This window comes from Maribacter sp. ACAM166 (assembly GCF_005771495.1).
GTDB lineage: Bacteria > Bacteroidota > Bacteroidia > Flavobacteriales > Flavobacteriaceae > Maribacter.
This window is the reverse complement of record NZ_VAUW01000001.1, coordinates 115,343-230,685: the sequence shown is the minus strand read 5'-3', so window position 1 is coordinate 230,685 and position 115,343 is coordinate 115,343. Positions and strand designations below refer to the sequence as shown.

Sequence of the window (115,343 nt, the reverse complement as noted above, 5' to 3'; positions counted from 1 at the left end):
GCAAAACCCTACAGTGGGGAGGAGTTTAAAATAAATGAGCGTGTCTGGTAGAAGTATACTAAAACGAATCGACTGGTTAAGTGTTCTAATCTATTTAGCACTTGTTCTTATTGGATGGATCAATATTTACTCAAGTACATTTACCGATGCTCATAGCTCCATTTTTGATTTTGGAACACTCTATGGCAAACAATTATTTTTCATTGGTGTTAGTTTAATCACCATTGTTGTTATACTCGCTCTTGAGGTGAATTTTTACGAACGATTTTCAAGCATACTTTACCTTTTATCGATGGTTTCCCTTCTGGGTCTATTTGTATTTGGTAAAACAATAGCCGGTGCCACTTCTTGGTACGACCTAGGTTTTTTCAACTTACAACCATCAGAATTGGCAAAAGTTGCGACTGCCTTGGCTCTTGCTAAATATTTAAGTGATATTCAAACAGATATTAAACGAGGAAAAGATCAATTTTACGCGCTATTAATCATTCTTGTTCCTGCTATACTAATTATTCCACAACCTGACCCAGGAAGTGCACTCGTGTTTTTTGCGCTTATTTTCGTGATTTTCCGAGAAGGTTTGCCCCTATTCTATTTATTAATCATCGTAAGCTTAATTCTCATATTTGTTATTACCCTAAAGTTCGGCACAGTATGGCTTATAATCGGTTTGGTACTTTTAATTATCCTATTATTCGCCTTAAAACGAAAAAATCTTAAAATACCTATTATACCATTAAGTTTAATTGGCGTAGCAGTTATTCTCTTTTCTCTATCCGTAAATTTTGTGTTTAATAATGTTTTTGAACAACGCCATAGAGATCGTTTTAGTTTGTGGCTTCGTCTTGAAGAGGACCCGAATAAATTGGAACAAATACGAAGAACCATTGGTTATAATACCTATCAATCTGAAAAAGCAATTGAATCTGGCGGGCTCTTTGGCAAGGGATTCTTAGAAGGCACAAGAACTAAAGGTAATTTTGTCCCTGAACAACATACAGATTATATCTTTAGTACCGTAGGAGAAGAATGGGGCTTTGTTGGGACAGCTACAGTAATCATATTATTCACAATTCTATTTTTACGTTTAATTTCTTTAGCAGAAAGACAAAAAAATGCTTTTGCCAGAATGTATGGCTATGGTGTGATATCTATTTTAGCAATTCACTACTTCATAAATATCGGCATGGTTATAGGTGTACTACCAACTATTGGGATACCACTTCCATTCTTTAGTTATGGTGGATCAGGCTTATTATTTTTCACCATCTTACTCTTCATCTTTTTACGATTGGACACCAATCGATTGAAGGAAAGTTTCTAAAATTTCCATCCAGAATTACCTTCGTTTTTTTCAAATGAACCTTGCTGCTTAGTAGGTAGCTTATTAAAAAAGTTAATTCCTGTATTCATCTCTATTTCATCAATAGAAACAATAAAATTACTTAACTGTGCGGATTGGGGCTTATTAGGTATTAAAAAAGCGATAGTAATTAACTTGTCATCCTGCTTACGGGCAATAATCTTATAGAACGTATCAGGTACGTCAACATCTTCGTCTCCAATTTCATCCAAGCCTTTTACTAAAACACCACCGGTAAACACATATAATGTACCATACTTCTTAGCCCAACGTCGTGTTTGCTGTTCTAAATCATTCCATATTCCAGCATTAAACTCCCTGTTCTGCGGACTTATGTTACTCGTATAGAAGGTTTCATCGTACGCTTGTTTAGAAAACTTACGATCGCCAGCAGGCAACAAATGTCCGCGATCATAACCAGAGCCCTTATAATTACGCCAATCTGCCGATTTTGATGAAACAAAAGGATCTTCTATAAAATACGGCCGTTTTCTATCATCATAGGTTAGGTGTTTTTTATCTAGCGTGTAAGCCACCCATTCCGCTTGCTCAAAAGGTTCGCTATAAGACAATGAGAAAAAAGAATGATTTACTATTTCTCCCGTTGTTGAAGCTGGTAGCAATTCTTGAGGGAAATTATTTGAGTTGTTAACATTTTCATTATCGGAATAGGTTGCAGGGGTATAAAAATTTTCGAAGAGCCAAAATCCAACAACACAAACAAAGATTAATACGCTATATATAGTTCCATTTCTCTTGCGGTATGCCATACGGTAAAATTACCTTAATTTTGTAATATACATTGGAAATTTTCGACCAATGAACCGAGTATAAAAAGTCTAAATCGAACGGAAAATTATGATGTTAACTTGGAAAGATGTAATTCATTTCTCAGTGAATGGTAACCCAAAGCCAGATAAAAGAATAGAAAAAACAGAACAGGAATGGAAGCAAGTTCTTACACCCGAGCAATTCAGGATAGCGCGTAAAAAAGGAACTGAGGCAGCACATTCAGGAGCACTCTGTAGCGCTCATGAAGCAGGAAAATATGAATGTGTATGTTGTGGAACATCATTATTTGATTCAACCATTAAATTTGAATCTGGAACCGGATGGCCTAGCTTCACACAGCCAATAAAAGAGAATGCCATAAAATACCATAAGGATATTACTTTTGGAATGGTACGCGTAGAAGTTTTATGTAACACATGTGACGCACATTTAGGACATATTTTTCCAGACGGACCAGAACCTAGTGGCTTACGCTACTGCATCAATTCTGAATCAATGCAATTAGAAAAGAAGGACATACATGGTTAAAATTAATTTTGAAGTTGCCACCGTTGGTGGAGGATGCTTTTGGTGTACCGAAGCTGTTTTTCAAGAAGTCAAAGGTGTTGTAAAAGTGGTTTCAGGCTACACAGGGGGTAATGCACCAGGAAAACCAACGTATAGAGAGATATGTTCTGGTCTTACAGGTCATGCCGAAGTCGTACAGGTTACTTTTAACGCAGACATTATTTCTTATGAAGATATCATTCTTATTTTCATGACTACACACGACCCAACCTCATTAAACCGCCAAGGAGCTGATTCGGGAACACAGTACCGTTCTGTGATTTATTCCCATAATAATAAGCAGCAGAAAACTGCAGAAGCAGTATTGGATCAAATGACAGGAGCTTATGACAAACCCATAGTTACAGAATTAAGCCCATTGGGTATATTTTACGATGCTGAAAAAGACCATCAAGATTATTATAAAAATAATTCTGAGCAGGGCTATTGTCAAGTCGTCATTAACCCTAAGCTGGCGAAACTTAGAAAACTACATGCTGACAAACTAAATTAAACAACAAATGTGATTCCTTAAAAAAGCCGCTGCACCAATGGTACAGCGGCTTCTTTAATTTTATTTTCTAGCCTTAATTTTTAACACTAGCTAGTTTACCTTGCTTAATATTATTTATTTTTAAATCTTCCAAAACATTAACCGCTTCTTCAACATAAACATCCTTTGCTAAATTTTTATGCCATCTGTTTCTCTTTTCTCGCAGAACAGAATCTTTCGTAAACAATTGCTCTTCGTAACCTAAAGACTTAAATGTAAGTTTAGAATCATAATCAGTTAATTTTTTAAAATATTCCGATTGCTCTTTGTCCTTTTCCTTTTCATCCTTGTAGACATCAAAATTAAGCGATATTTCCGTTTCATCCTGCTCAGCCTTTAACCATTTTGCATTCTCTTCAATTAATTTTATCTGTTGACTGGTCTCCATTCTTTTCTTACTGTCGGCAATGGTCTTTTCGTAATCTATATAACCATCCCACGTTGTATAGTCAGCCGGAGTAATCTTATCCCATCCTAAAGGATTAGACTGATCTCTTTCACCTAAATCGATATAACTATATCTATCCGGAACAACAATATCGCTTTTTACCCCTTCCAATTGTGTAGAACCACCATTAATTCTATAAAATTTCTGGGTCGTAATTTTTATCGCACCTAAATCTCCATGGTCATTACTACGCAACATGTTGTTTAAAGGTATAACGTTTTGAACGGTTCCTTTACCAAAAGTCTGTTTACTGCCAATTACGATTGCTCTTTTGTAATCTTGCATAGCAGCAGCCAAAATTTCTGAAGCCGATGCAGATAGTTCGTTAACTAAAATTACTAATGGTCCATCCCACTGAATTCTTTCATCTTTATCATCATATACATCTTTGCCCTTATCCTTAGAACGAACTTGCACAATCGGGCCATCCTTTATAAAAAGTCCTGCCATTTCAACAACCGTCTTTAAAGATCCGCCACCATTATCGCGTAAATCTAAAATTAAACCTTCAGCACCTTCTTCTTTTAAACGTTCAACCTCCTTAGCTACATCGGTAGCAGCATTTCTTTCACTATAATCATTGAAATCAACATAGAATTTAGGAAGGTTAATAATACCGAATTTTTCAGTACCTCTTATGATTGTGGCAGATTTAGCGTACGATTCCTCTAACTCGACAACATCTCTAGTTAAAGAAACCACATCTAAAGAACCATCAACTTTTTTTACGGTAAGATCTACAATAGTTCCCTGAGCTCCTTTTATCAATTTTATCGCATCATCTAACCGCATACCCACAATATTAATAGGCTCTTCACCATTTTGACCTACCTTAATTATTTCATCACCAACTTCTAACCGTTGATCCCTCCAAACAGGACCACCAGAGATAATCTCTACTATTTTAGCTCCTTCTGCCTTTTTTTGAAGTCTTGCGCCTATGCCTTCAAATTTACCTGACATACTTGTATCAAACCTCTCCTTTTCTTCAGGAGCAAAGTAAAAAGTATGTGGGTCGAATTCGTCTACTATAGTATTAATGTATTGTACGAACCAATCTTTACGTTCGAGGTCATTTACGAAACCAAAGAATTCATCTAAAGTATCCTCTGTCGAACCTCTAGATTTTAATTCAGCTTCTTTGGGTGAATGTGCCTTGTGGTCATGGTCATCTGTAACATCTAAATCCTCTTCTCCCATATGAGAAATTTTGGAATCATACGTTCCTAGAGTCGCATACTTCAATTGCTTTCTCCATCGCTCTTTGAGCTCAGCCCTATTCGCTGCAAAAGGCTCTTCTTCATATTTAATACTTATACTTTCTTTCTCACTATAATCGAAAGGTGTTTTTAAAACCTCTTTGTATATTTCTTTAGCATCGCCCATACGCTGCATCAATCTTTCATAAACTATATTAAAGAAAGTAATGTCGGTATTCTTAATTTCATCATCTATTTGAAATTTATATTTTTCAAATTCTTCAATATCAGAAGCCATGAAATAGCGTTTTGTTGGATCGATTACATCGATAAAACCCTCGAATACATTTACCGAAAATTCATCATTAAGCACTTTTGGCTCATAATGTCCTTTTTCCAATACATACGTAATTAAATCCAATAACAATTTATCCTTATCATCGTTTTCAAAAGTCTTATTTGTAAAACTGCACGAAGCGACTACAACGAGCATCAATAGCAGTACGTAAGCTAAATTTCTCTTCATAAAATTATCTTTTACCTTCTTTTTCAATATCTCCTTATTTAAGGGTTACTTGTAGCGCTAAAACTACTTAGATCCCTAAGATAAAGAAAAAACCATGCCAATTTAGAGGCTAGGAATTAATTTTTTGTTAAACGGCTCTTCAGCCATATCACTTATAAAAACGTATTTTTACTATAGAAAGTATATCCTATGGGAAAACCATTAATCTTAGTTACCAATGATGATGGCATTACAGCTCCAGGGTTACGAATGTTAGTTTCCATCATGAAAAAAATTGGGGATGTTGTAGTCGTAGCACCGGATAGCCCACAGTCTGGTATGGGGCATGCAATTACATTGAATAGCACTCTATATGCTGAAAAATTAAAAATAGATTCGGAAAGTGAAGGCATTCTAGAATATAGTTGTAGTGGCACTCCTGCCGACTGCGTAAAATTGGCACTGCGCGAACTCCTAAAAAAGAAGCCGAATATCTGCGTGAGTGGTATCAATCACGGCTCTAACTCTTCAATAAACGTCATTTATTCAGGTACGATGAGTGCGGCTATAGAAGCAGGTATAGAGGGGATTCCTGCCATTGGTTTTTCTTTATGCGATTATAAATGGGAGGCAGATTTCTCACAAGCCCAAGACTTTATTTTTACCATAGTTGCACAAGCTTTGCAAAACGGTATACCTAAAGGTATCGTACTAAACGTCAACATACCCAAACTCGAAAAAAACAACCTAAAGGGAATTAAAATTTGTCGTCAGGCCAAAGCAAATTGGAAAGAAAAATTTGACAAGCGCATAAGCCCAATGGGCAAAGATTATTACTGGCTTACCGGTGAATTCGAATTATTGGATAAAGGTGAAGACACAGATGAATGGGCGTTAGCAAATGATTATATTTCCGTTGTTCCCACACATTTTGATTTAACCGCCCATCATGTTATTCAAGAACTGAATACTTGGGAGCTTTAATCAATAGATTAAAAATTATAGTAATAGTTTAAAATATTTTCCTCAAATTTTATAAATGAACACCAAAAAAGAAATCCTTATTGGACTCATAGTGGGAATTATCGCCAACACAATTGGCACTTTAGTATATATACTCCTATTTTCTAAATTTAGCATATCTGAGACCTATGCTGCTGCGGTAGCCCAAGACCATGTTGGCAGCCTTTTAGCACTTGGAGCCATTTTAAATTTAATCGCCTTTTTTGGTTTTCTAAAGATTAAAAGAGATAATAGAGCAAAAGGAGTACTTATGGCAACAATTTTAACCGCAATTTTAATTCTTTACTACAAAGTCTTTTAAAATGAAATATTACATAATTGCTGGGGAAGCATCAGGTGATCTTCATGGTTCTAATTTAATAAAGGCCTTGAAAAATCAAGATAAAAACGCTGATATACGATGTTGGGGCGGTGATTTAATGCAACAAGCTGGCGGTACCTTAGTAAAGCATTATAAAGAATTGGCCTTTATGGGGTTTTTAGAAGTGATATTAAACCTGAATGGGATTTTTAAAAATATTAAATTTTGCAAGCAAGATATTTTAGCTTTTCAACCCGATGCCATCATATTTATTGACTATTCTGGCTTTAACTTAAGAATTGCGAAATGGGCTAAGGAACATAGTTTCCGCACAAACTATTATATCTCTCCTCAAATTTGGGCTTCTAGAGAAGGACGTATAGAGAAAATCAAAGCTACCATTGACCATATGTATGTCATACTGCCATTTGAAAAAGAATTTTACAAAAAGAAGCATGGCTTTAATGTGCATTTTGTTGGGCATCCGTTACTTGATGCCATTGCAAATAGACCTGAATTGAATGAGGCTACCTTTCGGTCAACGAATAAAATCGACCCTAATAAACCAATTATTGCTCTCTTACCCGGAAGTCGTAAGCAGGAAGTACAAAAAATGTTGTCTTTAATGCTTTCATTGTCCACTGATTTTACTGATTATGAATTTGTAATTGCAGGTGCACCAAGTTTAGATAAAGAATTTTACACTACTTTCTTAACGGATGTAAATGTCAAATTCATTCAAAATAAAACCTATGATTTACTTACTATTTCTACTGCTGCATTAGTAACCAGTGGAACGGCTACTTTAGAAACTGCACTATTTAAGGTGCCACAAGTTGTTTGCTATAAAGCCAATTGGATCTCCTACCAAATCGCAAAGCGAATAATTACGTTAGAATACATCTCATTGGTGAATTTGATTATGCAAAAAGAAGTTGTCAAAGAATTGATTCAAGATGATTTTACCAAAAAAAATCTAAAGAAAGAACTTTTACTCATACTTAAAGGGCAATCACGGGCGAAACAAGTCACTGCTTATGATGAACTTATTACCAAATTAGGAGGTTCTGGTGCAAGTAAAAAAGCAGCTTCACTTATTATAAAAAATACCGAAACCGCGTAGGTTTCTGAATTTTACAAAAAAATTCTATAATTTTGAAATTCACGTACAAAAGGGAATACCTTATATTTATGCGTATACTGCCTTATATTTTTGTTATTGGTTTATTAATGAGTTGCGGCTCAAGTAGAAAAACTACTAGTTCTGATAAAGAGCGAAAAATTTCTGTTGCCGCCGCAAACAATGCTCGACTAGGCACAACAATAGCTGAGTCAAAAAAAAACACTAAACAAGGAACAAATATTAGAACCAACCTCAGTAAGGCAGATCACATTATAAATACAGCGCTATCATTTTCTGGTGTTCGTTATAAATTTGGGGGAGCAACCAAAAAAGGGATGGATTGTTCGGGACTACTTTATGTTTCCTTCAGAGAACATGATGTTCAACTTCCTAGAACCTCAAATCACATGGCTAAAGAAGGTTATCGTATTACTGTGAAAAATATAGAAAAGGGTGATCTTTTGTTTTTCAAAACAAGTAAGGGTTCAAAGCGGATTAACCATGTAGGTATGGTTGTAGGAACTGAGAATGATGAAATAACTTTTATTCATGCTTCTACTTCTCGTGGCGTCACAGTTTCGTCGCTGCGCGATGGGTTTTGGAACCAAGCCTTTGTAAAAGCCACAAGAATTCTCTAAAAATGAAATTACTAGCGTTTATTCCTATCAAATTAACGCTTTTGCTTATTCTAGGGATATTGATCGGGTATGTATTTCCCATAGACCCTTTTTATCTGCTTTTTTCTACAACCTTACTATTTGCAATATTTGCGGCCATATTTATGTCTGAGAAGAACAGCAAAAGCATGCTATTCGGCTTTGTTGCTTCAATTACTATTATTTCATTAGGCGCTTATTGCTATACAACGGCACAACCTATAAATCACGCTAGTCATTATAGCAAAATAGTTATTCAGAATAACACACTTTGGAATTTAAAAATCAAGGAAGTCTTAAAGCCAAACAAATACTCAAATCGTTATTTCGCAGCAGTTAAATCAACAGATGGTAGCCTAACCACTGGATCACTTTTGATTTCTATGCCTAAAGATTCATCGTTTCAAATTTTACACGTTGACGATGAAATAATTACCTATGGGAGTATTCAAACTATTAACAAGCCCTTAAATCCGCATCAATTTAATTACAAAAAGTATTTAGAAAATTTAGGCGTTTATCATCAGATAAGGGTTGTTCCAAATCAATTTGTACACCTTGAAAATCCAGAAATAACTTTTATAGGTATTGCCTCTAAAGCAAGAAACCACATTATTCAAAAACTTAAAGAAGCTAATTTCGGTACGGATGAACTTGGAGTCATTCAGGCCTTAGTATTAGGCCAGCGTACAGATATTTCAGAAGTAACGTATAACAATTACAAAAAAGCAGGTGCAGTACACATACTAGCCGTTTCCGGCCTCCATATAGGTGTATTATTACTGTTGCTACAGTTTTTGTTACAGCCTTTAAAACACCTTCCTAAAGGCAGAACTATTACCCTATTACTTTCTGTAGTATTTCTATGGGGCTTTGCATTTTTGGCAGGGTTATCAGCTAGCATCATTCGAGCAACGACCATGTTTACCTTCGTCGCTTACGCGCTGTATTTAAACAGGCCGAGTAATTCCTTTAACATTCTGGCACTATCGGTATTGTTCATACTACTATTTATTAATCCCAATCTATTATTTCAAGTTGGTTTTCAAATGAGTTATGCAGCTGTATTCGCTATACTATGGATATTCCCTCTGCTTCAGAAATTGTGGTTCCCTAAAAATAAAATCGTTCGTTACTTTTGGCAACTTCTCTGTGTTAGTATCGCAGCTCAATTGGGAGTATTACCCATCAGTTTATTTTACTTTCATCAATTCCCAGGCTTATTCTTTATATCCAATTTAGTAATAATACCCGCCCTAGGCATGATTTTAAGTGTTGGAATAGTTGTCATTTTTTTGTCCCTTATAAATTGGCTTCCAACGCAACTTGTTTTGTTTTACAATGAAATTATTCACCTTATGAACAGTGTAATCGGTTGGGTAGCAAAACAAGAAAGTTTTGTTTTTAGCTCCCTTTCTTTTGATTTCGGTCAGCTCTTATTGTTCTTTTTAGCACTTATACTATGTATTGAACTTTGCTCTCGTTTCACTTATAAACGCATCGCTTTATTCTTAATCAGTACACTATGTTTTCAAAGCTGGACCACATTTAAAAAGCATGAAGCTACTAAAACGAAAGAAGTGATTATTCTACATCAAAACAGAGGCAGTATCCTATTTAATAGAAGTGGTAGAAATTTGGCTGTTCTGACGAACCAGCAAAATAAGTCAGGTAATTTAATTTCTAATTATCAAACAGGTGAAAGAATACAAACAATACGTTATGATTCTTTGAAAAACAGCTATGCTTTTGAAAATTCTACTTTACTGGTACTAGATAGTTCTGGCATTTATTCCTTAAAGCAATCACAGAATAAAATTTTATTAACCCAATCACCAAAAATAAATCTTCAAAGATTAATAGATAACGCCACGCCCACTGAAATCATCGCAGATGGCAGTAATTACAGAAGTTATATAGACCGTTGGAGATTGACCTGTCTGAAAAATAAAATCCCTTTTCACTATACTGGCGAAAAGGGAGCTTATTATATGAAGTAATTTGTTCTAGTTACTTGCTAATTCAAAACCCTCTGCTTCATCATCCGATATTTTTGACTCTCCATCTTCAGCGCCATGAGCCAAACGTTTTAATGGTTTAAGCATCGTTATTACCAATAATCCTATTAGAGTCCAAATCACAGCTATACCCGTAAATATTTCAAATTCACCAAGATCTTGAGATGCTTGTCCTATTAAACCAGCAACCTTATTACCCAATCCGGTTGCGGCCCAATAAAGTCCCATGATTATTGATGCATATTTTAATGGGGCCAATTTGGTGATATACGACAAGGAAACAGGCGAAGCACATAATTCACCTACAGTATGTAACAAATAAGCCAAAATCAACCAGTACATTGCAGATGAACCATTGGCTTCATATTGCATAGAAGCCGCACTCATGAATCCGAAACCTAAAGCCATTATAATCATCCCAACTGCTATTTTAAACATTGAGGATGATTCTTTTCCTTTTTTACGCCATTTTAACCAAAATGCCCCAACAGCGGTTGCAAGAGTTATGATGAAAAAGGAATTGACAGATTGAAATACGGAAGCTGGAATTTCAAAAAGACCAAAAAAGTTTCGATCTGTTTTTTGAGACGCATACAAATTCATTAATCCGCCAGCTTGCTCGAAAGCAGCCCAAAACAGGATAATCAATAAAAATGAAATCAATAAAACCTTGATACGATCTTTCTCGATTTTTGACAATGGACGATCTAATAACTCGCGATCTTTTTCATTTTTTCTACTAATAAGATTACCAACATGTATTAAATACTTCTGTCCCCAAATATAAACCGCTTGACCTATAAACATACCGATTGCTGCAAGACCGAAACCATAATGCCAGCTAATATTCTCACCGATATAACCGCATAGAATTGGAGCTAAAAAACCACCAACATTAATTCCCATATAAAAAATATAAAAACCAAGATCTCTACGTTCATCCTTTGCCTTATAAAGCCCCCCCACCATAGATGATATGTTAGGTTTTAAGCAGCCAACGCCGAGTATAATAAAAAAACAACCCACATAAAAGGTAGTTTCTGAATTCAAGGCTAGAACTGCATGTCCGATACACAAAAGAGCGCCGCCTAGCATAACTGTTTTCTTTTGACCTAGTAATTTATCAGCTATCCAACCACCTGGAATAGAAGAAACATAGACCAACATTGTATACCAACCATATAGTGCTAAAGCCTCATCATTTGTCCATCCAAAACCTGCGTTACTTGACGTAGTTTCTGCCACCAAAAACAAGGTGAATAATGCACGCATTCCATAATAAGAAAAACGCTCCCACATTTCTGTGAAGAAAAGAATGTAAAGTCCTACAGGATGTCCAAATAACTGTCTTTCATGTGGCGGTTTAATAGATGCTATCATAAGTACATTTTGTTTAAAGGTTTTCTTTTATAAAGTTGGTCATTTTGGCACACAAATGAATTCTGGTGCTTCCACCATAGATACCATTATTCTTATCGGGATAAATCCCTCAATAAAATTGCTTATTGGCTTGTTTCAATACTTTAACCGTACGCATAGAATTTTGCACATTATCACCTACAGAACCATAAATTAACAACTAATTTCTATCTCTTAATTCATGATAATTGAGTGGCTAATTATCATCATGCACACTAGGGTTCCCAGCAGAGGTGCACATAAAACGTTCTGAATATATCAAATCATAAAAATGCCCGGAAACAGCAAGTATATTTTCCTCATAAAAATTAAAATTTTGTTAAATCTCTCAAGTTTACTACTATTTCTTTTAAAAACCACGCTTTACTGAGAAAAATAAAACTCTTTTAACCCTTTTTACTTCTTAAATCGGTTGATGTCAATATGCTTATATTTACGGTTGAAAAAAATGAAAGACTTTTAAAAAATAGCTTTAAAATTACATCAACTTTAGAAGAAATATATACCTAAATGATTGAGCCAATAAGTGGTTTTTCCAAACTTAGCAAAGAAGAAAAAATAGACTGGGTTACTACCCATTATACCCAGAATAAAGAACAGGCCAAGAAAATAATTAGCACCTATTGGAATCAAAATAATAGTATACAGCAACTTCATGATGAGTTTATAGAAAATACACTCACTAACCTATATATACCATTGGGCGTTGCTCCCAATTTTCTAATAAACGGAAAACTTCACGTTATACCAATGGCAATAGAAGAAAGTTCTGTTATTGCGGCTGCAAGCAAAGCTGCCAAATTTTGGTTAAAAAGAGGTGGGTTCAAAACTGAAGTTCTGGGTACCGAGAAAGTCGGACAAGTACATTTTTTGTTTAAAGGTGATTTTCAAAAACTAAACTCATTTTTCACCTATTTAAAGCCTAAACTTATTGCAGATAGTGCTTCACTTACCACGAATATGGAAAAAAGAGGTGGTGGTATTACAGATATTATATTAAGAGATAAGTCTACACAACTAAGCAACTATTTTCAATTGCACGCGACCTTTGAAACAAAGGATGCCATGGGAGCTAATTTCATTAACAGCTGCTTGGAACAGTTCGCAACAACTTTAAAAGCAGAGGTTGCAACCTATACTGATTTTTCTGATGAGGAAAAAAATATTGAGGTCATCATGAGTATTTTATCCAACTTCGTTCCTAATTGCACTGTAAGAGCTGAAGTGAGCTGCCCCGTAGAAGAATTAAAACTAACATCTGATTTATCACCACAACAAACCGCTGATAAAATAATTCAAGCAATTAACATAGCCCAAGTTGAACCTTACAGGGCGGTAACACACAATAAAGGTATAATGAACGGGATCGACGCCGTTGTTTTAGCGACCGGTAACGACTTTAGAGCGATAGAAGCTGGAGTTCATGCTTTTGCTTGCAAAAACGGACAATACGGTAGCTTGAGCCATGCTGAAATTGACAAAGGCATTTTTAAATTTTGGATAGAACTACCTTTGGCTTTAGGAACAGTTGGCGGACTCACCAATCTACATCCTTTGGTTAAACTTAATTTAGAAATACTTCAAAATCCTACAGCGGAAGAACTTATGCAAATCATAGCCGTGGCTGGCCTTGCACAAAATTTTGCCGCAATAAGTTCTTTAGTGACTATAGGTATTCAAAAGGGTCATATGAAAATGCATTTACTTAATATTCTTAATCAATTAGGTGCATCGGAGATTGAAAAAAATAAACTGGTATCACATTTTAAAACGAATGCCATTACTCACCACAAAGTTAAGCTACAGTTAAAGAAACTACGGAAATAATCAATACCCGATGACCAAAGAACTCTACAGTAACGGAAAATTATTACTTACAGCAGAGTATGCTATTTTAGATGGCGCAAAGGGGCTAGCTCTCCCTACAAAATTTGGACAATATTTAAAACTTAGTCACCAAGATTCAGAAACATTCGAATGGGTTAGTATCGATGACACTAACAAGCCTTGGTTTAGCGCTACATTTTCTAAGATTGATTTTAAAATATTAAATACGACGGATAAAAACATATCAAATAGATTAGTTCAAATCTTATCTGAAGCAAAGAAACTTAATCCGTCTTTCTTATCAAACCCATCCGACTACAATAACATCGAAGCCAAACTCACCTTTCCAACAAACTGGGGACTTGGTTCTTCGTCTACATTGATAGCCAATATTGCAGAATGGGCACAAGTTGACCCTTATCAATTATTAGCCTCAACATTTGGTGGTAGTGGTTATGATGTTGCCTGTGCACAACATAACACACCAATCGTATATCAAAACAATATGTACAAACCAGTGGTTACTACTTTAAATTTTCATCCACTTTTTTCAAATCAGCTGTTTTTTATTTACCTAAATCAAAAGAAAAATAGTCGAGATGCCATTCGAGCGTATAGAAATGTAAATTTTGACAAACTAGATTTAATATCAAAGATTGATGCAATAACTGATAGAATTATAAAATGCACCCAGTTAAAAGAATTTGAACTGCTATTGAACACCCACGAACATATTATATCTGAAACACTAAAAACACCAACCATTAAAGAGCAGTTATTTTCAGATTACACAGGTACTATAAAAAGTTTAGGGGCTTGGGGAGGAGATTTTATTCTAGCAACAGGAAGCGAAAATGAAATGGACTACTTTAAAGAGAAAGGCTATGCTACAATTCTACCGTATAAAAAAATGATTTTATAAAAAAAGGCGTCCAAAAAAGACGCCTTTTTATACTTTATTTCTTCACCTTTTACTTAGTAAAAAATGGCTCTTTTATCTTCAATTTCTGCACCATCTTTAAGCGCATTATAAACCGAAGTATTTACACGACCAGCCGCACCTTTTTTCAAAGCATTTGCATAAACACCATAATTTTCCAATTTAGGAGCCTCAGTTTTCTTTACCATTTCGATTTTAAAAACGCCTGTATTTCCTTCAATCAATCCTGAAGTTGCTCCATTAGACATGCCATAAGCTGTACCAACAACAACTGGCTCATTACCCGCACCCGGTATCGTTGGTGATTTAACCGTAAGAGCAGATGCATTCGAAATAGTTACACTATTATCCTTTGCAATAGCATCCATGTCTTTACCCTTATTTGCTGCGATAATTTTAGCAGCTTTACGTTCCTTTCTAATAAGTGGTAAAACCAAAACAGAAGCATCCTCAGCACTCATTACACCTTTCGCATAACTTCCGGTTAGTTGAACTACGGCATACCCATTATTGATATTGAATCTTTTAACATCCCCTACTTCAGTATCACCGTTGAATGCCCATTGAACTATATTTCGTTGATTGGACAAACCAGGAAGATTTTCATCCAAAGCCTTAATTTTATTTACCGGACGAACAACAAATTCTTCCTTTTTAGCCAATTCTGAAAAAGCACTTTCATCTTCCGTAGTATCCATTTCAAATTTAGTAGCACTCGTAAATAACGTATTTATAGTTTTTTCTGATGCCACAATTTCTCTAGATATAGTAGCAATCTGAACTACATCTTCTTTGTCATCGACTTTAATAACGTGAAAACCAAAATCAGTTTCAACTAGACCAATAGCGCCAACACCATTATTAAAGGCAAAATCATTAAATTTTGGTACCATAACACCATTTTGGAAATAACCTAAATCTCCACCATTAGGTGCCGATGGACCATCAGAATTATCTCTAGCCAACTCAGAAAATACAACTCCTGATTTTTTAGCCTCTTTCAATAATTCTTTTGCTTTTGCTTCAGCTTCCTCCTTTGTTCTTATAACCTCAGGATTAGCTCTTGTCGCTCCTGTGTATGCTAAAAGAATATGGCTAGCCTTTACAGATCCATTTGATTTCCTGTCCATCATTTTGGAAATCTTGTAGGAACCTCCGTCTTTATAAGGTCCGTAGATTTGACCTGCATTAAGATTTAACAACGTGTCTGCTACACTTGCAGGCAAATTCTTCTTTGCTTTAAAAATAGTATCAAACTTTGTATCTGAATTTCTATCCAAGAAAGCTGATGCATCTTTTGTATTTCTAAAACCTCTAATGGTATCGTTACGGTCTGTTTGAGAATTATACTCTATTGTATCGTCAAGAAGTTTAGAAATAGCATCTTTTATAGCCATATCATCGTCTTGAGATGGTTTCTCGTCAAAATATACATATTGTAAATCTCTCGCTGCATCTTGCTTGTATTCTTCTTTATGATCGTTTACGTAATCAGAAATCTCACTTTTTGTTACTGTTATTGTACTATCTGCTATGGAAGTATAAGGAACTCTTACATACTTAATATCCATTTTCTCATTCGCTAACTTATAATCCAACTCACCCTCTTTCAGCGTTGCTCCAACACCTGCCCTAACCATATTAAAGTAAGTCTGCTCTTTAGCCAATTGAATGATTTCATTCTCAGTTCTTAACCAAGCTTCGTATTGAGCTGGGTTATTTACTTTCCAATCTGCTACAGTTTGTTTAAAGATGTTAGGATCAAACTGACCATTTTCATTTTGAAATTCAGGATTTTGAGCATATCCTGTAGTACGAAGAAAATCAACAATCTGATCTTGCTCAATACCAATTCCCAAATCTTCGAATTGTTCGCCTAAAATAGTTTTTCTTATTTGGTTTTCCCAAACTTGATTTACCACCTGCATGGAAGATGTAGTTGGACCTGTTCTTCTCGATGCGGTTTCTACCTCTTGTCTGAATTCATCTATCGAAATATCCTCACCATTAATTTCGGCAATGGACGAACCCACTTTTTCACCTCCAAAATTACTGCTGGTAAATACACCAGAAATAACAAATGCAAAAAGTGCTAAACCTATAATCAAAATCAACACTGTTGTACGTTTTCTTATGTTTTCTAATACTGCCATTCTAATTAACGTTTAAAATAATACTTTGTGGTTATTGGGAGGCAAAACTACCATTTTTAATTGAAATAATAAAAACTAAAAAGACACCATATTTATTAATCGATACACTACTATTCTTGTTCTAAAAGTTCTATAGAAACCAAATCTATTTTAGTATTTGAGACCTCCAAAATTTTAAATAAATAAGGATCTATAGTAAGTTCAACTTCCTTCTCTGGAATTTCACCTAATTTATGAACCAAAAGACCTCCTAAAGTTTCATACTCATCGGAAACCGGAAGTTCTAACTTATAGTTCTCATTAATATAATCTACCTCCAATCGAGCAGAGAAAAGATAATGACGATCATCTATCCGTTCTTCCCTTAAATCAGTGGTATCGTGTTCATCTTCTATCTCCCCAAAAAGCTCTTCAACAATATCCTCAACAGTAACTAAACCTGAAGTTCCCCCATATTCATCTAACACTACAGCTATACTTTTTCGTTTCTTAATAAGCACATTTAGAATGTCTTGAATAAGCATTGTTTCTGGCACAAACTCTACTGGAAGTAATATACTTTTTATTGTTTTAGGCTTTTTGAACAACTCATACGAATGAATATAACCAATGACATTATCTACGGTATCGTTGAACACTAATATTTTGGAATACCCAGTTTCCGTAAAAATTTTTGCAAGATTTTTTGGTGTCTCTAGCATTTCTACAGCAACAATTTCAGTTCTTGGCACCATAACCTCGCGTGCTTTTACAGCAGCAAACTCCAATGCGTTCTGAAAAATTAGAATTTCAGTGTCCACTTCATCTTCCGCTTCTACGGTTTCCATCTGCTCCGTTATATAATCACCAAGTTCCAATTTACTGAATGCCAATTGCACCTCATCTCCAGAAGTGCGAAAAATATATTTTAAAATCAAATCTGAAATCCAAATTATAAAGTCAGAGATAAATGAAAATAAAATGTAGAATAAAAAGGCTGGAATCGCTAATATCTTTAATAGACTATTCGCATAAATCTGAAACATTACTTTAGGCAAAAACTCCGCTGTAATCAAAATAATAAACGTTGAAATAACGGTTTGGGTCACAAGACTAAAATCTGTTATCAACATCTTAAAAATAGCATTTTCTGGTGCCATTCCCATAAACCAGTTCATGAGAATTTCACCCATAAAAAGACCATAGATAACTAAAGCTATATTGTTCCCGATAAGCATCGTTGCAATAAACTTCGATGGTTTCTTAGTCAATCTGGTAAGCACCATAGCTAAAAAACCGTCTTGCTTTTTCTCTATTTCTATATGAATTTTATTCGCAGAAATAAATGCAATCTCCATTCCAGAGAAAAAAGCTGAAAAAACCAGTGAAAAAATAATGATAATACCGGCTGTACCCACTACAAGTTGTTGTTATCTCGTTTACGCTGTTCAAACTTTTTTCTATAGTTTCTCCTAAACAAAAACATACCAATAGAAACTATTGAGAAAAATATGAACATATACGCCATACTTCTATCGGTATTCCAATCGGTAAAAATTCTGAAAATAGAAAAACCCGCTACTATTATATATAGGTATTCTGTGTACCTCAAAATATTAATCATTCTTTTCTTCTTTTATCAACATTAGACCATATGTTTTATGTGCATTCAAAAACTTAAGGTCCTTTTGAATATCCATTCCCTCACCATCCATCACAGTGCCATCTTCAGGATTAGTAAACTTAAACTTTTCTTGAGTAAATGCCCAATCATTGCCGCGATCATAGTATAATTGTGAGGTCTCCAATTTTTTCCCATCATCACCTTTTATCACAACATTTCCACGCAAATCTACGATAGAAGTTGTAGAATATAAAACCCCATAATCGGCCTCAATCGTGGTTTTCTCATTCTTTTCATTAAAAACCTCCACCAATAAGCCTTCTGGAAAAGTTTGATAAGGAAATGAAAGTTGTTCAAAATCATTTCGGATAGGTCCGGATAAAATGGCAAGGACCTTAGATGTTCCTGTATCCTCAGACCCTAATCTGACAGGAGTTTCTGTATATGTAAACACAAAATCTTCAACCACTCCTCTAGGATAGACTTTCTTGGCTGCTTCGCCTCTAACTCTTTTGTAGTTGTCCTTACAAGCTAAAAAAAGCATTGCCATGGTACATACCATGGCAATGCTTTTATAATTGAAGTTTTGTATCATTTTTACTATAACGATGGAACCTTTATACTTCCTCCAACCCAGCAGGAAAAAGAAACCGTTTTACCGGCCATACTTGAACTAAAAATCATCTCTTTAGTTGGGGCTTTTGCTAGGTAGCTATTTGCTGCCTGACTTGAAGAACCACCTAATGAAGGATCTACTCTACCTGCTCGTCTTGCCATATCAGCTGCCTTCCAGTAGATTGCTCTTTTTTCGAACGTGGTACTACCACAATCATTTGCACTAGTTGCATATAAGTTAGCTATCAACAAATAAGCACGGCCATTTGATGGGTTGGCATCAATAGCTTTCTGAGCATAGTTACGTGCTGTAGACTTACTTCCCTTTCTTTTATTAATTACAGCAATCTTATACGCTATCTTAGATTTCTTTTCATTGTCTGTTTCTAAAGACAAAGCCTTATCGAAATCTACAAGCGCACCTTTCGTATCTCCATTCTTCATTTTTAACGTACCACCGTAAACATAAGCGTCTGCTGATGGATCTAAAGATAATTGAGCTTCAAATAATTTTTGGAACAATGGGTCATCTGTACATTCTTTGTTGAACATAAGACCAACGGCTCTTTTTACCCACACAATATCTCCTTTTTTCTCTTCATAACTCTTTTCGTAAAGCGGAATCAAGTTGCTACAATCAGCCAAAGGACCTAATTTTGAATCGATACTCCCGGCAATTTTACCGTAAACCTCAGAATATGAATTATAAGACTTAAAACGAGACTTTTCTTTAGAAGTCATGGTGCCGGCTTCTTCTTTAGGTAAAAGCTGTGCTATTTTTCCTGTATATTTTTCGTTTTCAGTTTCAATTTTTTCAGTAACGGCATCGTAAACATCAAAAACTTCCTGTAAATCTTTTTTCCCAGACTTGTTTAAATCAACTAAACTTGAAAAATAAATATATAATGCCTTTGGATTCGTGAAATTAGCTTGATCCTTAGTAAAAGCATCGCTTAACATACGATACATCTCAGCGTCATCGGCCATTTTATTATCATATTTCACCATTGCCTTGTCTACCATGGTTTCACCTAAATTCGTCTTTGATGCAAAATGAGTCATTTTGTTATCATAAAGACCCATTAAATCATTAGCGAATTTCTCTTTATCAGCTCCTGTAGCCTTACCTAATTTATCCTTTAGTATACGCTCTCCATATACATATATAGCATTATTTAACTGAGGACATGTCTCATAGACCATTTTCCAAGGCTCATAAGCAGCATCATAATTTTTAACTTTTGCATGTTCGGAAAATATAGACAGATTAGTCATACATTCGGGGTTCTGAGCCTGAGCATTACTTACCCCCATCATTCCAAGGAACATAATTGCCGTGAAGTAAAGTTTCGTTTTCATCTTTTAATTTTTTAAGGTGGTTAATGTACTAAATTTTTATTAATTGATTTTTCTTTTCTGAAACCAACGATCGTTTAATGAAAGTCCTACATTTATTTTGAAATAACTTTCTTCTACTAGATTCGCCCTAGTCGTTCCTCTTTTCCCTAGTTCAAAACCTAAATTAAGATTAGAGAAACTTCTACCCAGTGGTAAACCTAACCCAAAAGTTATGCCAAAGTTATTTATATCAACATCATTCACTATCATCCCGGTCTTATCTAAACGTAATCCGGCACGATATGTAATTCGTTTTAAGTAACTTGTGAATGAATCGTGGTCTGGTACAATAAACACCCCTAAGGCATAAGAACTCGCATCTTCATAACGCACACTATTTGCACCTAGGAAGGAATTCTCAAAAGAACCCATTCCTTGAAAACTATATTCTGCACCTACAAACCATTTTAAATCTTCTCCGTAACCCAACCCTAAAGTAGTAGTTGTAGGGATTTTTAATTCAGTATTTCTTAAATTTTGTGCAGCCAAATCAACCTCTAGCTCCTCAATATTGCCACCTGTAGCAACTGAAAAAGAACCGATTTGCCTATCATTTTCAGATACTAGATTTCCCTGTGTGTTGACACGTATAGAAGAATGAAATCTATATTTATCATTAAATAGCGGGGTGTAGTTCAAGGCATAATTGAAATCATAACCATTCACCCTAGAGCTTCGGCGATCAAAAGTTCCGAATTGAATACCATCCACTTGCTGAAGACGTTCACTATCTAAACTTCCAAAATTATAATTAATAGTAGCTCCTAAAGTAACATCTTTAAAAACTTCGTACCCAACAGAATAAAAAACACGGGTCAAACCACCTTCACCAGAATACACATTCACCAATGAGCCGTTTGCACTTGCTTGCTCATCAACTAAATTATAACCAACCGAAGAATAGGGCATAATACCGAATCCCATTCCCAAGCCTTTACCCAAACTAAAAGCTAAGGCCAAATAATCCAAACTGGTTATTGAACTTTTTTCTTCCGCATTAAAACTTTTTAGCTGGTATTGATTGTTGGAAACTCCTGCAGTGTAGGTTACGAGACCAACATTATCCATCACATCCAACCCTAATTTACCATAAGCTGCAGGGTTTTTTAAATTGACATGTATACTATCTGCATACATACCAACCCCCCCCATCATCTGATTTTCTACTGTACTTACGTTCTTTAAATCACCAATTCCAAAAAAAGAATAGGGAGAAAGTGTACCGTCTTGAGCGTACATACCAATCGTGGTCATGCATACAATTGTAATTACAATTTTTCTGATCATTTAGTGCTTGTTGTATTCTAGCAAATAATTAAGCCCTTTCAGGAGAAATTTAGAATCCGCAAATATGGTATTTTTTACTCGTTTAGACAAAAATAGTGTATCACCCCCTGTTAAAATAACTGTTAAATCTTTAAAACGACTATTATATAGATTAATGACTCCTTCCAATTCTAATTTCACACCATAAATAACACCACTGTGCATACAATTTTCGGTAGAATTGCCAATATAGTCTATTAGTTCAGTTTTCTCTAACAAAGGTAATTTAGCTGTCTGATTATGCATTGCATTATATCTCATCTGTATACCGGGTGAAATTGCACCGCCCAAATACTCATCAAAGTCATTCAGCATATCATATGTTATACAGGTACCAGCATCAATCACTAAAGTATTATGATGAGGATTATGGTAATAGGCGGCAGTAATCAAAGCCAACCGGTCTACACCTAAAGTCTGAGGAGAGGTATAAGAATTTTTAAATGGCACTTTTGAGGCATGAGAAAGCTCATGAAGCTCACAAAAAACAGCTACAACCTTTATTTTATCCTTAGAAAGTGAGCCTACACTAGAAACTATTGCCGAATGAATCTTAGGGTATTTGTCGAATATTCTTTTAACACCATCCACAAAATCATCTTGCACAACTATCTCTAAATGAACAATTTCCGCCTTCTTAAATATGGCTAGCTTAACACTTGTATTGCCAGCATCTATAATCAAATTCATAACACAAAGATTAAAAATTAAAAAAACAATCCGCTTTTTTTATGATTTAGTTTGTTTATCGTAAAATTGAAATTATATTTGCAGCCGCTTACAGCGACATGGTGCCTTAGCTCAGTTGGTAGAGCAATGGACTGAAAATCCATGTGTCCCTGGTTCGATTCCTGGAGGCACCACAAAAAATCCTTACTTCACAGTAAGGATTTTTTTGTTTTAACACCCCCGTTAATTTAACTCATAAACCTCAAAATAAGTAGGTTAATTACAATTTCAAGTATGAAGTAGGTAATCTAAAATAATGCCTCATCAAACACAACCAACTTAATTTCAATAAATGTATTTGTAAAATAACTGATGATTGGGAGGTTTTACTTATTGTTTAAATAGAATTCAACCAAAATCGTACTATTCCTCAAAACAATCCTTTAACTCATAAAAAATAAACTTCAAACCCAATACCACTAAAGCTATCTACTATTAAAACAACACCTCTCCTATAATCTACGGTACTGGCGACAACCGAATTAATTCTTTAGGGTCCGATATTTTTTTGCATAAACACCTATCTTTCAAAAATTGTAAATGCAAAAGTTTTGATTCAAATTAATGAAGACAGCTCGTTTATTTCCATAGAAAACTATTTAACCTCTATGGGTTGGTTAAAAGAAAAGGAACATCTTATCAATATCACCAAGGCTGGTGAAGGCAACATGAATGTAGTACTTCGTGTAACTACTAACTTACGCTCTATTATCGTAAAACAATCTAGACCTTTTGTTCAGAAACACCAAGACATACCAGCTCCCTTGAACAGAATTGTTGTAGAAAACACATTTTATTCTGCCATTCAATCTGGAGCAATCAAAAAACATTTTCCAGCAATAATTGGATTTGACACAGAATCCTATAGTTTAGTAATGGAAGATTTGGGTGGTTGTGATGACATGAATTTTATTTATGAGCAACGCTCGATTTCCAATCAAAATTTAGACACATTGATTGCGGTTAGCCATCATATACATTCTACCGTGCCACCCACAAATTTTCCCCTAAACTTGGAAATGCGCGAACTCAACCACCAACACATATTTGTACTTCCGTTTAAAAAGGATAATGGGTTCTCTTTGGATACTATTCAACCAGGATTACAAAAACTATCCATACCCTTCAAAGAAGACTTAGATTTAAGAGAACAGGTCACCTTAATTGGTGAAAAATATTTATCGAAAGGAAATACGCTGCTACACGGTGATTACTATCCAGGTAGTTGGATGGCTAAAGATGACCATCTATATATAATAGATCCTGAATTTGGTTTTGTTGGTTTTGCAGAATTTGATATGGGAGTTATGGCGGCACACCTAATCATGGCAACCCATGATATTTCTTATTTAAGAAAAATAAAAAACTCATACCCTAGCCTATTAGATACCCAACTATTGAAAAAAATAGCTGGTATAGAAATTATGCGGCGATTAATCGGACTAGCACAACTCCCTTTGAGCAGAACTTTAGAGGAGAAACGAGAATTATTAATGATTAGCAAAAACATGATCCTATCATGAGACATTATTATATCCTTATATTTTTTTTCACAGTAGCATGTAAAAATGAAGTCAAAACTTTTGACATCCCCTCCCCTACAAATAGTAATTACGAGAGTGCTGAAATACACTTAGCAGATTCGGTCTATTACGACAAAGTATTGGGTGCATTAGTGGGCTCTGCTATTGGCGATGCCATGGGAGCATCTACAGAAATGTGGCACAGAAAGGATATTCAACTTAGCTATGGTTATATTAATGGCTTGACCGCAGCGGTACGAGAACAATCTCCAGAAGGAATTTGGGAGCACAATCTTTTATCGGGTGCTACAACAGATGATACCCGTTGGAAAAGCCTGATGGTCCACTACTTTAAGGCCAACCATAATACTGTAACCCCAGATAATTTTGCCCTATTCATCATCGAATACTATAATAGCCTAACAAAAGCGCTTGCGAATAAAGACATTCAAACAAGTACGGATGCGCTCGATGCGCAAATAGAAAAAATTGACTGGATTAAGGAATGGGCCAGAGTAGCAATGGCTTATAAAAAGGACAAAAAATCTTACTTGCAAGCACAGAATCGTTTTTATGGTGGCGAAATGTCCTGTGCTGGACAACTATACACCCCAATGATTGGGCTTATTTCTAAATCTCCATTAGAAGCCTACCAAAAAGCTTATGACCTTAGTTTATTTGATATTGGTTACGCAAAAGATATTTCAGCACTGGTTTCAACCATGACGCATATGGCATTGCGAACTCAAGAAATGGATTCTATCATGAACTCCCCTAAATTTATAGACCCTATTGGGTATGCAGATAGTAGATTGGTAGGTCGTATCCCTAATATAATACTCGATGGAGCGCAAAAAAACGTTCGCCGTATAAATCAACTTGTTTTAATAGATTCTTTACTCTTGAAAGACTCTATAGTTTTTAGAGCACCGAAAGGGTATGCCGGTTCGAAAATAGATTGGGTGAGACAAGAAATGCTCTATCAATTACTTGAAAAAGATAAACGAAGCATTGCTTTTCATTCTGCAGAAATTTGGCAAATATTGGTCACTGGCCTCGAATTTGGTAATGGCGACTTTGAAAAAACCATGCAGTTCATAGTCAATTATGGGCGAGATAATGATACCGTTGCCGCAGTTGCTGGAATGATTTTAGGCGCAAAATTGGGTTATAAAGAACTTCCCCAACAATTAAGGGAAACCATATTAAACGTCAACAAAGAAAACTTAGGCATTGACCTAGAAGCGCTAGCTAAAGAAATGGTTCAATAAAACCAAGCAATCATATTCGCTCTACTTTTCGCTCTTTTAAATCATCTATTTTCAATAGCTCAGTAGATGTGTTTATAAGTGTTAATTCTGAATAGAATTCGTAAGGGAATACTTGATTAGTCATTACTTACTGACCTTCATTCACAAGCAGTTCTATAGAAGAATAATCTAAAAGTATTTTCACCTCAATAGTCCCTTTTGGTAGATGCGAAATGTCCATTTTCTGTAAACTAAGCGCAAATTTTTCGCTAAAACCGGTTTTACCTGATATGACCCGGCTAAAGGTTACCATTTGGATTTCACTATCAATTAAAATAGCTAAACTAACCCCAACCTCATTACTGAAATACATTTGAATCTCAGGTTTTTTAACCGTGAACTTTATTTCAGATTGATTGCCATACTTAAAGGTAATTATTTTCTTCTGATTCTCCTTTAGTTTAATTTCAGCATTAACATAAGCTTTAACCAATATTTCGTTGAATTTATCCACAAGATAGTTCACTAAAAATACCTCATCGTCAATTTCACGTAATGTCAATTTTCTAGGTACAATCATGGCCTACGCCATTTTTTGGTGGGGGTTTCACGGGCATAATTCCAATTACTCATCTACCCTATAAATATTTACTCATTATTTGGAGTATTATTATAAGTGACACCTGCATAATTATCTCTTCCTAAATCAATCCACTTTTCTTCAACTTGGTCTGTTGTAAATGTATTTCCATCAAAATTACCAATAAAATACTGTGTTCCACTACCTCCGTTAGGTGCACCAGGATTGGTACTAATCAATAATACCCATTTCTCTTCATCAGTGCCTTCAATTTTCAAAGGAAACAAATCGGGACATTCCCATACGCCGCCATGGATACCATTATCCTTTCCAAATTCACTAACTTTTTCCAATTCCTTTAGATTTGGTGAATTCCGTATTTGCAAATGGCCTCCCGCTACTAAAAGCATGGTCTAATTTTATTCTTTTTCATTCCAAAAAACCTTTGGGTCCCTAAAATCCTTTATTCAATTATTACCAATAACAAGATTACCTTCATACTTAGTTCAACGTCTCCCCTATCTAAACTGAAGGCAATACCCTGCGTTTGAAAATTAGTTCGACCTGCCTGTTCACCTTCCATATCATGATACGTAAAAATAGCAACCATTGCCAGGTTGTCTTGGGCACCAAAACCAGCGGTATTCTATTTATCAACCACCACACTACCAGAGAGGATTAATCCGTTCTTATCTGAAAAAAGTGCTATTAGCTCGTACTCCCATTTCACTAAATCTTCACTAATTGGATGCCCCAATGCGTAGGACCCCATACCGTACTATCTGGGTAATATTGTTAGAATAAATGATACGTTCCCTTGTTATAAACGAGTCCGTTAGAATCGTTCATCCATTTTTCTTCTGGTGTAAAATGAAACTGTGGCTTATATGTTTCCGTATAATACATAGATGCATCCATTTCTGCTTACTTATCGCACTTTTTAATCTCCTGTTTACATCCAAAATTGGATAGAACCATAATAATCTGTAACAACTTGGAAACTCTATTTAGCAAAGATTTAACCATAAATCTATTTTTATTTCTATTTACCTTGGACTCTAAAAATAGTACATTTGTAATAATGAAGTCAACCAATAATCGACTAATTTTCAGCGTACTCCTCCTTATTTCTTTTTCAATAATCAGTTGGGGTCAAGATGATATGGATCGTGCTTTAAAAACTTGGAATAAAGAATCCATCCCCTATATCCATCCTGAAAATTTACCCATCCCAGATTCAATTGTGTATTTGGATACTAGAGAGAAAGAGGAATTTGACGTTAGTCATTTAAAAAATGCCCTATGGGTAGGTTATTCTAATTTCAGCGAAGAAGAAGTACTTCGTAATATACCTAACAAAGCTCAACCAATAATTGTATACTGCTCGATTGGTGTTCGTTCAGAAAATATTGGAGAAAAATTAAAGAGTCTAGGGTATACAAAAATACTGAACCTTTACGGTGGTATTTTTGAGTGGAAAAATCAAGGTGGCGACGTATTCAATTCTAAAAACATCTTAACCGATAGTGTGCATGCCTTTAGCAAACAATGGGGAAAGTTATTACACGAAGGAGTAAAGGCATACTAATTAGGAGTTAGGAAAAACTAAAAAAATAACTTTGGGAATATTACAAAATAACAAAGCGGAGCGAGACGACAAAGTAATTGATTTCACATTGGCCAACTCAAATAATCTATTACTTATTTTTACCAGAAACCCGGAATTAGGTAAAGGAAAAAGACGGTTAGCTGCCACTGTTGGTGATGAATCTGCATTAGAAATCTATCAATTTCTATTAAATCATACTGTAAAAATCACAAGTCACCTATATGCCGAAAAGCTAGTGTATTATTCTGAAGAAATTTGGGAAAAGGATATTTGGGACAATAGCCGGTATGGCAAAAAACTACAGCAAGGAAAGGATTTAGGTGTACGAATGTCTAATGCCTTTCAGGAGGGATTCCAAAACAGATTTCAAAAAATCATTATCATTGGTAGTGATATGTTTGATTTATCGCAGGAAGATATAGAAAATGGGTTTAAAGCCTTGGAAACAAATGATTTTGTAGTAGGACCGGCTGAAGATGGAGGGTATTATTTACTAGGGATGAAAAAATTCGTACCCCAACTTTTTAAAGACAAAGACTGGGGAACGGAAACTGTCCTAAAAGACACCATTACCGACCTTAAGAGTGAAAAAATAGCCCTTTTGGACACTAGAAACGACGTAGATTATTACGAAGATATAAAGGATATCGAAGCCTTTAAACCTTTTTTAAAACATATAAATTCATGATAAAAAAACAATTATTAGAATCTGTAGCATACCTTAAAAACAAGGGTTTTGACAAACCCGAAATAGGAATTGTACTTGGTACCGGCTTGGGTAAATTGGCAGATAAAATTGAAGACCCGATTGATGCCCATTATAATCATATTCCATTTTTTCCATTGGCAACCGTAGAGTTTCACACGGGTAAATTAGTATATGGAACTATTTCTGGCAAGAAAGTGGTGGTTATGCAAGGTCGCTTTCATTTATATGAAGGCTATGATTTTTTAGATATTACATACCCTATACGTGTTATGCATATGCTTGGAATTACCAAGCTATTCATTTCAAATGCTGCAGGTGCACTTAATTTAAACTACAAAAAAGGCGATATGATGTTGATTGAAGACCATATCAACTTGCAAGGCGGATCGCCTTTAGCTTTTAAAAATGTAAGTGAATACGGTGAGCGTTTTGCAGACATGTCAGAGCCGTATGATGTTGATATGCGCAATAAGTTACTAGCTATAGCTAAAGCCAATAATATATCATTGAAAACCGGAGTCTATGCTTCAGTTGTTGGACCTCAATTGGAAACAAAAGCAGAGTATCGAATGATTAAAATACTTGGAGCCGATGCCGTAGGTATGAGTACGGTGCCAGAAGTAATTGTAGCCAACCATTTATCGCTACCTATTGTAGCCGTTTCAGTTTTAACCGATGAATGTGACCCCGATAATCTTAAGCCTGTAGATATCAGCGAAATTATTGCTATAGCAGAACAAACAGAACCTAAAATGGTTAAATTGTTTCAGGAATTGATTAAGCAATTGTAAGTTAATCCATTTTTTCGCTACCATAAGGAAGCAAATAGGTACATATGAGTGCTTTCAAGCCAACAATAAGTATTATTATTCCGGTTTTAAATGAGGCCGATTATATAAAGAAAGTACTCCTGTCTATTTCTCAAAATACTGGTTCTGAACGTATAAAAGAAATTTTGGTAATTGATGGAGGGAGTTCCGATCAAACAAGAACTAACGCCCTTGAATTTGGTGCGACGGTCATTTCGAGTGAAAAGGGCAGAGCTATACAAATGAACCTTGGTGCTAAAAAAGCCACTGGTGATCTCCTCTATTTTTTACATGTAGACTCACTACCTCCAAAAAACTTTGACTTAGCCATTCTACAAGCTGAAGCCGTTGGTAATGAAGTGGGCTGTTTTCAAATGCGTTTTAATAGTGATAGTCGCTTTCTGAAATTCTTTGCTTGGTGCACAAGAATCAATCACCAGCTTTGTCGTGGTGGCGACCAATCACTTTTTATTTCCAATAAATTATTTCAGGAGACTAAGGGATTCAACGAAAGTTATGTCATCTATGAAGATAACGAGTTTATCCAACGGATATATAAATTAAAACCTTTTAAGATTATAGCTGCCACAGTAACTACTTCGCCGCGACGGTATGAAGAAAAAGGAATGGTAAAATTACAATGGCATTTTGGTATGATTCACTTAAAGCACTACCTCGGGGCAAAACCACAAGAATTACATCAGTATTACTTAAAGCATATCGCGGTATAATACCTATTTTTCTTCGTAGTCCAACAACACTCCTTCACTTATCCATTTTGCCAAAGCCTGTCGGTTATCTGGATCTAATATTCTAACCTGATCTTTCGCATTTCGAATATTTCCAATTTCGATAAACGTCATTGCAGGGTGTGTTTTCTTCACTAAATATAGTGATGTTCTATCTTCAAAAGTACCTGCGTAGCTTCTGTTGGGTTGGTATTTTTTATACTTAGCATCAAAGGTTTTATGAATACTTTCAGCCAATTTTTCGCCATTCTTACTATTTTCATGATGATAGAAGAAAACATCAATATTCTGACCCACACTCCTACTATCTACATGGGTTACTAGTAGGCGTTGGTATTTACCTTTATTCTCTTTATAAAGTTGGTTAACAATATCTACTCGTTGTTTTAATCGCTCAACTTGGTTTAAGGGTATCACCTTATCTGGGTAAGCAACTTCATCATGATCGATTTCAAGAATTTTTTCATCGCGTATGCCATCATTTTCATCTTGTATGATAATATAAACCGTTGCACCATGCGCCAATAATTCTTTCGCTAATCGCAGCATAATATCATACGCATATTCATCTTCTGCAATAGTCTTACCTGCATAGGTTCCCAGAGCACCTGGATCAGGCCCACCATGACCAGAAACCAAATAATACACGTTACCGGTAAGCCTTTCGCTTTTGGCAATTACGGTTTTATACTTTTCACCAAAAATTGCATAACTAGCGCTTTCTAATTTCTTAATATCTGTTGACTGTTTTTGAATCGAGTTAATAATCAGTACCGTATCTAGAATCACCTTTGGTATCACATATGTTTTACCTGCAATGAGATGCACACTATCTCTTAAATCATGATTATTTAGGATCACAAATTCCTCAAATACTTCATAGGGATTAACACCCTGTTTACGTAAAAGGGAAAGAATACCATCACCAGGTTCGGCCTTTACGGTTGTCAACGTATCTTGGCTAATAGAAGCTTGAGAGATACATACCAATAAAATTAAATACCTAAACATATGATAAGGGAAACAAAGTTTATGCCATCTTTTAAAAAAGTTAACAGCCTGCAAAATTTAAACTATTCACTATACTTTTTGTAGTTCTCGCTGATTATTTTTAGTGATGGTTTATTCTGAGGTGTAAATCTGTTGTCATTTTCTCCACCAGCGGTATCATGGTTTGCAAACCATTTCCAAACATAACCACCTGCAAACCATTTCTCGCCCCAAAACTCAGCAAAAATGGCTTTTTTACAATTCATTTGTGACACCATATTCGGTTTTTCTTCGGTACGGTCTACAAGCCAAGGTTTCTTGGCTGAATAATCCATACTTCTATATCCATATTCCGTAAAGAGAATTTGTTTTTGGGTTTCGGTAGATAAGTCAAGCATCTTGGTTTTCCAAGGTTGCCATCCGGAAACAAGTTCCTCTACTGTTGGAGTTTTGGACTCGGATAACGGGAAATAGGCGTCTATCCCAATATAATCTAACTGTTTCCAAAAGGGTACGCGGTCAAATTCATCCCAATTTGCTGTATAAGTGAGCTTCCCTTTGTAAACTTGTCGAATTTTAGGTATTAACGTATTCCAATACGCTGGCCTATTTTTAACAAACTGCTCCAATTCAGTTCCAATACATAACACATCTACTTTGCTTTCTTTCGCTAATTGAGCAAAAGTCATAATAAAGTCACTGTAAGATTCTTCTAATTGTTTCCAATGTGCTTCACTATCCATTTTAAGCACTCCGGTAAAGACTCCTTTTGAAATCCAGATTTGTGGTTTCAGCATTACTGAAATACCATTTTTATGAAGCATATCAATATATTGCTTTGCCCCATTCTTAGTTTCACCAAACCATTGCCTATCCGTGTTAAAACTGATTTTCGGATTATTCACTTCCCTTATAAAACCAAAAGGCATAACAGCAGCACTGTTTGAATTTACTTGCATTACAGCCTCTACTTGCTCTTGAGCCACCTCTTCTCGCGAAGCAACAAAACTTACCCCGTTAATTTTTTTATACACCTGTCCGTAGCAGGAAAACTGAATCATACATGCTAATAGGAGCCCTAATTTTTTCATTTCTGAACTACTTGTATCACCAAAATTATACTATTTACAGTGTGATAGCAACAGGCCGCACACACAACTATTTATTAATACGACCTTATTTAAGCATAAGACCAATCGTAAAGACATATTAAAAATACTGCTATTTGGAATTTAAGGTCCAATCATAAGGGTAGTAGCCCAACTGAATTGCAGCAGGTAGCCTTGACGTCCTGAATTTATTTATAAACGCAATTATACCGCCTGCATTCTCAAAATCAGATTTATACCATTCAAAAATTTTCGAAACGTTAGCAGTATTCCCTTCAACTCTTATGAAATTTGAATCATTCAATGCTTTAGCCGTTTGTCGTTGTAATTGCGTTTCTAATAATTCAGGGGCGTAAACTTCATCTATAATTGGAGGACAACCTAAACCTGCACAGACCAACACAAAATGAAAGCGAGGTTCGTTAGGGAATTTAAACCGTAATAATTCGTTCTCAATTCCATTTAATGTTGTCGTTTTATCGCCAACATTATATTGCTTCTTATCAAAAAACCCATCTACATCCAAAGGAGATTTCAAAGGGTAATTATCTACAATACCTTTTATGACCAATAAGTTATACGTATTAATCCAAAATGCTTGATATTCATTTGGCTTTCCTTCCATAACATTTATATTCTTGGCCATATCCACTAGAGCATTTAATTGAGCAGGTTGCTCGACTATTACTTTGTAATCAACCTTACCGTTTGATACATGGGTTTTTAAGAACGCATCTGTAGCATTGAAATAAGCATCCATTTGTTGTGCCTTTGCTATTGATATTCCTAAGAAAAAAACCAATACTACTATTTTGTATTTCATGTCAATCAATTTCAACTCTCTAATGATAAGTCGCACTATTTGGCCTAAACCAACATTATACTATCTTTTACCCAAGCTTACAGTTTCCTACACGTAATTAATACTACCTTAGTTTCAATCGAACATAAGAACTTACAGCACCTTAGATTAATTATAAATTACCAAGTTTCAGGTACCTCTTGTAAAGTAACTATCTTTAGTTGCGACTAAATTTTTAAACCGATCACCATATGGATCATATCGTAATTATTGGTAATGGCGTTTCTGGAGTTACATTAGCCAGGCATATACGAAAGCTATCCGATAATAAAATCACCTTAATCTCAGCAGAATCAAATTATTTTTTTTCTCGTACGGCGCTCATGTATGTGTACATGGGTCACATGAAGTTTAAACATACCCAACCCTATGAGAACTGGTTCTGGAAAAAGAACCGAATAGACTTAGTGAATGGTTATGTAGAAACCATTCAAACGAAAAACAAAAAACTAGTACTAGCAGATGGTTCTTCAATTTCTTATGATAAGTTAGTCATTGCTACAGGATCTAAACCCAATAAATTTGGTTGGACAGGTCAAGATTTAAAAGGTGTTCAAGGTCTTTACTCAAAACAAGATTTAGAGTTACTTGAAAAGAATGCCCCTAATAATACGACCTGTAAACGGGCTGTTATCGTTGGTGGTGGACTCATAGGTATTGAAATGGCCGAAATGCTGCGTTCTAGAGATATACCTGTAACCTTTCTTGTACGGGAAAAGAGTTTTTGGAACGGTGTTTTACCCGCAGGGGAATCTACTATGATTAATGAACACATTCTAGAACATCATATCGATTTACGGTTAGACACCAATTTAGAAGAGATTTTAGCCGATGAAAATGGAAGGGCAAGGGCAGTTGTGACTGATAAAGGCGACACGATTGAATGTAGTGTTGTTGGTTTAACTGCAGGAGTTACTCCAAATATTGATTTTCTGAAAGAATCTGGCATCAAACTAGGAAAAGGCGTAAAAGTTAATCGGTTTTTAGAAACAAACGTTAAAGATGTATATGCTATTGGTGATTGTGCTGAACAGCATGAAGGTATTGGTAGCAGAAGACCTATAGAGGCAGTTTGGTACACAGGACGGATGATGGGCGAAACACTAGCACAAACACTTTGTGGTAAGTCTAGAGAATATAATCCCGGACATTGGTTCAACTCTGCCAAATTCTTGGATATTGAATACCAGACCTACGGTTGGGTGTTCAGCGAAGGAAGTAAAGAAGACTACGAACATCATTTTCACTGGAGGCATCCCAAAGAAAAAATTTGTATCACTATTGCATTTCACAAGGACACCATGAAATTGTTGGGTATCAATACCTTTGGTATACGCATGCGACATGAAATTTTTGACCAATGGCTTACCGAGAATCAAGATGTAGATCATGTAATGACCTACCTAAAGGATGCAAATTTCGACCCAGAGTTTTACAAACTATATGAAGATGAAATTGTAGCCAAATACAATGCGGAATTCGATAAACATATCTGTGCGAAAAAGAAAAGTTGGAAACGAATTTTTAGCAAAGCTTAACGAATAAGGAAAATGAAAGTACTTCAAAATATAGGAATAGTTATCTTTTTGGTTGGTCTAAGCATATTTACAGCCTTACCACTTCTTGGAACATTTAAAGTGGAGACTACCATATTGGAAGAATTAGTAGCCGATAATTTAATTAAAAGTGAATTATTCATCATTGATTTGGAAAAAGAGGTTTTAGAAAAAGAGTTTAAGGGTATCCAGAGTTTGTCTCCGATTATTGTGAACGCCTTGGAAAATGCCAATGCTACCCATAGAAAAAATAAAGAGTATAAAAAGATTACCTATACAAATTCTCGGAGTATAGCAGAATCTATCGCGAAAAAATCGGGAGTGGGGTTTATTGTAGAGAATAAAGGCCTTATGTGGTTCATGACCTTTGGCTTGGGTATTATTGGCGCACTCCTATTTATTATTCCTCAAGTGGTTCTTTTGGGCCCTAAAGGAATTAAAAATGATGGTATCTATCACCAAAACTCCACAAACAGGGGTTGGATTGCCTGGCTGGTTTTTATTTTTCTAGTTTCTTTTTACTTGTTGCTTTATTTCCGTCCAGAGTATGCGGTAAATTGGACATATTTAGTAGACCCACTAAGTGAAAGTTTAAGTGGAAACCCGGCAGGTCATTGGTTTGTATATGGTTTTATGTATTGTGTTGTAATGGCGGTAATGGCGGTGCGCATGTATATCAAATACCGCCACAACATATACCAAATGGTGAGAACAACCTCTGTATTGTTCTTTCAGATTGTATTCGCATTCCTAATTCCAGAAATTATGGTGCGTCTACAAATGCCTTACTATGATTTTAAAAATGCGTTTCCATTGGATTATGACTTCTTTTTTCAATGGAATTTAAAGACACTTTTAAATAGTGGTGGTATTGGTATTTTTATTCTTTTTTGGGGAGTAATACTAACATTAGTTATCGTACCCGTTATGGTATATTTCTTTGGAAAAAGATGGTACTGCTCTTGGGTTTGTGGTTGTGGCGGACTAGCAGAAACATTGGGAGACCCTTATAGACAACATTCGGATAAATCACTTTTCGCGTGGAAAGTAGAACGTTGGCTAGTTCACGGGGTGTTACTTTTCGCAGTTGTGATGACCGGTATGACGCTTTATAGTTTCTTTTCAGAAACCGGTACAGTTTTAGGCCTTAAGACTCAAAGTGTGCAAAATGTATATAGCCTTGCCGTAGGGTCTATTTTTGCCGGAGTGATCGGTACAGGATTTTATCCAATTTTCGGTAACAGGGTATGGTGTCGGTTTGGTTGCCCCCTAGCCGCTTATTTAGGGTTTGTTCAACGTTTTAAATCGCGGTTTAGAATTACCACTAACGGCGGCCAGTGTATATCATGTGGTAACTGTTCTACCTATTGCGAAATGGGAATTGATGTACGTGCCTATGCCCAAAAGGGTGAGAATATTGTTCGTTCTAGTTGTGTAGGTTGTGGTGTGTGTTCTGCTGTTTGCCCAAGAGGTGTGCTTAAATTAGAAAATGGACCTGAAAAAGGCCGTATTAATCCGACTGAGGTATTATTAGGCAACGATGTTAATCTTATAGATTTGGTGAATAAAAAATAGATTCTTTAATTTTGATGCTGAGCTTAGAATAAGCAACCTAAAATTCATATACAAGTTCTTAAGTTGATTAGAGAATCGATTACATGAAGCGTATTGTTTCACTACGCATGTAATCGACTGTATTCTTAGAACAAAACATATCAAATTCAAATGATACGCTATTTTCTCCTATTCTTCTTAATTGCTCTACCTATTCACGCCCAAGAAGAGCTTAATTATCCCGATGTTATTTATGGTGCTGAAAACATAAGCGCTAGTTGGGTAAGTCACCCAGATATAAAAGGTGGCGAAGACCGTATTATTTTATTTCGAAATACGTTTCAGATCGATGATAATTCAGAAGATTTTATTATCAATATAACTGCAGACAACCACTATTTTCTCTACGTAAATGGTACGTTGATTACCCACGGCCCACAGCTGAGCGATATTCAACATTGGAAATATGAGACCTTAAATTTAAAAGACTTTTTACAGAAAGGTGAAAATGTCTTGGCCGTAAAAGTTATCAATTTTGGAAAAAGAAGATTTCTAGGAATGCAGTCTATCTTCACAAGTTTAATGGTCAACGGTGTTACAGAGAATGCAAAAAAACTAAACACTACTGGTTTTGGTGATACATGGGCTTGCACCTTAGATGATTCGTATAAGGCCAATGAAGTTGTATGGCGAGGTAATGGAGATAAGGCTATCGTTGGTGGGTTTTACGCTAATAACCCTACCGATTATGTTGATATGAACAACTACGCTACCGGATGGGAATTACTAGATTTCAAGGATTCAAACTGGCAAAAAACAGAGTTTTTTGAAAATGCCAGTAGTATGGGTGGATCTATTGCATATTTACTAGAACCTCGAAACTTGCCTTTGTTATCGTGGGAAAAGGAACAAATAGGAAGCATTGTAAGGTCTTCCAAACCTACTATATCTAATTTTCCTTCCTCTGATGAATTTCAAATACCTGCGAACACAAAAACATCGTTCCTTATAGACCAGAAGTATGTTACCAATGGCTTTCCTGAATTGGTCTTCAGTAAAGGAAAAGGTGCTTCTATCCGTATAAAATATGCTGAAAACCTATTTGGCCCCAACAACTCGAAAGGTGATCGTAACATAATTGAAGGCAAACAACTTTTAGGATATTATGACCAAGTCATTTCTAACGGACTAAAACTTCAGAAATTCACGCCCAATTGGATGCGGACATTTAGATTTATTGAATTTGAGATTGAGACCAAAGACCAAGAGCTAATACTAAAAAAATTCACCAATCACAGGTCACGAACCACTATACCCTCTGTAGCACGATTCTCATCAGATAACGAAATGTATAACAGCATTTTTGAGATTTGCAAACGCACCATCGATATCTGTACGCAAGACTATTTTCTAAGTGATGCCTATTACGAGACCATGCAATACGTTGGTGACACTAAAATACAAGCTTTAATCTGGCAAGCGATGAGTGGTAATGCTGAGCACACCAAAAATGCTATTCGCCAATTTGACGATTCTAGAGATTCTGATGGTAATATTCTTGGTGCCTATCCGCTTCGATCTACATTTATTTACCCAACGTATTCTTTGGTATGGGTCGATATGATTGCCGACTACTACAATCTATCAGGAGATAAAGAATTCATAAATACCTATAAAGATGGTATTATCAACACCTTGGCCGGATTTGAAAAGAACATGAATGAATTGAATCTGGTCAATAAAACTCCTTACCGCTATTTTATAGATTGGTATACAGGCCCAAATAATGGTAGTGGTACAGCTACAAAAAATGACGGAGAAAATTCTGCTGTAGTTAGTTTACACTATGTTCATGCATTGCAAAACGCAGCCGTGTTATTTAAAGAAATTGGAGATATTACTACGTCTACAAAATATCAAAATCGAGCTGCTGATATTAAAAATTCGGTATATGAACTTTGTTTCGACACTGATAGAAACCTCTTTGCAGAACGACCAGATAAATCTATATATGACCAGCATACTAATATCATGGCAATTCTTACAAATGCAATTCCTAAAGAAAAACAAAAAGCATTACTGGTCAAAATCTTGAATGAGGAGGACCTGTTACAGGCTACGTATTATTATCGTTATTACCTATTTGAAGCTATCAAAAAAGTTAGGGCACCAGAATTATTCGATGTAGCCCAAAAACCATGGGAGAAGATGATTGAAAACCATATGACTACCACTTTAGAGCGTTTTGAAAGTGTTGAGAAACCAACCCGTTCAGAAGTGCATCCCTGGAGCGCCTCCCCTGCCTATTTTTATTTCAATTATTTGGCGGGAATTCAATCCGTTAAAAATAATTTTGAAGAGGTACTGATTGCCCCTGCACTTGGAGACCTTACTGAGATTGAAGGTTCACTACCCACTCCAAAAGGAAATATTGAATTTCATCTGAATAGAACCAAGAGTAAACTTTCCGCAGAAATTACACTACCCGCTACTATCAAAGGTAATTTTATTTGGAAGGAAATTACAATACCTCTTAAAGTAGGAAGAAATACGTACATCGTAAAGAATGAAGGTCACTAATCAATATGCCATTGAAAAACATAAGTGAATGCACAAATTCTTATTCACAGTATTTTACCCGATCTTTGGCAATAGCGTATGGCACAGTTTAACAACTGGTAGATAAAAATTAAAATGAAGCTACTAAAATTCGTTTACGGCATTCTTATTTGTTTGGGCTTGTTAGCTTTCACTAGTACTGAAGACAAACTGTATCAACGCATGTACTATGAAAACGGCACACTGGCCAGTGAAGGATGGATACGTTTTAATGTAAAAACCGATTATTGGACGTTCTATCACCCGAACGGAAAAAAGTCAGAACAAGGGTATTTCGCTTATGGCAAAAAGGAAAAATACTGGTTTTTCTATGACGAAAACAGAATACGCACCAAAGAAGGGCATTATGCCAAAAATATACAAGTAGGTTGGTGGTTGTTTTATGACAAAAAAGGTCGAATCAATCATAAGTGTCAATTGAAAAATAGTGTTGAAGACGGGTATTGTTTGAAATACAAAGACTCGAAATTGATATCTGCCAAGAAATATCGCGAGGGTGAGAAAATAAAAGAATGGTCCAATTTTAGTTCCTTCACAAAAGAAAATAGTTTATCAGATTTAAAATAATGTCCGATATTAAAGTAATAATTCCAGCTTTTAACGAAGCAGATTCCATTGCACATGTAATTAATGAACTACCTAGTTCGGTATCAGAGGTAATAGTTATTAACAATAATTCTTCCGATGATACGGTAAAAAATGCCCGTTCAGCGGGGGCTACCGTACTTACAGAGCTCAAAATGGGCTACGGTTATGCCTGTTTATGTGGTTTGAACTACGTTGCATCCCAATCCAAACACCCCGATATTATCGTATTTATCGATGGAGACTATTCTGATTATCCAGAAGAGCTGGATAAGGTCGTAGCTCCTATTTTGAATGACAATCTAGATTTTGTTGTAGGAGCCAGAAAAAGAAGTTTGCGTGAAGAGGGTTCAATGACCCCTCAACAAGTTTTTGGCAACTGGCTGGCCACATTTTTAATGCGCTTATTTTTTGGCGCAAAATTTACGGATTTGGGTCCTTTTCGAGCTATTAAATACGAAAAGCTCAATGAATTAAACATGGAGGATAAAACCTACGGATGGACGGTTGAAATGCAATTGAAAGTTTTAAAGAAAAAAATGACATATACCGAAGTACCAGTACGTTACAAAAGAAGAATTGGTGTTTCAAAAGTTTCTGGCACAGTAAAAGGTAGTATATTTGCGGGCATAAAAATTTTGGGGTGGATCTTCAAATACAGTATTAAATAATATGACATTAGCAGTAGCGTATCTTATCATCGTAATTTATAGTCTTTCTTTACTATTGATTTTCTTTTATAGCTTGGCGCAGCTAAATCTTTTGTACAATTATCTGTCTCAAAAAAAACAGAATCAGACGGCTCCTAAATTTAATTTGCTAGACCCAAAAGAAATTCCGTTTGTGACCATTCAGCTTCCTGTATACAACGAGGAGTATGTGATGGATCGGTTATTGGAAAATATCGCCAAAATAGAATACCCACAAAGCAAGTTAGAAATTCAGGTATTGGATGATTCAACAGACGATACCGTAATCGCTACTGCAGCCAACATTGCAAAATTGCAAGAGACCGGCCTAGATATTCAGCATATTCGTAGAATCGATAGATCTGGATATAAAGCAGGTGCATTAAAAGAAGGACTTAAAATAGCCAAAGGCGAATTCATCGCCATTTTTGACGCCGATTTTTTACCGGCCTCAGATTGGTTAAAAAAAACAGTTATCTATTTTAAAGATGAGGAAATAGGTGTAGTTCAGACCCGATGGGGTCATTTGAACCGCAATTATTCTACTTTAACTAAAATACAGGCGTTTGCTTTAGATGCCCACTTTACTTTGGAACAGGTTGGGCGTAACAGTAAAGGACATTTCATCAACTTTAATGGCACCGCAGGCATCTGGCGTAAAGAGTGTATCATTGATGCTGGTAACTGGGAAGGTGATACGCTTACCGAAGATTTAGATCTTAGCTACCGTGCCCAATTAAAAAATTGGAAATTCAAGTATTTAGAAGATGTAGAGACCCCTGCAGAACTTCCTGTAGTAATTAGCGCCGCACGTTCACAACAATTTCGTTGGAACAAAGGTGGCGCAGAGAACTTTAGAAAGACCGTTTGGAGCGTTGTTACCGCCAAGAACATACCATTCAAAACTAAGTTTCATGGCGTTATGCATTTGCTGAATAGCTCTATGTTTTTATGTGTATTCTTAGTAGCATTATTAAGCATACCATCTTTGTATATAAAAAATACATATGGTCACTTAGATTGGGTCTTCTCTCTACTAAGCCTATTTACAATAAGCACAATCATTTTGTTTGTCTGTTATTGGTTCACCTATAAAAATATACAAGGCAGTGGTTTTAATAATTTTGTAGATTATATTAGAATATTTTTCACCTTCTTTTCAGTTGCATTGGGTTTCTCATTGCATAATACAATTGCTGTAATAGAGGGGCATATGGGTAAACGAAGTGAATTTGTGCGTACACCTAAATTTAATATCGGTGCCTTAAAGGAAAGCTGGAAGGGCAATAAGTACTTGGCCAAAAAACTATCTCCAAATATGATTTTAGAATTTGCCCTAATGGTTTATTTCATGTTCGGAATGTATAGCGCCATACCCTTAAACGACTTTGGGCTGTTCCCTTTCCATTTTATGTTATTCTTAGGCTTCGGGTTTGTATTCTTCAAATCATTGACAGCAAGGGCGTAGAAAATTATCACCGATATTTTTAACAAAGGATGGTCAATGACCATCCTTTGTTATTGAATCAACTTTTTTGACATCTTGACTTATGGTTTTTTATTTATGCTATTAGATTGTTTAAATTACAGCTAATAAAAAAAATAGGTGCCGGTATATATACCTTACTAAATAAAAAAAAATTTACGTAACGTCACATACGTTGTGCTTCACGGAAGAGTATCGCATTATCATCAGAAGAAAAAAATAATGAAGACCAAGATTGGATTAAGAATAGAATTTTTAGTTTTTCTATTACTATTATTGTTTTATGGAAACTATTGCACCTCTCAGACTAAAGAAATCAACCCTCCAAACATTATTGTTTTTTTAGTTGACGATATGGGATTAATGGATACTTCTGTGCCATTTTTAACAGATACAAATGGTAATTGGGTGAAATATCCGCTGAATGACTATTACAAAACACCCCATATGGAAAAGCTTGCAGAGCAAGGTATTCGCTTTACAAATTTTTATGCCCACTCGGTTTGTTCACCTTCACGTACTTCTATTTTAACGGGGCAGAATTCTGCGCGCCATGGAGTTACGAATTGGATTAAATCCGAAGAAAATAATCGAACTGAGTTTGGACCAACAAATTGGAATTGGAAAGGGCTTACCAAAAAATCAATAACACTTCCTAGAATTTTACAGCAAGCTGGCTACAAAACAATTCATGTGGGCAAAGCTCATTTTGGACCTTTTAATAGCGAAGCGGAAAACCCCCTTAATTTGGGTTTTGACATTAACATTGCCGGCAGCTCCATTGGTCAGCCAGGGAGTTACCTTGGCACCGAAGGTTTTGGACATACAGGTGGAAATAAAATGAGGGCTGTACCTGGTTTGGAAAAATACCATGGTAATGATATATTTTTAACAGAGGCATTAACACTAGAAGCCAATAGGGCTATATCTCAAGCGAAAGAAGAAGGAAAGCCCTTCTTTCTTAATATGGCGCATTACGCCGTACATGCACCTTTTTATTCAGATTCGCGTTTTGAACAGAACTATAAGAACTCAGAAAAGTCTGAAAAAGCTCAGGCTTATGCAACATTAATCGAGGGTATTGATAAATCATTAGGAGATATCTTACAACATGTTAAAGATTTGGGGTTAGGAGAAAATACACTACTCCTGTTCTTAGGCGATAATGGGTCAGATGCGCCCGTTCCAATTGAAAATGACTACAGCAGTTCATCGCCCCTGAAAGGTAAAAAAGGGAATCACTGGGAAGGAGGTATGCGGGTACCATTTATTGCTTCGTGGGTTTCCCGAAATGAAAAAATAGCCTGTCAAGAAGAAACGCCTATTGCCCGTAATTCAGCTCAACAACAACAAGGAACTATCATGGATATTTTTTCTACACTTTGCCATGTAGCTAAAGTGAAACCTCCTAAAGATTATATTTTGGATGGTTTTAATCTTCGAAATCAGTTTAATGGCGGAAAAAACAAACAGCGTGATGAGTTATTTCTAAACCATTTTCCTCATGGTAATCATCGTAGTAATTATTACACAAGTTTGGTTAAATCAGAGTGGAAAATTATTTATCATTTTCAAACAGAAAATCATACCCGATATGAACTATTCAACTTAAAAAAAGATCCGTTTGAAACTACCAATGTTTCACATAAAAACCCTGAACAACTCAATATTATGATGAAGGCGTTATCTGATGAAATGAACAATAAAAAAGCGCTCTATCCTGAAAATGAAAAAGGGCCATTGGAACTGATTATGCCTAAATAAGCAATTAGCTACATCTACTGTATGGAAAACAAAAATCGTGTCAAGTTCTCAAAAGTTAATTACTATTTTCTTTTGCCTTTTCGATTACGCCAATCAGATAAGAAATCTCTTTTTGAATAACCGTCAAAGTCTTACTGAACAATTTCGAGTTCCTTTGATGACAATACTCTTTATCCTCCTTCATTGATGCTTGCAATCCGGAGTGTGTCGGCACGTATCCCCAACCAAGCAGCACAGCTTATGGTTCGTCGATACTACGAGCTCGGAAAGATGATGTAAAAACATTCCTTAAACTAAACTAGGTAAGGATGAAATAAAAAATATAGCTAAAATTATGAGTACCATATACTGTAAAATAACAGATTCCCATAAAAACTAATCTATGGGAATCTGTATAAATTAATAAAAGCGGCTATAGCTTTTAAGCTACTTATGCATTCAATAATTCTTTTAATTCTTTGGCCGCTTTTGAAGGATCTTCCGCTCCGTAAATAGCTGCACCAGCAACAGCAACTACAACACCAGATTCTTTTACCCTTCTAATGCTGCCTAGGTTAACACCACCGGCAATAGATACAGGAACTCCAGCTCTTGAAGCTTCGTCTATTAATACCTGAATTGAATATCCTTCTTCTGCTTGCTCATCCAAACCGGAATGTAATTCAACAAATTCGGCACCTAAAGCGATTGCTTCTTGGGCACGTTTTACTCTATCTTTAACACCAATTGTATCTACGACAACACCCTTACCGTGTGCTTTTGCAGCTTTAACAGCTCCAGCGATTGTTGAATCACCTGAAGTCCCCAAAATGGTAACATAATCAGCTCCTGCACCAAAAGCCATTCCAGCTTCCAATTCCCCAGCATCAGCGGTTTTGAAATCTGCTAAGACCAATTTATCCGGAAAAGCATCTTTCATCTTTCTAATTCCAGATAATCCTTCACTTTTTATAAGTGGGGTCCCCAATTCTATAATGTCTACATAAGGTGCCACTTTTGTTGCCAATGCAATGGCATCCTCTATTTTCAATAAATCGATTGCTACTTGTAATTTTACCATAATATAATATTTAAATTGTATTGTATTTATAATTTATTTCAATTCGTATTTGTTATTCCATATTGGCATGCCGCTTCCATAAGTTGGAGGCCGGACTACCATCCATTTCCCAAAGAGCTTGTATAAAAGTATCCATGACCAATAGTAGTGATTGCTCAAAAAGACTACCTGCGTATTGTTTGGAAATATCTTCGTCCCGTTCTTGTTTCTGAGCGGCAGGTATAGTAACCGTATAGTTTGCCAATAAAGCTAAGGGAGACTTAGAATCCGTAGTAAAACAAACGACATTTGCTCCTACTGATTTAGCTGTTTCCGCAGCCCTAACAATTCCACTAGTTGTACCAGATCCAGATCCAGCGATAAGTATATCTCCTTTGCCTATTGCTGGAGATGTAGTTTCTCCTACTACATACACCTTGTACCCCAGGTGCATTAAGCGCATCGCTGCAGCTTTCATCACAAGCCCGGTTCGCCCCGCTCCCATAATAAAGATGTGACCAGCTTTTGCAATAGCCGGAATTAAAGTGGAAATTTCCTCATATTGAATGGTCTTTATTAGCTTAAGGTGCTCATCCATAATAGTATTCATCGCACGTTCAACTAATTGGGTATCTTCTTCTATACGTATGTTTTCCATAACTAAATTGACTTAAAAATCTTTTGTGTCATCAAAATCGAATGCAAATTTACAGTGGGATTCGTGCTTTACAGTTACACAATTTGATAGATATATGGTACAATTTGCCCTTATCGCCATATGGACTGGTGTAATTCGCTATTTTTGTGGTATATTTTGGAAACGGGTGGCTTTTCGGTTATATATCCGCTTAAAAATATCCGTGATTTACAATTTAAAAAACAGGTATAATGCTCAGTGATAAAGTTTTATATATTCGAAATTTGGGTAATTGTCCACCTGCCTATTTAAATGACCCAGCAAGAAGGAATTTCTATGAAATTGTGTGGCTGCAAAACGAAGATGCACTTCATGTTCCACAACATGACTTTCAAACTTTAAAAGGAGATTGGATATATTTGATTCCGCCCTACAGGGTGCACCAACTGAATAAAGCTGGTAAAAATGGCGTCTTAATATCTTTTAAACAAGAATTGCTGGAAGGGGACTTAAAAGAGTTTTTATTGGATGTATTTAGAATGTTCAATATCCAAGGCGAGTTTTCTTGTTTGCAGGTAACTGAAGAGAGTTCAAAAGGATTAGTTGCCGTTTTGCAACTATTAGAGGAGGAATACAATCAGGAAACCAGCAATTTAATTATGATGAAAGCGGTCCTAAAATTATTTCTATTGAAGTTGATACAGTTAAAGGAACAACATTTCACCTTGCAAGATATCAATGAAAAGCGAGTATACGAGTTTATGCTTTTACTTGAAATGAATTATCAAGATAAACGAAACGCAGAATTTTATGCCGGAAAATTGGGTATTAGTTCTAAGCGGCTAAATCAAATATTAAAAGAAAAACTAGATAAAACAGGAGTGCAAATAATCCATGACCGGCTAATACTAGAAGCAAAACGACAAATTATACACAGCGAGAATACGATCAAAGAAATAGCCTATAATCTAGGTTTTAAAGATCATTCTTATTTTAGTCGTTTTTTTAAACTACATGTGGAGCAAACCCCCCAAGAATTTCAAAATAACGTAAAAAAGCATGTAATTTCACATGACAACACCTTGTATAGTTAGGTTAAACTTGTAATGTTTTTAGGCCCCTAGAAGGCTTAGCCCGGTCTTTTAAAGAATGATTGGCCATTGACCAACGCTGTCCTTTTTGCCCCTTTCTTGCCGTACATCTATAGGCGTGTGAACAAAGGTTAAATTAACTTTAAAACTATCCAGTTAAAAATAACGTTTTAGGGTTATGCCTTTGTTGTGCAGTTCACTGTTTCTTAGCGTATTCTTCGTGGCCTTGTTAAGCATTCCCTGTTTATAAATGAAGACCCCCCTAACGGAAAACTATCGAGCCTATTCAAAAACCATGTTATTCTATTTAGCTGCTATTGGCTCACCTGTAACAGCATATTAGGCATTTTTTTTGATAACCTTGTAGGCTATCTAAGAAAATTTTTGCCTTATTTTCAGTAGCATTTGGCTTCTATTCATACTATTGCTATATTAAAAGAGCATACAAAGTGAATTTTGCACATACACCCAAATTCGATATCGGCGCCTTAAAAAAACTGGAAATGCAATATATTTCTTGCTAAAAAATTATCTCCTAATATGATTTCAGAATTTGCCATAATGGTCTATTTAATTTTCAGTATGTATAGCACCATACCTTTAAATGATTTTAGTTTATTCCCATTCCCTCTTTGTTATTACTAGGTTTCGGGTTTGTTTTCTTCAAATTATTGACCGCAAGTGCGTAGAAGATTATTTGTAATAAATTAAATAAAGGGAGGGTCATTGATTATCTCTATATTTAATGGAAACTTTAACTATTTCAAAAGTTTCCAATTTTCCGATAATTCTACAGGATTGTTTAAATTACAGCTAAAATGGAAATATGCGTACTAGTGCGTATATCCGCCATAAATAAGAAATTTAGTGCCTTATTCCTAAATAAAGGTGTTAGTATGAAAATAAAATATAAAAAGAAACGGCTGAATGTTAATTTATTTATCGGAATTACTTGGGCGATTCTAGGGACTTTGGCGCTATTCGTAAATGAAAAAATGCTTTGGAGGGATTACGGTTTAATAATACTTTCAATTCTCTATCTTGGGCTCTATTTTTATGAATATAAAAACCAATATTTAACCATAAAGGATGGAATAATAAGTAAAAACTCGTGGTTTGCAAAAAAAAACTAGACTTAAACCAAATTACGTGGATAAAAAAATTTACCGGAGATTATATTCTACAAACCGAAAAACAAGAATTAATCATCAATACAGAAATTATTGATAATCAATCATTGGATGAATTGAATCAAATATTAGGGGAACTCAATTTAAGTCCTAACAAAACCCCATTTACCAATAAAGCCTAAAATTTATTGTATGTAGATTTACTAAAAAATGAAATCATCTGCAAAAAACTGTTTTTAACTTAATTAAATTGTACCTCAGTCTATACCTTGCAGCTAACCTTAGCCCTACTGCTAGCAACTATTATCATAAAAATCACAAAACCAGTACTTAGACTTATGCTGTGACTCAAATACTGCTCGCTGTACATCGTACACTCCCAAACTAATAACTGATTTTATTACTCCATCAAAAAAGGTCAACTCACTGCAGCCGAACGGATTTTTAGATCGGTGCAATGCTGTAGTGAAACCAATTACAATTTTCGTGCTTCTGCCAAGTACCGGAACTTAATTCGGATGATACACTACAATACTATATACCACTAGTATAACATACTGTGGATGAAGATGCGTATTACTGATTACTGGCGAAGTTTTGCCCCTTGCTTAAAAACGTTACTACAACGATTTGCCTATCGAAGCACCTTATAGGTAATTGGCACCGACCGCAACTTGGAATAGAATTATTAGTTACTATTCCAGTAGTGATGAACCCCTCAAAGGAAGTCAGTGAAAAGACACCCTTGAGTGCTCAGATTACAATAGTAAACCAGGTACTGTTAGCAATACATCTTCACGAGAATGTTTATCCCTACACTAAAGTTGGCAGTGAATAAGTGCCATACAGCTGGGCTGCTCATTCTTTAATAAAAAACCTTACAGATAGTGACGTCAGCATCACTTACAAAACCCTTGATAAAAAAAGAAGCACAACTTTACCATGCATTTAAAGAGCAAAAGGAATGATATGGGATGTTCTTTGTCTGGAGTGGTTCTCTATAAAGTTTGAAATGCTCGGAATCAGGTTGGAGTTTTAACTCTTAGCTTGTTCTAAGACGAAAAGTAACAGTAGAATTCCTGAAATACCTTCCTGAAATCAGGAAATGCAAGAAGCTCGTCGTTGATTCAAGAAAAAACACAACTAGAAATTCAGAAGTAGCCTATGGTATTTTAAAATATTCTGAATACCCCATAATGCTCACTATATCTTGGTAAATGCGTGAGGACCGAGCTGCTACTGGACTTAGGGAACGGCTTTGGTAGTCGAAAATTAAGAAACACTCAACAAACAGGATAAATATAACCAGCAAATGTTTATGGGTGAGGTCTTTCAAATTACTAGCCAACCTGCATTAAACCCGATTACAGCTTTACTTATTACTGTTTTAATGAGCAATTACATGGTCTCGAGAGTGGAAAAACTTCATCTTTATCGGAGAATCTGATTTTGGAGATATTCAACAACCGCCGATGTTATTTTCACCTAACTGTAGTTTAGCAGGTATACGTAGCAAAAGCATTGGACGTCTTAAAATAAGACGCCTAACGATTCGAGTATTTTTAAGTTATACCAAAATAACTGCAAGTTTTATACACTTATTTTCCTTCGAAAAATCCTTGTAAATAAACCTGCAACTATTATTATACTTAAACTTTTAAGTAATCTATTTTAAAAAAACAAATTACTTCAAACCCTCCTTTAAATCTTATTTAAAAAAATGTATATAAGACTCCTTTGTATTGAGGTGAGCTGGTTGTGGAAATTCCGCATGAACAATTAATGTATTCTCATGATGTTGTTCTAGATTATTCAAAACTTTCCTGTTTAATAATAACGTAGTAGAATGACCATGATGATCCAATTTATCTAAAATTGTCTGTCCATTAAACTCACAAATCCAATGAGTCTCAGACATATTTTCTTCGTAAAAAATTTCGATAGTAGGCATTTGATAATAATTATGCTCTCCTATTCCTTCAAGATCAAATACCAAACGAAGTAATCCGCTTTCAACATTAAAATCCTCATTATTAATTCCTAATTCCGCAAAAGACAATTTACCAGAACTTGGTTCATTGAATTTTACTTTAATTTCTCCTTGGTTCACCTCTATCTTAGTCATGTAACTTTATTTTTATGGTACAATCAAAGCTAAGCAACCGATGTAATTAATAATATGACATTTATCAGATAGACTAATTCGCTAGTCTTTATCAGCTAAATTGTATTAAAAAATTCAATGCTTATTTGGTAAAATGAAAAAATCTAAATGCATCATATTCTTATCTTGAAATGATTGACATAACCGCTGAAATAGTATCAACATACAAATTTCCCAAACGTACTGTTTTCAAACTTAAAGAAGAAAACAGCATTTAAAATGTAGCCCTAAAAAATTACACCTAATTAATTTTATATAACGTAGTTACAATAACTCCTTTTTGATTGTTAGGAACAACAAATGACAATTGCTTTTCTTCTTTTACTATCAGATTAAATGGTGGCGCTAAAAGGTTTACACCACTTATTTTTTTTAGTCTGGTTCCTTGACCTGAAATAATATCTTTATTCGGTGTGAAATCTCCCTCAGGTAGATGCTCTGTCAAAATAACATATTCAAAAGCTCTCAACTTATTTACAATACGTTGTATTTCTGCATTCGACAAATGCTGTAACACCTGTCTCACCAAAACACAATCAGCAGAAGGCAAATCATCTTCTGCAATATTCAAACAATGGAATTCTAAATTTTCTTCTTTAAATTTTACTTTATTATATGCTATAAGATCTGCAACTATATCTATAGCAATATACTTCTTAGAATACTTCACCAATTCTTTACCCACATTAAAATCACCACATCCTAAATCACACACCACAAGCGGACTTTTGAATGATTTTAAAAATAATGTTAAAACAGCTACATATGGATTTACGATTTCAGGATTGTAAGATCCTTCGCCCGAATAAAAATCAAAACCATCACCACCCCAAAGTTTCATGGCATAAACTTGTTCCATAGCATTTCTCGTTGGCCAAGGCTTCTTTATGCTTTTAATCCCTTCTCCTTTCTTCTTCACAAGCACGTTACTGATTTACACAAGCTAAACTTAATCTTAAAACAGTTCATAATCTAACTCCAAAAAATCTTCAACATAGCCTGCCCAGTATGTGCCGACGAAAGCTGTATGCTCTGGGTGGTCACAATATACATTATAATCTTCCATAGAATCAAAATCCATTGAAAGTCCATAATCAAAGTTGCTTTTAGGACTAATTTGGCGTAGACATTGAAAATTTTTAACTCTAGGTATTGCTCTAAGTTCTGCTGCAGCTTTTAGAAAGATGGTTTCTTCTTCAGAACCTTTTGCATACTTTAGTTTAAAGGTGACAGTATGTTTAATCATTTGCATTAATTTTAATGCTGCCAAAGTACAGAAATCAAGAAACTTATAATTGTGAATTTAGAATAAAAACAAGAAAAGAATAAAATCCTCAAAAACATTAATATTGTTTCGAACCAATGAACTAACATTGCCTAAAACATGAAAAAAATTATAATTCAAGGAATTCAATGGGATGCTAAATCATCCTTTCAAAAAGGCCCAGCGAAGGCGCCAGATTTAATTAGAAAAGCACTTTATAGCCATTCAATGAACCTCTATGCCGAAAACGGAGTTTCTATTGAACATGAATCTGTGACCGACCAAGGTGATTTTATAATTAAAGATTATTTTGATATTACCACGGTTACCAAACAGCATGTTGGCACTGATACAAAAGTGTTTTCTCTAGGTGGTGATCATTCCGTTACTTTTCCAATTATCAGTGCCTTTCATGATTACTATCCGAAACTTGATATTTTACATATAGATGCACATGCCGACCTATACCATGAATATGAGGGAGACCCATATTCGCATGCATGCCCTTTTGCACGAATTATGGAAAATGGTTTTGCCGTAAAACTGGTACAAGTTGGTATCAGAACTTTAAACCCACATCAAGCGAAGCAAGCAAAAAAATATAAAGTTGAAATACATGAAATGCGTAATTTAAATTTAGATACTATTCCTGAATTTGAAAACCCACTTTATATTTCATTGGATATGGATGGCTTTGACCCTGCCTTTGCCCCTGGTGTATCGCACCAAGAGCCTGGCGGGCTTTCATCAAGACAAGTTATCAATTTAATTCAAAGCATCAATACCGAAGTAGTTGGGGCAGATATTGTTGAATACAATCCGGATCGTGATTTTCAAGATATGACTGCATATTTAGCCGCAAAAATGATGAAAGAGCTTTTAGGTAAAATGATGGAACGTTAAAATTATATTCCCTTAAAACCTTATATTGACCTTTTACTAAACCAAACTACCAATGTCCAATACCCTGAGTACATTTCTGAAACTACATAAGGTTTCATTGTTGTTGGCGGTATTGAGTTTGGTGTTTTACTATACGTTTGGGTATCATCTTGAACGAACGGACTTTATAAAATTACTTACGCTTTTCGCTGCCCTTTTTTTACTCTATTACAAATTGATACAGTTTGAAAAATGGAACTTCAGATTTTTATTGGTAGTAGGTATTGCTTTTAGACTTATTTTTTTATTAGCGGAACCCAACCTTTCTCAAGACTTTTATCGGTTTATATGGGATGGCCATTTGGTCGCCAATGCAATTAATCCCTATCTACATTTTCCAAACGAATTGATAACCAATACGGATATTGTGATTCCTAATGCCCAAGAACTTTACAAAGGTATGGGAAGTTTAAGCGCCAGACACTATAGTAACTACCCACCCTTAAATCAGCTTATTTTTAGCTTGGCCGCTCTTTTTGGAGGAAAAAGCATTCTTGGTTCGTTAATCGTAATGCGGGGAACGATTATTTTGGCAGATATAGGTATTTTCTATTTTGGAAGAAAGCTGTTAAAGAACCTCAACAAATCTCCACAGTTGATATTTTGGTATTTTTTGAATCCCTTGGTAATCGTAGAGCTCACCGGAAATCTTCATTTCGAAGGGGTGATGCTATTCTTCTTCATCTTATCCATGTATTTATTATCCATAAAAAAATGGCATTTGGCTGCGGTAGTTTTAGCATGTTCGATATCAATAAAATTAGTACCCTTATTGTTCTTACCTCTGTTTTTTAACTATTTAGGATGGAAGAAAAGTGTCCTATTCTATCTAATAATCGGTGCAACTTCCCTACTTCTATTTGTACCCTTTTATACGCCAGAGTTTATTCATAATTACACGGAAACCTTAAGTCTGTGGTTTTCAAATTTTGAGTTTAATTCAAGTTTGTACAATGTTGTAAAACGAACGGCGGTTCAATTCAATGCCAAACCGTGGGAACTAATAAAAACATATGGCCAAATCACGCCAATAGTGACCATTATCATAGTAGCCCTATTTGCTTTTTTGCGAAAAAAACAAGATTTAAATACCGTACTATCTTCTATGATGTGGGTACTCGCTATTTACTACTTCATGTCTACCACAGTACACCCGTGGTATAGTGTTTTTTTAGTATTACTCGCTATTTTCACATCCTATCGCTATGCATTAGTGTGGTCTGCTGCTATCGTTCTTAGTTATTTCGCTTATTCTCAAGCAGAATTTAAGGAAAACTTGTGGCTTCTTGCAATTGAATATTGTTCTGTATATGCCTTTTTAATTTATGAAATTATTACACATAATAACAAAAAGTGACGTTTTTGTAAAAATTTAGGCATCGTTGATGTCCGTTAATTATTATTTGTACATTTACCCCACAATGAACGAGAAAATCTACTTTTTGTATACCACCATGAGCACTGTTGCTCTAGCGCGCCCGTTCACATCTCGCCGTCGCCGCCCGTAAGGGTGAACTATATTTATGGAATTAGGTGAGTCCATTTCCGCACAAAAAATTAAAATTATTTTTTACACTTTAAATCCAATTGGCAATGAACTTAATTGTTGCTAACCAATCACATTTTAAATACGCCCAAGATATTTGTGATACGATTGCAGAATCGGCAAAAATTCGAGGCACTGGTATTGCAAGACGTACACCAGAATATATTCAGAAAAAACTTTCTAATGGCAATGCTGTATTAGCTCTAGACGGTGATAAATTCGCTGGCTTCTGCTATATTGAAGTTTGGGGCCATGAGAAATTTGTCGCAAATTCTGGACTAATTGTCCATCCTGATTACAGAGGACAAGGTCTAGCCAAGAAAATAAAAGGAAAGGTATTCGAACTCAGTAGAAAAAAATTTCCCGATGCTAAAATTTTTGGTATTACCACAGGGCTCCCGGTTATGAAAATCAATTATGAGTTAGGCTACAAACCAGTAACCTTCTCTGAATTGACCGATGATCCCGAATTTTGGAAAGGTTGCCAAACGTGTAAGAACTTTGATATTCTAACACGTACAGAGCAAAAAATGTGCTTATGCACTGGTATGCTCTATGAGCCTAACAGTAAGGAAAAAGTAAGCGAAGTAAAAGAAATGAACGGAAAGGCTTTTGCTAGATTAAAAAGCATAAAGGAAAGTTTGTTTTTAACAAAAAAAGAAAAGAAAAATAAATAGTTGTTTCTGGGAGAATACGTTAAAAAAATTCCTTCCCTATAACAAACAAATGCAGTAAAATATTTTTATAATGAAATTAGTTTTAGCCTATAGCGGTGGATTGGATACATCTTACTGCGCAAAATATTTATCAAAAGACAAAGGGTTTGAAGTACATGCGGTAAGTGTAAATACCGGTGGATTTTCATCCAAAGAAATAAAGGAAATTGAGAAAAAAGCACTACAATTGGGTGCAACTTCCTATACCTCTATCGATGCCGTACAAACCTTTTACGAAAAGGTAGTAAAATACCTCATTTTTGGCAACGTACTTAAAAACAACACCTACCCACTTTCGGTAAGTGCAGAACGAATTGTACAGGCCATAGAAATTGTAAACTACGCCAAAAAAGTAGGTGCCAAATATATTGCACATGGCAGTACTGGTGCAGGTAATGACCAAGTTCGTTTTGATATGATTTTTCAAATCATAGCGCCAGAGATTGAAATTATCACTCCTATTCGAGATAATAAATTAGCCAGAGAAGCAGAAATCGCTTACTTGAAAGAGAACGGTGTTGACTACCCTTGGGAGAAAGCAAAATATTCAGTCAATAGGGGACTTTGGGGAACTTCAGTTGGTGGCGAGGAAACCTTAACTTCTGATAAGGCTTTACCAGAAAGTGCTTACCCAAGTCAACTACAGGAAAAAAACCCGACAGATATCACCTTAACTTTTGAAAAGGGAGAATTGGTGGCTGTCAATGGAGAAAAAGACACACCGGTCTGTAATATTGAAAAGGTAGAAGCCATAGCGTCTAAATATGCAATCGGAAGGGATATTCATGTTGGTGATACAATCATTGGTATTAAAGGACGAGTAGGTTTTGAAGCATCTGCTGCGCTATTAATAATTAAAGCGCATCATTTATTAGAGAAACATACACTTACCAAATGGCAACAATATCAAAAAGAACAACAAGGTAATTTCTACGGAATGTTACTTCATGAAGGTAATTATTTAGATGCCGTTATGCGAAATATAGAAGCCTTTTTGACCGATACACAGAAAACGGTTTCGGGTGATGTGTTCGTAAGCCTTTATCCATTCCAATTCAGATTGAATGGTATCTCCTCTAAACATGATTTGATGAACGCTTCTTTTGGAAGTTATGGCGAAATGAATAAAGGGTGGACAGCCGATGAGGCAAAAGGATTTATTAAAATACAGTCCAATGCCGGTAAAATCTATAACCATGTAAATAAATAGGACCTAGTTGAAAGGGTTTAGGTGTGCGTAAAAAACCACGAACGAACCACAGTTAACTAACACTAAGCGACTAATTAAATAAAAAAATGATTAAGGCAGGAATTATTGGTGGTTCGGGTTATACGGGAGGCGAACTTATTCGCATACTTTTAAACCATCCGGCAACAGAAATCGATTTTGTATACAGCACCACCAGAGCAGGTAAAAAAGTAACTACGGCCCACCCTGATTTATTAGGAATTTCGGACCTAGAATTTACAGGAAATGTAAACCTTAAAGTTGATGTCGTATTTCTATGTTTAGGGCATGGTAATTCAACCACTTTTATAAAGGAGCATGCTTTTTCTACGGATACCAAGATTATCGATTTAAGTAATGATTTTAGATTGCATGCAGATGCTGATTTTAACGGAAAACAGTTTGTATATGGGCTCCCAGAACTGAACAAAATACAAATCGAGAATGCCCAATATATTGCTAACCCAGGTTGTTTTGCTACGGCAATTCAATTGGCATTGCTGCCATTGGCAAAAGCAAATCTATTGGAACATGATGTCCATATCAATGCGGTAACAGGAAGCACAGGCGCAGGCGTTAGTCCGTCGGCAACCTCACATTTTTCATGGCGAAATAATAATGTAAGCTGGTACAAGCCATTTACCCATCAGCATTTGGGCGAAATCAATGAAAGTCTACATGCCTTACAGAATACTACAGGTGATTTATTTTTCATGCCTAATAGGGGAAATTTCACCCGTGGAATATTAGCTACATCCTACACCAAATTTGAGGGAAATTTAGCCGAGGCAGAAAAAATCTATCAAGATTTCTATACCAATGCCATTTTCACCCAGATGACAGAGGAACCTATACACTTAAAGCAAGTGGTAAATACCAATCAATGTCATGTGCATTTACACAAGCATGATGATATTTTACTGGTTACTTCAGCCATTGACAACTTATTAAAAGGTGCATCAGGTCAGGCAGTACAAAACATGAATTTAATATTCGGACTTGAAGAAGATTTAGGGCTGAACCTGAAGGCAGGAGTATTTTAAAATATAATACTGGTACGACAAAGTATTTAGGAAGTAGTACAGCGCATTTTTAGAAAATTTTAAATTAAATAAAAAACTAGTATTAATTACTTTTACCTGGTACTTTAAAATAATGAGTATGAAAATAGCCATCATAGGTGCCGGCAACTTAGGCCTTTCAATAGCCAAGGGGATTCTTAATAGTAACGGGGCAACTAGTATGTACCTTACTAAAAGAGACGCAAAATCTATTGCCGAATTTCAAGAATATGGCAATGTGACCGTAACGGAAGATAACCGAGAGGCTGTGAAAAATTCAGATATTTTGATATTTGCCGTTCAACCCGTTCATTTTGCTGAAATTCTAGAAAGCATAAAAGATTTGTTCAATGACAATCATGTGCTAATTTCCACCATTACTGGTTTTAGTATCGATAAAATCGAAAGGGTTATAGGAAAAGAACATTATATCATCCGAAGTATGCCCAATACAGCAATTTCCGTAGGGAAATCCATGACCTGTATTTGTAGCAATGAAAAAGGTAAAAAGCGAATTGATTTGGCCAAGGCTATTTTCAACCGAATGGGATTTTCAATGGAAATCCCTGAAAGTCAAATGCAGGCTGCAACCGTTATTTGTGCCAGTGGCGTCGCTTTCTGGATGCGTTTGATACGTGCTACGACCCAAGGTGCCATACAATTAGGTTTCGATGCAAAAGAAGCACAAGAATTGGCTATGTACACCTGCAATGGTGCCGCCAGTTTGCTTATAGAATCGGGCAACCATCCGGAAGAAGAAATTGATAGGGTAACTACACCAATGGGCTGTACGATTACTGGTTTGAACGAAATGGAGCACCAAGGGCTGAGTTCATCATTGATTTGCGGTATCGTTGCATCCTATAATAAGATTACTGAATTTAAACACCAATAACGATTAAAAGCAACCGCTATTCAATTTTAAAAGCGTGTGCTTGAATGAGATTTTGGAATTATAATTTTTGATATATGGAATTATTCGACGTTTACCCATTATACAATGTAACTCCGGTCTCTGCAAAAGGAATAGTAGTGACTGATGATAAAGGACAAGATTATTTAGATTTCTATGGTGGGCATGCCGTTATTTCTATTGGGCATTCTCATCCTCATTATGTACAACGACTAAAAGAGCAGCTTGATAAGATAGGTTTTTATAGTAATGCTGTTCAAAATCCTCTACAAGAGGAACTGGCCGAAAAGCTTGGCAGACAATCCGGTTGTGATGACTATAACTTATTCATGTGTAATTCTGGTGCAGAAGCCAATGAGAACGCACTAAAAATAGCTTCGTTTGTTACAGGAAAGTCTAAGGTGATTGCCTTTAAAAATGGGTTTCACGGGCGTACTTCTGCGGCAGTTGCCGCAACTGATAATCCATCTATAAATGCCCCAATCAATCAACAGCAAAAAGTTATTTTTCTAGAACTTAATGAAATAAAGACATTTGAAAATGAAATTGTCAAAAAAAATATATGCGCTGTAATTATTGAGTCAATACAAGGGGTCGGTGGTTTAGATGAACCAAGTACCGAGTTTTATCAACAGGTAGCATCTCTTTGTAAAGAGAATGGTGTTTTGTTAATTGCGGATGAAGTTCAGTCCGGCTTTGGAAGAAGTGGTAAGTTTTTTGGATTTCAGCATCACAATATCAAACCAGATATAATAAGTATCGCAAAAGGAATGGGTAATGGCTTTCCGGTAGGTGGCGTTTTAATTCATGAAAGCATAAAAGCCAAATACGGTATGTTAGGAACAACTTTCGGGGGTAATCATTTAGCGTGCACAGCTACTTTGGCTGTGCTTGAAGTGCTTGAAGAAGAAAATTTGGTGGCCAATGCTGAACTATTGGGTACCTACTTCAATAAAAAGGCAAAAGAGATTCCGCAAGTAAAACGTGTAAAAGGTAGAGGCCTAATGTTAGGGCTTGAATTTGATTTTGAAGTAGCTGAACTACGTAAAAAATTAATTTATGAGCATCACCTATTCACAGGCGGAGCCAAAGATAAAACCGTATTACGAATTTTACCAGCTTTGAATATTACACAACAAGATTTAGATGAATTTTTTAAGGCTCTTAAGACTGCTTTATAATGAATAAAACACTCAGCTTAGATAAAAGAAATGCGGTGCTGCTTCGAATGGCAGAACTCGTACGACAAGAAGAGTCTATAGTACTCTCTGCCAATGACAAAGATTTGAATTCATTTGAATCTGAAGACATAGCAATGATAGACCGTTTGAAAGTCGATAAAAAAAAGATAGGCGAAATAGTCTATTCCTTAAAAAAATTGGCTGCTCTTGACGACCCTTTACATGTTGAACGCTTTCAATTCACACATGACAACGGGCTTGAAATAAGCAATAAAACTGCACCTTTTGGTACAGTGATGATTATTTATGAATCAAGACCTGATGCCACCATTGAGGCTTCGGGTATCGCTTTTAAATCAGGTAATAGTATTTTACTGAAAGGCGGCAAAGAATCTTTACACTCTAATTTAGTTTTGGTGAATCTTTGGCATATGGCTTTAGAAGCATGTGACTGTTCTAAAGAATGGATCACCTATCTAAATTATTCTCGGGAAGAAACTCAGCAATTTTTAGAAAAGCCGACCCAAAAACTTGATTTAATTATACCTAGAGGAGGTGAGCGTTTGATTGCATTTGTAAAGCAACACGCGCAGTGCCCAGTAATCGTTAGTGGACGTGGTAATAATTTTGTGTATGTTTCCCAAGAGGCAGATTTACAAATGGCCTTAGATATAATTTTAAACTCAAAAACGACCAAAATATCGGCTTGTAATGCTGTGGACAAGGTCATTATTTCAAGGGATTTGCCTCGTAAAATGGAATTTTTAAACCAATTATTGCAGTCCTTAAAAAAACACAACTTCAAAATTTTAACCGATGCAAAATTAGCCGGACTAGAAGGCACTTCTCAAATCGACGATGACTCTGTTTGGCATGAGGAGTTTTTAGATTATAAAATAGTTATTGGCCAAGTACCCGATTTAGATGAAGCCATTCAACATATTAACACATATTGCGGTGGGCATTCGGCAGTAATCATTACTGCAAATGAAGAGGAGGCAGATACTTTTATGCAATCTGTTGATACGGCTGCGGTATATCATAATGCATCGACTCGTTTTACCGATGGCGGCCAATTTGGCTTAGGTGGAGAACTTGCAATTAGTACAGATAAATTACACCAACGCGGCCCCATTGGCTTGCAACATTTAGTAACCAATAAATGGTATGTAAAAGGCAATGGACAGGTAAGGTAGTCGTTAATCACTTCTGCATTGCTTAGTAAAAGGGTTGATGGTTGATGGTTGATGGTTGATGGTTGATGGTTGATGGTTGATGGTTGATGGTTGATGGAAAGTAATATATCTATTCTGATAACCCGGAGACGGCACCTAGAAAATAGCAGAATATTTTTAGCCTAAATCAATTAGCTAAAGATAAAAAGCCAATTAGAAGATGGTAAAAAAAAGAATTTTATTAAAAATTGGAACCAATACGTTAACCAAGGATACCGACCATATATCCAGAGGTAAAATAGAGGATATAGGCAGGCAAATAGCCACTTTAAAGAACGAGTACGAATTTATCATTGTTAGTTCTGGCGCAATAGCTGCAGCTAAACAATTCGTGAAATTAGAGCACAATGGTGAGGAAATAGATGTAAAGCAAGCCCTTGCATCAATTGGTCAGCCACACCTCATGCGTATTTTTCAAGAAAACTTTCGTGAATTAGGTCTATTTACCTCACAATGTCTTCTTTCGTATTCCGATTTTGAAAGAGAACAGTCTAAAGTGAATATCAAAAACACCATAAACGTATTGGTTGCTAATAATTTTATCCCTATCATCAATGAAAATGATACAGTAGCTACCGATGAAATTAAGTTTGGCGACAATGATAAATTGGCTGGTTTAACCGCAGCACTATTATGTGCGGACATTTTGATTATCGCAACGAATACAGATGGTATTTACACCAAGGCATCTTTAACAAGCACCTCCCCAAAAACTATTCAAACCGTTTCAGATTTAAATGAAATGAATCAAGAAATAGGTAATTTAAAATCCACTCACGGTACCGGTGGGATGCAATCTAAGATTGATGCCGCAACCCTTGCCAAAGAAGCAGGTATTGAAACATGGATTACGAATGGTCTACGCGATAATTTCATTATCGACGCAATTGAAAATAAAAGTATATTCACAAAAATTAAAGCATGAAAAATTACCTCTCCATAAATGATATCGATTCCTTATCCTCTTGGGTCAAGGAAGGTATTGCACTCAAAAACAATCCTAAAGAATTTAAAGACTTAGGCAGTGATAAAACCATTGGTTTGTTATTTTTCAACAACTCCCTTCGTACCCGTCTCAGCACTCAAAAAGCAGCTATGAATTTGGGTATGGAAGTAATCGTTATGAACTTTGGAAGTGAAGGTTGGGCGCTTGAATATACTGATGGTTCAATAATGAACCAAGGCACCTCTGAACATATTAGAGAAGCGGCCCAGGTTATTTCCCAATACTGTGATATTATTGCCATACGTGCTTTTGCAGGATTGGTGGATAAAGAAAAGGACGAAGCGGAAGAAGTGTTGAATGGTTTCAAAAAATATGCAAGTGTACCTATCATAAATATGGAAAGTTCTGTAGGCCATCCGTTACAAGCCCTAACCGATGCCATTACCCTAGAGGAGCAAACCTTTACAAATCATCCGAAAGTCGTTTTATCATGGGCACCTCATTCTAAGGCATTGCCACATGCCGTTGCCAATTCGTTTATACAGATGATGCAGAAACAAAATGCTGAATTCGTTATTACCCATCCAAAAGGATATGAGCTGGATACTAACATTACTAAAAATTCAAGAATTGAAAACGACCAAGAAAAAGCCCTAGAAAATGCTGATTTTGTGTATGTGAAAAATTGGAGTAGCTATACGAATTACGGGCAAGTTATTCCGCAAGAAAAAGACTGGCAGATAACCTTGAAAAAATTGGGCAACGCCAAATTCATGCACTGTCTTCCCGTACGCAGAAATGTGGTCGTGGCAGACGAAGTTTTGGATAGCAAACAATCATTAGTCATTGAGCAAGCAAACAACAGAACGTATGCCGCACAATTGGTATTGAAAAAAATACTGGAAGGTTTAAAATAAAAAAATGATTAAGAAACTCGAAAATAAAGTAGCCATAATTACTGGGGCAACCAGTGGCATGGGAAAAGCTATAGCCATAACTTTTGTAGCTCATGGCGCAAAAGTGATACTCTCTGGTAGAGATGAAATTCGGGGTAATGCATTATCCGATGAGTTGGGCAAGCAAGCAGTTTTTCTTGGTGGTGATATTAGGCACCCATCCTATAATGAACAACTCGTAACTGCTGCAATTAAACATTTTGGAAAATTGGATATTCTTTCAATGAACGCTGGTATTTTGGGGATAGGAAGTGTCACCGACCTCCCAGATGAGCTATGGAAAAATACGATAGACACCAATTTATCCTCGATTTTTTACCTTTCTAAATATGCTATCCCAGAATTACAAAAAAACAAAAGGTCTACTATTCTAATAAATGCTTCTATAGCTGCTTATAAAAGTTTTCCAAATCATCCGGCGTATTGCGCCTCAAAAGCAGGTTCGCTTGCGTTAATGCGGCAAATGGCTGTTGAGTATGCGCCACAAATTAGGGTGAATGCTATGTGTCCGGGGCCAGTAGACACCCCATTGCTTCGGAACTCTGCACAAGCTTTTAATGACCCTGAAAAAGCTGTTGAGAATGCAGCTAACCAAACATTATTAAAACGATTGGGCGAATCTAATGATATTGCTAATCTTGCTCTATTTCTGGTTTCTGAAGATGCCTCGTGGATAACGGGTTCGGCAATGACCATTGATGGAGGAATTTTAAATACGTAATATGAAACAAAAATTATCCATAGTAAAAATTGGCGGGAATGTTATAGAAGATGAAAATGCATTAGATGTCTTCCTATCTGCTTTTTCAAGATTAGATGGGCCAAAAATTCTTGTACATGGTGGTGGAAAATTAGCAACTCAATTAGCTACGCGTTTGGGCATACCCTCTAATGTGATAGATGGTAGACGTATTACGGATAAAGAAACTGTAGATATTATCACAATGGTCTACGGTGGTTTGGCAAACAAAAAGATTGTTGCCCAACTTCAGGCTAAAGGAATAAATGCATTTGGCTTGAGTGGTGCAGATGGTAATAGTATTCAAGCTCACAAACGACCTGTAAAAGAAATTGATTACGGATTTGTGGGCGATATTGACGGAGTAAATTCCGAATTACTGACAAACCTTTTAAGCTTAAAGATAACGCCTATTTTCTGTGCAATTTCACATGATGGCAACGGTCAATTGTTGAATACGAATGCTGATACGATTGCGTCAGAAATTTCTATAGCAATGGCATCCCATTACGGTACTACCTTATATTATTGCTTTGAAAAAAAAGGGGTCTTATTGGATATTAAAGATGATAATTCTGTTGTCAAACAAATAAATACTACAAAATATAATGAACTTTTATCTGCAGGTGTCATAGCTGATGGAATGTTACCCAAGCTACATAATTGCTTTCATGCTTTAGAAAACGATGTCAAAAAAGTATGCTTAGGAGATGTCACCATGTTAGATGAAAACACAGAATTGTTCACTACGTTAACACTTTAGAATGAATCAAATAGAACTTACAGAGAGTGCTTTAAAATTATTACAAGAATTAATTTCAATAGAATCCTTTTCAAAAGAAGAGGACAAAACTGCAGATGCCATTCAAGCTTGGTTAGCACAATATAACATTCCAACAGAACGTGATGGCAACAATATAATTGCCAAGAATAAATGTTGGGATGATAGCAAACCGACCTTACTCTTGAATTCTCATCACGATACGGTAAAACCTAATACTGCATACACCAAAGACCCTTTTCATCCTCATATTGAGGAAGGTAAATTATTTGGCTTAGGGAGTAATGATGCTGGTGGACCATTGGTATCACTTTTAGCCACTTTTGTTCATTATTACGATGGCGAAAACCTAACCCATAATATTTTGATGGTCGCTTCAGCGGAAGAGGAAAATGCTGGAGAAAATAGTTTGCGCGGATTACTCCCAAAACTTCCTACTATCGATGTTGCAATTGTTGGCGAACCTACATTGATGCAACTCGCTATTGCTGAAAAAGGTTTAGTGGTTTTCGATGCTGTAATTAAAGGTACACCGTCTCATGCAGCACACCCAAATACCGACAATCCCATTTATAATGCAATTGAAGTATTAAATTGGTTTAAAAACTACAAATTCAACAAAACATCGGAATCTTTGGGTGATGTGAAAATGACCGTCACTCAAATTAGTGCTGGCACGCAACATAACGTAGTTCCTGCTCATGTAGATTTAGTTGTGGATGTTAGGGTTAATGATGTTTATTCAAATAAAGAAATTGCCGATTTGTTGAAAAAAGATGCCCCATGCGAATTAAAGGAAAGATCATTACGACTTAATTCCTCCAATATTAATAAAGAGCATCCGCTGGTGAAATCGGGTATTGTTTTAGGTAGAGCAACCTACGGTTCCCCTACCCTCTCTGATCAAGCGGCATTAAGTTGCCAGTCTTTAAAATTAGGTCCTGGTGATAGTACACGTTCGCATTCTGCAAATGAATTTATTTATGTAGATGAAGTTGAAGAAGGCATAGATTTGTATATTAAAATACTAAAAGGATTTTTGCACTAAGCGTGCGGCTACTAATTAAAATGAAAAATAATAAGTTTTAATTACTAATTTAAAGATTATGAAACTTTGGGATAAAGGATTTAGCACGGATAAAAAAATCGATCATTTTACAGTAGGAAATGATAGGGAATTGGATTTGCACTTAGCAAAATATGATGTTATCGCATCAAAGGCACACGCAAAAATGCTAGGGAAAATAGGTCTAATTTCCCCGAAAGAAACCAAAGAACTTGTTGATGAACTAGACATTATTGAAGCAAGAATCAAAAAAGGTACATTCACAATTGAACCTTCTTTTGAAGATATGCATTCTAAAATAGAATACATGCTCACCTTAAGCCTAGGGGATACCGGTAAAAAAATTCATACCGCACGTTCTCGAAACGATCAAGTTTTGGTGGCTATGCATTTGTATTTAAAGGATGAGCTGACTGAAATAAAATCAATGACTAAATCACTTTTCGACCTTCTTTTAGAAAAGGCCGAAGAGCATAAAAAGGTAATGTTACCTGGGTATACCCACCTTCAGATTGCAATGCCCTCTTCTTTTGGCTTATGGTTTTCAGCCTATGCAGAAAGTTTAATCGATGATCTTTATTTTGTTGAGGCTGCCTACAAAGTAGCCAACCAAAACCCTATGGGAAGTGCTGCCGGTTATGGAAGTTCTTTTGGTATTGACCGTAGTTTCACCACAAATGAACTGGGCTTTGAAACTCTAAAATATAATGTAGTAGCTGCACAAATGAGCCGAGGCAAGGTAGAAAAAGCGACTGCATTCGGGATGGCCAACATTGCAGCAACCCTATCTAAAATGGCTATGGACATTTGTTTATACATGAGCCAAAATTTCAATTTCATTTCTTTCCCAGATGAGTTGACAACCGGTTCAAGTATTATGCCGCACAAGAAAAACCCCGATGTATTTGAATTGGTTCGCGGTAAATGCAATAAACTACAATCTATTCCCAACCAGTTGACCTTGGTCATCAACAATTTACCAAGTGGTTACCACAGAGATTTACAATTGGTCAAAGAAATCATCATTCCCGCCATACAAGACATGAAAGCCTGTTTGGAAATTTTGACGTTTAGCCTAAAAGAAATACGTGTAAATAAAGAAATTCTAGAAGACCCAAAATATGATTACCTATTCAGTGTAGACACGTTGAATGAACTTGTACAAAACGGGATGCCATTTAGAGATGCTTATAAGAAAATGGGTATAGAAATCAATGAGGGAACGTTTACGCCAAAAAGAGATATACATCACTCCCATGAGGGCAGTTTGGGGAATTTGTGTTTAAATGAAATTAGAAAAAAGATGTCTAAGGTTTAGTATTTTAAGCCTTCGAACTTTTTTGAAATAGCTGGAAAAACCAAAATTAGTGATTAAAAGATATTTTTTTTATTTGAATATGTACTGCAACGTACTCCTGCTAAGTCTATTTCAAAACAATAATAGTAAATAATTTAGGGGAAAGTCTAATCTGAAAATAATTTTATCAAGAAACCTAATACACTATATACCCATAGAAACACTTGGCTTTTTAGATAATTACAATGTAGGGGTTGGCATAATAAACAGTCTCATATTTACCTAGTATAAAATTAAGTTTTGAAAAAAATAAATTAATCCAACTAAAACATTACATGTTAAAATTTCTAAATACAGTATTGATACTACTAATGTTCATGGTTAGTCAATTCATCTATTGCCAAGACACCTATCATAGGAATACCTCAGCAGACATACAGCATTATACGTTTAATTTATCCTTAAATGATGATACGAATGAGATTATAGGTGAGGCCATTATTAATGTACATTTTAATAACCAAGTCAATGAATTTAATTTGGACCTCATCGCAAAATCAGAGACTTTTGGCATGGAGGTTACTGGCGTATTTGAAGATAGTACTATCGTAGATTATACCTATGAAGCAAACAAACTGAAAATTATACCTACCAAAGATGCAACGAAGCAAAAAATATTTACCATCCAATACCATGGTATTCCTGAGCGTGGTTTAGTTATAGACACCACCAAATTCGGACAACGTTCTTTCTTTGGTGATAACTGGCCCAATTTGGCGCGGCATTGGCTGCCATCCGTTGACCATCCATATGATAAAGCCAGTATTGAGTTTAGAATCACTGCACCGGCTCATTATGATGTAATTGCTACTGGTGAAAAAATTGAAGAAAGCAATTTAGGTAACGGGTTAAAACTAACTACATACAAAGAACCTGCACCAGTTGCAATGAAAGTTGTGACCATTGGCGTCACAGAATTTGCCAGTAAATTATTAGATCAAGTATATGATACTCAAGTATCGGCTTGGGTATACCCTGAAAATAGGTTGGACGGTTTCTCTGATTATGGTGTAGCCACCAAGGTCTTAAAATACTTTATAGATAGTGTAGGCCCATATTCATACGCAAAACTTGCCAATATGCAGGCAAAAACCCAATGGGGCGGACTAGAAAATGCTGGCACCATCTCCTATTTCGAAAATTCAGTAACCGGTAAAAATGAGGTAGAAGGGCTGATTGCACATGAAATCGCTCATCAATGGTTTGGAAACTCCGCTACAGAAAATGATTGGAATCACGTTTGGTTGAGTGAAGGATTTGCGACCTACTTTGCGATATTATACCAAGAAAGTGTTTATGGGGATGAAAAACGGAAGGAAGAACTAGCTTTAGACCGTCAAGAAATTCTAGCTTATTATAAGAAAAATCCGTCACCCATTGTTGACGCAAGTATTAAAGACCCTATGAAGGTTCTGAGCACCAATACGTATCAAAAAGGAGGTTGGGTATTGAATATGCTACGTCATAAACTAGGAGATAAATTATTTTGGAAAGGCATAAGGACATATTACACCAGATATCAAAATGCTAATGTAATGACCATCGACTTTCAAAATGAAATGGAAATTGTATCTGGTCAAAATCTTGATTCTTTTTTTCAACAATGGATTTTCACCAAAGGCTACCCAGAAATTAAATGGGAATGGATCTATAAGAAAGGTAAGGTCACCATCGAAATACTGCAAGTACAAGACTTTCATACCTTTCAATTTCCATTAGAAGTTGCTATTGTTAAAAATGGTGCAATCAAAATTGAAACAGTACTAATATCAACTAAAACAAAATCCGTTGTAATTGAATCTGAAACCAAACCAGACACCGTTATTCTTGACCCCAATCTTTGGCTTTTATTCGAAGAAAAATAAATATAATGTTATATTGGTTTCAAATACTTATCTGAATAAATTTTGGTGAACTGGGCTCCAAAAGTTACTATCAAACTTGAATAGGAAACCCAAAGCATTACTAAAATAATGCTTCCTGCGGCACCATATGTAGAACCAGGTTCTGCCTTACTAAAGTAGAAGGCCAAGGAATATTTACCTATCAAAAATAAAAATGCAGTAAGGGCTGCCCCAACTTTAACTGCTTTCCATGGCACTTGGGTACTTGGCAAGTATTTAAACATTGCACCGAACAATAAGTATATAAAACCTAACGATAAAAGAATATCCAAACCAAAACTTAGTTCTAGCATACCATCGGGCAAAAGTCTAGAAAGTTGTGTTGAAAATGCGGATAAAAAAGAGGTCAATACAAAACTAATCAGAAGTAAAAATCCAAAAATAAGTATAAAGCCAAATCCTTTCAATCGCATAAAAAGTGTTGATAAAACTTCATTAGAATATTTTGGTTTCGTATCCCAAATATCGTTTAATGCATTCTGTAACTGATAAAAAACACCTGTGGCACCATATATCAAAACTCCTACCCCTAAAATAGTAGCCACTATCGATGTGTTTTGACTTCCCCTATCGGCAATCATTTCTTGTATGGACTGAGCCGTTTCTGGACCCATAGCTGATGAAATTTCGGAAAATAGTTCTCCACGTACTATTTCACGACCCCAAATACCGCCTACCAATTCCAGAATTAAAATCAACAAACCAGGCAGGGAAAGGATAGCGTAATACGCAATGACCGCGCTAATTTTAAAAGGGTCTTTCGCCATCCAAACATGGTAGGTTTTTACGAACAATTTTGGTAGGTGCTTTAACTTGAATTTTGAGATTTGAAATTGTTGCTCTATAGCCATGTATATGATTGTAGGGTCTTACTTAAAAATATGGCTTGTTCTTCGGTATTACTAATCCTATCGTATAAAATACTACCTCCTTAATGATTGCTATAAGCCTGTCCATCTAATGCTCCCTATCAAGAAGCAGCAAGGATAACCCTTAGCGGATTTTACCCAAAGTGTAGCATAAATATTAATATACGACCAAGAGTCGGCATGATAACTAAAAAGTACTCACGGTGTTCTATCAGTTTTCGATGGAAATCAAGATTATTTATACAACAAAATTTATCGAGAACATGAAAGGAAAAGTTTTAATTCTCAACGGACGATGCCGTGTTGAAACCCGAGTGCAGACTGGTTCGTATATTTATCGGTATGTGAATCAGCTAAAAATAGACCATACCCATAAGGAACTGGAGGATTATTTTAAATAAATTCCTAACAGAACTAAAAAAAGGACCAGACTCAAAAAAATCCAATCCTTGTTGTTCTAAACTTACACACGTTACGTGATAGTGTGCTAAAACAGCTTTATTTTACCGTTGTTGCCTTGAAATAAATTCCTTTATCCTATAATTTGAAAAGGACTCTTTTTTATTTAATGACCTTAAGATTAATTACCTCTTGAGCTGTCAAATATCTCCAATGTCCCCTAGGTAAATCCTTTTTGGTTAGACCACTAAAAACTACTCTATCTAATTTTTGCACCTTATATCCTAAAGTGTCAAAAAGTCGTTCTACAATTTTATTTCTAGAACTAAATATCTCTATGCCTACTTCACGCTTAGGAGAGTCAGCTATAAAACTTATATCCTGAACACGTACCATCTTTTCATCTACTGTAACACCTTCTTGAATTTTCTTCAAATCTGCACTTCGTAATTCCAAATCCAATACTAAATGATATATTTTACGTAAGCCGTTTATAGGACTCTTAAGCGTCTTGGTCATTGCACCATCATTGGTAAATAAAAGTAGACCAGTATGCTCCTTTTCTAATTTATCAACAGGTAAAAGTTTTGACTTTGACGCACTAGAAATTAATCCAGAAACATGTCTTCTGCCTTTTTCATCTCGAATAGTAGTAACAAAATCTCTTGGTTTATTGAGCAATACATACTCTTTCTTAACAGGGTTCAATAATTGGCCATCGAACTTAACCTCATCGGTCAATTTCACTTTATAACCCATCTCAATAATAGGCTTTCCATTTACGGTCACACTACCAGCTGCGATATATATATCAGCATCTCTACGCGAGCATACACCCGAGTTAGCTACATATTTATTTAGTCGGATGGAATTTGGATCTGATGGCTTACTGGGTGAAACATTTTTCTTTATGGGAGCATTACCACGAGCGTAGCTTTTCTTTTTGAAATTACCACCCTGTCTTCCCGAAGATTTTTTTTCTCTACTAGAATCATCCCTACTCATAACTGTACCAATTTTGCACAAAGGTAGGAAATTGCATTGCCGTTCAAATAATTATCTTATACATATTAATGAGATCTATAGTATTCTATTTAAAACCATATCTACATCGATAAGCAGAATACTGAAGACACCTGCTACAATAATGAGCTTTAGAATATTATGCAGCCACACATAATCCTTTTTTATTTTTGATCTTAATAGTAGAAAAATGAATAACACTAGAAGTAAAATGCATACCCCGAAATAAAAATTCATATATCCTACATCGTACTTAAAAATTAGAAGCAATGACGGTAATAGGGTGAACAGAATTAAGCTGGCAATGATTGTCTTAGAAATGTTCGCTCCATAAATTATAGGAATGGTTCTATAATTTTGAGCAATATCTCCTGAAATATTCTCCAAATCTTTGATCATTTCACGTGAAAGAATCAATAGAAACAAGAACATTGCATGTACAAAAATCACAGTTTCAAAATTGCGATAATATACAAAGACTACGAAAAAAGGAGTTATGGCCAAGATTGCTGATATGAAATTTCCTAAAAGTGGAATTCTCTTCAACTTATGGGAGTAAAGCCATATTCCAAAAATATAAGAAGAAAAAAAGAAGACAGCCCTAAAAGACACATAACTAGCTGCTATTACTGCCATAAAATTCAATACAAAATAAGTAGTCAATTTAAATCGTTGGCTCACCAGGCGATCCAACATACTTTTTCTAGGCTTGTTGATTAGGTCTTTTTCTGCATCGTAGAAATTATTAATAATGTAGCCTGCGGCAATGACCATTGCAGAAGCAATAACAATTACAAATAGGTTGACATCAAAAACAACTTTTCTTAGCGATAAGTCTGGTGCCAATATATAAATGGATGCCAAATATTGAGCGAGGGCAATGACCAGTATATTATACCCTCTAACCACGGAAAAAAGACTCAATACTTTTAAAAGTAAGAGTTTGCTTTTTCTATCAAACATGTTTGAAATTTCCTAAAAGTTATAAACTACTTCTAGTTTGTAGTCTTTAAGTGCAGTTTGCGCTTTTTCAAAATCTTCAGTAAATCCTAAAATATAGCCGCCTCCGCCAGATCCACAAAGCTTGAGATAATAATCATTAGTATCAATACCTTTCTTCCACAACTCATGAAATTTGACAGGAATCATTGGTTTAAAATTATCTAAAACAACATGGGAAAGTTGTTTTAGATTACCAAATAAAGATTGAATGTTCCCACTCACAAAATCTTCAACGCAGGCATCGGTATGCTTTATAAACTGATTCTTGAGCATATTACGGAATCCGTCATTCTTCATCTGCTCCATAAAAATCTGAACCATTGGTGCTGTTTCACCTACCGTACCACTATCTAATAAAAACACCGCACCTTTACCGTCGGTATTTTGAGAAGGAATGCTCGTAGATTCTATATTATCTTGGGAATTTATAAGTATAGGAAGGCTTAAATAACTATTCAATGGATCAAGACCAGATGATTTACCGTGGAAAAAAGATTCCATAGTACCGAAAATCGCCTTGAGTATCAATAGTTTTTCTCTTGTGAGATTTTCTAAGACCGTAATTTTTTCCTTTGCATATTTATCATAAATCGCAGCAACTAAGGCTCCACTACTACCTACACCATATCCTTGCGGTATCGAACTATCAAAATACATGCCTGCTTCTATATCTTTTTTAAGGATATCTAAATCAAAAGAAATTAAGTCTGGATCGTTTTTTGTAAGTTCTTCCAAGTAGCTCGCAAAAGCTTCTAAGCTTTTATTAGACTTTGCTGCCTCTTTCGATAGATTGGTATCAGATTTTAAAGCTCCCTTGTAAAAATTATAGGGTATAGACAAACCTTTGGAATCTTTAATGATACCATATTCTCCGAAGAGAAGAATTTTGGAATAAAACAGTGGTCCTTTCATTTTAAAAATCTGTGCAAATATCGATAATACTTTTAAATATAACCAAAGATTAAGATAAAGTTCAACGTTTTGCTGTATATGCTTAAACAAAATAGGCGAAATACTTATTTACTAACGAATTTTTTGGTTCAATCGTACATAACTCACTTACAACTTCTTCGCACCCAAACCTATTCGATCACAAATATACTGTCCATTTTGACAAAAAGAAATCAACTTATCTTTTATGAACGGAAAAACTATATCCTTTTCATTTTCAGGATAAAGCACATGTACGTTCGCACCTGCATCTAGCGTAAAACAAACATGAGTTTTAGATTCCTCTCTAAATTTCCAAATACTATTTATTATAGATAGCGTATTTGGCTTCATTAATATAAAATAAGGATTACTGGTCATCATCATGGCATGTAAAGTAAGTGCTTCACTTTCTACTATATTTATAAATTCATCTAGATTGCCTTTTGAAAAAACAATCTTTAACTTCTCTACGTTGGTATCGGCTTGCTTAAATCTATTTGATGCAAAAGGATGCCCGTGCATTAAATCATGACCAACCGTACTACTCACCTGCTTTTCTCCTTTATCAACCAATAAAATTGTATCGTGATAATTATTAAAAATTGGATGGACTTCATATGGATACTTAATTCCAAAAAGATTTGAACTGCCTTCTACCGCATCACTCTCTCCCCATTGCACCAATGGGCCTTGAATGCTACGACATGCACTACCAGAACCTAAACGGGATAAAAATGATGCCTTTTGATTGAAATATTCTAGAGTTATATTTTTATCAAACCCTCGTTCCATTTCCATAAAACATAACGCCAATGCCGACATACCACTAGCAGATGATGCAATGCCGCTACTATGGGGAAATGTATTAGAAGTATTGATTACAAAATGGTAGTCCTTCAAAAAAGGCATATACTTTTCAATGCGTTTTAGAAACGTTTTAATTTTTGGTTGGAATTCTTCTTTAGCCTCACCTTCAAAAAAAAGGTCAAACGAGAACTCATCATTCTTATGTATTCGTTTTTTGTAATGAACCCTGGTTGTTGTAGAACAAGCGTCCAACGTAAAACTGATAGAGGGGTTCGCTGGGATTTGATTTTCTCGTTTTCCCCAATACTTTATCAATGCTATATTGCTAGGAGAGCAATAAGCAACTATCCCTTCATCATTCAATGCTGTGTAGGAAGCTGGTATAAATTCTTTTTCGGTCATTGAAATCACAATTTATACAAAGATAGTTTTTAGGGCTGTCAATTAAAATAAATCCTTATTTTAGAGCTAAACACCAAACCGTTGAAAAGGAAAATAACATGCATCATACTTGGCATCCTTATCTGTTCTACCATTGGGTTTCTAAGTAGTGTCGTCACACAAAGTTCAGTAAACGACTGGTACACTACGTTGAACAAGCCAAATTTTAATCCGCCAAATTGGGTCTTTGCTCCTATATGGACGGCACTTTATGTTTTAATGGGAATTTCCGTTGGTTTGGTTTGGGCAAAGGGATTTCATCATAAATGGGTGAAAACCGGTTTGTATCATTTTGGCTTCCAATTGCTTTTAAACGGATTGTGGAGTATCGTATTTTTTGGCCTACAACAACCTTTTTGGGGTCTAATGGTAATTCTAACTTTACTGGCAGTCCTTATTCTAACTATTAAATGGTTTAATGTGGTCAGTAAGGTAGCGTCAATTTTATTGATACCATACGTTTTATGGGTGTTCTTTGCGGCTTTTTTAAATTATAAAATCTGGGAATTGAATTAATTTCAAATCTCTACACCTAAAGGTCTAACTACCCAATGCTACCAATTTACTTATAGTTCTAAAATTTCTGGTAGTCGCCGAAACCTTTAATTTTCGCTCAATTAAATTATTATTCAATTTAGCTTTACCATACCCTAAATTACATTTAAGATACATACAATTTTCAGCTACGAAGTATTCTTCATTTTCAAATGTATCTGCCTTAAACTTTGTAAGCAATTCATCTGTTGGAACTTCATTCAGTAAAACGAAATAGATTTTATTTGCAACTAAATCTTCCTCATTGTCAAATGGATTATAGTCTAAAATTTTCTTTACTTGACTGACAGTTTTTACTAGTACAGGAACCTGAAAACCATATTTTTTTTGAATCGCATCAGCTAATAACCCTGCTAACGAATCGGTTTGTAGCTGTTCATTTTTGAATAAAATATTCCCACTCTGAATATACGTTCTAACCTCTTTTAAACCCAAATTATCACATAAAGCCTTCAATGATTCCATGGAAACTTTCTTTTTTCCTGCAACATTTATACCTCTTAAAAATGCTACATAGCTTTTGAGTTCCATACTTAATTTGATTTTAAGTCTTCTACGACACCTTTTGCGGCAAGATAACCTCCTGTCCAGGCATTTTGAAAATTAAAACCACCGGTTATGGCATCTACATTTATAATTTCTCCTGCAAAATATAGGCTAGGTAGAAGTTTACTTTGAAATGTTTTAAAGTTAATTTCCTTTAGATGTACACCCCCAGCGGTAACAAACTCTTCTTTAAAAGTACTTTTACCGTTCACTTGAAAAACACCAGCTGTTAGTTGCTGAGCCAGTAATATTAGCTGTTGTTTAGAAATTTCTGGCCACGTAGTTTCATCTGGTATTTTTGAAGCTCGAACTAAATTAACCCAAAGTCGCTTAGGGATATCCAAAACCTTGGTTCGTAGAATGGTTTTCTTTTCATCTTGTTTCACTTTCAAAAACAATTCTAAAAGTCCGTTTTGATGATATTCTGGCACCCAATTTACCTGAATTTTAAACTGGTAATTATAGTGCTCCAAAACACGAGCTCCCCATGCCGATAGTTTTAAAATAGCTGGCCCACTCATACCCCAATGTGTAATAAGCAATGGCCCTTCAGAAGCAAGTACAGATGAATCGAACTTTATCTTTGTTGCTTTTTGACCATACTTTTTCTTAGGCAGCACTACAACCTCTGCCTGTGTTGATACGCCTGGGATACCTGTAATTCGTTCATCTTTAATATTAAATGTAAATAAGGAAGGAACTGGTGGAACTATGGTATGGCCTAATTCTTCAATAAGTTTCCATATTTTTGGATTACTGCCCGTAGCTACTATCAATTTTTTGGTGACTAAAAAATCATCTCCTACCTTAACTCTCCAAAGTATGTCACCATCCTCTTCAATTTGCTCTAAACCGCTTACAGAACAACGTTGTTTAATTTGGATTCCTAATCGTTCTACCTCAGACATGAAACAGTCTATAATGGTTTGTGAAGAATTACTAACAGGAAACATTCTACCATCTTCCTCAATTTTCAATGCAACACCTCGATCCTCAAAAAAACCTACTGTATCTCCACTTGCGTATTGGTGAAACGGACCCAAAAGTTCTTTCTCACCTCTTGGATAATTACTACTAAGTTCGCTAGGATTAAATTCTGCATGGGTAACATTACATCGCCCGCCACCTGAAACCCTTACTTTGGTAAGTACCTCCTTACCACGTTCTAAAATGGCAATCTTAGCATTAGGTCGAGCTTCTGCAACATGAATTGCAGCATAAAAGCCTGCGGCACCACCACCGATTACTAGAACATCATACATTAGTTGACTCGTTCTGGAAAATTGGTAATGATTCCATCAACACCAATTTTTTTCATAGCTTCAATATCTGTAGGGTCATTTACCGTCCATGTATAAATTTTAAATCCGGCATCACGTATTTCGTTCGCAACTTCTAAATTCAATTCTTCAAAATATGGGTTTATGGCAACTGCATTCAATTCTTTAGCAATAGGTATTGCATCAACTGGATTTTTTCCAGTTAAAACAGCTATAGCGACATCGGGATTTTTTTTTCTCATTTCCTTTAGCTCATCCCAATTAAAACTTGAAATTATAAAATTTTCTGGTGACCAATTCTTCTGCTTTATATAATAATCCATTATAAAATTGACCTTATCAGCAGTACCTGCACCTTTTAACTCTATGTTTAACGCAACTTTGTTATCGATAAGTTTTAATACATCTTGAAGCATTGGTATTTGATGTCCGCCATCAACAATCAATTTTTTCAAATCAAGAATATTATACTCTTCAATATTTCCTGGAGCATTGGTAAGTCTATCAACCGTATCATCATGAAAAACTACGATTTCCCCACTTTTAATCTTAAAAACATCTATTTCAATCATGTCTACCCCCAAATCAATCGCTTTTTGAATGGAAGGCAAGGTGTTCTCTGTTTCATGCCCCATAGCGCCTCGATGACCAATTACCAAAGGTTTTTTCATAGTACAGGAAATTAACGAAATACAAATTAGTAAGAGTGTGAAAATTTTATTTAACATGAGTGATTATTTTAATTCAAAAATAAAGGATTCCAATGGATTTAAGTTTATTGAAATATGACCCTCTCCATTTTCGATTCTCAATGAATTAGAATCCCCATAAAGAACATCAATTAAATTATAAGATTTCTCTTTTAAATGCCATTCGTTCATTAGATCTACAGGCAACTTAAGATCAAACGAAAAATGCTCGTTGACATCAAAATTCGAGACTATTATCAATTTTTGATTCGCAGACCAACGCACATATGACAACACTCTATGAGTATAATTTTCGGTAAGTTCTTTATTATAAAAATGAATTTCACGATAAGCACCCATCAACCCTTCACTCCCAATTGTGAAATTCAAAAGTCGCTTATAAAAATCACGTAAATCAGCTTCATCTGAAGATAATTGGCCTCCATCAAATTTCTTGTTATTCACCCATCTTTGATGGTTCGGAACACCGATATAATCAAAAATAGAAGTTCTTGAAGAACTTCCAAAACCGGCATGTTCAGCTGCAGGCTCGCCAACTTCCTGACCAAAATATAGCATCGTTGGCGAAGTGCTTATAGTAGCCGACACTACCATTGCAGGCTTACCAATATCTGGACTACCTACAAATTCTGGACTAGCAATACGTTGTTCGTCATGATTCTCCAAAAAATGGAGCATATGGTGCTCAATATCTTTTAACCCATTTTGTACCACAGGAAGATGATCCGACCAACCATACCCTTTCATAATATGTTTTAACCCATCATAAAAATCAACCTTATCATATAAATAATCCATTTTGCCCTTATGGATATAGGTTCTATATAGGTCTGGATTGTATACCTCGGCCATGATAAAGGCATCTGGATTTTTCATTTTTATGGAAGAATTCATAAAACTCCAAAATTCAACCGGAACCATTTCGGCCATATCATAGCGAAAACCATCAACACCCATATTCAACCAGTATAGTGCAATGTCTCTAAATTTCCTCCAAGAACTAGGAACAATTTTCTTTTTCCAATAGTCAAAATGTTCTTTGTAATCACGTTCACCAAAATCATTGGGAAGCATATCAAAATCCAACTTACCGTCTGGGCTTACCCCATAATTAATTCTAACCGTCTCATACCAGTCATTCATATCTGGCTGCGGACTTCGAGAACCATTACCCGTCCATTTTGCGGGCACCTCAACCAATTTAGAATCAGGTAAATTTGGAGTATTACCACCTAAAGGGGTATAACCATTTCTCCATTCTGGAGTATGGAATTCAGAACCTGGTATGTAATAAAAATTATTATCCTTTTGATATTCGACAGAGGTATCATCACCAAACCCAAAATCAGTTACTACTTTTGGGTTGGTTTTACCTTGATAAGACCGTGCTACATGGTTAGGCACTATATCAATGATAACTTTCATATCCAACGCATGAGTACGCTTGATTAATGCTTTGAACTCTTGAAGTCTTTTAGCTGGGTCAATTGCCAAATCTGGATTTACATTGTAATAATCCTTTACTGCGTACGGAGAGCCAGCTCTACCTTTCACCACATCAGGATCATCATTAGAAATGCCAAATTCTGTATAATCTTGTATTACCGCATGATGGGGAACACCGGTATACCATATATGGGTAACACCTAAGCCCTTAATTTCGGTAAGCGCCTTTTTGGTGAAATCAGCAAACTTACCAACTCCATTTTCTTCAACTGTACCCCACGGCTTATTATTGGTATTGGTGTTTCCAAAAAGTCTGGTAAACACATGATAAATAACAATTTTCCTATTCATTGGCACAATTTCATATTCTTAAAACTAATCTAAATTTACGTGATACTACTAAACCGTAATGATCTCATCGGGGTAGAGTTCTACCTTTTTACCATTCACTCTAATCGATACTTCTTTAGAGCCAGATAATTCAAAAGTTACTGCTTTAGCAGTCACGTTCACTTTGATGATACGATTACGAAAATTAACCTTAAAAGAATATTCTTTCCACTGGTCAGGGATCTGCGGTTTGAATGATAATTTATCATCTATCACCCGCATACCACCAAAACCTTCTACAATACTCATCCAAGTACCTGCCATTGAAGTTATATGCAAGCCTTCTTCAACTTCTTTATTATAGTCTTCCAAGTCTAACCTAGATGTTCTTAAATAGAAATTATAAGCCTGTTCCATTCTACCAAGTTTGGCTGCTTGAATACAATGAACACATGGTGATAGAGATGATTCATGCACTGTAAACGGCTCATAAAAATCAAAGTGCTTCTCAAGATCTTCAAAAGAAAAATCTTCCTCGAAAAAGTAAAAGCCCTGTAAAATATCTGCCTGCTTTATGTAAGGAGATCTTAGAATTCTATCCCAACTCCATTTTTGGTTTATAGGTCTATCAGTCTTTGGCAACGCACTAACCTTCACCAAATCTTTGTCCAAAAACCCATCTTGCTGTAAAAACACACCGTATTTTTTTGAGTAAGGAAAGTACATATTGTCTGCAACCTTTTTCCATGCTTCACACTCCCTATCGGTAAGTTTAGTCTTGCCGATAATTCTATGATAATCATCTGGGTAACCATTCTTAACCTTATCTAACTGGGTCAACGCATAATTAATGCACCATTTAGCCAAGTAATTCGTGTACCAATTGTTATGTACATTATTCTCATATTCATTTGGGCCAGTAACACCCAACATCACATATTTTTCTTTATCCTCAGAGAAATTAACACGTTGATGCCAGAACCGAGCAATTGCTATAAGTACCTCCAATCCCATTTCTGGTATGTAGCTATAATCACCTGTATAGCGATAATAATTATGTATTGCGAAGGCAATAGCGCCATTTCTATGAATTTCCTCAAATGTAATTTCCCACTCGTTGTGGCATTCTTCACCATTCATCGTAACCATGGGGTACAATGCAGCACCATTTGAAAAGCCTAGTTTTTTTGCATTGGCAATTGCTTTTTCTAAATGATTATACCTATACTTCAATAACTTTCTAGCTATCTTATCGTCTTTTGTAGCCATGTAAAATGGAATACAGTAGGCTTCCGTATCCCAATAGGTGCTACCTCCATACTTTTCACCAGTAAACCCTTTAGGGCCAATATTCAATCTTGAATCTGTGCCTAAATACGTTTGGTTGAGTTGAAATATATTGAATCGAATACCTTGCTGGGCCTTTACATCGCCCTCTATCACAATATCGCTCATTTCCCAGATTGAAGCCCAAGCTTCTTTCTGTTTCTTCAGTAGACCGTCAAAGCCTAAAGAAAGCGCGCTATCCAATGCCGTATTGGCAACAGCTATAAGTTGATCACTAGGGTGATTTCTTGAAACGGTGTATCCACCGAACTTAGTTAAGGTGACAGATTCATCTACTTTTACCTTTTGTTTAAATTTTAATGACACAAAATCATCTTCCTGTACACCATTCTCAGCTGAGATTAGTTTTCCATTATAACTTAAAGAAGCCTGCATAAACGTACAGGTCTGAAAATTGGTCTTCATGGTATGCGCTTCAATAAAAGCACGGTTTTCAGACACAGAAGCACTTGTAGTGTTCCAGAATTTATCGTCCCAATTACTGTCTTCATTTGTTATTCCACTGTCCAAATAGGGTTCGAAAACAATGTCTGCATCTGTCTTAAGAACTTTTATAACATATGAAATCGCACCAACCTCGTCAATATCTAAACTTAGAAAACGTTTGACCGTAACTGCTATTTCCAAATTATTTGAAGTAACCGCCTCAAAACTTCTAGTGTAACACCCCTCTTTCATGTTCAGTTCCCTTTTGAAATGTGAAACTTTTCTACATGTTGCCAAATCAAACTCTACTTCATTAATATAGATTTTGATTCCGATCCAATTAGGCGCGTTCAATACCTTTGCAAAATATTCAGGATACCCATTTTTCCACCAACCAACACGGGTTTTATCTGGATAATACACACCGGCGATATAACTACCTTGAAAAGTTTCACCAGTATAGGTTTCTTCAAAATTGGCTCTCTGACCCATTGCCCCATTTCCTAAACTAAAAATGCTTTCAGATGATTTTACATTTTCCTTGTCGAAATCTTCCTCAATGATGCACCACTTATCTGCTTTTATATAATTCTGATTCATTAATTTACAATTGAATTGTCATCAAAAATAATTGAACTTTAAATAAATTGTCTAGTTTATTTCTTTCGATTTTTACTTAAAAGTGATTCCAAAAAACTATCACTTATTTCGGTGAAATCTTTAAAATTATAGGAAGCTTCATCAAGTATATTAGAATCACCAATACCTATACTAGTCATTTTTGCGCTATTTGCCGCCTGTATACCCGCAACGGCATCTTCAAAAACGATACATGAACTCGCATTGACACCTAAATTATTAGCCGCAATCAAAAATACCTCGGGATCAGGTTTTGCTTTTGTCACACTATTGCCATCTACAATACTATCAAAATAGGATACTAAATTCACTTTCTCTAAAATTGGCCTAGCATTCTTACTTGCTGAACCTAATGCGATTGGGATGTTTTTTTTCTTTAAATATTCAAGCACTCTTGGTACATCGGGTAGTATTTCTTTGGCATCCATCTTTTCTATGTAAGCCAAATAATCTACATTCTTATCTATCATCCAAGTATCAAATTGCTCTTGTGTAGCTTTAATTTTACCAATATCCAATAGAATTTCTAAGCATCTTTTTCTGCTTACTCCTTTAAAGAGTTCGTTCTGCTCTTTTGAAAATTCAAACCCCAATTCATTGGCTAGTTTCCTCCAAGCCAAATAATGGTATTTAGCCGTATCTACGATTACGCCATCTAAATCAAAAATAAATCCCACTTTTTTCATAATCACAAAAGTATTAATTGATTGATGAACCTCGCTTAATTAATGTGGCATTTATTACTTCTGTTTTAAAAGGTTCTTCAACTTCATCTACCCACTCCATACGATCAATCAATAATTTAGCTGCTCGCTCACCCATTAATTCACCATGTTGAGCTACCGTAGTAATTCTAGGTACAGAAAATCTTGACAATATGCCATCAGTAAAACCGATTATCGAAATATCGTTAGGCACATTAAAACCTAGTTCCTGTATAATACTCATACATTGAATGGCAAATATCTCATTTACGCATAAAACAGCATCAACTTTATTATGTTGAAAAAATTCTGTTATAAGGCTATCGTTTTCCATATCATGAGGAAGCGTCAGAATCAAATTCTCTTCAATTTTTATATTATGAGCCTCTAAAGCATCTAAATATCCATAACGCCTACTTTCACTTACATTAAAATATTTCTCCGTGGTAACTAATGCAATATTTTTTGATCCAGCACTAATAAAATGCTCAACAGCTTCGCGCGCTATTTCGTTGTGATTCAATACAACCTTATCACATTCAATTTCTGAAGTTACACGGTCAAAAAGAACAATAGGAATACCTTGATCCAATAATTCTTTCAAGTGAGTGTATTCATTTTTTAATTGGGTTTCTGCACTTAAGGAAAGAATAAAACCATCTATACTGCCATTAGCCAACATCTCCATGTTAATAACTTCCTTCTCAATAGATTCATCTGAAATACAAACGATAATATTATAGCCCTTTTTATTTGCATATTTTTCAATTCCCCTAAAAACGGTGGTAAAAAAATGATGAACTATATCTGGAATGATAACACCAATATTTTTAGTTCTCTTATTTTTTAGACTGAGCGCTATATTATTAGGGCGATAATTATAGAATTTTGCGAAAGCTTTTATCTTATCTTTTGTATCCTTACTTATCTCAGCACTATTTTTTAGCGCCTTAGATACGGTTGAAATTGAAACATCCAACTCTTTAGCAATGTCTTTTAATGTAATTTTTGGTTTCAAAAAATAGGTTTTATCAGATTACATCTCACTTGACGTTAATCTAATAATATTTTTATATAAAGCACCTATACAAAAGCAAAATATGTAATTATGCTTTGAATATCATAATTATTATGAATTAGAAAATGAGTGAAATTTCATATATTTAAAAAATTATCATATATTAATATATTCATATATTAGCACCATAATTTTTGTCAATCACAGCAAAGCCAAATAATATTTTTATGATTTTGACAATAAAAAAGTTGTCAACACGAAAACGTTTTCGCAAATAAACTTCAAGAAACAGATTCAAAAAGCTACAAATTTTACATATTTTTAACAATTGAAATTATTTAACTCAACTTAAATCAATAATTTATGAAGATTACACTACTTAAAAGTCTGTTAGTGCTAGGGGCATTTCTTTCCTTCGGTATTTCTCAGGCGCAAGAAGTATCTGGTACTGTTTCAGATGCAGGTGGTCCGCTACCTGGTGCAAGTGTCTTAGAAAAAGGCACCACCAACGGGACACAGACAGATTTTGATGGCAATTACAGTTTAACCGTAAATGACGGCGCTACAATAATAGTCAGTTATATCGGATACAAAAGTCAAGAAGTATCTGTAGATAGCAGAACTTCAATTAATTTCACATTAGAAGAAGATGCAGAAGCTTTAGAAGAGGTAGTAATCATAGGTTATGGTACAACAACTATAAAAGATGCAACTGGATCGGTAGCTGCAGTAACCTCTGAAGATTTTAATGGCGGTGCAATATCCTCACCTGAGCAACTTATTCAAGGTAAGACCGCTGGTGTGAATATACAGCAAACAACTGGTGAGCCAGGTGCTGGTATTCAAATCAATATTAGGGGAGCTAACTCTGTAAGAGCCAATAATAACCCTTTATTCGTTGTAGATGGTGTTCCTCTTTTTGGAGAAAGCACAGAAGCATCAGGTTCTAATGCCGGTGGTACTGGAAGTGGTCAAACTGGCAACCCTTTAAATTTCTTAAATCCTAATGATATAGAGAGTATGAGTATCTTAAAAGATGCATCGGCTACAGCTATTTATGGATCTAGAGGTGCTAACGGTGTAGTTATCATAACTACAAAAACTGGTAAAGCTGCCCAAAAAGGAATTTGGGATTTTTCTACTAGTTTAAGCGTTGCGACACCAGTAAGACAATTTGACTTATTGAACCGAGAGGAATTCTTATCTGCTTTACCACAATATGGTGGCGATGCAGCTGCAAATGATTTTGGCTCAAATACAGATTGGCAAGAAGTACTTTTTAGATCTTCAGCATCTACTAATAATAATTTATCGTATTCTAATAACTACGGTTCAGGAAACGTTCGTGCAACTTTTGGGTATCAAAAGCAATTTGGTACTATAGAGAAATCTGAATTCGAAAGAATAACAGGTAGAATTAATCTAAACCAACGGTTTTTGGAGGACAAACTTTTATTAACCTTTCAAACGTCAATTTCTAGGGTAAATAAATCACAACCACCATTAAATTCAACGGCAGGTGTTGAAGGCGATATTTTAGGTGCTGCATATTCTGCAAATCCAACATGGCCTAACAGTACTGGTTTTCAACCAGATGGTAGTATTTCAAGAAACCCAATCAACCTTTTGGTTGAATCTCAGAATATAAGTAAAACAGACAGGTTGCTTTTAAATGGGTCTGCTGAATACAAATTTACTCCAGAACTTTCTGCAAAAGTCAATGTAGGTCTCGATAAATCTGAAAGTGGGAACGTTTCTGTTTTGAGTGCAAAAAACATTAACTATCCTGGTATTTCTGATAATGGGTTTGGAACATATTACACATTAGATAGAGACAACAAAACCTTGGAAACCACTATTAATTACGCAAAAGAATTTGAAAATTCAAACTTCGATGTTATTGTTGGTTATGCTTTCCAAGATTTTAGAACTCGTGGTCGTAATGCAGTTGCTCGTGGTTTTTCTACCACAGATTTGAATGCAATGGGTAATGATTTGGTCAATACAGTTAATGGGGCGGAAAACTCTATCGATGGATCGTTTCAACAATATTATTATGCTGCTAACACTACCAATTTAGTTATTAATAGATTATTCCCGAGTTCAACTACAGACAATCTACCTTATTCATTTGATAGAAACGTAACTGCACTTACTGCTGATACTTATGACAATACAGATGAGTTACAGTCACTTTTTGGAAGGGTTAACTATAGCTTAAATAGCAAGTATTTATTTACAGCGACTATGAGAGCTGATGGTTCTTCTCGATTTGGTCCAGAAAATCAATATGGTTATTTCCCTTCTGGTGCATTTGCTTGGCAAATTGGAGAAGAAGATTTCATCGGTGAAAATGTTTCAACACTTAAATTAAGATTAAGTGCCGGTATTACCGGTAACCAAGCTGGTTTAGGTTATGGCAACTTTGTAGCGAGACAACGTTTTGGAGGATTGGGTATTAACAATAGTAATGAAATACAAGCGAATGGACTTGCCATTGTTGCTACCGATAATCCTTCTTTAAAATGGGAGAGTACATTGGATTTCAACGTAGGATTGGATTTTGGATTTAATAATGATCGTTTAAACGGTAGTGTTGATGTATATCGTAGAGACACCAAAGATCTTTTATTAAAAACACCTCCAGCTTTTCCTGCAACTACGCCGTTTCAATTTGGTAACGTAGATGCCAATGTTATCAATCAAGGTATTGAATTTGCTTTAGGTTACGACTTCATACAACAAGAAGATGTTAATTTCTCAGCAAACTTTAATATCTCTTACAATGATAATGAAATTCAAAACTTTGCTGGTGCAATTAATTCAGGCCCAATTAACGGCCCTGGTTTAACAGGTGCATTTGCACAACGTTTTGAATCTGGATATTCCTTATTCTCATATTACATGGCGCAATTCGAAGGTTTTGACAGTACTGGAAACCCTATTTACACTGATATAGATGGAAATGGAGTAGGCGATCCAGATGTTGATAAGACATTTGTTGGTGAAGATGCTTTACCTGATATTACTTCAGGATTATCTTTGAACCTAAAAGTTAAAAATTGGGATGTTGCCACTTATTTAACAGGTCAATTTGGCTTTTCAGTTTACAATAACACGGCTAACTCATTCTTTAATGCTGGTCAAATTGGTACTGCTAGAAATGTTACTAATAATGTATTAAGTCTTGGTGAAGATCCAGGGGCATCGACTGCAGTTTCTACTAGATTTTTAGAGAAAGGAGATTTCATAAGACTACAAAATGTATCGGTTGGTTACAACGTGCCACTTTCAGGAGAAGGAACACTTAGAAACTTACGACTTTCATTAACTGGTCAAAATTTATTTTTAATAACTGATTACAGCGGTATAGACCCTGAAGTAACTGTTAATACAGGTAATTTAAATTCAGCAGAATTACCAACTAGAGGAATTGACTTTATGACATTCCCTAACCCCTTAACAGTAACATTTGGCATCAACGCCTCATTTTAATTAAAAAAATTGTAAAATCATGAATAGAAATCAAATTAAAATTTATCTATCAAGTTTCCTTTTGGCTTGGGGGTTTGTGTCCTGTACCGATTTGGAAATTGAAGAAACAGACTCTTTTATAACCGATGGTTTTCAAGGACTAGAAAATCCAACCTCTGCACTTGAGGCCTTGTACGGTGATGTTAGAGGTCAATTATCTGATCAAGCTAACACTTATGCCCTTGCGGAAGTAACAACTGATGCCCAAATCATCCCAACAAGAGGAGCTGACTGGGGTGATAATGGTCGTTGGAGAAAATTGCACCAACACGAATGGGGACTAGAAGATTCTGATGTAATCACCCCATTTGAGCAATGGAACAAGAATCAATTATCGGCTTCGCAGATATTAGATGATAGAAGTAATTCTCCTGAAGATGTAAAGCTAGAAGCTCGTTTTCTTAGGGCATATGCCATGTGGTGGATTTTAGATCTTTATGGACAAGTACCTTTTAGAGATACTACCGCGCCATCTACAGACCTACCTGTAATATATTCAGGAGCAGAAGCTGTACAATTTATTATCGCAGATTTAGATCTATGTATTTCTGGTTTACCTACTCGCGCTGCAAATTCAGGTGATGAATTAAAAAGACCAGGAAAAGCGGCTGCACGTTTTTTGAAGGCGAAGATTTTATTGAACAAACATGTTTATGAAAATCAATTAACTGGCGGCGGCGGTTCTCCTGCAGCTGCAGACATGGCACAAGTAATTTCATTGGTAGACCTAATAGCTGCTGACGGCCATGATTTACAAGCAGGCTATTTTGATATTTTCAAAAGTACCGCAGATAGTGAAACAATTTGGTTTACGGAATCTAACGTTCAAAACGTAATATATGCACCAATGCACCTTAACCAATATGGACTTGCCGGTGGTGGTGGTTGGAATGGTTTCAGTACACTTGCCGAATATTATGACCTATTTGAAGGTGATGCGAATAGTAATCGTGTTGAAACTGACCTAACTGCTTTAGATGATCAAGAAGAAAGAAGAGGAGGAGTTCCTTCTGAAGGAATAGCTTTTAGCTCAAGGCCAGGTACTATTGACGCTGAAGGTTATGAGTTTGGATCAAACATTGGTTTTGGTTTCTTAATAAATCAACAATACGATTTAGATGGTACAAAATTAGCTGATAGACAAGGTAATGACCTTGTATTCGGTAGAGATTTTGTAGACGGAACAGGTGCTAAAAATTTAATCAATAACAGCGAAAGAACGGGTATACGTATATTAAAGTACAACCCACGTTTTGGAGAAAACACCCTTCACAAAATTCAATTTCGTTATGCAGATGCTTATTTAATGAAAGCTGAAGCAATGTTCCGTAGCTCAGGAGACCCAACAAATATGGTTAACACCTTACGTGTATTAAGAGATGCAACACCTCTTGGAACAGTAACCGAAAGTGATTTACTTGACGAAAGAGGAAGAGAAATGTACACTGAAGGATATAGAAGAAATGATTTAATTCGTTTTGGACAATATTTAAGAGGTTGGGAATTTAAAGGCGATACAGAAATTGGTAACAGTAAGAGATTACTTTTCCCAATACCTTTACCACAACTTTTAGCTAACCCTAGTTTGGTTCAGAACCCTGGGTATTAAGATTTATATTAAATACTACAGTATTTAAAAGAATCCCTTAACTTTAAGGGATTCTTTTTTCTTACTACCAATACCTATATATCAACCCTTTTTTATTGTCAAATTTTAAAGAAAATTGAAATATACTTTTCAATATATCATTCGCACAGTAGATAACCTCTCATGCAAAAAATATTTATCTTACTTATAGTATTTTCATGCTTACTGTTCGGATGCGGTAAAAAGCAAAAACCGCTGTTCAAAAAATTATCTTCCAAACAAACTGGCGTAACCTTTACCAACCAATTAACCAATTCACCTCAACTAAACATTCTAAATTATCTCTATTATTATAATGGCGCTGGGGTAATAACTGCCGATTTTAATAATGACGGCCTTATTGACCTGTATTGTGCCGCTAACCAAGCCGAAGACAAGCTTTACTTGAATCAAGGAAACTTAAAATTCATAGAAATTGAATTACCCAAACAAAATCTTGAAATAGGAAATTGGACCACTGGGGTTACTCAAGTTGACATCAATAATGATGGCTTATTAGATATCTACATCTGTAAGGCTTCCGGCTATAGAGCCCTATCAGGGCAAAATTTGCTTTATGTAAATCAAGGAATAAATAACGACGGCATACCCTCTTTTATAGAACAGGCTGAAAATTATGGATTGGCATTTTCTGGCCTATCAACGAAAGCTGCATTTTTTGACTATGACAAAGATGGAGATTTAGACATGTATCTTTTGAACCATTCGGTTCACCCAAACATTAATTATGGAAAGGGTACACAACGTAAAATCATCAGTTCCATTTCAGGAGACCGACTTTACACTAACAATAATGGGCATTATGAAGATACAAGTTACGAATCAGGTATTTTTCAAGGTAAAAGTGGCTACGGACTTGGCCTCTCAATAAGCGATTTAAACAATGATGGATATCCAGATATTTATGTTGGTAATGATTTTTTCGAAAATGATTACCTATATATGAATCAGAAAAATGGAACTTTTATAGAAGTTATATCTAACGACGAACATCAATTAGGCCATACCACCCACTATTCAATGGGAAATGCAATTGCAGATATCAACAATGATTCTTTCACAGATATTGTATCCCTAGATATGCTACCAGAAGATTTATATACTTACAAAACTTCGGGTTTAGAATATGCCTACCCTATTTATCAACAGTATATTAAAAATGGCTACGCTCCGCAGTTTATGCAAAACACCTTGCATGTCAACAATAATGGTCATAATTTTTCAGAGATTGGTAACTTAAGTGGTATTTCAGCCACCGAATGGTCATGGGGCTCACTATTAGCAGATTTTGACAATGACGGATACAAAGACTTATTCATTTCAAACGGCATCAAGGGAGCTACTAATGATATGGACTACATGAACTTCATTGCCAATGAAAAAATACAAAGACGTATAGATACTGGCATGGATAATACAGATATGCCCCTCATTAAAGAAATACCCGAAAAAAAAGTTTCAAATTATTTTTTTAAAAACAAAGGTGATTTAAAATTCGATGATATGTCTGCCCAATGGCTTAACGCTGAACCTTCTTACAGTAATGGCTGCACTTATGCCGATTTGGATAATGATGGTGATTTGGATATTGTTGTAAATAACATTGATGATGAACTTTATATTTTAGAAAACACATTAGAGAATTCACACTATATAACCTTAAAATTAAACGGCCCTAAAAAAAACAGGTTTGGTTTAGGCGCTAAACTTTCTTTATATACAAAAAGCGGCGTTCAAGTTCTTGAACATTACACTACTAACGGCTATTTATCATCCAGTTCGAACAAATTATTATTTGGACTTGAAAAAGATACTGTCATAGATTCTCTTTGTATAGTATGGCCAGATAATAAAGAGCAAACAATAGTGAATCTTCAATACAATCAAGAAGTCCTATTGGATTACAATAACAGTTATGAACCAAGAATTAAAGTCACTAACAACGAAATATACTTTGATACCATACAAGCACCAATACTAAAATTTGTTCATAATGAAAAACCAACATTAGATTTTAGTAAGGAACCTTTAATTCCTTTCGCCAATTCAAATGAGGGGCCAACAATTTCAATTTCCGATATAAATAATGATGGGTTTGATGATATTTTCATAGGAGGTGCTAAAGCACAATCATCTCATTTATACGTTCAATCAGCATCTGGCAATTTCATAGATAGCCAACCAGAATTATTTAATGAAAGTGCAATCAATGAAGATGTAGCAAGCATCTTTTTTGATGCAAATGGTGACCAACAATTTGACTTATTAGTAGCAAGTGGTGGAAATGAATTTTTAAATGGATCACCCCTAAAACCGAGACTCTATATTAATGAAAATGGAATTTTTAAAAAAGACACATTAGCTTTTAATACTATTGAACTAAATTCCTCTAAAATATCTGTAAATGATTTTGATAATGATGGCGATAACGATGTGGTTATTACTTCAGACCAAGAACCTTCAGCCTATGGCATAACTCCAGAGCAATATTTTTTCACAAATAATGGTAATGGAAAATTTAAAAATGAGATAGATACCATTGCTCCAGATTTAAAATTAATTGGTAATGTAAAAGATATGTCTTGGGTAGATGTTAATGGTGATGGACTAGATGACTTGATTGTAGTAGGGCATTGGATGCCAATATCCATATTTCTAAATGACGGTAAAAAATTAAATCTAGTAGACTCTAGTTCACTTAAAGAAACTAATGGATGGTGGAATTCAATTCTTGTTACTGATTTAGATAATGACGGGGATTTAGACTTCGTTTGCGGTAATTGGGGAACAAACACCAAATTTAAAGCCTCTAAATCACATCCTATAACCCTATACAATTATGATTTTGATAATAATGGACAATTAGACCCTTTAATCACCTATTATCATAAAGACATAGAAACCCCATTTGCTTCAAAAGATGAATTGGCAAAACAAATGCCCTATTTAAATAAAAAATTCCTATCCTATTCAGATTTCGCTTTAGCTAGTATCAGTGAATTATTTGGGCAAAACTCGTTAAACAAAGCAGATAAAAAACAAGTCTATGAATTACAAAGTTGTTGGTTTAGAAATGATGGTTCTGGAAATTTTAAAAAACAACCTTTGCCTACAATAGCACAGATATCTTCCATTAACGACATTATAGCAGAAGATTTCAATTCTGACGGGTTTAAAGATTTGTTAATTGTTGGCAACAACTTCGAAATTAGCACTCAATTAGGCAGATTAGATGCCCTTCATGGGTTAATTTTGTTTAATTCTAAAAATAAAAATGTGCAATTTAGCGACGCATATAACATGCTTCAAATAAACGGTGCCTCACGAGAAATACATAAAATTAAAATAAAAGGAGTTGACACCTATATAGTTGGCAGAAACAACAAATCACCTTTTTTTTATATTTATAATAACTAAAATGAACAGATTTCATATTACAATTTTGCTGTTTTTAGGAGTGCTGATTTTCTCTTGTAAAGAGAAATCTGAAATTGTACCTAGAAGTTCAAAAGAAAATACATTATTTACATTAGTCCCTTCTGACAGCTCAGGTATTGATTTTATTAATCACATTGAAAACCAGAAAAAGTTCAACATTTTTAAATACCGAAACTTCTATAATGGTGGTGGTGTTGCCTTAGGCGATATCAACAATGATGGGCTAACTGATATTTACTTGACCGGAAATATGGTGCCGAATAAGCTTTATTTGAACAAAGGGAACTTTAAATTTGATGACATAACCTTAAAATCAGGCACCACAGGAAACAAACCTTGGTCTACAGGGGTTGTAATGGTCGATATAAATAACGATGGCTTATTGGATATTTATGTTAGTAATGCAGGCAACATGGAAGGTAACAACCATGACAACGATTTATACATTAACAATGGCGATTTAACTTTTACTGAAAAAGCGGAAGAATACAACCTAGCTAAAACAGGTTTTTCAACACATGCAACATTTTTTGACTATGATAAAGATGGAGATTTAGATGCTTATATTTTGAACAATAGCAACATTCCTGTTAGTAGCCTTGGATATGCAGAACAAAGAAATGTTAGAGCGCAAGATTGGGAAGGTGTACCTGATATCTTTAAGGGCGTCGGTGATATGTTATTGAGAAATGATGATGGTAAATTTATAGACGTAAGTGAAAAATCTGGAATATATGGTAGCTTAATAGGTTTCGGCTTAGGAGTAATGGTTGCAGATATCAATCAAGACCTTTATCCAGATTTATATGTTTCGAATGATTTTTACGAAAGAGACTATCTATATATAAATAATCAAGACGGTACGTTTACTGAAGAAATTAAAAAATGGACAAACCATTTAAGTTTATCTGCTATGGGCATTGACATTGCAGATATCAATAATGATGGTTTATCTGATATTTTTATTACCGATATGCTCCCAGAACCAGACCAACGTGTTAAGTCTGTCATGGAATTTGAAGGGTATAATATTTTCAAACTAAAACAAAGCAAAGATTTTCACCAGCAGTATATTCAAAACACACTTCAACTTAACAATGGTAATGGCTCATTTTCAGAGGTTGCATACTATAGTGGTGTAGAGGCAACTGATTGGAGCTGGTCTGGGTTACTATTTGATATGGATAATGATGGCTTAAAGGATATCTATATAACCAACGGTATCAATCATGATTTAACCGACCTTGATTTTGTTGATTTTTTCGCAAATGAAATTATCCAAAAAATGGCACTCACAGGTAAAAAAGAATCTATAGATTCTATAATAAGCAAAATGCCAATGAGTCCTTTACCAAATTATGCTTATCACAATAACGGGGATATCACCTTTAGTAACTTCAACAAGCAATGGGGCTTCGAACTACCCAGTAAATCAAATGGAGCTGCTTATGGTGATTTGGATAATGACGGAGATTTAGACTTAGTGGTCAACAATGTAAACATGGAAAGTTTTGTTTACAAAAACAACAGTGACAAACTTAAAGACCATAATTATATAAAGCTAAGATTTATCGGACCAGACCAAAATAAGTTTGCAATTGGTACTAACGCCAAAGTATATTATAAAGACCAAATAATAGACCAAACTTTGATTCCTTCAAGAGGTTTTCAATCATCTGTCGACTATCCTATGACTATTGGTATTGGTAGTACCACTAAAATAGATTCTATAAGAATCATTTGGCCAGATGATACAACGCAAAAACTAACCAATGTAGCAGTCAATTCAGATATTACTATAGACTATACTGATGCTACTGGTATTTATAAGGCTAATAATCTTAAAACCAATTCTAAATTACTTAATGAAATTTCCAATAAAACTTTATTAACCCATCATGAAAATGATTATAATGACTTTAACAATGAAGGCCTTATCTATAAATCTTTAGATGAAGAAGGCCCTGCATTAGCTGTAGGAGATGTTAATGGCGATGGTAATGAAGATATATTTGTCGGCGGCGCCAAAGGTGAGACCGCGGCTATTTATCTACATAGTGGTGATGGCAATCTCGGTATACCAAATACATCTATTTTCGAAAATGATTCAGATTACGAAGATACATCTGCAGCCTTTTTCGACATGGACAATGATGGCGACCTGGATTTAGTGGTAGGTAATGGTGGTAATGAATTAGGTATGCAAAACACATACGGCATTAGAATATTTATAAATAATGGTAAGGGGAAATTCAAGAAAATAAAAGATAAATTGCCTACAGTTAATGTAAATATTTCAGTAATAGCTCCCTATGATTTTAATAATGATGGGTACATAGATTTATTTGTAGGATCAAGAAGTGTGGTTGGCACATATGGTATTGAACCCAATCATCTATTGTTATTAAACAATGGCGACAATACATTTGCTGATGTAACTGAACGTTCTGGATACGACCTTAAAAATGCGGGTATGATTACCGATGCGAAATGGCTGGACATGGATGGTGATGGTAAAAAAGATTTAGTAACAGTATCTGATTGGGGGAGACCTAATATTTTTAAAAATTCTGGCAAACGCCTTAGCAAGTATTCTACCAATTTAGATAGTCTTGACGGATGGTGGGGAGCACTAGATGCCAAAGATTTGGACAATGATGGTGATTTAGACCTAGTATTAGGTAATTCTGGAAGCAATCTTCATTACAAGCCTAAAAAAAATCAACCCATGAAAATGTGGGTAAATGACTTTGACAATGATGGAACTATTGAACAAATCGTAACTCAAAATTATGATGGCGGTGATTACCCTATCCATCAAAAAAGAGAACTTACCACCCAAATATTGGCATTAAAGAAAAAAAACATTAAGGCTTCTGAATATGCTAAAAAAACAATTGACGAACTATTCTCTAAAGAGATCATTGCAAATACAATCGTTAAAAAAGCTTCGATTGCTGAATCTGTCATTGCCATAAATGAAGGAGATGGAACATTTACAATAAAAGAATTACCGGCACGCGTACAATTTTCTTGCATATGTGGTATTCAATGTACAGATGTAAACAACGATGGAAATTTAGATTTAATTATGGCAGGTAATAATTTCGAATTTAAACCTCAATTTTCCAGATTAGATGCCAATTATGGTAATGTTTTGTTAGGTGATGGTAAAATGGGCTTCGATTGGCAAAACTATAATAAAAGTGGTATTTTCATAAAAGAAGAAGTCAAACATTTAGAATTGTTCAAAGACAAAATGGGCAGTGTTTTCTTAATCGCTGCCATTAACAATGAGAAGCCGAAAATTTATCGATTAAATGAAAAATAGCATCCTAATACTATTCTTCTTTTCCTTTCTAATAAGCTGTTCCACAAAAAATGAAGGTGAGGTTTTTAAGAAACTTTCATCTAAAGATACAGGAATCCACTTTGAGAATAATCTTACCGAATCTGATGATTTGAATATTCTGGACTATCTCTATTTTTATAATGGTGGTGGTGTTGCCATAGGTGATATCAACAATGATAGTCTACCAGATATTTTTCTTTCCGCTAACCAAACAGCGAATCAACTTTATCTTAATAAAGGAAATATGACTTTTGAGGATATTTCAGATAAAGCCGGAATTTCAGGAAATAGTTCATGGAATACAGGTGCTGTAATGGGTGATGTAAATGGTGATGGACTTTTAGATATTTATGTTTGTGCCGTCGTTGGCCTTAATGGATTTAACGGCCATAACGAACTTTACATTAATAAGGGTAATGGCGAATTCATAGAAAGCGCTGCCCAATATGGACTTGATTTCGATTCTTATAGCTCAAATGCCGCATTTTTAGATTATGATTTAGATGGTGATCTAGATATGTACCTTTTAAACCATGCTGTTCACACTCAAGAAACGTATGGTAAAATGGAATTAAGAAATCAACGAAATTATGAATCGGGCGATAAACTGCTTCGAAATGATAATGGCGAATTTGTAGATGTAAGTGAGCAAGCGGGTATTTTTGGAGGTATTAATGGCTATGGATTAGGAGTCTCTGTTGCTGATTTTAATACGGATGGATTTCCAGACCTTTACATTGGAAATGATTTTCATGAAGATGATTATTACTATTTAAATAATGGTGATGGTACGTTTACAGAAAGTTTGAGGACCTATTTCGGACATACCTCAAGGTTTTCAATGGGGAGCGATGCTACAGATATTAACCACGATGGTAGACCAGACTTGATTTCGTTAGATATGTTACCCGATGACGAGAAAGTACTTAAAGCTTCAGAAGGAGATGATAATCTTCAAATTCAAAAAATCAGGATAAGTGAGTATGGGTACCACTACCAATTCACTAGAAACATGCTGTTCTTAAATCAACCAGATGGTACTTTTATAGAAACTGCTTTGCAAAGCGGCGTTTCTGCTACTGATTGGAGTTGGAGTGCCCTTTTTGGAGATTATGACCAAGATGGTGAACAAGATTTGTTTATCAGCAATGGCATTCCTAAACGTCCCAATGATTTAGATTACATTAATTTTCTTTCCAATGATAATATTGAAAATAAAATGAACAACACCAATCTTATAGACCACAAAGCACTTAATCTAATGCCATCGGGCAATGTGGGAAATAAAGTATTTCAAGGGAATGAAAGTTTACTATTTAAGGACAAGTCCAATAGTTGGATTCCTAATGACACTCTTGTTTCTGGTGCTACTGCATACGGTGATTTAGATAATGACGGTGATTTAGATATTGTAACTAATAACTTAAATAGTAAGCTATCGGTTTACGAGAATTTAACCAATTCAAAATCGAACTATTTAAAAGTGAAATTAAATTATACAAAAGGGAATAACTATGGCTTAGGAACCAAAATAGTTTCTTTTGCGGGTGGCAAAAAGCAATTCAAAGAATTATACACCGTAAGGGGTTTTCAAGCGTCCTCTGAGCCCATTATACATTTTGGTTATGGAAGTTTAGCTACTATTGATTCATTGAAAATTATTTGGCCTAATGCCACCTATCAGGTTATAAAAAATGTTAGCGTAAACCAGACCTTGATTATAGAACCTAATAAAACAAAAGCCTATGATTATAAAAATTTACACTCTAATGTAACACCACTTTTTGAAGGTGTAGAAGATAATTTAGGAATAAATTTCACCCATAAAGAGGATCGTTATACAGATTTCAATCGTCAAAAACTTATTCCTTACCAATTGTCAGACCGCGGCCCAGCAACAAGTGTTGCGGATATCAATAATGATGGGAAGGAAGATATTTTCTTCGGCGGATCTAAGTATATACCATCCGAAACCTATATTCAACAAGACAGTTCTTTCATAAATGTGAAATACCAGAATTTGGCCAAAGATTCAATTAAAGAAGATGTAACTTCTATACTAGCAGATTTTAATAAGGATGGTGCAGTTGATTTAGTCATTGGTAGTGGTGGAGCAGATTTTTATGGAAAATCAAAACCACTTTCAGATAGTTACTACAGCTTTAATCAAACGGACTTCGAAACTAATACGTTCCCTTTGTTTTACGATAATGCATCGGTAATCGTGTCGATTGATGTGGATGGAGATAATGATTTAGACCTGTTTATTGGTAACCAGGCTGTGTCTTCAGATTTTGGTAAACCCGCCAGTTCGCATTTGCTTATTAATACCAATGGTAAATTCACCTTGTCTTCTGAAAATCCATTCGAATCATTAGGTATGGTAACTGATGCTATTGCTACAGATTTTAATAATGATGGTATACAAGATTTAATCATTGTCGGTGAATGGATGGCCCCAAAGTTTTATAGAAATGAGGGAACTAATTTTGTTTTAACGGAGCAATATATCGAGGACGAATTAAAAGGTCTATGGCAAAGCGTTGAAAGTTTTGATATAGATGGAGACGGTGATCAAGATTACCTTTTGGGTAATTGGGGTATGAACTCCAAATACACTGCCTCTAAGGAAAACCCAATGAGAATGTATTACAGCGATTTTGACAAAAATGGAGATACTGAAACAATTGTTTGTACCTACAAAAACGGCTCCTACTACCCCTTAGCGAGTTTAAATGAATTATCGAGTCAACTTGTATCACTTCGCAAAAAGTTCACCTCGTACAGTTCATTTGCCGGTACATCAATTACTGGAATTCTAACTAGTGAACAACTACACAATGCTGATATTTTACATGTTTCCGAATTAGCATCTGGATACTTGAAAAATGATAATGGTAAATTTTCGTTCGTCCCTTTTGGTTATGAACTTCAAACGGCTCCTCTAACTACCTTTTTAAAATACGATTTTGATAACGACAATACGGATGAAGTATTAATTGGAGGTAATTATTTCGGCGTAAAACCTTACCACGGTAGGTTTGATTCTTTTCCGGGGGCATTACTTAAAAAATCAAATGACATCATTTTAGGAAATCAATTAGGATTGAATTTTATGTTCAAATCCGTACGACATACGAACATTTTTTATTTAAAACAGCAACCATATCTACTTGTAACAATGAACGATAGCTCAGCTCAAGTATATAAAATCAAGAGATGATTAGCTGTATTAGTATCAAAGGCATAAAAAGAATAAGCTATTAAAACTTGCCATATGCACTGCAGTACATATGGCACATTATAAACAATATGATTAAAAGAAGAATTTATATTTTTTCAATAATAGTATCATTATTCTTGGTTTGGTACTTTTTTATCAAATCTGCAGATTATATCATTAATTTTAAATCAAACACGTTTCCAGAAACAATTATTCAATCCTTAAAACTATGGAATAATGGTTTGGATAGTTCAGTAGAATTAAGGGAAGATGCTAATCTCAGTCATGTACAACAGACATTCAATATTGCAGACTCTACACATATTTATGACTGGCAAATTAAATTATTAACAGATTCCACTTCACAAGTTACTGTTGGTGTAACCGACAAAAACCTAATAAATAGTCTTAAAAATAAACTTTTAGTCCCTTTTTCAAATACCGATTTCTCTACTGGTTCTGAAAAAATAGTTTTTAATTTTATGACTGTACTCAAAGACCATGTTGATAATTTCAAGATTACAATTATTGGTATTGAAGAGATTCCTGAAAAATTTCTCGCTTTTATACCTATTAAGAAAACACAAGTAGAAAAGGCAAAAGGAATGATGGAAAATTCAAGCTTTATAGGTGAAGTTCTGCTAAAAAACGGTGTAGAATTAAATGGACCGCCTATGTTGGAGATTACAGAATGGAATCGATTAAAAGATAGTATTTCCTATAATTTTGGCTATCCTGTTTTACCTCAACAAAACTTACCAACGAATACCGAAATTCAATATAAAAAGCTTGAAGCCAGAAAAGGAATTAAAGCGATTTATCATGGGAATTACATCACATCAGATAGAGCATGGTATGCATTGTTACGTTACGCTAAAAAAAACAACTTAGATGTAGCACCACGTGCTATAGAAATATTTTACAACAACCCAGATATGGGTGGGAATTCAATTAATTGGAAGACCGAAGTTTATTTACCCATTATCATTGAGCAGTAGTACGTATCTTTTAACGCCGATTAAAAAGTCCACCTACTGAGCAAAATAGATGTAAATTCCAATTACGATAGTACAAATTCCTATCCCCACTTGATTTACATATTTGTAAGGCGTAATAGAGACTTGATTTGTATATTCTAACACAAACGGCTCTTTACGTGGCTTTATAGCACCAATAACCAACATGATTATAATGTTAGTCACAAACAGAATTGCCATAATATGTAAGTAATGTGGATAAGCCTCTGCTTCAATCAGCTTAAGACTATTTGCATCCGTAATTCCAGCACTTTTTGCTTCGGCCAATGCATCGCTTACAAACCTACCTTTCAGCCAGAATTGACTTACGCAATACAATACTGATCCTGAAAATATACCAACTTTCGCAGCAATTGCAGGCACTCTTTTAGTCAGATAACCAACTACAATAATTGTAAAGATTGGAATACTATAGATTCCGTTTATTTCCTGCAGGTAATTAAATAGACTGCCTGCATTCGCTATTAATGGGGCAATAAACATTGCTGCCAAAGCTAAGCAGATACCAAATATCTTACCATATTTTACAACGGTAGTTTCAGAAGCTTCCTTGTTAATATGTTGCTTATAAATATCAATTCCAAAAAGTGTTACTGAACTATTCAGAACACTATTAAAAGAACTTAATATTGCACCAAAAAGTACAGCTGCAAAAAACCCAACCAAAGGCTTAGGCAAAACGGCACGTACTAATTCTGGATACGCTAAATCACTAGAATCTAATCCTCCATCAAAATAATGATAGGCAATCATACCTGGCAAAACCAAAATTAATGGTCCTAGTATTTTAAGAAATGAAGCCAACAACAATCCCTTTTGACCTTCTGCCAAATTTTTAGCTCCTAATGCTCTTTGTATAATTTGTTGATTAGTCCCCCAGTAAAACAATTGCACTAACATCATACCCGTAAAAATAGTAGAAAATGGCACTTCCTGTCCTGTGTTACCCGTCGAATCAAAACGTTCTGGGTTTGCACTTATCAAATTTTCTAAACCTTGAAAAACACTGCCGTCACCAATGGCCATCAAGCCGAATACTGGAATTAACAAGCCTCCTGTCAACAAGCCTATTGCATTTATAGAATCTGATACTGCTACCGCCTTTAAACCTCCAAAAACTGCGTATATAGACCCTATAATTCCAATTCCCCAAATACAAATAATCAATGCTGTTTTATCCGACACATCCAATAATGTTGGAATGTCGAACATTCCACTAATAGCAACAGATCCAGAATATAAAATAACAGGCAACAGCACTACTACATAGCCTGTTAAAAAAAGACCCGATGTAATAGTTTTGGTTGCAACATCAAACCGTTTCGCTAAAAATTGAGGTACAGTAGTCAATCCTCCTTTTAAATATCTAGGAAGTAAAAATATTGCAGCTATAACAATTGCTATAGCGGCTAATGTTTCCCAAGCCATTACAGATAATCCGTCTGTGTAAGCACTTCCGTTCAATCCAACAATCTGTTCTGTAGACAGGTTGGTTAATAATAGAGATCCAGCAATAACACCTGCAGTAAGACTTCGCCCTCCTAAAAAATATCCATCAGACGATTTTTCATCGGTTTTCCGGGTTGCTAAATATGATATAACCGCCACCAAAATTGTAAATCCTAAAAAAGAAAGTATCCCTATCATTAATTTGAAAATTGAAAAATATAAAGTGCTTAAATATATTGGATATTTTAAGATTACCACAATCAAATGTTAGATTTATCTTAAAATCATTCATGCAGTAGGCAAGAATAAATGATATATCATCAAAATACTGTATTAAAACTCATCTTAAAGCCTTGATGAATACTTAATAGCCCCAATTTTATTTAATTTTGTCCCTTTACCAAAAGTCACATGAAAAATCTTATTACAAAGCTTAAAACTTTATTGAACAAATTTTTTGGCTTCCTATTTTTAGCCTTTATAATTTCTTGTTCGAAAGAAAAAAAACAAGAACCTATTGTTATTACCCCAGGGGAATTACACAATTCTATTGACAAAATTGTGGAAATTATGGTTCATGATATCTTTTCTCCGCCTGTAGCAAGTAGAATTTTTGCTTATCCAAATATTGCCGCTTACGAAATAATAGCACAAGTAAACCCCAACTACCAATCATTAGCGGGTCAAATTACTGATTTAAAACCCGTACCAAAATTAGATACTGTTCAAGGGATTAATCCACAATTAGCGGCCTTAATTGCGCATATGAACATCAGTCGACAGTTGATTTTTTCCGAAGATAAATTCGATGTTTTGCAAGATAGCTTGTTTCATCAATGGAGAACTTTAAATGAAACCGAATTTGAGGTTTCAAAAACCTATGGCTTGAAAGTTTCGGAACATATAAAAGATTGGATGGGAAACGACAAATACAGCCAAACGCGTACAATGCCTAAATTTACTATAAATACCGATGAGGCTTCTAGATGGCAACCAACACCACCCGCCTACATGGATGGTATAGAACCGCATTGGGATAAGATTAGACCATTTGTACTAGACTCAGCATCACAATTCAAACCAATACCGCCGCCGCCCTTTTCTATGGAAAAAGATTCAGATTTTTATAAAGAGCTGATAGAGGTATATGATATCAGTAACAGAATAACTGAAAACGGAGATGAATCTGAGGAAGTAGCGATAGCAAAATTTTGGGATTGTAATCCATATGTATCGGTTACAAGAGGGCATTTAATGTTTGCTACCAAAAAAATCACCCCTGGTGCCCATTGGATTGGTATTACTAAAATAGCATCTAGAAAAACGAAGCGTAATTTTGATGACACCGTATTTGCATACACCAAAACTTCTTTAGCCATAGCTGATGCATTTATAAGTTGTTGGGATGAAAAGTATAGGAGTAATTTAATTAGACCTGAAACTCTGATCAATCAGCATATAGACGAAAATTGGAAGCCCATTTTACAGACGCCTCCATTTCCTGAATACACTAGTGGGCACAGTGTAGTTTCAGGAGCCGCTGCTACTGCGTTAACTAGTATTTTTGGCGAAGATTTCAGCTTTGTTGATGATACCGAAACACCATTTGGACTTCCAATTAGAAATTATACTTCCTTTAATGAAGCAGCAGATGAAGCAGCAATAAGTAGAATGTATGGTGGCATTCATTATAGGGCTGCTGTTGAAGTTGGTGTTGACCAAGGAAGAAAAGTAGGGAATCTGTTAAATTCTAAAATAAAAATGAAAAAAAATCAGTAGCTGTAAAATAATTTGATTTCTACAAATTTATTTTACCGCCTAAAAATAATATATTTAATTCAAAATTGGGATAAGCACTCCATGTCAAAGTTTCTTTTCTACTGTTTACCAATCATTCTCACTTCCTGTATTAATTATGGACAATTAGAGGTAATCACAAACCTACCATTAAGTTTAGAAGAAATTTCTGGTATGGCCACCTATAATGACGCTACAGTTTGGGTCCTTGAAGACAAAGGAAACGAAGATGAAATTTACCAAGTAAACTTCAAAGGCGATATCCTGAAAAGCCTAAAAGTTAAAAATGGGGATAATGATGATTGGGAAGATATGTCGATGGACAAGGCAGGCAACCTCTACATTGCCGATATTGGCAACAATGGTAATTCTCGAAAAAATCTAGTCATTTATAAAATTCCAAACCCTACTATTGAACCTGGTGATAAAATAGATGCTGAACATATAGAGTTTTATTATCCTGATCAAAAGGAGTTTCCTCCAAAAAAAGATGGCTTGTTTTATGATGCAGAAGCATTATTTCACCACGGAAACAAGCTTTTTATAGTCACAAAGAATCGTTCTAAACCTTTTTCTGGTGAGGCGAATATTTATTCTTTGCCAGATACAAAAGGATCGTACGAAGCTACATTAGTTGGGTCGTTTACACCTTGTAAAGAATGGAAAATATGCCAAATAACCTCTATAGACATTTCACCTAAAGGAGATAAAATAATAGCCCTTAGCTACGGTAAGCTTTTTATTTTTTCTGAATTTACATGGGATGATTTCTCTAAAGGTAAAATGCAGGAAATTGACTTAGGCGCACGAACTCAATTAGAATCGGTTTGTTTTCTTAATGAAAACACCTTATTGATTTCTGATGAACGCACACATGGCACTGGTGGCAATCTCTATACCTATTCTTTAGAGTAATTAAAATTGTTACTAGAAACCAAAGCCTAAACCAAAAGAAAATCTCGGTCCATCTTCACTTGCAAAAAGTGCTGTTTTGATGGATATGATATCAGAAGCATTTAAAAAGAATCCACCGCCATAGGATGTATGCCATCGCTCAGAACGTACACCCGGGTACCATACCCTTCCATAGTCAAACCCACCAAACACACCCATAGCCATTGGCAGCAATCGCGTACGTTTCTTTTTAAGGCTAAATCTTATGTCTGTATTTTGATAGTAAGCAGTTTTACCGGTAAAACGCTGGTTTCTAAAGCCTCGCAAACCATCGGCACCACCTATACTTGCGGCCTGATAAAACTCATACCCATCACCCATATTAAAATGAGCTTTCCATTTAGTAGCCAACACCAACCTACCATTAGGGACCAATTTATAATCAAAACCAATGGATGGAATTATATATCCATAATTACCACCATCATTAGAAATATTGTCCTTAAACCCTATATATAAAGAGGTAGCCATACCCAACGTTGGAAAAGCCTTGTTGTCTTTATTTTCGAAGGAATACCCTGCATGTACGCCTAAAAAATCACTATTTGTCTCTTCGCCATTTTGCTGATAAAAGGTATTTATAAATCTATTATCTGTTTCTTCAACACTTATATTTTGAAAGGAAACTCCAAGCTTAACTTTTGCACCTAATTGCCCTCTCCATACTAAAGAAGGTGAAAACTCTATTTGTCTTAATTTTACTCGATTATAATCAAGTTCTAAATCATCGTCTAGATTTATCGAGTTATTCCCATATCCGAAAAAGTTCACAGCAAAATTGGGACTAGTAAACCTTGCCATAACTTCACCATTCCAATTCTCAAATATATGCGCAAACTCTCCTTGATATTTAAAATCAAAACCACTTGTAGCAAAATAATAGGAAGCCCCAAACGTATGCTGCTGAGTAAATGGATTTTGTCTAAACCCATTATAGGTATACGTGTTCAAGAACCCTATACGTATACCATCATCTGGATTAAAACCAACGGTTGGGATTATCTGACTAAAACTATTTCTTAATTTTAGGGGTTGGTAGGTATTAAGCTCATAATCATTTGATAGTTTGACTTTAGCCCCACCAGTTTCTTCAAATGTATTATTCTTGCTTTTGTAATCATACAAAGCAACTTTCTTCCCACTCTTCACTCGATAGATATCATTATTATGACCACCTATAATTCTTACTTTAACACCATTAAAATTTGAGGGATTTTCAACTTCAAAAATATCATCATCATCCAATCCAAAAACCCATATTTCATTCGTGTCTTCAGTTGTAAAAACCTTATTGTAAAACAATTTTTCCTTCTTATCATCTATATTTCGATATACTTTTACCTCTGTCTCCTTGTTATTTAATCTATTTATCTCAAACCAATCATCTTTGTCGGTACCTACAACTACTGCGTATTTATTAAGAACATTGTAATACTTTTTAGCTGTATCTTGAATACGACTTAACCGTTCCAATAAGATATTTTTAATTTCCGTGACGGTTTCATCACGCACTTCTTCTGGAAAAGCTTTAAATGCTTTATCAACGGCATCTGGTGTTAAGTTTTCTTGTAAGTATTTCGCTTGGGACAACCATTGCCTTTTTTCGGTCTCCCCTAGTAAAGCCAAATCCAAAACATAGGTCATAGGTGATGAATTAAAGCCTTTTACACTTCGTATCTCCTCGGTAAAACCTTCCATAAGTCTTAAGCTTGGTATAATACGAGTTGCAATATTCATTAATACTCCATCTCCCATTTTAGAAAACACTTGATCTCGATCTCTAGGTACTGGTCGATAAATAATTTTATCTTTTTCCTCATCTTTAAATTCTGCCCATCTCCATTGGTCAACATGCCTATCCCAATCTCCTAAAACCATATCAAAAAGTCTGGCTCTTAAATAAAGATCTTTATCTACCTCATACTTCTCATCATCACGCAAGTCTTCAAGCATACTATCGGTACTCTTCAACTCATTGGCATAACCAAAACTTGCTAAATCTCCATGACCATCACCTGTATGCTCTTCTATCATATATAGTTCATCACCAAAAGACTCATTATATTCCTTTAACGCAGGTTGTTTGGGTACATAATATAACACAGGATTAGTATGATAGAGATTTACGGCATCTGAAAGTATACCTGTAGTAAATGGCCCATATGGATGAGCACCCGTATAAAAGTCTTGTAATAATTCTTGGGTGTAGGTCTCTTTTAAATCATCTAGCACATACTGATCTTGAAAAGCCATTGACTGCAAATAGAGCTCTGCACTTTTTCGTAATGCCCTCATAACATATTCCCTACCATCTTTGCGTCGTAAGCGTAATGATTTAGACTGATGTCCGCCGCCCTTTTTAACCGGTTCCAAACCACCCATTAATGTATCTAGATTTACAGTTGGTACTTTAACCTTAGTTCCATAATACTTTCGGTAACGATTACCCCAAATAGTTTTAAAAAAGCCACTTTTATCGATTTCATCTTGAGTATATACCGACGCCTTTATAGTATCTGGAAAATCGGTCGTAAAATCACCTATAAATTTCTTTTGCTTGGGAGGCAATACAACATTGGTAAATAAAAATTCTTCCTTTTCATCATCACCTACACCATAAAATCGAACTCTCGAAGAACCATCGGTATATACCTCTAAGGTAGCATACCCCATTCTCCCAGTATTAAACTGCGAACCGTTCAATAATCGGGTCGTTCCTTCTTTTGCACCGGCACCACTTACAATTTGTGGTGTATTATTTTCTACAATATATTGTAGTGAATGTTCATGACCAGATGCAAAAACTACGCGTTCAGAAAATTGCGCCAATGTGGTCACCCTTTTCATTAACTCATTATATCGCTTATTGTTTAAGTCTTCTATAGAAGCACCGGAAGTAGTTCTTAATACATTGATAAAAGTTCCTAAAACCGGTATTGGAAAAGGCAATTCTTTAGGATAAAATTGCTTTCTCAATGAAAATTGCCCACCATGTGGACCATAACTACTTGTAGGATGGTGCATGGCAATAACCGTAGTTCGGTCTCGGTAATCTTTTATGGCATCTTCAAGCTCCAAGAAAAACTTCTCCCTACTTTTTATATTACATTTATCATTTATATCAGGCCGCTTGTCCCAATTCGTCAAGTACCACTCGGTATCAATGGTTATGATAGCAACATCATCTCCTATTTCTACAACATCGATAGGACATCCATTCTCGGGTAGGAAAGGATTTTTTTGCTTTAGAGCTTTTTTAATATAATCTTCTTCACGTTCCAAACCGATTAAACCTTCTGTATACCAATCATGATTACCTGGTATAAAAAGTGGTCTGCCTTTAAAATTGTCAAGTGTTTTCAATTGTGCATCCAAATGATTTTTAGCTGTCAAATACGCTACAGTAGAATCTTTAGGGTCTGGCAATCCTGCAGGGTAGATATTGTCCCCTAAAAAAATAGCAGTACTATTCTTATCTGCTTCATCCAATTTGTCCTTGAAAATTTTAAGGGCAGGGTTCATTCCACCCATTGGAGACAGCCCTGCATCCCCTACTAAATAAAAGGTATGAGAAACTTCTTTTAGCTCGATAACGTCGATAGCATATTTGTCATCCACATACTTTGTACTATAGGTGGCACAACCAGTAATAACCAGTAAAAGCAATAAATAAGCATAATATTTTTTCATAGCAATAAACCCCCTTTAAATTTTCGTAATTTGGGTAATTCTAACCAATTTTTTCTATGTCAGATATCTTAGATAAGACACAACAGTTTGTGGTTGAATTACTTACCAATCATTTGGATAAGAACTTTTTATACCACAACCTAAGACATACACAACGAGTTGTTAAAAGTACTAAAGAATTATTGGAATCATGTTCTCTATCAAATCAGGAAAAGGAGATTTTGGAGCTAGTAGCCTGGCTACATGACACTGGCTACACAAAAGGTATTGAAGACCATGAGGAAAGTAGTTGTGAAATAGCTGAGAAATTCCTAACGAAAGTAGGTTATACCCTTGACAAAATTGAGAAAATAAAAGGGTGCATTCGGGCTACAAAATGGAATACCAAGCCTACTAATTTAATGGAAAAAATCATACGAGATGCAGATTCCTCTCACTTTGCGCAAAGTAGTTATATTGAAACTACAGAGTTATTACGAGAAGAACTGAAATTATTAGGCGTTAAAAATTATAGCCAAAAAGAATGGCTACAAGAAAACATACAAGTATTTAGAACCAATCATCAATATTATACCGATTACGCTAAAGAGCACTGGCTTATAAAGAAGGATAAAAATCTGAGAAAATTAATCAAGGATAAAAAATCTGAGAAAAAGATCGCTAAAAAAGAAAGACTCAAAGCCCAATTTAAGGGAGAAAGTCCGGATCGTGGTATACAGACTTTGTACAGGGTAACCTTAAAAAATCACATTACACTAAGTGATATTGCAGATACAAAGGCAAACATTTTATTGTCTGTAAATGCGATTATAATCTCGTTGGCATTGTCAAACCTAATACCGAAATTAGATAACCCATCAAATGACTACTTAATTTACCCAACGGTAATATTCGTGTTATTTGCTATTGTTTCAATGATCCTAGCTGTTTTGGCGACCAGGCCCAATGTTACCAGTGGTGAATTCACCAAGGAAGATGTTGAGAATAAAAATGTAAACCTATTGTTCTTCGGTAATTTTCATAAAATGAAATTGGGAGAATATGAGTGGGCAATTCAAGAAATGATTAAAGACAAAGACTATATCTATACCTCTTTAACTAAGGACCTTTATTTTCTTGGTATCGTGTTAAATAGAAAATATACACTCTTACGTTGGACTTATACCATTTTCATGATTGGTATGATATTATCTGTTATCGCTTTTGCTATATCCTTTAAATTTTTCGGCCCTGAGCGTAAACTGGAATTATTAAGTCAGGTGCTAGTCTTTTAGAGCCTCTATCAAATCGTCATACGTGTAGGTATTTTCAGATGCCTTGTCCGTCTTATATAGAATTTCTGCGCGTATGGCCTTCAATCCAGAAACACCTTGTAACCCTTCTAATTCTACGATTTCGATTTTATTGGTAAAACAACCTTTTGATTTTAGAAATTTAATGTATCGTAAATATTCCAACTCATCCTTTTTCTGAGAATAAACTATGGAAAGCATTCCTTTCTGTGTCAATCGTTGTTCGGTTCCCTTTATGTAAGACTTATCTATTCTTTTTTTAATCACCTCATAACGCGCATTATAAGTACCATCAACATCAAATTGTTTTTCATCCATTCTAAAACGAATTGACAATGATGTATTATAAACCAATATTAACGATGTAGCATCTAACGGAACGGGTAATTCTGATTTTAACGCATAGTGAACATTCTCCATCTCACACATAACCTGTAGTTGCCACAATCTAAGATTATTGAGATATAGATTGTCGTACTCCAAATTTTCAGAGATAGAAGCTCCTATGTACAGGTTATGCTCTACACCATCCGTTTTATAACGTTCATAAAAATGCGGATACATTTCTTGAGCACTTTCCTGTCTTTTATCAATTACTGCAGAAAGTTTCTTATTAATCAACATAACACTTTCGTCATAATTCTTTCTATGATCATAATATGAATCTGTGCCTATATCAATTTTAGACTCGTATGCTAAAATATGTTTTTCTAAAGAATTATCAGCCTTTTTAAGATGTTTGAATACCGGAGAAATCTCATCATTAACAAAGTCGAAAATTGCCTGTTCACTATTGGTGTGCAGCATTTCTTTAATGCTTTCGAGGTGATTGTTCACCCTAAACATCAACTCTTCATAAATCGGCAAATTCCATTTGCCATAGGCTATCGTCAATACGTCATTAATTTCAGAAAGCTGAATCATTAAATCACGTTGAATGGCTAAGTTTCTTGCTTTCGAAGAATCCTTAATATCAATTTGCCCAAATAATGGGTATACATCCTTAAAGATAATTTCCCTAAAAGTTGGTGACCCACCTTCCAATTGATCACCAATAAATCTTTTGGCTTCTTCTTTAAATTTCCAATAAACAGAAGAATGTACAGACGTACATTCATTCTGAATTACAGCGTCTATTCTATTATTTTCTTCATTTTTAGAACGCACCACCGCAGATACAATAAAAGGCATAACGTCATCTAACTTCTTTGCATTTACACCGTTGAGCACACCTTTTTTCTCAGAGACCACCTCCAATATTGCCAAAAGTCTACCGTCATAGGCTATCGGGGCAAATATGGCGCTTTGTACTTCTTGTTCTTTCAAACCTTTATAAAGATCGCTTCCACCAGACATTTCGAAATAACGCTCCACATCTGTAATCGTAAAGTAAGAGTTATCTTTAATTAATTTTTTAAAAGAAGCCTGGCATAGCACGGTACTACACTTTTTAGTTTCTTCACCATTTAATAAAAAACTTTCAAAACCCATACCCACAATTTCCTCAAACTGTTCTCTATGCTCATTATAGGAAGCGAGACCCACCTTAATGTTCGGTAGTCTAAAAAACGATCTAAACGTTTCTTGTAACTCTTGCATGAACTTACCGGAACGTAAATTATCTTTAGAAATCAGTTTTGATTTTATATCAGAAATGGCCTGTTCTGCAGAAACGTCGAACATATTGGCAATAACAAAACCTTTGGAAATAAAGCTCTCTGGCGGAATTTTATCCTTCCAAAGAGTTACATCGTATGGGTTTTCCAATAATTCTTCTACATCTTCTTGGGTAATTTTCTTTGCTTTTTCTGTAGGGATTATATCAATAAAATCTGCATTATACAATATACGGTAATGCCTCATCACTCCTTGCGAATCTGGAATATCATAAAAAAATGGACGACTAAAATCTAGGTCAAAACCATAATGAACGTTTAGTATTACCACACAGCTCATGATATAATCCATACCCTCGCCCGAATTTCGAAGTTCTGGTTCAAAATTATCTCCGGCTTCCTTTATAATTTGCTTAAAACGTTTTGATGTTTTAATAATAACATCTGTATATGGTAAGGAAGCCACTTTTATTTCATTTGAGCTTAAGGCTTCGGTGAAGGTATCCTGTAAAATATTGTCTATTACCTCTCTGTATTTATCTAATAATCTTAAATCAGAAAAACCTTCACGCAATTCAGGATAACCACTTTGTGCATCTACTATACGTTTCGCTGTCTCAGCTAAAAATGAATCACCACTTTCCAAATGTTTCTCATACTTCTTTAGAAGTTTATCAAAACAAATGAAGTGCTTAATGGGCATTAACTTATTCTCGAGATGATTCATACGTAAATTAGTCTACTAATTTGCTATAAAGTTACAAAACAATACCTGTTATTTTAGTGCCTCTACCCCCTATGGTCAGCGGGATTTTCGGATATTTAACAAAAAATAGCACATGTCATCGGATAGTAGACTCTCTAGAGCTTATAACAATGCCAAGGTCATTGCATTTGACAACACCTCAAAATTCATTCTCTTTAGTGATTGTCATAGGGGTGATAACAGTTTTGCCGATGAATTCGCCAACAACCGAAACATCTATTTTCACGCTCTTAAATTTTACTTTTCAGAAGGATTTCAATACTGTGAACTTGGGGATGGTGATGAATTATGGGAAAACATTCATTTCGAATCTATCTTTGAAGCCCATAAGAATATTTTTCAACTTTTAAAGCAATTTCATTTAGAACATAGACTTCATATGATTTGGGGTAACCATGATATGGTTTATAAAGATGAAGACTATGTAAAGAAGCATCTATCTAGCTACTTTGAACCTATAGATGATAAAGACAAGGCACTCTTTGAGGGCATTAAATATAATGAGGCATTAATATTAAAACATTCAAAAACTCAACAAGAAATTTTTCTAACGCACGGCCATCAAGCAGATTGGTGGAATTACACCTTCTGGCGTTGGGGAAGATTTCTGGTACGGGTACTTTGGAAACCCCTGCAAGTTTGGGGTATTGCCGATCCAACATCACCAGCAAAAAATTACACCGAACTTATAAAAGTGGAACGGCGGATAAAGAAATGGATACTTAAAAACAATTTAAAAGTAACTGTCGTTGGTCATACCCATAGACCTCGTTTTCCTGAGCCTGGCGATATACCTATGTTTAATGATGGTAGTTGTGTTCACCCAAGGAGTATCACAGGAATAGAAATTGAACAAGGTAATATCTCATTAATAAAATGGCAAATCAATACCACCGATGATGGTACGCTACGTGTAGTTCGAATTTTGTTGGAGGGGCCACAGAAATTGGAAGACTATATAGCAAAAAAATAGTATGCAAACGCTTAATAAGCTCATAGAAAAAATTCCTTTAATACAAATCTCACATTCAGTCTTATATTATTAAGAGGTGTTCAAAATCTGTTTTATGCATTTCATAAAGTGTTAGAATTGTGAAGCATCAAATTATTTGGTCTGTTCATTTTTCGACTCACATTTTGGCTATTGCTTCCCTATTTTTTAGTACTTGTTTAATCAAACATTATTACTCTATTAATTTAAGTTTTGATTCTAATTTCAAAACTTAAATTAAAATAGGCTCATCGTGTTTCTATAAAATACCGTGAGCCTATTTTTTATGGTATATTTAGCTATTCAACGTATCCAACAAAACCAATCTATGCCTTTATTCATTGTCATTTTAGGAATATTACTCCTATTTGTTCTAATTGCTCGGTTCAAACTGAATGCATTTATCACTTTTATCATTGTCTCGTTATTCGTTGGTATTGCAGAAGGCATGGAACCTTTATCGGTGGTGGACTCCATTCAAAAAGGAATTGGTAATATACTCGGCTTCCTTGTTATCATTTTGGGCCTTGGAGCCATGTTAGGTAAGCTAGTTGCAGATAGTGGAGCGGCACAACGTATCACAACAAAATTGGTTCAAAAATTTGGAAAAAAGAATATTCAATGGGCAGTTGTTCTCACGGGATTTATTGTAGGTATCCCTATGTTTTATTCCGTTGGATTTGTAATTTTGGTTCCCTTGGTCTTTACGATTGCTGCAGCAACAGGTCTACCACTTTTATATGTAGGCTTGCCCATGTTGGCGGCTTTATCGGTAACACACGGCTATTTACCTCCACATCCTGCACCAACAGCTATTGCAGCCACTTTTAATGCAGATATTGGTAAAACATTATTATACGGAATACTGGTAGCCATACCAGCCATAATCGTTGCGGGACCATTACTTTCCAGAACCCTGAAAGGAATCAACGCTACTCCACTTAAAGAATTTTTAAATCCGGTTATTTTAAAGGAAGAAGAAATGCCTAGTATGGCAAACAGCATTATTAGTGCACTTTTGCCTGTTATCCTAATTGCTACTGCTGCACTAGCAGAATTCGCTCTACCAGATACTTTCTTCCTTAAGAAAACTTTGATTTTCATTGGTAATCCGGCGATAGCTATGCTTATTTCCGTTTTGGTGGCTATCTATACTCTAGGCTTAGGTCGTGGTAAAAAAATGAAAGAGGTAATGGATTCTGTGGGAAGTGCAATTACGGGAATTACCATGGTATTATTAATCATAGCTGGTTCTGGTGCCTTAAAACAAGTTCTTATTGATAGTGGTGTAAGTGAGTATATTGGTGCAATGCTACAAGAGTCTTCTATCTCTCCATTAATTTTGGCATGGCTAATCGCTACTGTTATACGGGTTTGTGTTGGATCCGCCACGGTTGCTGGCTTAACCGCAGCAGGCATTGTATTGCCACTTGTTCATGGAACTGGTGTTAGTCCAGAATTAATGGTACTGGCAATTGGTTCTGGAAGTTTAATGTTATCTCATGTAAATGACAGCGGATTTTGGCTATTCAAAGAATATTTTAATCTTTCTATCAAGGACACCTTAAAAAGCTGGACCGTTATGGAAACTACAGTTGGTGTTATGGGCCTAGTTGGTGTTTTAGTTATTAATATTTTTATATAAAATCTAGATTATTATGAAAAAGAAACCTTCAGAAAGAATTAAAGAGTTGGGTCTGGTTTTACCTCCAGCACCACCTCCAGCAGGATTATACAAACCTGTATTGGTCGTAGATCATTTTTTATATATTTCGGGTCAGGGTCCTATGAACAATGATGGCTCCTTAATTATTGGCCGTGCAGGTTATGACATGGATATGGAAGAGGCTAAAAGAGCCGCAAGGCAAGTCGCACTCACTATGTTAGCTACGATACAAACTCATTTTGGAGATATCGATAAAATTAAAAGGATTGTCAAAACCTTAGGCATGGTTAATTCTACACCAGATTTTGGACAACACCCCTTGGTCATCAATGGTTTCAGTGAACTTATGGCAGATATTTTCGGCCCAGAAAATGGTGTAGGTGTTCGTAGTGCTGTTGGTATGATTCTGCCTGGTGGCATTCCTGTTGAAATTGAAGCTCATTTTGAATTACATCACTAACTACCTATGCAAAACAAAAATTGGTATTCTTTAAATCATCCAGAGGAAGTTATATCTCCTTCTTTATTGGTATATCCTGATAGAATTCAACATAACATTGACCTGATGATTTCAATGATAGGCGATGTAAACCGGTTACGCCCTCATGTGAAAACCTATAAAAACGCCAATATCATCAACATGCAGATGGAGCGAGGAATTAAAAAATTCAAATGCGCTACCATTGCTGAGGCTGAACTGTTAGGGGATTGTAATGCACCTGATATTTTGTTGGCTATGCAACCTATTGGCCCGAATATCCATCGGTTTCTAGAACTAGTAAAAAAATACCCCAATTCGAAATTTTCTACAGTAGTCGATAATGAAAAGATACTTTCTATTTTAGGAGCTATAGCCAAAGCCAGTACTACTAAAATTCACCTTTGGGTGGATATTAATAACGGTATGAATAGAACAGGTATTTCACCTGATAGGAAAGCTTTGGAATTGTATATTCAAATACATAAACACCCCTATTTGATTGCTCAAGGCCTACATGTATATGACGGCCATTTAAGGAATTCCAACCCAGTAGTAAGAGAAGAAGATTGTAACGCTGCCTTTAAAACAGTCGAATTATTGAAGAAGAATATTGAAGACCAAGGTATACCCAGCCCTAAAATTATCGCCGGCGGCTCTCCTACATTTCCTTTCCATTGTAAACGGAAAGATGTAGATGCTAGCCCTGGTACAACACTATTGTGGGATATAGGTTATGGTGCCCAATTTCCCGAAATGGGGTTTTTACCTGCCGCTGTTTTATTGACCCGAATAGTAAGTAAACCTGCAACAGGAATTCTATGTTTCGATTTGGGCCATAAATCAATTGCACCAGAGATGCCTTTTCCAAGGATTGAATTTTTAGACTTAAATCATAGTAGGCAAATTAGTCAGTCTGAGGAGCATTTAGTGGTAGAATATGATGACATAAACATCCCTGAAGTTGGTGATGTTCATTACGCAATACCAAAACATATTTGCCCAACCGTTGCAAAGTACGACACCCTTACCGTAATAAAAGATGGCAATGTTACTGACCATTGGAAAGTAACTGCCAGAAATCAAAAATTAACCGTTTAAGCATGTTCATATTTGATGCCCATTTAGACCTTTCCATGAATGCTATGGAATGGAACCGAGACCTCACATGGCCCGTAGAGGAGATAAGAAAAAGTGAACAGGGTTTAACTGATAAGCCTGACCGTGGCAACAATACCGTTTCTTTAGATGCCATGAGAAAAGGCAATATCGGACTTTGTATGGCCACCCAAATTGCCCGCTATGTCCACAAGACTAATCCCCTACCAGGATGGAACTCAGCACAACAGGCATGGGCACACACACAAGGCCAATTGGCTTGGTATAAAAGCATGGAAGATTTAGGCGAAATGGTGCAGATTACGAACGGCACACAATTAGAAGCCCACTTAGAACTTTGGAAATCTGACCAAGAAAAAAAACCGATAGGTTATTTGATGAGCCTTGAAGGGGCAGATTCTATTATTGACATTTCCTACTTACAAAAATCTTTCGACCAAGGTCTACGAGCTATTGGTCCTGCTCATTACGGACCAGGCACCTATGCTCACGGCACCAATTCTTCAGGTGGAATTGGTGTAAAGGGAAGAGAGCTTTTAAAGGAAATACAACGATTGGGACTTATACTTGATGTGACCCATTTATGTGATCTCAGTTTTTGGGAAACCATGGTGAATTATGACGGACCTCTATGGGCTAGTCATAACAATTGCAGAACCTTGGTTGACCACCATAGGCAATTTACCGATGAGCAATTGAAGGAAATTATAGCACGAAAAGGAGTAGTCGGGGTAGTTTTAGATGCTTGGATGATGGTTCCGAATTGGGAACGAGGTGTTTCAACGCCTACTTCTGCTGGTGTCAGCCTAGAAAAAATGCTAGATAACATCGACCATATATGCCAATTGGCAGGTAATACTGATCATGTTGGGATAGGTTCTGATTTAGATGGTGGTTTTGGAAATGAACAAGGCCCTGCAGATTTAGACACCATTGCCGACCTTCAAAAGGTTCCTGATTTATTAAAAAATAGAGGGTACTCCCAGCAGGATGTTGAAAATATAATGAACGGTAATTTCATCCATTTTCTAAAGCGAAATCTTAGTCAGTAATACTTCGTTTATCGAATATAGTTATCATTAAAATAATTTTAACGAAGCCTTAAGTTGCCATGGCAGGGTATTTGTTATCTTTATTTCATCATATTGATGACCCAATGAGAAAACCTTTTTTTCTTTTTATAATTCTGTTCTGTTGCACTGTGGTTGTCGTATCTGCGCAAACCGACCTACCTACGTCCAAACCACTTAAGATTGAAGCGGCTAACCCTATAGAACCAAAAGGTGCACCTAGCGCAGGCCCTGTTTTGAATATACCTTCTTTAATTAAAGAGCAACCTAATGTAAATATGAAAGACCCTAACCCTGTTAAGATGTTACGTGATGAGGAACTAGTACAAGCAGGTGCCGGTATGAAAATCGACCCTCGCATTGGCCCTGGCGAACGTTTGGGAGGTTCAGGACAGTTTTTTGCTGATCAGTATTTGGGAGATGTAAAAAGTAAAGGCAAATTCATAGGTATTGTTTGTAGAGATCATGAATATGTAGATGGTGACCGTGTCAAAATTTACATGAATGATATGGTCGTTGAGCCAAATCTACTATTAACAGGGGCGTTTAAAGGCATCAATGTCGATTTACAAGACGGTTTTAACCGTTTAGATTTTGAAGCCCTAAACCATGGTTCTTCTGCACCGAATACGGCACAGGTAGATGTGTATGACGATACCGGAAAATTAATCTACTCCAATAAATGGTTATTGTCTTCTGGATCTAAGGCTACTTTAATTGTTACCAAGGAATAATAATTAATATCTTCATTCCTGTGTAAGCCAATTGGAATAAATAAGTACCACAAAATTATAAGCTGTTAAAAACTCGTCATATCACTACAACATGCTGTAACCTGCGGAAATCATAAAAATTAGGAGAATTATATAGGT

At 35.4% G+C, this 115,343-nt stretch carries 95 protein-coding genes and 1 tRNA gene (1 of these 96 cut by a window edge); 59 read left to right on the top strand and 37 right to left on the bottom strand.

Going from position 1 to position 115,343, the window contains the following annotated elements; translation table 11 throughout:
• Positions 1-51 carry the 3' end of a penicillin-binding protein 2 gene (mrdA, locus tag ES765_RS00980; RefSeq protein ID WP_138110709.1) on the top strand. It extends 1,818 nt beyond the left edge of the window, so the window shows 51 of its 1,869 coding nt (coding positions 1,819-1,869); its start codon lies beyond the left edge, outside the window; the stop codon is at positions 49-51.
• Positions 35-1,324, top strand: coding sequence for a rod shape-determining protein RodA (rodA, locus tag ES765_RS00975; RefSeq protein WP_410504232.1), 1,290 nt, complete (start codon positions 35-37; stop codon positions 1,322-1,324). Before mrdA ends, rodA begins: the two co-directional genes overlap by 17 nt.
• On the opposite strand, the gene ES765_RS00970 is transcribed toward rodA, so the two are convergent.
• Complete coding sequence (locus ES765_RS00970) at positions 1,321-2,133, bottom strand: DNA/RNA non-specific endonuclease (RefSeq protein ID WP_138110705.1); 813 nt, start codon at positions 2,131-2,133, stop codon at positions 1,321-1,323. The genes rodA and ES765_RS00970 overlap by 4 nt on opposite strands.
• A gap of 91 nt (positions 2,134-2,224) precedes the next feature.
• Between ES765_RS00970 and msrB the strand changes: the two genes are divergently transcribed.
• Both msrB and msrA read left to right on the top strand, forming a co-directional pair.
• Complete coding sequence (gene msrB / locus ES765_RS00965; RefSeq protein ID WP_138110801.1) at positions 2,225-2,683, top strand: peptide-methionine (R)-S-oxide reductase MsrB; 459 nt, start codon at positions 2,225-2,227, stop codon at positions 2,681-2,683.
• Complete coding sequence (gene msrA, locus ES765_RS00960) at positions 2,676-3,215, top strand: peptide-methionine (S)-S-oxide reductase MsrA (RefSeq protein ID WP_138110703.1); 540 nt, start codon at positions 2,676-2,678, stop codon at positions 3,213-3,215. Before msrB ends, msrA begins: the two co-directional genes overlap by 8 nt.
• Before the next feature lie 73 nt (positions 3,216-3,288).
• On the opposite strand, the gene ES765_RS00955 is transcribed toward msrA, so the two are convergent.
• Complete coding sequence (locus ES765_RS00955) at positions 3,289-5,427, bottom strand: carboxy terminal-processing peptidase (protein WP_138110701.1); 2,139 nt, start codon at positions 5,425-5,427, stop codon at positions 3,289-3,291.
• A gap of 189 nt (positions 5,428-5,616) precedes the next feature.
• On the opposite strand from ES765_RS00955, the gene surE reads away from it, so the two are divergent.
• The 5 genes from surE to ES765_RS00930 all read left to right on the top strand — a co-directional run bounded on the left by surE (position 5,617) and on the right by ES765_RS00930 (position 10,509).
• Positions 5,617-6,390, top strand: coding sequence for a 5'/3'-nucleotidase SurE (gene surE, locus ES765_RS00950; RefSeq protein WP_138110699.1), 774 nt, complete (start codon positions 5,617-5,619; stop codon positions 6,388-6,390).
• A gap of 55 nt (positions 6,391-6,445) precedes the next feature.
• Positions 6,446-6,730, top strand: a complete 285-nt coding sequence (locus ES765_RS00945) for a hypothetical protein (protein WP_138110697.1) — start codon at positions 6,446-6,448, stop codon at positions 6,728-6,730.
• Between the two features lies 1 nt (position 6,731).
• Positions 6,732-7,853, top strand: coding sequence for a lipid-A-disaccharide synthase (lpxB, locus tag ES765_RS00940; protein ID WP_138110695.1), 1,122 nt, complete (start codon positions 6,732-6,734; stop codon positions 7,851-7,853).
• A gap of 68 nt (positions 7,854-7,921) precedes the next feature.
• Entirely contained in the window at positions 7,922-8,491 is a 570-nt protein-coding gene (locus tag ES765_RS00935; protein ID WP_171017199.1) for a C40 family peptidase, read from the top strand.
• Between the two features lie 2 nt (positions 8,492-8,493).
• Entirely contained in the window at positions 8,494-10,509 is a 2,016-nt protein-coding gene (locus ES765_RS00930; RefSeq protein WP_138110694.1) for a ComEC/Rec2 family competence protein, read from the top strand.
• 6 nt (positions 10,510-10,515) lie between these two features.
• Here ES765_RS00930 and ES765_RS00925 read toward each other — a convergent pair whose 3' ends face one another.
• Positions 10,516-11,907: a peptide MFS transporter gene (locus tag ES765_RS00925; RefSeq protein WP_138110693.1), complete on the bottom strand. Its 1,392-nt coding sequence runs from the start codon at positions 11,905-11,907 to the stop codon at positions 10,516-10,518.
• Positions 11,908-12,456: 549 nt separating this feature from the next.
• Here ES765_RS00925 and ES765_RS00920 point away from each other — a divergent pair.
• Both ES765_RS00920 and ES765_RS00915 read left to right on the top strand, forming a co-directional pair.
• Positions 12,457-13,773, top strand: a complete 1,317-nt coding sequence (locus ES765_RS00920) for a hydroxymethylglutaryl-CoA reductase, degradative (protein WP_138110691.1) — start codon at positions 12,457-12,459, stop codon at positions 13,771-13,773.
• A 10-nt stretch (positions 13,774-13,783) separates the two neighbouring features.
• Positions 13,784-14,695, top strand: coding sequence for a GYDIA family GHMP kinase (locus ES765_RS00915; RefSeq protein ID WP_138110689.1), 912 nt, complete (start codon positions 13,784-13,786; stop codon positions 14,693-14,695).
• Positions 14,696-14,748: 53 nt separating this feature from the next.
• Here the strand turns inward: ES765_RS00915 and ES765_RS00910 are convergent, their stop codons facing one another.
• The 6 genes from ES765_RS00910 to ES765_RS00880 all read right to left on the bottom strand — a co-directional run bounded on the left by ES765_RS00910 (position 14,749) and on the right by ES765_RS00880 (position 22,498).
• Positions 14,749-16,866: a peptidylprolyl isomerase gene (locus ES765_RS00910; RefSeq protein WP_138110687.1), complete on the bottom strand. Its 2,118-nt coding sequence runs from the start codon at positions 16,864-16,866 to the stop codon at positions 14,749-14,751.
• Positions 16,867-16,976: 110 nt separating this feature from the next.
• Positions 16,977-18,263 carry a hemolysin family protein gene (locus ES765_RS00905; protein WP_138110685.1) on the bottom strand — a complete coding sequence of 429 codons (1,287 nt, stop codon included), beginning with the start codon at positions 18,261-18,263 and terminating at the stop codon, positions 16,977-16,979.
• A gap of 198 nt (positions 18,264-18,461) precedes the next feature.
• Entirely contained in the window at positions 18,462-19,064 is a 603-nt protein-coding gene (gene lptC / locus ES765_RS00895) for an LPS export ABC transporter periplasmic protein LptC (RefSeq protein ID WP_138110681.1), read from the bottom strand.
• A gap of 5 nt (positions 19,065-19,069) precedes the next feature.
• Positions 19,070-20,443 (bottom strand): tetratricopeptide repeat protein, encoded by a 1,374-nt coding sequence (locus ES765_RS00890; RefSeq protein ID WP_171017198.1) that lies wholly within the window; start codon positions 20,441-20,443, stop codon positions 19,070-19,072.
• A 39-nt stretch (positions 20,444-20,482) separates the two neighbouring features.
• Complete coding sequence (locus ES765_RS00885; RefSeq protein ID WP_138110679.1) at positions 20,483-21,769, bottom strand: hypothetical protein; 1,287 nt, start codon at positions 21,767-21,769, stop codon at positions 20,483-20,485.
• Positions 21,770-22,498, bottom strand: a complete 729-nt coding sequence (locus tag ES765_RS00880; protein ID WP_138110677.1) for a type III pantothenate kinase — start codon at positions 22,496-22,498, stop codon at positions 21,770-21,772. It lies immediately after the preceding gene.
• Between the two features lie 100 nt (positions 22,499-22,598).
• Between ES765_RS00880 and ES765_RS00875 the strand changes: the two genes are divergently transcribed.
• From ES765_RS00875 to ES765_RS00865, 3 genes are all read left to right on the top strand, one after another.
• Positions 22,599-22,671, top strand: a tRNA-Phe gene (locus tag ES765_RS00875).
• 417 nt (positions 22,672-23,088) lie between these two features.
• Entirely contained in the window at positions 23,089-24,060 is a 972-nt protein-coding gene (locus tag ES765_RS00870; protein ID WP_249356170.1) for a phosphotransferase, read from the top strand.
• Positions 24,057-25,331: an ADP-ribosylglycohydrolase family protein gene (locus ES765_RS00865; protein WP_138110675.1), complete on the top strand. Its 1,275-nt coding sequence runs from the start codon at positions 24,057-24,059 to the stop codon at positions 25,329-25,331. Before ES765_RS00870 ends, ES765_RS00865 begins: the two co-directional genes overlap by 4 nt.
• A gap of 127 nt (positions 25,332-25,458) precedes the next feature.
• Here ES765_RS00865 and ES765_RS00860 read toward each other — a convergent pair whose 3' ends face one another.
• From ES765_RS00860 to ES765_RS00840, 5 genes are all read right to left on the bottom strand, one after another.
• Positions 25,459-25,890, bottom strand: coding sequence for a GH32 C-terminal domain-containing protein (locus tag ES765_RS00860; RefSeq protein WP_138110673.1), 432 nt, complete (start codon positions 25,888-25,890; stop codon positions 25,459-25,461).
• Positions 25,891-25,958: 68 nt separating this feature from the next.
• Positions 25,959-26,300, bottom strand: coding sequence for a glycoside hydrolase family 32 protein (locus ES765_RS00855; protein ID WP_138110671.1), 342 nt, complete (start codon positions 26,298-26,300; stop codon positions 25,959-25,961).
• A 53-nt stretch (positions 26,301-26,353) separates the two neighbouring features.
• A complete protein-coding gene (locus ES765_RS00850) occupies positions 26,354-26,500 on the bottom strand; it encodes a glycoside hydrolase family 32 protein (RefSeq protein ID WP_138110669.1) in 147 nt (48 codons plus the stop codon).
• Between the two features lie 36 nt (positions 26,501-26,536).
• Positions 26,537-26,662, bottom strand: a complete 126-nt coding sequence (locus ES765_RS22515) for a glycoside hydrolase family 32 protein (RefSeq protein WP_138110667.1) — start codon at positions 26,660-26,662, stop codon at positions 26,537-26,539.
• A gap of 23 nt (positions 26,663-26,685) precedes the next feature.
• A complete protein-coding gene (locus ES765_RS00840) occupies positions 26,686-26,808 on the bottom strand; it encodes a hypothetical protein (protein ID WP_138110665.1) in 123 nt (40 codons plus the stop codon).
• Between the two features lie 163 nt (positions 26,809-26,971).
• Here ES765_RS00840 and ES765_RS00835 point away from each other — a divergent pair, with 163 nt between their 5' ends.
• From ES765_RS00835 to ES765_RS00820, 4 genes are read left to right on the top strand one after another with little or no spacing between them, the layout of a single operon-like run.
• The gene (locus tag ES765_RS00835; protein ID WP_138110663.1) at positions 26,972-27,478 is read left to right on the top strand and encodes a rhodanese-like domain-containing protein; all 507 of its coding nucleotides are present in this window, start codon (positions 26,972-26,974) and stop codon (positions 27,476-27,478) included.
• Positions 27,479-27,509: 31 nt separating this feature from the next.
• A complete protein-coding gene (locus tag ES765_RS00830) occupies positions 27,510-28,187 on the top strand; it encodes a TIGR04282 family arsenosugar biosynthesis glycosyltransferase (RefSeq protein WP_138110661.1) in 678 nt (225 codons plus the stop codon).
• Entirely contained in the window at positions 28,184-28,999 is an 816-nt protein-coding gene (locus ES765_RS00825) for a purine-nucleoside phosphorylase (RefSeq protein ID WP_138110659.1), read from the top strand. Before ES765_RS00830 ends, ES765_RS00825 begins: the two co-directional genes overlap by 4 nt.
• Positions 29,000-29,043: 44 nt before the next feature.
• A complete protein-coding gene (locus ES765_RS00820; RefSeq protein ID WP_138110657.1) occupies positions 29,044-29,748 on the top strand; it encodes a TIGR04283 family arsenosugar biosynthesis glycosyltransferase in 705 nt (234 codons plus the stop codon).
• A 3-nt stretch (positions 29,749-29,751) separates the two neighbouring features.
• Here ES765_RS00820 and ES765_RS00815 read toward each other — a convergent pair whose 3' ends face one another.
• The 3 genes from ES765_RS00815 to ES765_RS00805 all read right to left on the bottom strand — a co-directional run bounded on the left by ES765_RS00815 (position 29,752) and on the right by ES765_RS00805 (position 32,688).
• Positions 29,752-30,777: an N-acetylmuramoyl-L-alanine amidase gene (locus tag ES765_RS00815; protein ID WP_138110655.1), complete on the bottom strand. Its 1,026-nt coding sequence runs from the start codon at positions 30,775-30,777 to the stop codon at positions 29,752-29,754.
• 62 nt (positions 30,778-30,839) lie between these two features.
• A complete protein-coding gene (locus tag ES765_RS00810) occupies positions 30,840-31,847 on the bottom strand; it encodes a glycoside hydrolase family 113 (protein ID WP_138110653.1) in 1,008 nt (335 codons plus the stop codon).
• A 130-nt stretch (positions 31,848-31,977) separates the two neighbouring features.
• Entirely contained in the window at positions 31,978-32,688 is a 711-nt protein-coding gene (locus tag ES765_RS00805) for a DUF547 domain-containing protein (RefSeq protein ID WP_138110652.1), read from the bottom strand.
• A gap of 230 nt (positions 32,689-32,918) precedes the next feature.
• On the opposite strand from ES765_RS00805, the gene ES765_RS00800 reads away from it, so the two are divergent.
• The 7 genes from ES765_RS00800 (at position 32,919) to ES765_RS00770 (ending at position 42,980) form a co-directional block, all read left to right on the top strand.
• The gene (locus tag ES765_RS00800; RefSeq protein ID WP_138110650.1) at positions 32,919-34,265 is read left to right on the top strand and encodes an NAD(P)/FAD-dependent oxidoreductase; all 1,347 of its coding nucleotides are present in this window, start codon (positions 32,919-32,921) and stop codon (positions 34,263-34,265) included.
• A gap of 12 nt (positions 34,266-34,277) precedes the next feature.
• On the top strand, positions 34,278-35,858 hold the full coding sequence (locus tag ES765_RS00795; protein ID WP_138110648.1) for a 4Fe-4S binding protein: 1,581 nt from the start codon (positions 34,278-34,280) through the stop codon (positions 35,856-35,858).
• Between the two features lie 150 nt (positions 35,859-36,008).
• Complete coding sequence (locus ES765_RS00790; protein WP_138110646.1) at positions 36,009-38,417, top strand: alpha-L-rhamnosidase C-terminal domain-containing protein; 2,409 nt, start codon at positions 36,009-36,011, stop codon at positions 38,415-38,417.
• A gap of 114 nt (positions 38,418-38,531) precedes the next feature.
• On the top strand, positions 38,532-39,023 hold the full coding sequence (locus ES765_RS00785; protein WP_138110644.1) for a toxin-antitoxin system YwqK family antitoxin: 492 nt from the start codon (positions 38,532-38,534) through the stop codon (positions 39,021-39,023).
• Positions 39,023-39,712 carry a glycosyltransferase family 2 protein gene (locus ES765_RS00780; protein WP_138110642.1) on the top strand — a complete coding sequence of 230 codons (690 nt, stop codon included), beginning with the start codon at positions 39,023-39,025 and terminating at the stop codon, positions 39,710-39,712. Before ES765_RS00785 ends, ES765_RS00780 begins: the two co-directional genes overlap by 1 nt.
• Position 39,713: 1 nt before the next feature.
• On the top strand, positions 39,714-41,198 hold the full coding sequence (locus ES765_RS00775) for a cellulose synthase family protein (protein ID WP_138110640.1): 1,485 nt from the start codon (positions 39,714-39,716) through the stop codon (positions 41,196-41,198).
• Between the two features lie 240 nt (positions 41,199-41,438).
• Positions 41,439-42,980 carry a sulfatase-like hydrolase/transferase gene (locus ES765_RS00770; RefSeq protein WP_138110638.1) on the top strand — a complete coding sequence of 514 codons (1,542 nt, stop codon included), beginning with the start codon at positions 41,439-41,441 and terminating at the stop codon, positions 42,978-42,980.
• 430 nt (positions 42,981-43,410) lie between these two features.
• Here the strand turns inward: ES765_RS00770 and hxlA are convergent, their stop codons facing one another.
• Both hxlA and hxlB read right to left on the bottom strand, forming a co-directional pair.
• Positions 43,411-44,040, bottom strand: coding sequence for a 3-hexulose-6-phosphate synthase (gene hxlA, locus ES765_RS00765; RefSeq protein ID WP_138110636.1), 630 nt, complete (start codon positions 44,038-44,040; stop codon positions 43,411-43,413).
• A gap of 52 nt (positions 44,041-44,092) precedes the next feature.
• Positions 44,093-44,677, bottom strand: a complete 585-nt coding sequence (hxlB, locus tag ES765_RS00760) for a 6-phospho-3-hexuloisomerase (RefSeq protein WP_138110634.1) — start codon at positions 44,675-44,677, stop codon at positions 44,093-44,095.
• A gap of 230 nt (positions 44,678-44,907) precedes the next feature.
• Here hxlB and ES765_RS00755 point away from each other — a divergent pair, with 230 nt between their 5' ends.
• Together ES765_RS00755 and ES765_RS22165 are read left to right on the top strand one after the other, a co-directional pair.
• The gene (locus ES765_RS00755) at positions 44,908-45,750 is read left to right on the top strand and encodes a helix-turn-helix domain-containing protein (RefSeq protein ID WP_138110632.1); all 843 of its coding nucleotides are present in this window, start codon (positions 44,908-44,910) and stop codon (positions 45,748-45,750) included.
• A 1,108-nt stretch (positions 45,751-46,858) separates the two neighbouring features.
• On the top strand, positions 46,859-47,059 hold the full coding sequence (locus tag ES765_RS22165) for a hypothetical protein (protein ID WP_249356168.1): 201 nt from the start codon (positions 46,859-46,861) through the stop codon (positions 47,057-47,059).
• A gap of 1,526 nt (positions 47,060-48,585) precedes the next feature.
• On the opposite strand, the gene ES765_RS00745 is transcribed toward ES765_RS22165, so the two are convergent.
• From ES765_RS00745 to ES765_RS00735, 3 genes are all read right to left on the bottom strand, one after another.
• Positions 48,586-49,002 carry a hypothetical protein gene (locus tag ES765_RS00745; protein ID WP_138110630.1) on the bottom strand — a complete coding sequence of 139 codons (417 nt, stop codon included), beginning with the start codon at positions 49,000-49,002 and terminating at the stop codon, positions 48,586-48,588.
• A 280-nt stretch (positions 49,003-49,282) separates the two neighbouring features.
• Positions 49,283-49,960, bottom strand: a complete 678-nt coding sequence (locus tag ES765_RS00740; RefSeq protein WP_138110628.1) for a class I SAM-dependent methyltransferase — start codon at positions 49,958-49,960, stop codon at positions 49,283-49,285.
• A 36-nt stretch (positions 49,961-49,996) separates the two neighbouring features.
• The gene (locus ES765_RS00735) at positions 49,997-50,287 is read right to left on the bottom strand and encodes a Dabb family protein (protein WP_138110626.1); all 291 of its coding nucleotides are present in this window, start codon (positions 50,285-50,287) and stop codon (positions 49,997-49,999) included.
• A gap of 138 nt (positions 50,288-50,425) precedes the next feature.
• Here ES765_RS00735 and speB point away from each other — a divergent pair, with 138 nt between their 5' ends.
• The 15 genes from speB to ES765_RS00660 all read left to right on the top strand — a co-directional run bounded on the left by speB (position 50,426) and on the right by ES765_RS00660 (position 66,837).
• Positions 50,426-51,208, top strand: a complete 783-nt coding sequence (speB, locus tag ES765_RS00730; protein ID WP_138110624.1) for an agmatinase — start codon at positions 50,426-50,428, stop codon at positions 51,206-51,208.
• Positions 51,209-51,260: 52 nt separating this feature from the next.
• The gene (locus tag ES765_RS00725) at positions 51,261-52,604 is read left to right on the top strand and encodes a mannosyltransferase (protein WP_138110622.1); all 1,344 of its coding nucleotides are present in this window, start codon (positions 51,261-51,263) and stop codon (positions 52,602-52,604) included.
• Positions 52,605-52,840: 236 nt separating this feature from the next.
• Positions 52,841-53,470 (top strand): GNAT family N-acetyltransferase, encoded by a 630-nt coding sequence (locus ES765_RS00720; RefSeq protein ID WP_138110620.1) that lies wholly within the window; start codon positions 52,841-52,843, stop codon positions 53,468-53,470.
• A gap of 67 nt (positions 53,471-53,537) precedes the next feature.
• The gene (gene argG / locus ES765_RS00715; protein ID WP_138110618.1) at positions 53,538-54,719 is read left to right on the top strand and encodes an argininosuccinate synthase; all 1,182 of its coding nucleotides are present in this window, start codon (positions 53,538-53,540) and stop codon (positions 54,717-54,719) included.
• 86 nt (positions 54,720-54,805) lie between these two features.
• Positions 54,806-55,780, top strand: a complete 975-nt coding sequence (gene argC / locus ES765_RS00710; protein ID WP_138110616.1) for an N-acetyl-gamma-glutamyl-phosphate reductase — start codon at positions 54,806-54,808, stop codon at positions 55,778-55,780.
• Between the two features lie 118 nt (positions 55,781-55,898).
• Positions 55,899-56,693, top strand: coding sequence for a pyrroline-5-carboxylate reductase (gene proC, locus ES765_RS00705; RefSeq protein ID WP_138110614.1), 795 nt, complete (start codon positions 55,899-55,901; stop codon positions 56,691-56,693).
• Positions 56,694-56,767: 74 nt separating this feature from the next.
• A complete protein-coding gene (locus tag ES765_RS00700; protein WP_138110612.1) occupies positions 56,768-57,892 on the top strand; it encodes an aspartate aminotransferase family protein in 1,125 nt (374 codons plus the stop codon).
• The gene (locus tag ES765_RS00695; RefSeq protein ID WP_138110610.1) at positions 57,892-59,088 is read left to right on the top strand and encodes a glutamate-5-semialdehyde dehydrogenase; all 1,197 of its coding nucleotides are present in this window, start codon (positions 57,892-57,894) and stop codon (positions 59,086-59,088) included. The genes ES765_RS00700 and ES765_RS00695 overlap by 1 nt, the downstream gene beginning before the upstream one ends.
• A gap of 199 nt (positions 59,089-59,287) precedes the next feature.
• A complete protein-coding gene (proB, locus tag ES765_RS00690; RefSeq protein ID WP_138110608.1) occupies positions 59,288-60,052 on the top strand; it encodes a glutamate 5-kinase in 765 nt (254 codons plus the stop codon).
• Positions 60,049-60,990: an acetylornithine carbamoyltransferase gene (locus tag ES765_RS00685; protein WP_138110606.1), complete on the top strand. Its 942-nt coding sequence runs from the start codon at positions 60,049-60,051 to the stop codon at positions 60,988-60,990. The genes proB and ES765_RS00685 overlap by 4 nt, the downstream gene beginning before the upstream one ends.
• Before the next feature lie 4 nt (positions 60,991-60,994).
• Entirely contained in the window at positions 60,995-61,750 is a 756-nt protein-coding gene (locus ES765_RS00680) for an SDR family NAD(P)-dependent oxidoreductase (protein WP_138110604.1), read from the top strand.
• Between the two features lies 1 nt (position 61,751).
• On the top strand, positions 61,752-62,531 hold the full coding sequence (gene argB, locus ES765_RS00675) for an acetylglutamate kinase (RefSeq protein WP_138110602.1): 780 nt from the start codon (positions 61,752-61,754) through the stop codon (positions 62,529-62,531).
• A 1-nt stretch (position 62,532) separates the two neighbouring features.
• Positions 62,533-63,597 carry a M20 family metallo-hydrolase gene (locus tag ES765_RS00670; RefSeq protein ID WP_138110600.1) on the top strand — a complete coding sequence of 355 codons (1,065 nt, stop codon included), beginning with the start codon at positions 62,533-62,535 and terminating at the stop codon, positions 63,595-63,597.
• Positions 63,598-63,655: 58 nt separating this feature from the next.
• Positions 63,656-64,933: an argininosuccinate lyase gene (gene argH, locus ES765_RS00665; protein ID WP_138110598.1), complete on the top strand. Its 1,278-nt coding sequence runs from the start codon at positions 63,656-63,658 to the stop codon at positions 64,931-64,933.
• A 314-nt stretch (positions 64,934-65,247) separates the two neighbouring features.
• Positions 65,248-66,837 (top strand): M1 family metallopeptidase, encoded by a 1,590-nt coding sequence (locus ES765_RS00660; protein WP_249356167.1) that lies wholly within the window; start codon positions 65,248-65,250, stop codon positions 66,835-66,837.
• An 8-nt stretch (positions 66,838-66,845) separates the two neighbouring features.
• Here the strand turns inward: ES765_RS00660 and ES765_RS00655 are convergent, their stop codons facing one another.
• Positions 66,846-67,727 (bottom strand): YihY/virulence factor BrkB family protein, encoded by an 882-nt coding sequence (locus ES765_RS00655; RefSeq protein WP_138110597.1) that lies wholly within the window; start codon positions 67,725-67,727, stop codon positions 66,846-66,848.
• A gap of 281 nt (positions 67,728-68,008) precedes the next feature.
• Between ES765_RS00655 and ES765_RS00650 the strand changes: the two genes are divergently transcribed.
• Positions 68,009-68,146, top strand: coding sequence for a hypothetical protein (locus tag ES765_RS00650; RefSeq protein WP_171017197.1), 138 nt, complete (start codon positions 68,009-68,011; stop codon positions 68,144-68,146).
• A gap of 160 nt (positions 68,147-68,306) precedes the next feature.
• Here ES765_RS00650 and ES765_RS00645 read toward each other — a convergent pair whose 3' ends face one another.
• The 4 genes from ES765_RS00645 to ES765_RS00630 form a co-directional block, all read right to left on the bottom strand.
• Entirely contained in the window at positions 68,307-69,149 is an 843-nt protein-coding gene (locus ES765_RS00645) for a pseudouridine synthase (protein ID WP_138110595.1), read from the bottom strand.
• A gap of 75 nt (positions 69,150-69,224) precedes the next feature.
• Positions 69,225-70,130, bottom strand: coding sequence for a geranylgeranylglycerol-phosphate geranylgeranyltransferase (locus tag ES765_RS00640; protein WP_138110594.1), 906 nt, complete (start codon positions 70,128-70,130; stop codon positions 69,225-69,227).
• 12 nt (positions 70,131-70,142) lie between these two features.
• The gene (locus tag ES765_RS00635) at positions 70,143-71,081 is read right to left on the bottom strand and encodes a mevalonate kinase (protein ID WP_138110593.1); all 939 of its coding nucleotides are present in this window, start codon (positions 71,079-71,081) and stop codon (positions 70,143-70,145) included.
• 147 nt (positions 71,082-71,228) lie between these two features.
• Positions 71,229-72,311, bottom strand: coding sequence for a diphosphomevalonate/mevalonate 3,5-bisphosphate decarboxylase family protein (locus ES765_RS00630; RefSeq protein ID WP_138110592.1), 1,083 nt, complete (start codon positions 72,309-72,311; stop codon positions 71,229-71,231).
• A gap of 81 nt (positions 72,312-72,392) precedes the next feature.
• On the opposite strand from ES765_RS00630, the gene ES765_RS00625 reads away from it, so the two are divergent.
• Positions 72,393-72,866: a TspO/MBR family protein gene (locus ES765_RS00625; protein WP_138110591.1), complete on the top strand. Its 474-nt coding sequence runs from the start codon at positions 72,393-72,395 to the stop codon at positions 72,864-72,866.
• A gap of 24 nt (positions 72,867-72,890) precedes the next feature.
• On the opposite strand, the gene ES765_RS00620 is transcribed toward ES765_RS00625, so the two are convergent.
• The 7 genes from ES765_RS00620 to ES765_RS00590 all read right to left on the bottom strand — a co-directional run bounded on the left by ES765_RS00620 (position 72,891) and on the right by ES765_RS00590 (position 81,351).
• A complete protein-coding gene (locus ES765_RS00620) occupies positions 72,891-73,436 on the bottom strand; it encodes a DUF1697 domain-containing protein (RefSeq protein WP_138110590.1) in 546 nt (181 codons plus the stop codon).
• A gap of 2 nt (positions 73,437-73,438) precedes the next feature.
• Positions 73,439-74,713, bottom strand: a complete 1,275-nt coding sequence (locus ES765_RS00615) for an NAD(P)/FAD-dependent oxidoreductase (RefSeq protein ID WP_138110589.1) — start codon at positions 74,711-74,713, stop codon at positions 73,439-73,441.
• A complete protein-coding gene (locus ES765_RS00610; RefSeq protein WP_249356165.1) occupies positions 74,713-75,402 on the bottom strand; it encodes a glycerophosphodiester phosphodiesterase in 690 nt (229 codons plus the stop codon). Before ES765_RS00610 ends, ES765_RS00615 begins: the two co-directional genes overlap by 1 nt.
• A 63-nt stretch (positions 75,403-75,465) precedes the next feature.
• Positions 75,466-77,238, bottom strand: coding sequence for an alpha-amylase family glycosyl hydrolase (locus tag ES765_RS00605; RefSeq protein WP_138110587.1), 1,773 nt, complete (start codon positions 77,236-77,238; stop codon positions 75,466-75,468).
• Positions 77,239-77,286: 48 nt separating this feature from the next.
• Positions 77,287-79,590, bottom strand: coding sequence for a glycoside hydrolase family 65 protein (locus ES765_RS00600; RefSeq protein ID WP_138110586.1), 2,304 nt, complete (start codon positions 79,588-79,590; stop codon positions 77,287-77,289).
• A 56-nt stretch (positions 79,591-79,646) separates the two neighbouring features.
• On the bottom strand, positions 79,647-80,315 hold the full coding sequence (pgmB, locus tag ES765_RS00595; RefSeq protein WP_138110585.1) for a beta-phosphoglucomutase: 669 nt from the start codon (positions 80,313-80,315) through the stop codon (positions 79,647-79,649).
• Between the two features lie 13 nt (positions 80,316-80,328).
• The gene (locus tag ES765_RS00590; protein WP_138110584.1) at positions 80,329-81,351 is read right to left on the bottom strand and encodes a LacI family DNA-binding transcriptional regulator; all 1,023 of its coding nucleotides are present in this window, start codon (positions 81,349-81,351) and stop codon (positions 80,329-80,331) included.
• A gap of 363 nt (positions 81,352-81,714) precedes the next feature.
• Here ES765_RS00590 and ES765_RS00585 point away from each other — a divergent pair, with 363 nt between their 5' ends.
• The 6 genes from ES765_RS00585 (at position 81,715) to ES765_RS00560 (ending at position 97,544) form a co-directional block, all read left to right on the top strand.
• Positions 81,715-84,846 carry a SusC/RagA family TonB-linked outer membrane protein gene (locus tag ES765_RS00585; protein WP_138110583.1) on the top strand — a complete coding sequence of 1,044 codons (3,132 nt, stop codon included), beginning with the start codon at positions 81,715-81,717 and terminating at the stop codon, positions 84,844-84,846.
• Positions 84,847-84,865: 19 nt separating this feature from the next.
• A complete protein-coding gene (locus ES765_RS00580) occupies positions 84,866-86,494 on the top strand; it encodes a RagB/SusD family nutrient uptake outer membrane protein (protein WP_138110582.1) in 1,629 nt (542 codons plus the stop codon).
• A 162-nt stretch (positions 86,495-86,656) separates the two neighbouring features.
• Positions 86,657-89,950 (top strand): VCBS repeat-containing protein, encoded by a 3,294-nt coding sequence (locus tag ES765_RS00575; protein ID WP_138110581.1) that lies wholly within the window; start codon positions 86,657-86,659, stop codon positions 89,948-89,950.
• A 1-nt stretch (position 89,951) separates the two neighbouring features.
• A complete protein-coding gene (locus tag ES765_RS00570; RefSeq protein ID WP_138110580.1) occupies positions 89,952-93,302 on the top strand; it encodes a VCBS repeat-containing protein in 3,351 nt (1,116 codons plus the stop codon).
• Positions 93,292-96,546 carry a VCBS repeat-containing protein gene (locus ES765_RS00565; RefSeq protein WP_138110579.1) on the top strand — a complete coding sequence of 1,085 codons (3,255 nt, stop codon included), beginning with the start codon at positions 93,292-93,294 and terminating at the stop codon, positions 96,544-96,546. Before ES765_RS00570 ends, ES765_RS00565 begins: the two co-directional genes overlap by 11 nt.
• A gap of 89 nt (positions 96,547-96,635) precedes the next feature.
• Positions 96,636-97,544 carry a GyrI-like domain-containing protein gene (locus ES765_RS00560; protein ID WP_138110578.1) on the top strand — a complete coding sequence of 303 codons (909 nt, stop codon included), beginning with the start codon at positions 96,636-96,638 and terminating at the stop codon, positions 97,542-97,544.
• Between the two features lie 33 nt (positions 97,545-97,577).
• On the opposite strand, the gene ES765_RS00555 is transcribed toward ES765_RS00560, so the two are convergent.
• Positions 97,578-99,230 (bottom strand): solute:sodium symporter family transporter, encoded by a 1,653-nt coding sequence (locus tag ES765_RS00555; RefSeq protein ID WP_138110577.1) that lies wholly within the window; start codon positions 99,228-99,230, stop codon positions 97,578-97,580.
• A gap of 213 nt (positions 99,231-99,443) precedes the next feature.
• Here ES765_RS00555 and ES765_RS00550 point away from each other — a divergent pair, with 213 nt between their 5' ends.
• Both ES765_RS00550 and ES765_RS00545 read left to right on the top strand, forming a co-directional pair.
• Positions 99,444-100,811, top strand: coding sequence for a vanadium-dependent haloperoxidase (locus ES765_RS00550; protein ID WP_138110576.1), 1,368 nt, complete (start codon positions 99,444-99,446; stop codon positions 100,809-100,811).
• Positions 100,812-100,892: 81 nt separating this feature from the next.
• Complete coding sequence (locus ES765_RS00545) at positions 100,893-101,744, top strand: hypothetical protein (RefSeq protein WP_138110575.1); 852 nt, start codon at positions 100,893-100,895, stop codon at positions 101,742-101,744.
• Positions 101,745-101,756: 12 nt separating this feature from the next.
• Here the strand turns inward: ES765_RS00545 and ES765_RS00540 are convergent, their stop codons facing one another.
• Positions 101,757-105,473 (bottom strand): metallophosphoesterase, encoded by a 3,717-nt coding sequence (locus tag ES765_RS00540; RefSeq protein ID WP_138110574.1) that lies wholly within the window; start codon positions 105,471-105,473, stop codon positions 101,757-101,759.
• Positions 105,474-105,529: 56 nt separating this feature from the next.
• Between ES765_RS00540 and ES765_RS00535 the strand changes: the two genes are divergently transcribed.
• Complete coding sequence (locus ES765_RS00535) at positions 105,530-106,747, top strand: Pycsar system effector family protein (RefSeq protein ID WP_138110573.1); 1,218 nt, start codon at positions 105,530-105,532, stop codon at positions 106,745-106,747.
• On the opposite strand, the gene ES765_RS00530 is transcribed toward ES765_RS00535, so the two are convergent.
• Positions 106,736-109,108, bottom strand: coding sequence for a GAF domain-containing protein (locus ES765_RS00530; protein ID WP_138110572.1), 2,373 nt, complete (start codon positions 109,106-109,108; stop codon positions 106,736-106,738). The two genes, ES765_RS00535 and ES765_RS00530, sit on opposite strands and share 12 nt — an antisense overlap.
• Before the next feature lie 112 nt (positions 109,109-109,220).
• Between ES765_RS00530 and ES765_RS00525 the strand changes: the two genes are divergently transcribed.
• The 6 genes from ES765_RS00525 to ES765_RS00500 all read left to right on the top strand — a co-directional run bounded on the left by ES765_RS00525 (position 109,221) and on the right by ES765_RS00500 (position 115,205).
• A complete protein-coding gene (locus ES765_RS00525) occupies positions 109,221-110,120 on the top strand; it encodes a metallophosphoesterase (RefSeq protein ID WP_138110571.1) in 900 nt (299 codons plus the stop codon).
• Positions 110,121-110,466: 346 nt separating this feature from the next.
• Complete coding sequence (locus ES765_RS00520) at positions 110,467-111,783, top strand: gluconate:H+ symporter (protein ID WP_138110570.1); 1,317 nt, start codon at positions 110,467-110,469, stop codon at positions 111,781-111,783.
• 13 nt (positions 111,784-111,796) lie between these two features.
• Positions 111,797-112,264 carry a RidA family protein gene (locus ES765_RS00515; RefSeq protein ID WP_138110569.1) on the top strand — a complete coding sequence of 156 codons (468 nt, stop codon included), beginning with the start codon at positions 111,797-111,799 and terminating at the stop codon, positions 112,262-112,264.
• 6 nt (positions 112,265-112,270) lie between these two features.
• Positions 112,271-113,383 carry a D-TA family PLP-dependent enzyme gene (locus ES765_RS00510; RefSeq protein WP_138110568.1) on the top strand — a complete coding sequence of 371 codons (1,113 nt, stop codon included), beginning with the start codon at positions 112,271-112,273 and terminating at the stop codon, positions 113,381-113,383.
• A gap of 2 nt (positions 113,384-113,385) precedes the next feature.
• Positions 113,386-114,453, top strand: coding sequence for a dipeptidase (locus tag ES765_RS00505; RefSeq protein WP_138110567.1), 1,068 nt, complete (start codon positions 113,386-113,388; stop codon positions 114,451-114,453).
• A 104-nt stretch (positions 114,454-114,557) separates the two neighbouring features.
• Positions 114,558-115,205, top strand: a complete 648-nt coding sequence (locus ES765_RS00500; RefSeq protein WP_138110566.1) for a hypothetical protein — start codon at positions 114,558-114,560, stop codon at positions 115,203-115,205.
• The last annotated feature ends 138 nt before the right edge of the window (positions 115,206-115,343 follow it).

Excerpts from the sequence above, each read along its gene's own strand:
- rodA (WP_410504232.1), top strand. The coding sequence starts at position 35 with ATGAGCGTGTCTGGTAGAAGTATACTAAAACGAATCGACTGGTTAAGT.
- ES765_RS00970 (WP_138110705.1), bottom strand. The coding sequence starts at position 2,133 with ATGGCATACCGCAAGAGAAATGGAACTATATATAGCGTATTAATCTTT.
- msrB (WP_138110801.1), top strand. The coding sequence starts at position 2,225 with ATGTTAACTTGGAAAGATGTAATTCATTTCTCAGTGAATGGTAACCCA.
- msrA (WP_138110703.1), top strand. The coding sequence starts at position 2,676 with ATGGTTAAAATTAATTTTGAAGTTGCCACCGTTGGTGGAGGATGCTTT.
- ES765_RS00955 (WP_138110701.1), bottom strand. The coding sequence starts at position 5,427 with ATGAAGAGAAATTTAGCTTACGTACTGCTATTGATGCTCGTTGTAGTC.
- surE (WP_138110699.1), top strand. The coding sequence starts at position 5,617 with ATGGGAAAACCATTAATCTTAGTTACCAATGATGATGGCATTACAGCT.
- ES765_RS00945 (WP_138110697.1), top strand. The coding sequence starts at position 6,446 with ATGAACACCAAAAAAGAAATCCTTATTGGACTCATAGTGGGAATTATC.
- lpxB (WP_138110695.1), top strand. The coding sequence starts at position 6,732 with ATGAAATATTACATAATTGCTGGGGAAGCATCAGGTGATCTTCATGGT.
- ES765_RS00935 (WP_171017199.1), top strand. The coding sequence starts at position 7,922 with ATGCGTATACTGCCTTATATTTTTGTTATTGGTTTATTAATGAGTTGC.
- ES765_RS00930 (WP_138110694.1), top strand. The coding sequence starts at position 8,494 with ATGAAATTACTAGCGTTTATTCCTATCAAATTAACGCTTTTGCTTATT.
- ES765_RS00925 (WP_138110693.1), bottom strand. The coding sequence starts at position 11,907 with ATGATAGCATCTATTAAACCGCCACATGAAAGACAGTTATTTGGACAT.
- ES765_RS00920 (WP_138110691.1), top strand. The coding sequence starts at position 12,457 with ATGATTGAGCCAATAAGTGGTTTTTCCAAACTTAGCAAAGAAGAAAAA.
- ES765_RS00915 (WP_138110689.1), top strand. The coding sequence starts at position 13,784 with ATGACCAAAGAACTCTACAGTAACGGAAAATTATTACTTACAGCAGAG.
- ES765_RS00910 (WP_138110687.1), bottom strand. The coding sequence starts at position 16,866 with ATGGCAGTATTAGAAAACATAAGAAAACGTACAACAGTGTTGATTTTG.
- lptC (WP_138110681.1), bottom strand. The coding sequence starts at position 19,064 with ATGATACAAAACTTCAATTATAAAAGCATTGCCATGGTATGTACCATG.
- ES765_RS00890 (WP_171017198.1), bottom strand. The coding sequence starts at position 20,443 with ATGAAAACGAAACTTTACTTCACGGCAATTATGTTCCTTGGAATGATG.
- ES765_RS00885 (WP_138110679.1), bottom strand. The coding sequence starts at position 21,769 with ATGATCAGAAAAATTGTAATTACAATTGTATGCATGACCACGATTGGT.
- ES765_RS00880 (WP_138110677.1), bottom strand. The coding sequence starts at position 22,498 with ATGAATTTGATTATAGATGCTGGCAATACAAGTGTTAAGCTAGCCATA.
- ES765_RS00865 (WP_138110675.1), top strand. The coding sequence starts at position 24,057 with ATGAGACATTATTATATCCTTATATTTTTTTTCACAGTAGCATGTAAA.
- ES765_RS00860 (WP_138110673.1), bottom strand. The coding sequence starts at position 25,890 with ATGATTGTACCTAGAAAATTGACATTACGTGAAATTGACGATGAGGTA.
- ES765_RS00855 (WP_138110671.1), bottom strand. The coding sequence starts at position 26,300 with ATGCTTTTAGTAGCGGGAGGCCATTTGCAAATACGGAATTCACCAAAT.
- ES765_RS00850 (WP_138110669.1), bottom strand. The coding sequence starts at position 26,500 with ATGGTTGCTATTTTTACGTATCATGATATGGAAGGTGAACAGGCAGGT.
- ES765_RS22515 (WP_138110667.1), bottom strand. The coding sequence starts at position 26,662 with ATGGGGTCCTACGCATTGGGGCATCCAATTAGTGAAGATTTAGTGAAA.
- ES765_RS00840 (WP_138110665.1), bottom strand. The coding sequence starts at position 26,808 with ATGGATGCATCTATGTATTATACGGAAACATATAAGCCACAGTTTCAT.
- ES765_RS00835 (WP_138110663.1), top strand. The coding sequence starts at position 26,972 with ATGAAGTCAACCAATAATCGACTAATTTTCAGCGTACTCCTCCTTATT.
- ES765_RS00825 (WP_138110659.1), top strand. The coding sequence starts at position 28,184 with ATGATAAAAAAACAATTATTAGAATCTGTAGCATACCTTAAAAACAAG.
- ES765_RS00820 (WP_138110657.1), top strand. The coding sequence starts at position 29,044 with ATGAGTGCTTTCAAGCCAACAATAAGTATTATTATTCCGGTTTTAAAT.
- ES765_RS00815 (WP_138110655.1), bottom strand. The coding sequence starts at position 30,777 with ATGTTTAGGTATTTAATTTTATTGGTATGTATCTCTCAAGCTTCTATT.
- ES765_RS00810 (WP_138110653.1), bottom strand. The coding sequence starts at position 31,847 with ATGAAAAAATTAGGGCTCCTATTAGCATGTATGATTCAGTTTTCCTGC.
- ES765_RS00805 (WP_138110652.1), bottom strand. The coding sequence starts at position 32,688 with ATGAAATACAAAATAGTAGTATTGGTTTTTTTCTTAGGAATATCAATA.
- ES765_RS00800 (WP_138110650.1), top strand. The coding sequence starts at position 32,919 with ATGGATCATATCGTAATTATTGGTAATGGCGTTTCTGGAGTTACATTA.
- ES765_RS00795 (WP_138110648.1), top strand. The coding sequence starts at position 34,278 with ATGAAAGTACTTCAAAATATAGGAATAGTTATCTTTTTGGTTGGTCTA.
- ES765_RS00790 (WP_138110646.1), top strand. The coding sequence starts at position 36,009 with ATGATACGCTATTTTCTCCTATTCTTCTTAATTGCTCTACCTATTCAC.
- ES765_RS00785 (WP_138110644.1), top strand. The coding sequence starts at position 38,532 with ATGAAGCTACTAAAATTCGTTTACGGCATTCTTATTTGTTTGGGCTTG.
- ES765_RS00780 (WP_138110642.1), top strand. The coding sequence starts at position 39,023 with ATGTCCGATATTAAAGTAATAATTCCAGCTTTTAACGAAGCAGATTCC.
- ES765_RS00775 (WP_138110640.1), top strand. The coding sequence starts at position 39,714 with ATGACATTAGCAGTAGCGTATCTTATCATCGTAATTTATAGTCTTTCT.
- ES765_RS00770 (WP_138110638.1), top strand. The coding sequence starts at position 41,439 with ATGAAGACCAAGATTGGATTAAGAATAGAATTTTTAGTTTTTCTATTA.
- hxlA (WP_138110636.1), bottom strand. The coding sequence starts at position 44,040 with ATGGTAAAATTACAAGTAGCAATCGATTTATTGAAAATAGAGGATGCC.
- hxlB (WP_138110634.1), bottom strand. The coding sequence starts at position 44,677 with ATGGAAAACATACGTATAGAAGAAGATACCCAATTAGTTGAACGTGCG.
- ES765_RS00755 (WP_138110632.1), top strand. The coding sequence starts at position 44,908 with ATGCTCAGTGATAAAGTTTTATATATTCGAAATTTGGGTAATTGTCCA.
- ES765_RS00745 (WP_138110630.1), bottom strand. The coding sequence starts at position 49,002 with ATGACTAAGATAGAGGTGAACCAAGGAGAAATTAAAGTAAAATTCAAT.
- ES765_RS00735 (WP_138110626.1), bottom strand. The coding sequence starts at position 50,287 with ATGATTAAACATACTGTCACCTTTAAACTAAAGTATGCAAAAGGTTCT.
- speB (WP_138110624.1), top strand. The coding sequence starts at position 50,426 with ATGAAAAAAATTATAATTCAAGGAATTCAATGGGATGCTAAATCATCC.
- ES765_RS00725 (WP_138110622.1), top strand. The coding sequence starts at position 51,261 with ATGTCCAATACCCTGAGTACATTTCTGAAACTACATAAGGTTTCATTG.
- ES765_RS00720 (WP_138110620.1), top strand. The coding sequence starts at position 52,841 with ATGAACTTAATTGTTGCTAACCAATCACATTTTAAATACGCCCAAGAT.
- argC (WP_138110616.1), top strand. The coding sequence starts at position 54,806 with ATGATTAAGGCAGGAATTATTGGTGGTTCGGGTTATACGGGAGGCGAA.
- proC (WP_138110614.1), top strand. The coding sequence starts at position 55,899 with ATGAAAATAGCCATCATAGGTGCCGGCAACTTAGGCCTTTCAATAGCC.
- ES765_RS00700 (WP_138110612.1), top strand. The coding sequence starts at position 56,768 with ATGGAATTATTCGACGTTTACCCATTATACAATGTAACTCCGGTCTCT.
- ES765_RS00695 (WP_138110610.1), top strand. The coding sequence starts at position 57,892 with ATGAATAAAACACTCAGCTTAGATAAAAGAAATGCGGTGCTGCTTCGA.
- proB (WP_138110608.1), top strand. The coding sequence starts at position 59,288 with ATGGTAAAAAAAAGAATTTTATTAAAAATTGGAACCAATACGTTAACC.
- ES765_RS00685 (WP_138110606.1), top strand. The coding sequence starts at position 60,049 with ATGAAAAATTACCTCTCCATAAATGATATCGATTCCTTATCCTCTTGG.
- ES765_RS00680 (WP_138110604.1), top strand. The coding sequence starts at position 60,995 with ATGATTAAGAAACTCGAAAATAAAGTAGCCATAATTACTGGGGCAACC.
- argB (WP_138110602.1), top strand. The coding sequence starts at position 61,752 with ATGAAACAAAAATTATCCATAGTAAAAATTGGCGGGAATGTTATAGAA.
- ES765_RS00670 (WP_138110600.1), top strand. The coding sequence starts at position 62,533 with ATGAATCAAATAGAACTTACAGAGAGTGCTTTAAAATTATTACAAGAA.
- argH (WP_138110598.1), top strand. The coding sequence starts at position 63,656 with ATGAAACTTTGGGATAAAGGATTTAGCACGGATAAAAAAATCGATCAT.
- ES765_RS00660 (WP_249356167.1), top strand. The coding sequence starts at position 65,248 with ATGTTAAAATTTCTAAATACAGTATTGATACTACTAATGTTCATGGTT.
- ES765_RS00655 (WP_138110597.1), bottom strand. The coding sequence starts at position 67,727 with ATGGCTATAGAGCAACAATTTCAAATCTCAAAATTCAAGTTAAAGCAC.
- ES765_RS00650 (WP_171017197.1), top strand. The coding sequence starts at position 68,009 with ATGAAAGGAAAAGTTTTAATTCTCAACGGACGATGCCGTGTTGAAACC.
- ES765_RS00645 (WP_138110595.1), bottom strand. The coding sequence starts at position 69,149 with ATGAGTAGGGATGATTCTAGTAGAGAAAAAAAATCTTCGGGAAGACAG.
- ES765_RS00640 (WP_138110594.1), bottom strand. The coding sequence starts at position 70,130 with ATGTTTGATAGAAAAAGCAAACTCTTACTTTTAAAAGTATTGAGTCTT.
- ES765_RS00635 (WP_138110593.1), bottom strand. The coding sequence starts at position 71,081 with ATGAAAGGACCACTGTTTTATTCCAAAATTCTTCTCTTCGGAGAATAT.
- ES765_RS00630 (WP_138110592.1), bottom strand. The coding sequence starts at position 72,311 with ATGACCGAAAAAGAATTTATACCAGCTTCCTACACAGCATTGAATGAT.
- ES765_RS00620 (WP_138110590.1), bottom strand. The coding sequence starts at position 73,436 with ATGGAACTCAAAAGCTATGTAGCATTTTTAAGAGGTATAAATGTTGCA.
- ES765_RS00615 (WP_138110589.1), bottom strand. The coding sequence starts at position 74,713 with ATGTATGATGTTCTAGTAATCGGTGGTGGTGCCGCAGGCTTTTATGCT.
- ES765_RS00610 (WP_249356165.1), bottom strand. The coding sequence starts at position 75,402 with ATGAAAAAACCTTTGGTAATTGGTCATCGAGGCGCTATGGGGCATGAA.
- ES765_RS00605 (WP_138110587.1), bottom strand. The coding sequence starts at position 77,238 with ATGAATAGGAAAATTGTTATTTATCATGTGTTTACCAGACTTTTTGGA.
- ES765_RS00600 (WP_138110586.1), bottom strand. The coding sequence starts at position 79,590 with ATGAATCAGAATTATATAAAAGCAGATAAGTGGTGCATCATTGAGGAA.
- pgmB (WP_138110585.1), bottom strand. The coding sequence starts at position 80,315 with ATGAAAAAAGTGGGATTTATTTTTGATTTAGATGGCGTAATCGTAGAT.
- ES765_RS00585 (WP_138110583.1), top strand. The coding sequence starts at position 81,715 with ATGAAGATTACACTACTTAAAAGTCTGTTAGTGCTAGGGGCATTTCTT.
- ES765_RS00580 (WP_138110582.1), top strand. The coding sequence starts at position 84,866 with ATGAATAGAAATCAAATTAAAATTTATCTATCAAGTTTCCTTTTGGCT.
- ES765_RS00575 (WP_138110581.1), top strand. The coding sequence starts at position 86,657 with ATGCAAAAAATATTTATCTTACTTATAGTATTTTCATGCTTACTGTTC.
- ES765_RS00570 (WP_138110580.1), top strand. The coding sequence starts at position 89,952 with ATGAACAGATTTCATATTACAATTTTGCTGTTTTTAGGAGTGCTGATT.
- ES765_RS00565 (WP_138110579.1), top strand. The coding sequence starts at position 93,292 with ATGAAAAATAGCATCCTAATACTATTCTTCTTTTCCTTTCTAATAAGC.
- ES765_RS00560 (WP_138110578.1), top strand. The coding sequence starts at position 96,636 with ATGATTAAAAGAAGAATTTATATTTTTTCAATAATAGTATCATTATTC.
- ES765_RS00555 (WP_138110577.1), bottom strand. The coding sequence starts at position 99,230 with ATGATAGGGATACTTTCTTTTTTAGGATTTACAATTTTGGTGGCGGTT.
- ES765_RS00550 (WP_138110576.1), top strand. The coding sequence starts at position 99,444 with ATGAAAAATCTTATTACAAAGCTTAAAACTTTATTGAACAAATTTTTT.
- ES765_RS00545 (WP_138110575.1), top strand. The coding sequence starts at position 100,893 with ATGTCAAAGTTTCTTTTCTACTGTTTACCAATCATTCTCACTTCCTGT.
- ES765_RS00540 (WP_138110574.1), bottom strand. The coding sequence starts at position 105,473 with ATGAAAAAATATTATGCTTATTTATTGCTTTTACTGGTTATTACTGGT.
- ES765_RS00535 (WP_138110573.1), top strand. The coding sequence starts at position 105,530 with ATGTCAGATATCTTAGATAAGACACAACAGTTTGTGGTTGAATTACTT.
- ES765_RS00530 (WP_138110572.1), bottom strand. The coding sequence starts at position 109,108 with ATGAATCATCTCGAGAATAAGTTAATGCCCATTAAGCACTTCATTTGT.
- ES765_RS00525 (WP_138110571.1), top strand. The coding sequence starts at position 109,221 with ATGTCATCGGATAGTAGACTCTCTAGAGCTTATAACAATGCCAAGGTC.
- ES765_RS00520 (WP_138110570.1), top strand. The coding sequence starts at position 110,467 with ATGCCTTTATTCATTGTCATTTTAGGAATATTACTCCTATTTGTTCTA.
- ES765_RS00515 (WP_138110569.1), top strand. The coding sequence starts at position 111,797 with ATGAAAAAGAAACCTTCAGAAAGAATTAAAGAGTTGGGTCTGGTTTTA.
- ES765_RS00510 (WP_138110568.1), top strand. The coding sequence starts at position 112,271 with ATGCAAAACAAAAATTGGTATTCTTTAAATCATCCAGAGGAAGTTATA.
- ES765_RS00505 (WP_138110567.1), top strand. The coding sequence starts at position 113,386 with ATGTTCATATTTGATGCCCATTTAGACCTTTCCATGAATGCTATGGAA.
- ES765_RS00500 (WP_138110566.1), top strand. The coding sequence starts at position 114,558 with ATGAGAAAACCTTTTTTTCTTTTTATAATTCTGTTCTGTTGCACTGTG.